The sequence below is a fragment of the Rhizobium sp. CB3171 genome, assembly GCF_029714265.1.
Lineage (GTDB): Bacteria > Pseudomonadota > Alphaproteobacteria > Rhizobiales > Rhizobiaceae > Rhizobium.
The window spans coordinates 1823295-1937654 of sequence record NZ_CP121652.1 but is presented as its reverse complement, the minus strand read 5'-3'; the positions used below and the strand labels follow the sequence as shown (position 1 = coordinate 1937654).

Genomic DNA, 114360 nt, shown 5'->3' with positions numbered 1-114360 from the left:
GCTCCGCTCTTAGCAGCGGCGGTCGGATTTGCGTTATCCGGTTGTCAAACGGCGTCGCTCGATATCGCGATCCAGAAAAATCTCCCGAAGGCTTGTCAAGCGTTGGAAACTGCACATGCCGCTTTTATGTCCATTGTCGCGATTGGTACGGTCAAGCGATCGGTGATCAACAAGGAAGCGGCTGCTTATATCGGCGTGCGGAGCCTTTGCGTCGACCCCGAGCGCGAGACGGCCGCAGATGTTTTGGCACAGGTAGTGCAGGCCTACGCAACAATCGATATCGCCCTCAATGTCGCCCGACAGGCGCAGTAATTTTCATGCCTTCACAAAGGAACCTTACGTTGAACACCAATGCTTTGCACAATGTTTTGAATATACTAATCACGCTGTCGGCGCTGTTGGTTGCCGTTCTTCTGGCCACGGGCTGCACACAGCTAGGCGATGGCACGCTAGAATGTTCACGATCCTTTATCGGACCGAGCTACACAGCCTACGTTATCGCGGGTCTCGGCGCACTCAAGATCGTGGTCAATGTTACCCGCGACGGGCTTTCCGGTTTGATCAAGCCCCAGCCGCCTGTCGGTGAATAACAGCCCTTTTTAGTTATTTGGCGGGACGCGGCAGATTCTTGTTGCAAGGGTTTTGCGGAGATAGATCATGACGGTGAACGATTTTCTCGATGCGCTAGGCATCAAGGTCGGCGTCGTCATCGCTGGCCTCTCCGGGGGCATTTTGCGTGGCTTATCCCGTCGGCGCTATACCACCCGAGAAATTGTCGCGTCGCCCATTTGCGGGGCGCTGGCGGCGGCTTATCTGACAGAGCCAGCGCTTTATTATCTGCGCGCCATCAATTGGCCGCTACCGGAAAAGGACGCCGCGGCCATGAATGCGACGGCGTTCGTGGTTGGTGTCTGCGCCATGTGGATCGCTGACCTGATTTTCGATTCGATTTCCCGATGGATAGGAGGTGGAAGGGCCGCACCCTGACTGCCACCGCTATATGCCGTATTGTCGCGTTGATTTCAGTTTTCTCTAATGCATTCGTCGGTTTTACTGTGCCGACCATTTCCCTATCTCGCCCTCTCCTTAACGGGAGAGGCCCCCTTTTGCGTTTGTGGTTTTTGTAATCGTTCCAGGCATTGCTTTTGCTGAGGCAAGTTTATTCCGGTCGTCAGCATGAGATCTTCATTCCATCGACAACCGCTATGGATACATCTGCACTAATCATTACCGCCATCGTTACTAGGCTGATAATGATGGCAGGCGGACTTTGGAGATGAAAGGCGCTTGTGATGAGCCAATGGCCAGATACCCGGATCCTTGACCTATTCGATATCGACATTCCCATTATCCAGGCTCCCATGGCAGGCGCGACGACGCCAGAAATGGTAATTGCAGTAAGCGAGGCTGGCGGTCTCGGATCCCTGCCAAGCGCTCAATACAATCCGGAGCAACTCCGCGCGGCTCTGGATATGATAAGAGCGGCAACGAAAAAGCCAATCAATGTGAACTTCTTCGCTCACACCATGCCTGAAGACGATCCTGCGCGGCACATGGCATGGCGAGCACGGCTTGCCCTCTACTATGTCGAAGCAGGGCTTGATCCTGCCGCACCGGTTCCGGCTGGCGGACGCGCGCCATTCGATACCTCCTTCTGTGAAATCGTAGAGGCCTACCGGCCTGAGGTCGTCAGCTTTCATTTTGGACTACCGGATGCGGATCTGGTCCGACGAGTGCGGGCAACCGGAGCAAAGATAATTTCGTCAGCGACTACGGTAGCGGAGGCGCGGTGGCTTGCCGAACGTGATGTCGACGCCGTCATCGCCATGGGTTTCGAGGCTGGCGGCCATCGCGGCAATTTCCTGACGCAAGATATGGCGACGCAGGTCGGCACGATGGCGCTGGTGCCGCAGATTGCCGATGCTGTTACGGTCCCCGTCATTGCCGCCGGCGGAATTGCGGATGGGCGGGGGATTGCGGCAGCTTTCGCACTTGGCGCCTCCGCCGCGCAGATCGGCACGAGCTATCTGTTTACGCCCGAGGCGAAAATTCCCGCGGTCCATCGCGCGGCACTGGAGCATGCAGGCGACGATAATACGGCGTTGACCAATGTCTTCACCGGACGGCCGGCGAGGGGTGTGATGAACCGCATCATGCGAGAGGTGGGGCCACTCTCTCATCTGGTGCCCGCGTTTCCGACGGCCGGCGGTGCCTTGGCGCCACTGCGCGCCAAGGCCGAAGCGGCTGGTTCCGGTGATTTCACCAATCTTTGGTCCGGCCAAACCGCCAAACTGGCGCAGTCACTCCCGTCGGCTGAGTTGACCGCGGTTTTGGCGAATGATGCGATCACCGTTATGAGACGGTTGGCAGGGCGTGGCTAACCAAGTAAATAAGGCTGGCCGGTAAACTCGCTGGGCGCGCTTTTGCTCGTCGCGGGCAAAAGAGGAGGAGATATCAATGGCTTTCTCGGCTGATCTGGCAGATCGTTTTGCCGTTTCCACATGGTCGCTGCACCGCGCGCTCGGCAGCACTTATCCTTACAAGCCCGGCGGCACGGATGCCCCAGCGCGGCAACCGACTTACGGGGAAGGCTCGATCGCTCTGATCGATCTCCCGAAACAATTCGCCGAACGCGGCATCTTCCGCATGGAAATCTGCTCGTTTCATCTGCCGAGCCGTTCGACCGCTTACATTGCCGATCTGCGAAATGCCTTCGACAAGGCAGGCGTCAAAGTGCAGACGCTGTTGGTTGAAGACGGCGATCTCAGTAATCCTGAGACGGCGGAGCGTGACGCTGAATGGATGGCGAGCTGGATCGAGGTCGCCATGGCGCTCGGCGCCGAGAACATGCGCGTGATTGCCGGTAAGGCGCAGCCGACCGACGAGGCGCTGAGCCGGACAGAAAAACATCTTCGTTGGCTGGCCGAGCGGATTGCCGGAAGCGGTATCCGACTTGTTATCGAAAACTGGTTCTCGCTGCTGCCGGGGCCGGTCGAGGTCAACCGTGTGCTTGACGCGCTTGACGGCAAGCTTGGTCTCAACGGCGATTTCGGCAATTGGAGCGGCGCGGGCAAATATGGCGATCTCGCCAAGATCATGGGTCGCGCCGAACTCTGCCATGCCAAAGCGCATTATTCGGAAACAGGCCTCGATACCGAGGATTATGTTCGCTGCGTCGAACTCTCCAATGCTGCAGGCTACAAAGGCCCGTTCACGCTAATCTACGACTCCTCGTTTTATGAGGACGAATGGTCGGGGATTTTAGAGGCGCGGGATTGTATCGCGGGCGTATTGCGGAAGGCCACTGCGGCGGCGTAACGGCGCAATGATTGCAGCGGAGGTCCAGCTCTGCCGCAAGCTTGCTTTGCGCAGGTGAAAACCCCGCGCTTCCGATTTATCCACGAATTGCGGCGAGGCGCGCCTTCTGCCGATGAGGCCGCAGCACAGGCGCTATGAATTTCAGTGAAATTCGTAATCGTGAAAGGCGCCGAGCAGTCGATCCTGTGTCTGATAGCCAGCGTCATAGAGGCTGATCGCGACGTTGGCCGCGGACAGGCCTTCCTGGCTTTGCAGTTTGATGCTGCGTTCGGCACACCAGGCGTAGAGCGCGCCAGCGAGGATATCGACATCATCGGGATATAGGGGCGAGTTGACCATCATAGACATTCGCTACACCGTGGTTGGAAGCTCGAACTTGAGCGGAAGCGGAGCAAAGACTGCTTTGATTCCAAAAGTTTGCAATCGGCTTCTCTTGCCGGCGTTAACGCCTGCCTGATTTGATACAGATACAGTTTCGTATCGGCACAGGTGCTTGCTCGAAGGAGACTATTGCGGTGTCTGGTCCGGCGCGTGCGGTGCTGGATTTTCGATCTGTTCCCTGCCGTTATGCGGTACAACGAACAGCAGGACACCCAGCGCAAGGGCGAGTGCCACCATGATCAAAAGGATAAGTCTCGGCCGCGAAGGCATCATTGATGAACCGGCTGCGACGCCTCGACCGCTGCTTCGATCAATTCCTCGGCATAAGATAGGGCAGAGGCTGTGTCCTCGCCATCGAGTTTCAGTTCCCGGCATTTGCGGTGCATGGCCCTGCGAATGTCTGCAAGCAGGGTCGCGTCGACATCGACATGCCCCTCGAAGAAAACATGAGTCAGAGCAGATTGGGCTACGACTTCGAGTACTGCGACACGTCCCTCGATTTCGCCAAGCGAAGGAATGGCGTTTTTCTCCACATGGTGTTTGCAATCGCGATGAGTGGTGAGCATTTCAGTGGTCTCCTCTGCTGAGGCAGATAACCAATGAGAGGCAAAAAGGTTCACTGAGATTTTACGAAAATCTGGGCCGGTGGCAACTGGCTTTTCGCCGCGATGTCATTGCCGGGAAGGCGTACGGAAACGGGTCATTTCATAGGGCAGAGGTTCGCATCCGACAGGACATCGGCGCAGCGAGGCGAGCGGCGAAAATCGTCGTAATAGAGCGTCCATTCCGTCGTGTCGGCGGCTCGATAGGGGCCGAACTTGAAATACTGATTTTTGCCTAAACCCTTGTCGGCATGACCAATATGTCCCTTGACGGTGACAATCCATTTATCGTTGGCGAAGATCTCGATATGGCCGGTACCGTCAGGGCCAGGCTTGCTGTAGATCGCAAAGTCGATCCAGCCGGATTCCGGTGTCGGCAATTTATTGCCATGGTCGGTGATGGTGATGGCACTGGTGCAGCCGGTGAATTCCTTGCCATCCTCCTTACCCCAACTGCTGTCGGTGGCGACAAGGGCTCGCATCTGATTGGTGTCCGAGCGGAACCAGACCGGCGCCTGATTGTCAGCACACTTCTTTGTCGCGTCGCTGACCTCGGTTGTCGGTGGAGCGACATAGTTGGTTTCGACTGTGGCGAAGAGCTTGCCGTTGTTCAGTCGCAGCGCCAGGAAAGGGCTGAAATCTCCCTTTGCCTTCGGTCCGATCTCGCGCTTCCACTGCGCAATGAGATAGCGATGATCACCGGAGGGAATAGGGTCGGCGAATTTGACCGCAAAGCCATACCAGACGCCTTGGTTATAGGGGACGCGATATTTGGTGCGTTCCCAGATTTCTGCTCGTTCACTGCAGTTCGTCTTGTCCGGTTGGCAGAGCGGCTTGACGCTGAGCTTCAGCGCGCCGGTGCCGGTGCGCTTTACTTCCGATTGGAATTCGATCTTGCCAGCTTTCTGTTCGGAATTGTCGCGATAATAGAGATGGCCTGAAGGGGAGAAGTCGGTAGCATCGAAACCATCGCGCAGAACCAATTGAGCTGGATTCTCGGCCATAGCGGGAGTCATGGCGCAGGTGCAAGTGCAGGCCAGGATAGCGGGCAGTGCATATTTTGCGTTCATGACAGCAGGCTCCTTCAGCGGACGATCGTGGAATACTATCAATGACCTGTTCCTCTTCGAGGGGCAAGAGGAGGCGACGTTGGGTAAGTGATCAGCGGCAGATGTCGATCTCGTGCTCGGCCAGAAGTGGCGGCTCGGTTTCGACATACCGAAGAGATAAGTAGACAAATCATCTCGTTCGCGTTTGATAAGCCGGCCAATTCTGGAGGAAGGATTTTCCATGACGATCGAACACGACCTCAGCCGCATCGCCCTGCAAGAGGAGACGCTGCGCTTCGATGCTTTCGATCTTTCGACCGCGTGGGTGCTTGGCAAGTTGCTGCATGACCTTGCCAGCGAACGCAATTTGGGTGTCGCGATCGACATCACATTGCATTCCATGCTGGTCTTCTACATCGCGCTGCCTGGCTCGACGCCGGACAATTCCAACTGGATCCGCCGTAAGCGCAATATGGTGTTGCGCTATTTCCGCAGCAGTTATGCCAGCACTCTGCGACTGGAGCAGCAGGGCAAGACGATCGAGCACAACGGGCTTTCAAGCGCCGACTATGCTGCATCCGGCGGCAGCTTTCCGATCTTCGTTCACGGCACGGGTTGCATCGGCGCGGTCACCGTGTCGGGACTTCCGCAGCGTGAAGACCACAATCTCGTTGTTGAGGCTCTGGCGCTCACGCTTGGTCACGAACTGCACAATCTCAGCCTGTCATAAAAGAGGATCGCGGCGTCTGACTTAGCGGACGCCGCCCGTCATCTCAGATTTTGCCGCCAGCGTCAGCGATGACTTTGGTCAGACTGCCTGTTGCCGGGAAGAGGGGGATGAGGCAGGCCTGGAGGGCATGATAAATATCGCCCTTGCCTGGGAAAATCGTATGGGCGGGAACCAAGTCTTCTGTGAGTTCCTCATGCCAGCCACCATTTTTATGGTCGATGAAGAATCGGCCGATGGTGCCCCAGATCTTTCGATAGCTCTCCTCGTGGAAATCGCTCGGTACATGTTCGTTGAGATAGTGCGCGGCACCGGCGCCTTCGCATGCCGGCCACCAGAGCTTGTTGCGTTTGGCCGGCGTATCAGCCCAATCGAGCGTATAGAAGAAGCCGCCTTTATGGTTATCCCACCCCAGTGACATCGATTGAGAGAACAGACCCTTGGCGGCATCCGGCATCCAGTCGTGCTGCTTGCCGCCGAGAGACCAGAGCTGCAGGACGAGGCGCGCCCATTCCAACCAATGGCCGGGCGTCGTGCCCGAGGGGCGGAACATTTCGTTGCCGCGATAATCCTTGTCGAGTTCCCAGTCGGTATTGAAATGTTCGGCGACGCGCCAGCCGACGGAACCGGCGGAGCGGCGAATGACGAGATCGGCGATGCTTTCGGCTTTGTCGAGGTATGTTTTATTTTCGGTCGCTTCGAAGGCTGCCATCAGCGCTTCCGTCAGGTGCATATTGGAATTCTGGCCGCGATAGGCGCCACCATCGATCGGCGACCAATCCTGGTTGAACTCCTCGGCGATGGCGCCGTGTTTTTCCTCCCAGAATTTCGTGTTCAGAATTTCGGTGACATCGGCAAGCATGCCGTCAGCAAGCGGATGACCGATGGTCTTGGCGGAGGAGGCGGCGAGCAGCACAAAAGCGTGGCCATAGCCTTGCTTGCTGGCATCGACGGGGCCATCATTGTTGAGCGACCAGACATATCCGCCATGGGTGGCATCACGGTGATGCTTCCAGAGATAGTTCATGCCGTGATCGACAATATCCTCGGAGCCGGGGCGGCCGAGCAGCGAACCGATCGAAAAGCAATGAACCATACGCGCGGTCGAATGAATGCCCCGCACAGGGTTGGCTGCATCGAGCGGCCTGCCGGCATCATCCATATCGTAGAATCCACCCTTAGGATTGATGCAGCGATATTGGAAGAAATCGAAAAGCCCGCTTGCCTGATCAAGCAACCAACGGCGGTGATAGGCCCGCGAGCTCCAATTGCCGAGTGCTGCCGTTTCACGCTGTATGCCCATGCTATCCTCCCAAGACTCTTTTGCCACAAGCCGTATAGCGCTGCCTGAAAGCACTGTCATGGCTTTAACCAATGAAACTGTGTCGGCTGCCTCGCGTTGTCCATGCCTGTAGGGGTTGGCGGGCGCTCGCATCGATATTTTTCGGACACGCGGCAAACTGGAGCAGCATTATTCTTGCGCCGCGCTTCTCCAAGGCATAGATATGTTGACATAAAGATATCTTTATGTGATCTGGATGCGTCGCAATCAGGCCAGTGGAGTTCGCATATGTTTGACAATCTTTTTGGCTCGGAAACAGCGAAACGCGATGGCAGTGAAGTCTTCTCGGCCCTGAAGCGGGCAGCGAGCGAGCGAATCCTTGTGCTTGACGGCGCCATGGGGACACAAATCCAAGGGCTCGGCTTCGACGAGGATCATTTCCGCGGCGATCGCTTTATTGGCTGCGCCTGTCATCAAAAGGGCAATAACGACCTTCTGATTCTCACTCAGCCTGACGCCATCGAGGAAATCCATTACCGCTATGCCAAGGCCGGCGCGGATATTCTGGAGACCAATACGTTCTCTTCGACCCGCATTGCCCAGGCCGATTATCAGATGGAAGGCGCGGTTTACGACCTCAACAAGGAGGGTGCGGCAGTTGCCCGCCGGGCGGCGATCCGTGCCGAACGCGAGGACGGCAGGCGCCGTTTTGTCGCTGGCGCTATCGGCCCGACCAACCGCACCGCTTCGATTTCCCCTGATGTCAACAATCCCGGCTATCGCGCGGTGAGCTTCGACGATCTGCGACTGGCCTATGGCGAGCAGATCGACGGCCTAATCGATGGCGGCGCCGATATCATCCTGATCGAAACAATCTTCGATACGCTGAACGCCAAGGCGGCGATTTTTGCCTGCGAGGAGCGGTTCGAGGCTAAGGGCGTCCGCTTGCCGGTGATGATCTCGGGGACGATCACCGATCTTTCCGGGCGGACGCTCTCCGGCCAGACGCCGTCGGCCTTCTGGAATTCGGTGCGCCATGCCAGCCCCTTCACCATCGGCCTCAATTGTGCACTTGGCGCGAATGCCATGCGGCCGCATCTGCAGGAACTTTCGGCCATTGCCGATACCTTCGTCTGCGCCTATCCCAATGCCGGCCTGCCGAACGAATTCGGCCAATATGACGAAACGCCTGAGATGATGGCGGCGCAGGTTGAAGCTTTTGCGCGAGACGGCCTTGTCAACATTGTCGGCGGCTGCTGCGGCTCGACGCCGGAACATATCGCCGCAATCGCTCAGGCGGTTTCGAAATACCAGCCGCGCCAGCTTGCGGCGCACCGCCCATTTATGTCGCTCTCCGGCCTGGAGCCCTTCGAGCTGACCAAAGACATTCCGTTCGTCAATGTCGGCGAGCGGACCAACGTTACCGGCTCGGCAAAATTCCGCAAACTGATCACCAATGCCGACTACACGGCAGCGTTGGCCGTTGCTCGCGACCAGGTCGAAAACGGTGCGCAGGTGATCGATATCAACATGGATGAGGGTCTGATCGATTCCGAAAAGGCGATGGTCGAGTTCCTCAACCTGATCGCCGCCGAGCCGGATATCGCCCGTGTGCCCGTCATGATCGACAGCTCGAAATTCTCAATCATCGAAGCCGGTCTAAAATGTGTGCAGGGCAAACCGATCGTCAACTCTATCTCGTTGAAAGAGGGCGAGGAGAATTTCCTTAAGCAAGCCCGGCTGCTGCGCAATTATGGCGCTGCCGTTGTCGTCATGGCGTTCGACGAGCAGGGGCAGGCCGACAGCTATCAGCGCAAGGTCGAGATCTGCGCGCGCGCCTACAAGCTTCTGACTGAAGAGGCGGGGCTGCCGCCGGAAGACATTATCTTCGATCCGAATATCTTCGCGGTCGCGACCGGCATCGAGGAGCACAACAATTACGGCGTCGATTTCATCGAGGCGACGCGAACAATCCGCCAGACCATGCCTTTGGTCCATATCTCAGGCGGCGTTTCGAATCTTTCCTTCTCCTTCCGCGGCAACGAGCCGGTGCGCGAGGCGATGCATGCCGTATTTCTCTACCATGCCATTCAGGCGGGCATGGACATGGGCATCGTCAATGCCGGCCAGCTCGCAGTTTATGACAACATCGATCCCGAGCTGCGCGAGGCCTGCGAGGATGTCGTTCTTAACCGCCGGCCCGACGGCACAGAGCGGCTGCTCGAAATAGCCGAGCGTTTTCGTGGTGCCGGTAACCGGGAAGCCAAGGTACAGGATCTCGCCTGGCGGGACTGGTCAGTCGAGAAGCGGCTCGAGCACGCATTGGTCAACGGCATCACCGAATATATCGAAGCGGATACCGAAGAGGCGCGGCAAAAGGCCGAGCGACCGCTGCACGTCATCGAAGGTCCGTTAATGGCTGGCATGAATGTCGTCGGCGACCTCTTCGGTTCAGGTAAGATGTTCCTGCCGCAGGTAGTAAAGTCGGCCCGTGTCATGAAGCAGGCCGTTGCCGTGCTGCTGCCTTATATGGAGGCGGAAAAGCTCGCCAATGGCGGCAACGGCGAACGCCAGGCGGCAGGCAAGGTGCTGATGGCGACCGTCAAGGGCGATGTGCATGATATCGGCAAGAACATCGTCGGCGTCGTGCTTGCCTGCAACAATTACGAAATCATCGATCTCGGCGTCATGGTGCCGGCGACGAAGATCCTGGAAACGGCAATCGCCGAGAAGGTCGATATCATCGGCCTCTCCGGCCTGATCACCCCGTCCCTGGACGAGATGGTGCATGTTGCTTCGGAAATGGAGCGGCAGGGGTTCGATATTCCACTGCTGATCGGCGGTGCAACCACCAGCCGCGTGCACACCGCCGTGAAGATCCATCCACGCTATGAGAAGGGCCAAACTGTCTATGTCACCGATGCCAGCCGTGCCGTAGGTGTCGTCTCGGCGCTATTGTCGCCGGAGGCTAAGCAGGGCTATGTCGATACCGTTCGCGCGGAATATGCCAAGGTTGCCGCTGCGCATGCCCGCAGCGAGGCGGAGAAGGTGCGGCTGCCGCTCGCAAGGGCGCGTGAGAATGCGGAGAAGGTTGATTGGGCGAATTACAAACCTGTGACGCCGCAGTTCTTCGGCACGAAGGTGTTCGAGAATTACGATCTGGCAGAGCTTGCCACATACATCGACTGGACGCCGTTCTTCCAGACCTGGGAGTTGAAGGGCCGTTTCCCGGCCATCCTCGAAGACGAGAAACAGGGTGAGGCGGCGCAGCAGCTTTATGCCGATGCACAGGCCATGCTCGAAAAGATCATCGCGGAGAACTGGTTCCGCCCGCGCGCCGTTGTAGGCTTCTGGCCGGCAGGCACGGTCGGCGATGATATCAGATTGTTCACCGATGAGGGCCGCACCGACGAACTCGCGACCTTCTACACACTGCGCCAGCAATTGTCGAAGCGGGATGGCCGCCCGAACGTGGCGCTATCGGATTTCGTAGCGCCCGTTTCGAGTGGCATCGGCGACTATGTCGGCGGTTTCGTCGTCACGGCCGGGATCGAGGAAATCGCCATCGCCGAGCGTTTTGAGCGCGCCAATGACGATTATTCTTCGATCCTCGTTAAGGCGCTCGCCGATCGCTTCGCCGAGGCTTTTGCCGAACGGATGCATGAGCGGGTGCGGCGCGAGTTCTGGGGCTATGCCAAGGATGAAAACCTCGACGGCGACGAGCTGCTGGCGGAGGCCTATGCCGGCATCCGCCCTGCGCCGGGCTATCCTGCCCAGCCCGACCACACCGAAAAAGAAACTCTGTTCCGTCTGCTCGATGCGGAAGCTGCAACCGGTGTGAAGCTCACCGAAAGCTACGCCATGTGGCCCGGTTCCTCCGTCTCCGGACTCTATATCGGCCATCCCGACTCCTATTATTTCGGTGTAGCCAAGGTCGAGCGAGATCAGGTGGAAGACTATGCGGCCCGCAAGGGCATGCCCGTTGCGGAGATGGAGCGCTGGCTGGGACCGGTGCTCAACTATGTGCCGGAAAGCCGCGATACCGCAGTGGATGACGCGGCATGATGATCTGATTTGACGGTGGAGTGGAAAAAGCGAGTGAGGGATGCTCGTTAACTCAACCCTACGTCGCTCCGATCGTCAGCTCCGCAACAAAGTCATAAGCGTCTCCTCGATAGAGCGAGCGGGTAAATTCCACGGCGCGACCGGAGCCGAGGTAGGAGATGCGTTCGATCGACAGGCCTGCAGCCCCGACGGGAACGCCTAGCAGGCCGGCGTCGGCCTCTTTCATGTTGGTCGCGGAGATACGTTGGACGGCACGGACCGGGCGGACCTGGCGCTTTTCGAGCTCGGCATAAAGCGACGCGGTCACTGTGGATGGGTCCGGCAGGAACTCGCCGGAGACGCTGGCATGTTCGATGGCCAGCGGCTGGTCGTCGGCGATGCGCAGACGGCTGAGGCGAGAAACCTTGGTGCCGGCGGCAAGGCCGAGGATCATCATTTCATCTGGCGAGGGGGTGTGCACGCCCTTATGCAGCCATTCGGAGCGTGCTGTCATGCCCCGCCGTGCCATGTCTTCAGTGAAGGACGTTAGCTGCGACAGGCGCTGTTCGACCTTGGAGACCGGCTTGGCGACGAAAGTGCCGGAGCCATGGCGACGGACAAGGATGCCCTCCGCCACGAGATCGTCGATCGCCTTGCGTACCGTCACGCGGCTGACGGCTGCATATTCGGCTATATCGCGCTCCGGCGGCAAGGCATCGCCATGTTTCAGCGTGCCAACCTTGACGGCGTCTTCGAGCGTGCGGCGCAGCTTGACATAAAGCGGGCCGGTGCCGCCGACGAGAAGGCGTTCCGGCGAGAAGATATGGCTTAAATCCTCGGTCATGGCGTGCTCCCCATGTCTTTTTGCAGGAGCTTGGCCGCCAGTTCGACCGCGCCGCGCAATACGTCGCCTTTCGGTTCCATGAGAAGCGCCTTGTGTCGCGAAGCGAGCCGGGGATGATATGCCTTCGAGAGACCACCCAGTAGGCAGATCGCCGGGCACTCGGGCCAGAGCAGCGTGTCGAGGCTTTCGGCGATAGCGTTCACCGCTGTCTTGACGATGCCGACAGCGACCACATCCTCCCTTTCGGCATGTTCAAAGACCATCGGCGCGTAACGCGCAAAATCTTTCGGTTTGGAAGCATGCGCGAATTCGACGATGCGTTCGGGATCGCCGCCGAATTCAGCCATGATCTTTTCGGTGATTGGCGAGGGTGGCTGCACCTTGTCGTGCGCCAGAAGTGAGCGCTCCAGCAGATCGCGGCCGAGACGCGCACCACTGGCCTGGTCGCCAACGACAAAGCCCCAGCCACCGATGCCCCAAATCTTGCCGTCGCGTCGAGCATTGTAGACGGAACCGGTGCCGAATGCGCCGATTATTCCATCGGCATCGCCGAGCGCACCCTGAAGCGCTATCGTCGCGTCGGTGACGACATGGCTGTTTGCAAAGGGCAGCGCTTTTTCGATGCGCTTGCCATAGTCACCGACGTTGGCGCCGGCCGTGCCGACAACGGCGGGCAGTGCATGGACCAACTCCGGATCGAGTCCGGCGTCGCTGAGGGCTTCTCGGGCGGATGCGACGATGTTGACCAAAGAGTTTTCGAGATCGGAAAGGATATTGGCTGCCCCCGCCTTGCCGTTACCGAGGACTTTACCCAGCCTGTCTGTCACAGCAGCGCGGCAGCTTGTTCCCCCGCCGTCGATACCGATCGCAAACTCCGTCATCACACCCTCCGGATAACCACCCGTTCCCCATTTTTTCCTACAATACCAAAAAAATACCATTTACCAATAGGCAATGCGTCGCTTTTTGTGTTTCTGTATCATATTGAAAAATATCGATAAAATTTTTTATCGGTTTTTCCGACTCAGAAAAGTTAAATTTCGGCTGGACAATTGGTATTTTTTTGGCCTTAATTCTTGCAAGGGAACAGTTCGAACAGGCATCGGCAGAACCGGCAGAATAACAATAGCCGGAACGCCAAGCAGAAGGTGGCGGACCTCTGCCGTTGTCAGGAGCCGCGTAGATCAAACAGGGTCTGCGCGACGGCGTTCGTCACGAATTTCCCGTGTGTTGAGTTTCTTGTGTCCTTGTCCGGTCGTCCGGCGGGTCACGATTGATCGGGCCGATCAGGCACAGTGCCTTGCGCCCTTGTGCATTTGGGGCCGGCAATGTTGGCGGTCCTTGTGGAGCGTTGGCTGTTTCCTCGGATATGCCAACGGATTTTCAGATCGAGAACGGTGCCTTATTCCGGGCGCTTAAACAGGAGAGGGAAATGAAAAACAATGTTCTGAAAGGCTTACTCCTCGCATCCAGCCTGCTGACCTCGGTTGGCTTCGCGCATGCGGCGGACGTGACGCTGACGGTTGAAAGCTGGCGCAACGACGACCTGCAGATTTGGCAGGAAAAGATCATCCCGGCATTCGAAGCCAAGAATCCTGGCATCAAGATCGTCTTCTCGCCGACGGCTCCGACCGAGTACAACGCATCGCTGAACGCCAAGCTTGAAGCTGGTTCCGCCGGCGACATCATCACTTGCCGTCCGTTCGACGCTTCGCTGGACCTCTTCAATAAGAAGCAGTTGTCCGACCTGACATCGCTGAAGGGTATGGATAACTTCTCGCCGGTCGCCAAGGCTGCCTGGACCACGGACGACGGCAAGTCGACCTTCTGCGTGCCGATGGCTTCGGTCATCCACGGCTTCATCTACAACAAGGATGCCTTCGACAAGCTCGGCCTCAAGGTTCCGGCGACCCGCGACGAATTCTTCGCAGTGCTGGACAAGCTCAAGGCTGACGGCACCTACATTCCGATGGCCATGGGCACAAAGGATCTGTGGGAAGCTGCAACCATGGGCTATCAGAACATCGGCCCGAACTACTGGAAGGGCGAAGACGGCCGCCTGGCTCTGATTTCCGGCAAGGAAAAGCTGACGGATGCTCCGTGGGTCGATCCTTACAAGGAACTCGCCAAGTGGAAGCCTTACCTCGGCGACGGCTTCGAAGCCCAGAGCTATTCTGACAGCCAGAACCTCTTTACGCTCGGCAAGGCTGCCATCTACCCGGCCGGTTCGTGGGAAATCGCGCTGTTCAACACGCAGGCTCAGTTCAAGATGGGTGCCTTCCCGCCGCCGGTCGCAAAGGCTGGCGACACGGCTTACATCTCCGACCATCCGGATATCGGCGTCGGTCTGAATGCCAAGAGCAAGCATGCGGAAGAGGCCAAGAAGTTCTTGAGCTGGGTCGCCTCGGACGAGTTCGCCAACATCTACGCCAACGCGCTCCCGGGCTTCTTCAGCCTGAACTCGCATCCGGTGAAGATGACCGATCCGCTCGCTCAGGAATTCGTTTCCTGGCGTGACAATCACAAGTCGACGGTTCGTTCGACGTACCAGATCCTGTCGCGCGGCACGCCGAACCTGGAAAACGAAACCTGGACGGAATCCGCCAACGTGATCAACGGCACGGACGCGCCGGACGCTGCTGCCAAGAAGCTGCAGGCCGGCCTCGATAAGTGGTACAAGCCGGCAAAGTAAGCCTGCTTTGACGTAAGTCGGGTGAGGGGCCTCGTGCTCCTCACCTTGTTCTACCGCCGGTGCCTGCGGATAGAAGGACAGAGGTCATCGGTTGCTGCTTTCCCGCTTTTGATGGGTAAGTGCATGACGCGCCTTCATTATTTGTATGCCGATATGAGCCGCCGGACCCGCGGCTGTCGCGACACCACATCGAGCCGCGCCCGATATTGTTTCTCCATGTTTGGCCGGAGAGCCGGAACAGCGGGCGAATTGAACATTTGCGCTGCCGTCCCGATGCGTAGCCAATAAAAGCAGGCAGAAAGCCATGAGCAAAGCCAGTATAGCAGCCGCTTTTGATGCGGTCCCGATCAAGCGCCAGAAGCGTTGGCATATCTTCGTTTTCCTTCTTCCGGCCTTCATCGTCTACACGGCGGTGATGATCCTGCCTCTGATCGAGACATTGCGGCTGTCGCTGTACAACGTCGTCGACAACCAATCGACCTTCGTGGGTCTCAACAATTTCAAAGTGTTGTTCGGGGATGATCGCTGGTCGCATGATTTCTGGAATGCGCTGCGCAACAATTTGATCTTCTTTGCCATCCACATGTGCGTGCAGAACCCGATCGGTGTCGCGCTTGCGGCGCTGCTGTCGCTGCCGAAGCTGCGGTTCGTCGCCTTCTATCGCACCGCCATGTTTCTGCCGACGCTGCTTTCCTTCGTCATCGTCGGTTTCATCTGGAAGCTTATTCTGTCGCCGCTCTGGGGTGTGGCGCCCGATTTGATGGGCATGGTCGGCCTTAAGTCGTTCTTTGCTCCCTGGCTCGGCAAGCCGGGCACGGCTCTCGTCACCGTCGCGCTGATCTCGGTCTGGCAATATGTCGGCATCCCGATGATGCTGATCTATGCCGCGCTACTGAACATCCCTGAAGAGGTGATCGAGGCGGCCGAGTGCGATGGCATCACCGGTTGGAGCCAGTTCTGGAAGATCAAGCTGCCACTGGTGCTGCCGGCGATCGGCATCATCTCGATCCTGACCTTCGTCGGCAATTTCAACGCTTTCGACCTTGTCTACACCGTGCAGGGCGCGCTGGCGGGGCCGGATGGTTCCACCGATATTCTTGGCACGTTGCTCTACCGCGTCTTCTTCGGCTTCCAGCTACAGCTCGGCGACCGCTCGATGGGCGCGACCATCGCGACGGTAATGTTCCTGATCATTCTCGCCGGCGTCTCATTCTATCTTTTCATCGTCCAGCGGCGCATCCGCCGCTACCAGTTCTGAGGAGAGGCGACGATGTCCAAGGCACGCACTTCCCTTGTCCGCTCCGGCCTCGTGCATCTGGCGTTGATCGCCTACACGTTGCTTGCCATCTTTCCGGTGTTTCTGACGATCATCAATTCCTTCAAGGACCGCGCCTCGATCTTCCGCGCGCCCCTGAGCATCCCAACGCCATCCAGCTTTAGTCTGATCGGTTATCAGACCGTTCTAAAGCAGGGGGACTTCCTGACCTATTTCGAGAACAGCTTCATCGTGACGATCGTCTCGATCGTCTTGACCCTGCTGTTCGGCGCCATGGCCGCCTTCGCGCTATCGGAATACCGCTTTCGCGGCAATATGATCATGGGGCTTTATCTTGCGATCGGCATCATGATCCCGATCCGCCTCGGTACGGTCGCCATCCTGCAGGGCATGGTCGCCGCCGGCTTGGTCAATACGCTGACCTCGCTGATCCTCGTCTACACGGCGCAGGGCCTGCCGCTTGCCATATTCATCCTTTCGGAATTCATGCGGACCGTCTCGGATGACTTGAAGAATGCCGGTCGCATCGATGGGCTCAGCGAATACGCGATCTTCTTCCGTCTTGTGCTCCCGTTGGTTCGTCCGGCCATGGCGACGGTCGCCGTCTTCACCATGATCCCGATCTGGAATGACCTGTGGTTCCCGCTGATCCTAGCGCCGAGCGAGGCGACCAAGACGGTGACGCTGGGCTCGCAAATCTTCATCGGCCAATTCGTTACCAACTGGAACGCAGTCCTGGCGGCGCTGACGCTCGCCATCCTGCCCATCCTCATCCTCTACGTCCTCTTCTCACGCCAACTCATTCGCGGCATTACATCCGGAGCAGTCAAGTGAGCTCATCTCATAAGCCGATCCGCGTGTTGGTCGCCGGCCTTGGCAATATGGGCCGCAGCCATGCGCTTGCCTACCACAACAATCCCGGTTTCGAGATTGTTGGCCTCGTCAATCGCTCGAAGCCGAAGCTGGCTGATGAGCTGCAGGGTTACACAATCCATCCGGATTTCGAAACGGCGCTGAGAGAGCTGAAGCCCGATCTCTGCTCGATCAACACCTATTCAGACAGCCACGCGGATTATGCCGTCATGGCTTTCGAGGCCGGCTGCGACGTATTCGTGGAAAAGCCGCTGGCGACGACCGTTGAAGATGCGGAGCGCGTTGTGGCCGCGGCTAAGAAAGCTGGCCGCAAGTTGGTGATCGGCTATATCCTGCGCCACCATCCGTCTTGGATGCGGTTGATTGCCGAAGCGCGCAAGCTCGGCGGTCCTTATGTCTTCCGCATGAACCTGAACCAACAGTCGAGCGGACCGACCTGGGAGACGCATAAGGCGCTGATGCGCACCACGTCTCCGATCGTCGATTGCGGCGTGCACTATGTCGATGTCATGTGCCAGATCACCGACGCAAAGCCGGTCGAGGTGCGCGGCATGGGTCTGCGCATGTCGGACGAGATCGCGCCGGATATGTACAATTACGGCCATCTGCAGGTGATCTACGAAGATGGTTCGGTCGGCTGGTACGAGGCCGGCTGGGGGCCGATGATTTCCGAAACGGCTTTCTTCGTGAAGGATGTGATGTCGCCGAATGGCGCGGTCTCGATCGTCATGGACCCCAACGCCAAGTCGGACGACATCGACACACACACCAAGACCTCCGTCATCCGGCTGCATACGGCCGAGACCGGTCCGAACGGCAAGTTCATCCGTCCCGATCAGAATCTGCGCATGGACGGAGAGCCGGGTCACCAGGAGCTGTGCGATCGCGAACAGGCCTTCATGCTGAAGGCCATCCGCGAGGATATCGACCTTAGCCGCCATATGGCCGACGCTGTTCAATCGCTGCGCATCTGCCTCGCCGCCGACGAGAGCGTGCGCACCGGCAAGCCCGTTTATTTGTAAGGGATAAGAGACTGTGGGATCGCTTCAACTGAAATCTATCCGCAAGGCCTATGGTACGCATGATGTGCTGAAGGGCATCGACCTCGAGGTGAAGGATGGCGAGTTCGTCATCTTCGTCGGCCCTTCCGGTTGCGGTAAGTCGACTCTTTTGCGCAGCATCGCCGGCCTGGAGGACGTAACCTCGGGCGCGGTTTTGATCAATGGCAAGGATGTGACGGTTACGCCGCCTGCCAAGCGCGGCATTTCCATGGTGTTCCAGTCCTATGCGCTCTATCCGCATCTGACGGTGAAGGACAATATGGGCCTCGGCCTGAAGCAGGCTGGCACCGCCAAGGATGAGATCGAAGGTCGTGTGGAAAAGGCGTCGAGCATGCTTTCTCTCGCCCCCTATCTCGCCCGTCGTCCCGCCGAACTCTCCGGCGGCCAACGTCAGCGCGTCGCCATTGGCCGCGCCATCGTGCGCGAACCGGAGCTCTTTCTGTTCGACGAGCCGCTGTCGAACCTCGATGCGGCATTGCGCGTTCAGACCCGGCTTGAAATCGCCCGCCTGCATCGCAGCCTGAAGGCAACGATGATCTATGTCACCCACGATCAGGTCGAAGCCATGACGCTGGCCGACAAGATCGTAGTGATGAACGCCGGCGCGATCGAGCAGATCGGTTCGCCGATGGAGCTCTATAACCGGCCCGCGAACATCTTCGTCGCCGGCTTCATCGGTTCGCCGCAGATGAACTTCATTCCGGCGGAGAAGCTCGAGCAGAGCGGTGCCAAGACCATCGGCATCCGTCCGGAGCATATCACTTTGTCGCGCGACCACGGCACCTGGGCCGCCAAGGTCATCCATGTCGAACATCTCGGCGCCGATACGATCATCTATCTCGAATCCAACCAAACCGGCCTTCTGACCGCGCGTCTTTTCGGTGAACACAAATATGAGCCGGACGAAACGGTCTATGCGACGCCGGAGACCAGACATATGCATCGCTTCGACGCAAACGATCGGGCCATTCGCGCGTAGGCGTCGGCATTTGGCATATTGAAGAGGGCTCTGCTTTGGCAGGGCCCTCTTTTTATTTGTCCAGCGATTAGCCCTCAAATGATCCAGTCGTCCGGACGAATTCATGTGCCTGTCACAGAGGTGCGCTATCACTCGCTCAGTCAACACCAACAGCGAGCGCATCATGGCAAATGCAGCGACCACTTATGCAACTTGGCATACCGAACCGGTACATTCTATTTCCAAGTGCGACATGCCAATGATTTCAATGGCTTCACTTTGGAGATTTTGGCATGTCCCGATGCTATCAGCAATTGACCCTCGCCGATCGTCGTCGCCTTCATCATCTTGTCGAGCGCAAGGTGCCGATCAACGAGATGGCCCGCCAGCTCGGTCGTCACCGCTCGACCATCTATCGTGAGATCAGGCGCAACACGTTCCATGACCGCGAGCTTCCCGAATACAGCGGCTACTTCTCGACGGTTGCCGATGACATTGCCAAGGAGCGACGACGGCGCTTGCGAAAGCTTAGACGCCATCCGCATCTGCGTCGTATGGTGATTGAGAAGCTGGAGGCCTACTGGTCACCGGAGCAAATCGCCGGCCGTCTGCTGTTGGACGGCCTGAGCCTTGTTCGCATTTGCAAGGAGACGATCTACCGCTTCATCTACGGCAAGGAGGATTACGGGCTGGGGCTTTATCGCTATCTGCCGGAGGCGCGCCGCAAGCGCCGCCCCCGTGGCTCCAGAAAGCCACGAAATAGCGTGTTTCCCGCCAGTCATCGGATATCGCAACGACCTGATTTTATTGGCAATCGGACGAGGTTCGGTCACTGGGAAGGCGACCTTTTGATCTTCGAACGCGAGCTCGGTCATGCCAACCTCACCTCATTGGTCGAGCGCAAAAGCCGCTACACCGTGATGATCAAGAACCAAAGCCGACACTCCCGTCCGATCATGGACAAGATCATCGCAACATTCTCTCCTTTGCCAGCCTTCGCACGCCAGAGCTTCACCTTCGACCGCGGCACCGAGTTTGCCGGATTCAGGGCTTTGGAAGATGGGATTGGCGCGCGCAGCTGGTTCTGCGATCCCAGTGCACCCTGGCAGAAGGGAGCCGTCGAAAATGCCAACAAGCGCATTCGTCGCTTCATGCCAGGCGATACTGATCTTGCAGCCGTCTCTCAGCGCGACTTGATCCACCTTGCCCGCCATCTCAACGACCAGCCGCGGAAATGCCTCGGCTACAAAACGCCAGCGGAAGTGTTCCTGGCGCATTTGCATGAGGAGGGGTGATCCCCTACCCTAAACGCCGGCATGATGCACTTGGATGAGCTTCTCCAACCGAATGGCGACATCGCGATGGCAGAGTCGCACAGCCCCTATTGGCGGCATTTCATCGAGAGCGTGCCGGAGCGGGATTTTTCGTCGAAAACCGTGCTGGATTTTGGCTGCAATCGCGGCGGCTTTCTGCGGCTGCTTCACGCGATGCGGCCGTTCTGTCGCGGCGTCGGCATCGACATTGCTTCGGAATCGGTTGCGGCGGCTGTGGCGGCCAAGGGCAACATGCCGCTGCAGTTTCAAGTCACCACCGATCTTTCGCCTTTTGCCGATAGCTTCGATGTCGCATTCAGCTATGAGGTCGTTTACCTGCTGCCGGAGTTGAAGCGGCATGCCGAGCAGATGTTCGAGGTCATGCGCAATGGCGGTGTCTATTACGCCGTCACCGGTTGCCACAACGAAATGCCGCTTTGGCCGAAGTGGCGCGAGCTGATCGGCGGCAACAGCAATGCGCCGGTGCAGGATCGCTCTCCGCAGGACTATATCGATGCCTTCGCAGCCGCCGGCTTCGATGTTTCCGTTCGGCGTTTCGGCTATAGCGGCTTCGTCAGCGGATCGAAGGATCGCAAATATTATCCGAGCATTCTCGACGCGCTGAGCTATCCTGCTGAATACAAGCTCCTGTTCCGGCTCGAAAAGCGCATCTGATATGGAAACGATCGATCGCAAGAGCGGCAGTGCTCTCTGGCATCAGATCGGCGAAATCCTGGCGGCGGATATCGCCACCGGGACCTTTGCTCCGGGCGCCAAATTGCCGACCGAACCTGAACTCATGCAACGTTTCGGTGTTAGCCGTTTCACTGTCCGCCAGGCGCTCGGCCATTTGGAGCAGCGGGGATTGGTGCGCGCGGAGCAGGGGCGAGGGACCTTCGTTCACAGAGGGGCTCTCGACTATAGGCTCTCGAAGAAGACGCGGTTCTCCCAGAATTTGATCGAGCAAGGTTTCGAGCCTGGCGGCGAATTATTGATCCACGAGGTCGTCCCGGCATCCGAGCTTGTCGCGGCGCGGCTGAGGCTTGCGCTTGGCGCGCCGGTCATCCATCGCCGCGGTGTCATGACGGCGGATGGGGTGCCCGTCGAACTTGGCGACACCTACTATCCGGCTGACCGATTTCCGGATTTCGACAAGGCGAGGCTGCAATATCAGACCATTACCGCAGCACTCGCGAGCTACGGCGTCCACGACTATGTGCGCCTATCGACCGAGATCGAGGCGCGCATGCCGAATGCCGAGGAGGCGCGGTTGTTGCGGCAGCCGAAGTCAACACCGGTATTGGTCGTTCTCAAAGTGGATGTCGATAACGATGGTGCGCCCATTACCTATTCCGAGACTTTATGGTCGGCGGAGCGGGTGACCTTCAACGTCGATTTGGGATGAACGGCCTATCGATGGGACAGAATATTCACGATCTTGCCGAAGGGATCGCGGACGTAGAAACGCCGGACTCCCCAGGGTTCGTCGTTCAGATCGTAGACGATGTCGAGCTGCATCGACCGGGCGCGTTGATAGACGTGATCGACGTCGTCGACCTCAATCGAAAGATCGGGCACGGTCGTGCCTGAGCCGCCTTCGCTGGCTATGCTGATCTGCGGCACAGTCTGCGCCTTCGAGGCAAAGGTGATGATCCAGCCGTGGTCCATAACGATATCCAAGCCGAGCAGGTCGCCATAGAAGGCGCGAGCGCTGGCGGGATCGGCCGCATGCAGATTGGGGACAATTCGCAGGACGGTCATGCGATGCTCCTTGCCGGAGGAATGAAGGCGGGCCTTTGCCGCCTCCACCATCTTAACTCAGACAGTCACCGATGGCAGCAGCTTGGCGCGTTCGCTGAGGATCTGTCGGCAGGCGTTTGCCACTTCCTGACCCTTGATGACGAAATGCTGCTTGAAGAAATGAATATGCGCTTCCGTCTCCTGGAAATGATGCGGCGTCAGCACGGTCGAAAGAATCGGAACGCCGGTATCCAATTGCACGCGCATCATCGCATCGAGAACGGTGTCGGCAACGAAGTCGTGGCGATAGATGCCGCCGTCGACGACGAAAGCGGTTGCGATGATCGCGCTATAGCGGCCGTTGCGGGCGAGCGTCTGCGCATGCAGCGGGATTTCCAGGGCGCCGGGTACATCGAAAATGTCGATGGGGGAGGCGCCTTCGGTCTTCTGCCATTCGGCGATGAAGGAATCGACGCACTGATCGACGATATCGGCATGCCAGCGGGCCCGGATCAACGCTATGCGGCCCGGCTGCGTAAAAATGGAAATGGTCATGAACTCTGCCTTTCAAGGGTTTAACTCAATATCCCTTGGGCGAACACGCAAGGCCGCAGAAGCCCCTTGCGCGAAGGAGCCGTCGACCCGGCTTGCTCTCTTCCATCCGGACTATACCGTCGGCTCCGGCCTCTCACCGGATCTGCTGACTCTTCCGGCAAACCGGAAGGCGCTCGCGGGCTCGGAGATCAGCCTCCATACCGCCGGTGGGGAATTGCACCCCGCCCTGAGAACGCCTGGACTATAATTGCGGTGCAACAGAAATCAAAGAAAAACGCCGGGCGATTTGCCCGGCGCTTGCGAAAAATCTGTCCAATTGCGCTGCTTATCAATCCTGGATGACCAGCAGATCGGACGAGGCGAAGCGTAGCGTGACTTTCTCGCCGACGCTTGGAGGCATCATTCCGGGGCTGTTGAACATGTCGAAGGAAATGGTGTTGCCGCCGACATTCATGCGCGTGCGGATCACCGAACCCAGGAAGTGGGCCGAGGAGACTTCGCCGGTCAGAGCAGTGTCGCCCTTGGCCGATTCTGCCAGCGAGCCGGCTTCTGGGCGCAGCGCCAGCGATACGGTGTCGCCGGGCTTGTAGGCGGTGACCGACTGCTTCAGTGTCACACCCTGATCGCCGATCATGATGCGGTTGCTGTCCGGATCGACGACCTTGCCTTCGATGAGGTTCAGCGTGCCGACGAAGGAGGCGACGAAGCGGGTGGCCGGCGTGTTGTAGATTTCGAAGGGCGTGCCGATCTGGTCGGCGCGGCCGGCGTTCATGACGACGATGCGATCGGAGATCGACAGAGCTTCTTCCTGGTCATGCGTCACGAAAACGGTGGTGATGCCGAGCTGCTGCTGGATGGCGCGAATTTCTTCACGCAGCGATACGCGGATCTTGGCATCAAGCGCCGAGAGCGGTTCGTCGAGCAGGAGGACCTGCGGCTTGACGGCGATAGCGCGGGCGAGCGCCACGCGCTGCTGCTGGCCGCCGGACATTTGGAACGGATAACGACCGGCAAGATGATCAAGCTTGATCAGGCCGAGCATTTCCTTGACGCGCTTGTCGATGTCAGGCTTGGCAACGCCGGCGACCTTGAGGCCGAAGGCGACGTTGTCATGCACGGTCATGTTCGGAAACAGTGCGTAAGCCTGGAACACCATGCCGATGTTGCGCTGGTTCGGCTTCAGGGGACGCTGATCTTTGCCGTTGATCGTCAGCATGCCGGCGGTCGGCGTTTCGAAACCGGCGATCATGCGCAGAACGGTCGTCTTGCCGCAGCCGGACGGTCCGAGGAAGGAGACGAATTCTCCTTTCTCGATATGCATGGTGAAGTCATGGACGACCTTGGTTTCGCCGAAGGACTTCTTGATGTTGGTAAGTTCGAGAAAAGCCATGGTGTGAAGCCTCACGCCTTAATCGGAGCGGATCTGGAGAAACGGGAAACGAGCTGGAGAAGGCCCATGCTGAGCCAGGTTACAGCGAGTGCGATGATCGCCAGCGCCGAAGACTGATAGGCCTGATTGGCGCCGACGAGCTGCATATAGGGGCCGAAGGCCGGACGATTGAGCAGCGAAGCCATGGTGAATTCGCCCATGACGATCGCCAGCGTGATGAAGGCACCAGACAGAACGCCGCTCATGACATTGGGAAAAATGCAGCGGAACATGATGGTGGTCCACTTCGCGCCGAGGCTTTCTGCGGCTTCCGTCAGGGTACCTACATCGATCGTGCGCATCGCCGTATCCACCGAACGATACATATAGGGGAGCGCCAAGACAATATAGGAGCAGACGAGCAGAAAGTTCGTCGATTGCTCGAAGCCCGTCAGCGGCAGGATCGACGATGAATTGTAGAGACGCAGGTAGCCGAAGACGATCACGATCGCAGGAATGACCAGCGGCATCAGCGTAATGAATTCGACGACCGGGCGTAACTGTGGCAAGCGAAGCCGCACCCAATAGGCCGTCGGGACAACGAGCAGCATGCCGACGACAATGGTCAGCGCGGCCATGAGCATGGAATAGCCGAACGCATAAAGGAAGTGCGCATCGGAAAAGACCGATGCATAGGCATCGAAACTATAGGCATCGCGGCGCATGCGCAGCGAGAATTCCAGCGTGCCGATAAGCGGAACGATGAAATAGAAGGCGCCGATGACGACCGCGATCCAGGCGAAGAATTTTTGCAGCTTCATTTCTGCCACCGTTCTGCGCGCATGCGCATGATGATGTAGATGACGTTGGAAATGCCGGTGATGACGATCATGCCGAGAGCCATCGCATAGCCGAGGTTGGCGTTGTGCAGCACGTCGCCGCGGATCTGGGCATAGAGCTGGATCGGTATGATGTTCAGCGAGCTGCCAGTCAGGGCGATTGCGGTCGCAATGGCGCCGAAGGCATTGGCGAACAGCAGCAGCGTCGTGCCAAGCAGGCTCGGCCACAGGATGGGGAGTGCCACCATCAGCCAATACTGCCCATTGGTCGCCCCAAGGATCGAGGCCGCCTCGCGCCATTCCTTCTTCATACCGTCCAGGGCTGGCGTGATGATCAGAACCATCAGCGGAATCTGGAAGTACATGTAGGTGATCGTCAGGCCGACGAAGCTGTAGAGATTGAAGCCTGCATGAAAAATGTCGAAGCCAAGCCAGTTTTTCAGCAGCAGCGTGACGAGGCCCAGGCGACCGATCGTGGCGATGAATGCAAAAGCCAGAGGCACACCGGCGAAATTTGAAGCGACGCCGGAAAAAGTCAGGAAGGCATGGCGCACCCAGGCCGGAAGTCCACCCATGACCAGGGCCCAGGCCAGATAAAAGCCGATTAGTGCGCCGCCGAGCGCCGAGGCGACAGACACTCTGATGCTGATCCAGTACGAGTCCAAGATGGATTTTGTGAAAAGATCGCCGATGTTCTTCAACGTTAGGCTGCCGTCGGGCGTCAGAAACGCACCTGCGACCAGATAGATCGTTGGGAGTATGAGAAACAGAAGCGCGAAGATCAGGAAGGGCGCAATGCCCAGCCAATCGACAACCACGCGCTTATTGATCATGGGGGCGGTACTGATCGTTGATGTCGTGACGATGCTCATGATTGGCCCATTCCGCGGCGTCAAAAAAGGAAAACCTCCCCGCCGAAGCGGGGAGGTCATATTAGCTGAAATTACTGTACGTTCGAACCGACGACAGAATCCCACTTGGTAGTGATGGCGGTCTTGCCGGCAGCCTGTTCATCGAGCGTCGGGAAAACGGCCTTTTCATAGGCTGCTGCCGGCGGCAGCTTGTCGAGAAGTTCCTGCGGAACCTTCTTGTTCTTCGCCAGGTCGTTGAAGCGGATCGGGTGGCAATAGCCCTTCAGCCAGCCGATCTGGCCTTCGTCGGAATAGAGGAATTCCATCCAGAGCTTGGCAGCGTTCGGGTGCGGAGCGAAAGCCGAGATCGCCTGAACGTAAACGCCAGCGACAACGCCCGAAGCCGGAACCGTAACGTCAACCGGCGGGTTGCCGTTCAGGCTGTCGCGCCATGCGAGGCCGTTGTAGTCCCAGGCGACGACGATCGGGGTTGCGCCCTGAGCGAGCGAAGCGGACTTGCCGATGACCGGAACGAAGTTGCCAGCCTTGTTCAGCTTTGCGAAGTAGTCGAGACCAGCAGCGCCGACCTTGGCGGCATCCTTTTCGCCGGCAGCCAGGCCAGCGGCGTAAACGGCCTGTACGGCCTGGTTGGAGGTGCGCGGGTCGCCAGCGAGCGATACGGTGTTGGCGTATTCCGGCTTCTGCAGGTCAGCCCAGTCCTTCGGCGGGTTCTTCACGACGTCTTTGTTGGTGACGAAGGAGAGAACGCCGTAGTAGTCGCCATACCAGAAGCCGTCGGCATCCTTGGCGCTGTCCGGAATCGAGTCCCAGGTGGAGACCTTGTAAGGCTGTAGCAGGCCGTCCTTCTTGGCGGTCGGGCCGAAGGAGAGACCAACGTCGATTACGTCGGGAGCCTGCGGGCCGGTGTTGCCCTTGTTGGCGCGGATTGCTTCAACTTCATCGCCCGACCCGGCGTCCGGGTTCAGTTCGTTGACATCGATGCTGTACTTCGCCTTGAAAGCAGCGATGAGGTCGCCATAACCGCACCAGTTGTGGGGCAGGGCGATAGTGGTCAGCGTGCCTTCCTTCTTGGCGGCAGCGATAAGGTCTGCGCTCGGTTCAGCAGCAGCAATGGCGGTCGTGGCGACGAGCATTGCAGTGGAGAGCGTCAGAAGACGATGAATTTTCGAGGTCACTGGTATTCCTCCTTTTGGGTTTTCAGTGTCTGGCGTTGCTGTTAATGACGTTGCATGAAGGTTGTGTGACGGATTTCAATGGGTTGCGCTTCCTGAACATCGGAGATTTACTTTTATTCGCTAACGATGACAGGCCTGTCTTGCTAGCCGATCCTTAGGTCGTAACTTTATACTTTCCTCCCTGCTAACCTAGCTTGCGGAACAGCCTTGTTTGTTCGAACAGGCCTTCAAGCGTTTTCATGCGCTCACTCGTCTCGTCCCAGGTCGAGCTTTGTACGGCTTCGATCAGCGCTTCGACGATGAAAAGGGTGACGACGGAGGAATCCCAGGCCGAAGGCGCTTCGATCTGCACGCGGAATGTGTGCTTTGCATATTTGACGGCAGGGGTCGCCCATTGGTCGGTGAAGACGATGATCTCGGCTCCGCAACGCCGGGCGGCGGCGGCGAGGCTGACCATTTCCTGCTCGTAACGTCTGATATCGAAGATCACCAGCAAGTCTCCGGGATTCATGTTCAAAACATATTGCGGCCAGGAACTGGAGTTGGAGGAGAGCAAGGTCGTGTTCGGGCGGATGACCTGCATATGGGTAAAGAAATATTCGGCAAGCGCGCCGGTGATGCGTCCACCGACGAAATAAAGCCCGCGTTTGTGCTCCGATAGCAGCGCAGCGACGTTATCGAAGGTGGCTGCATCGATATCCGTCAGGGTCTGGCGGAGATTGCCCATAATGGCGTCAGCAAAGCGGTTAAGGATGTGCGTGCCGGGAGCATTGGACGCCCAGCGGTCGTGTTTGGTGAGCGGATTCGAGATGGTCGCCTCGACTTCCTGATGGAGGCGGGACTGAAAGTCCGGGTAACCCTTGAAGCCGAGTTTCTGCACCATGCGCGCCACTGTCGGCGTGGAAACCCGCGCATTTTCGGCAACTGTCGTAATGCTGCCCAACCCCGAAACCGGGTAGTTGTCGAGCAGGCTCTTGGCGAGCTGCTTTTCGGCGCGCGTCAGCGCGTCGAATTGGGCATTGATTACGTCCGAAACTGTTTTCGACGCATTGCTCACTCTATTTTTGCTCCCCGGGACGGTCTTATGCCGGTCTCCTGGAAGGAATATAACTACGCTGTCACATTTCGAGTCAATGTCACAAATGAAGAAATAATTTCAGTTTCCAGTTGACAGTCGCCGAAACCTGAAGAATTCTTTTCTTATAAAGATTTTATTAAGAGGGTAGGGCGCCTTTGATGCATGCCGCGCAAGGCATTCTGACGGAAGCGGATGGCGATTGCGTCGCGGTCGAACGGCCGGACGGAAAAAGCGCGGTTTTCATCATCTGCGAACATGCTTCACGCACGTTGCCCAAATATTTCGGCGATCTGGGCCTTTCGACCGAAGCGCTGTCCAGCCACATCGCCTGGGATCCGGGTGCGCTAGCGGTCGCCACGAAGATGTCCGGCAGCCTCGATGCTACGCTGGTTTATCAACGCTTCTCGCGGCTGATTTACGACTGCAACCGTCCGCCCGAAAGCGCGGGCGCGATGCCGGAGGTCAGCGAGATCTACACGATCCCCGGCAACCAGCACCTGCAAACCTCCGACCGGCAAGCGCGCACCAACGCTCTTTATATACCGTTCCATGACCGCATTCGCGCGCTCCTGAAAGAGCGCGCGGCGAGGGAACAAAACACCGTGATCGTCACGGTTCACAGCTTCACGCCTGTTTACAATGGCAGGCAGCGGGCAGTGGAGCTCGGCATTCTGCACGATGAAGACCGCTGGCTGGCGGATCGCATGCTCGATGCTGCTGTAGAGGCGCCGCTCTACCGCACCGAACGCAACGAGCCTTACGGGCCAGAAGATGGCGTCACCCATACGCTTAAACTGCATGGGCTCGCCAACGGTTTGCATAACGTTATGATCGAGGTCCGCAACGACCTCATCGGAGATGACGTCGGCCAAGGGGTCGTGGCCGACTATCTAACAGGGCTTATCCAGAGCAGTCTGGAAGCCTGAGCATAGAAGAAAAGACCCCGGGGAGCAGTTCAACTGCGATCGGGCCGTATGGCAAAAAGCCAGCGGCGCAAGTGGCACAATGGTGGCCCGCAATTCCGTGGGCAACCGGGTTTTAGGGGGAATGACATACATGTCTGATTACACAGAGTTGGACAAGAAGCAGGACGTGCATATTCTGCACTCCATGGGCTATGCCCAGGAGTTGGAACGGCGCATGAGTTCGTTCTCGAACTTTGCCGTATCCTTTTCCATCATTTGCATTCTTTCGGGCGGCATCAATTCGCTCGCCCAGGCGACTTCTGGCGCAGGCGGTGCCGCGATCGGCATCGGCTGGCCGGTCGGATGCTTCATTTCGCTGGTCTTTGCCGTGGCGATGGCGCAGATCAGCTCAGCCTATCCGACTGCGGGCGGGCTCTATCACTGGGGCTCGATCCTCGGCAACCGCTTCACCGGCTGGCTGACCGCATGGTTCAACCTGCTCGGCCTCGTCACCGTTCTCGGCGCGATCAATGTCGGCACCTATTATTTCTTCATCGGTGCTTTCGGCGGCTATTTCGGCATGGTCGATACGACATTGGTTCGTATCGTGTTCCTGGTGGTCATTACCGGCCTTCAGGCGCTCGTGAACCATATGGGTATCGGGCTGACCGCGAAGCTCACCGACTTCTCCGGCTATCTGATCTTCGCAACCTCGATCGCACTTGCGGTCGTGTGCCTGATCGCCGCACCATCCTATGATTTCGCGCGGCTGTTCACCTTCACGAACTACTCGGGTGTGGCAACGATTGCCGCCGATGGTTCGGCAACCGGAGCACCGGTCTGGCCGCAGGTTTCCACCTTCTGGGTCTTTGCGCTCGGCCTCCTGCTGCCGATCTACACGATCACCGGCTACGACGCCTCGGCGCATACATCGGAGGAAACGGTCAAGGCAGCGCATTCCGTTCCGCGCGGCATGGTAGCCTCCGTGCTTTGGTCGGCCTTGTTCGGCTATATCATGCTGTGTGCATTCGTTCTGATGATCCCGAATATGGACGACGCCGCAAAGCAGGGCTGGAACGTGTTCTTCTGGGCGATGGATGCTCAAGTGAACCCCATCGTCAAGGATATCCTGTATCTCCTGATCTTCATCAGCCAGTGGCTGTGCGGCCTTGCAACGGTCACCTCTGTATCGCGCATGATCTTTGCGTTCTCGCGTGACGGCGGTCTTCCTGCATCGAAGGCACTTTCCAAGGTCAGCCCGACACACCGCACGCCGGTTTCCGCGATCTGGACCGGCTCGATTCTTTCGGTGCTGTTCGTCTGGGGTTCGTCGCTGGTGTCGATCGGCGATACACCGGTTTATACCATCGTCGTTTCGTGCACCGTCATCTTCCTCTTCTTCTCCTTCGCGATCCCGATCACGCTCGGTCTGTTCGCCTGGGGTACGTCGAAGTGGGACAAGATGGGCCCGTGGAACCTCGGTGAAGGGTTGTTCAAGCTTTTTGCCGTGCTGTCTATCATCGCGATGATCGTGATCTTTGTTCTCGGCATTCAGCCGCCGAATGACTGGGCAGGCATCATCACCGTCGGCTTCTTTGTCCTGACCGCGATCGTCTGGTTCGGCTTCGAGCGGCGCCGCTTCAAGGGACCGCCGATCGGCGACGCGATCGCCAAGCGCAAGGCCGAAATCGCAGCGGCAGAAGCGGCCGTCGGCGAAAGCTAAGCATCGGAGCTGCATTTCTCGAACGGCGGGGCCGCCTGCGTGCGGCCCCTTCACCGGTATAAACGAAACGCACGGCGCCGGGTTGCTCCCAGCTACGAGCCGCCGTTCTGTTGTCCGACACCCCAATTCATTGTTCAGGCGGATCACTCATGAGCACTAGCTATACGTTCGAAGACCTCAAGAAAGATGTGGCCGAGGGGCGCATCGATACGGTTCTGGCATGTCAGGTGGACATGCAGGGTCGCTTGATGGGCAAACGTTTCCAGGCGGAATTCTTCGTGGAGAGCGCCTGGAAGGAAACGCATAGCTGCAACTATCTCCAGGCGACCGACCTCGAGATGGAGACCGTCTCGGGTTACAAGTCGACGAGCTGGGAAAAGGGCTACGGCGACTATACGATGAAGCCCGATCTCGCCACGCTTCGCCGCATTCCCTGGCTCGAAGGCACGGCGCTGGTGCTTTGCGACGTGCTCGACCATCACACCCATGAAGAGGTGGCGCATTCGCCGCGCGCCATCCTGAAGAAGCAGGTCAGGCGGCTTGAAGCAATGGGCATGAAGGCCTTCATGGCCTCCGAACTGGAATTCTTCCTGTTCGACCAGAGCTATGACAGCGCCCGTGAATCCGGCTATCGCAACCTGCATCTCGCCAGTGGCTATAATGAAGACTACCACATCTTCCAGACCACCAAGGAAGAAGGGGTGATGCGGGCGATCCGCACTGGCCTGCAGGGAGCCGACATTCCGGTCGAAAATTCCAAGGGGGAGGCTTCGGCGGGGCAGGAGGAAATCAATGTCCGCTATGCCGATGCGCTGACCATGGCGGATCGCCATGCAATCATCAAAAATGGCTGCAAGGAGATCGCCTGGTCGAAGGGCAAGGCCATCACATTCCTGGCGAAGTGGAACTATAATTCCGCCGGCAGCTCGTCGCATATTCATCAGTCGCTGTGGAGCGCTGACGGCAAGACGCCGCTGTTCTTCGACAAGGAACAAGAACATGGCATGACGCCGCTGATGAAGCATTATGTCGCCGGTCTTTTGACGCATGCCAGCGAGATCACCTATTTCCTCGCGCCCTACATCAATTCCTACAAGCGTTTCGTGGCAGGCACTTTCGCGCCGACCAAGGCGATCTGGAGCACCGACAACCGTACCGCGGGCTATCGTCTCTGCGGCGCCGAGACCAAGGGAATCCGCATCGAATGCCGCGTCGGCGGCTCCGACCTCAATCCCTATCTCGCTTTTGCGGCGCTGATTGCCGCCGGCCTAGATGGCATCGAGAACAAGCTTGAACTGGAGGCACCCTTCGTGGGGGACGCCTATGGTGCCCGCGAGGTTCGCGAAATTCCGCGCACGCTGCGAGACGCTGCGGTGGCGCTGAGCGGCTCTCAGATGCTGCGCGCCGCTTTCGGCGACGATGTCATCGATCACTACACCCGTGCTGCCGAATGGGAGCAGGAGGAATATGATCGCCGCATCACCGACTGGGAGGTGGCGAGAGGATTCGAAAGAGCGTAAGCCTTCCTGTGATTTTTGATTTCCGCCCGATTTTCGTCGTCAGGCGCGGGCAGGGAAGGTGGCTGCGGTAAATCGCTTCTTTCGGCGATGTAAGCTCTTGGGGTAGTTTCTCGGTGATCAGCCGAGACCATATTCGTGACTATAGAAACAGGATTTCGATCATGACCATGATCACATGCGTGTCCCCGGTAAATGGGGAGATTTATGCGGAGCGTCCGGCGCTGTCGCTGGATGCGGCCAAGGAAGCGGTCGCCCGCGCCCGCAAGGCTCAGAAGGACTGGGCGCGCCGCCCGCTGGAAGACCGCGTTCAACTGGTGCTGAAGGGTGCTGCGCGCCTCAACGAAATGGCCGATGTCGTCGTGCCGGAGCTCGCATGGCAGATGGGCCGCCCGATCAAATACGGCGGCGAATATCGCGGCTTCAACGAGCGCTCGAATTATGTGGCGTCGATCGCAGCCGATGCGCTGTCGCCGATGGTGGTGGAAGACAGCGCGAATTTCGCCCGTCGTATCGAGCGCGAACCGCATGGCGTCGTGTTCGTCATCGCGCCATGGAACTATCCCTACATGACCGCGATCAACACGATCGCCCCAGCGCTGATGGCCGGCAATACCGTTGTTCTGAAACATGCCAGCCAGACGCTGCTGGTCGGCGAGCGGCTGGTTCAGGCTTTCGTCGAGGCCGGCATTCCTGCTGATGTCTTCCAGAACGTCTTCCTCGATCATGAAACGACGTCGGCGCTGATCGCCGCCGGCAGCTTCAACTTTGTCAACTTCACCGGTTCGGTCGAAGGCGGACGATCGATCGAACGTGCTGCCGCCGGCACCTTCACCAGTCTTGGCCTCGAACTTGGCGGCAAGGATCCGGGCTATGTCATGGAAGATGCCGACCTCGAGGCGGCCGTCGACACGCTGATGGATGGTGCCACCTACAATTCCGGCCAATGCTGCTGTGGCATCGAGCGAATCTATGTGCATGAATCGCTTTACGACGCCTTCGTCGAGAAGTCGGTCGCCTGGGTGTCGAACTACAAGCTCGGCAATCCGCTGGAGCCGGAAACTACGCTTGGCCCGATGGCGAACAAGCGTTTCGCCAAGGTGGTCCGCGAGCAGATCGCCGATGCCGTCGCCAAGGGCGCCAGGGCGCTGGTCGACCCCAAGCTTTTCCCGGCCGATGACGGCGGCGCCTATCTCGCGCCGCAGATACTCGTCGATGTCAATCATTCCATGGCCTTTATGCGCGAAGAGACCTTCGGCCCCGCCGTCGGCATCATGAAGGTGAAGAGCGATGCGGAAGCGCTGGAATTGATGAATGACAGCCCTTACGGCTTGACAGCGTCGCTCTGGACCAAGGAAGTCGAGCGCGCTTCGCGCATCGGCCGCGATATCGAAACCGGCACCGTCTTCATGAACCGCGCCGACTATCTCGATCCGGCACTGTGCTGGACCGGCGTCAAGGAAACAGGTCGTGGCGGCTCGCTCTCCGTGCTCGGTTTCCATAACCTGACGCGCCCGAAATCCTACCATTTGAAGAAGGTAACAGCATGAGCAATATCTCAGCCAATTGGAGCTATCCCACCGCCGTCAAGCTCGGCCGCGGCCGGATCACGGAACTGGCGGATGCCTGCAAAAGCCTGGGGATCAAGAAGCCGCTCCTGATCACCGACCGAGGGCTCGCCTCGATGGCGATCACCAAGACGGCGCTGGATATTCTGGAAGACGCCGGCCTCGGCCGTGCCATCTTCGCCGACGTCGATCCGAACCCGAACGAGAAGAACCTTGAGGCCGGCGTCAGGGCCTTCAAGGATGGCGGTCATGATGGCGTCGTCGCCTTCGGTGGCGGCTCGGGCCTCGATCTCGGCAAATGCGTTGCCTTCATGGCTGGCCAGACACGACCGGTCTGGGATTTCGAGGACATCGGCGACTGGTGGACCCGCGCCAATGTCGAGGGCATTGCTCCGATCGTCGCTGTTCCAACGACCGCCGGCACCGGCTCTGAGGTCGGCCGCGCCAGCGTCATCACCAATTCTGTAACGCATGTGAAGAAGATCATCTTCCATCCGAAGTTCCTGCCGGGCGTCGTGATCTCCGATCCGGAACTGACCGTCGGCATGCCGAAGATCATCACTGCCGGCACCGGCATGGATGCCTTCGCCCATTGCCTGGAAGCCTATTCCTCGCCGTTCTATCATCCGATGTCGGCCGGCATCGCGCTGGAAGGCATGCGGCTCGTCAAGGAATTCCTGCCGCGCGCCTATCGGGAAGGTACCGACCTCGAAGCCCGCGCCAATATGATGAGCGCCGCTGCCATGGGCGCTGTCGCCTTCCAGAAAGGGCTAGGCGCCATTCACGCGCTGTCGCATCCCATCGGCGCCGTCTACAACACGCATCACGGCATGACCAATGCCGTGGTTATGCCGTCCGTCCTGCGCTTCAACCGCAAGGCCATCGAAGAAAAGATCGCCCGTGCTGCCGCCTATCTCGGCATTTCCGGCGGTTTCGACGGTTTCTATGACTATGTGTTGAAGCTGCGGGCCGAACTCGGCGTTCCGGAAAGCCTCTCGGCTATGGGCATTGCGCCCGATCGCATCGACGAGCTTTCGGCCATGGCGATCGAAGATCCAAGCGCCGGCGGCAATCCGGTGCCGATGACGCTGGAGAACACCAAGGCGCTGTTCCACGACTGCTTCTAAGGCAGTATCGGTTTAATTTTCAGTCGTGCCGCGAGATGATTGCGGCACGATTTTTTGTGCCTATCTGGCAGGTTGACGATCGCAATCTTCACCGGCAAGTGGCGTGCCGATGGTGTAGCCGGCTAGGCCTCGCCGACGCGATATCTTAATGCGCGACAAGCGCCATTAGGGTTTTGTTAACCATATTTCGAAACAATACGTTAATCGCACCAATGACTCAGACGGTGCTGAAATGAGCGATGTTCGTGCTCACCGCCATCTTGCCGGAGACCGACAATGCCAGTTATCACATTTGCAAATACGAAGGGTGGCGCAGGGAAGACGACGGCGGTTTTGCTGTTGTCCACGGAACTGGCGCGACGCGGTTATCGCGTCACCATTCTTGACGCTGATCCGCAGCACTGGATTTCGCACTGGTACGAAATCTCCGGCCGTGTTCCCAATATTTCCGTCATCGATTTCGTGACGAGCGCGTCCCTGCCGATACATCTTTCCGAGAACAGTGCGACGGATTACTTCATCCTGGATCTGCCGGGTGCCCGCACGCCGCTGTTGGCAACGGCGCTCGGTCTCTCCGATCATGTGCTCATTCCGATCCAAGGCTGTGCGATGGATGCGCGGGGCGGCGCGCAGGTGCTGGAGCTACTGCAATATATGGAACAGAAAGCCGGCATTCACATCAATCATTCGGTCGTTCTGACCCGCGTGAATTCGATGGTGACGACCAGAGCGCTGCAGGTGGTGAAAGCGTTGTTGTCTCAGCGCAGTGTCACGGTTTTAGAAACGCCGATCATCGAACGCTCCGCTTTCCGCGATATCTTCGATTGCGGCGGCACGCTCTATACCATGGATCCGAACCGGGTCAGCAATCTCGACAAGGCTCAGGAAAATGCCCGTGCCTTTGCTGAGGAAATGATGCGGCTTTTGCCGACGCGGCTGACGGCTTCGGCCCGCAGCGCTGTCCATGAGGCGATCCGCACCGCGGCCTAGCAAGCTTTCACAATAGAAAGGCCGCCGGATGGCTCATCCGGCGGCCTTATCATTTGCTCAAATGCGATCAATCGACGAATTCGACGACTACGCCGGGCTTGACCATCTTGGCAAGTTCGGTCGCATCCCAATTGGTCAGGCGCACGCAGCCGTGGCTTTGCGACTTACCGATCTTGGAAGGGTCCGGAGTGCCGTGAATGCCGTAGGTCGGTTTCGATAGCGCCATCCAAACAAGACCGACCGGGCCGTTCGGGCCGGGCGGAATGTCGAGGATCTTGTCGTTGGCGCCCTGCTTGAAGTTGATCTTCGGATTGTACGTGTAGCCCGGATTGAAAGCGACGCGCTCGACCGTGACCGTGCCGGAGGGCGACGGCGTGTCGGTCGAGCCAATGCTGGCGGGGTAGGCGGCAATCAGAGCGCCGCTGGCGTCATAGGCGAAAACCTGCTTGCGGCCCTTGTCGGCCAGAATCTTGGCAACGGTGCCGGTCTTGCCCGGGCCGGTGTTGACGACTTTGATCGTGGTGCCGGGAACCGTGAAGTCGACGCCGGGATTGAGTTCCTTCAGATAGCCTTCATCCATATGGAAACGTTCGGCCAGCATTTCCGTGGTCGAGGTATAGCCGAGCGACTGCATCTGCGACTTCGCGGCATAGTCCTCAGGGATCGATGCGACATAGGGGCCAGCGGCATCGGCAGGCGTGATCGTATAGTTGATGATCGGCATGCCGCCCGATAAGCGCAGTTGTTCGAGGATCGAATCCGTGTCGTTCGGGTTCAGCGTCTGGCCGGTCATCTGCTGGTAGGCGTAGACTGCCTTGGTGACATTGGCGCCCATGCGGCCATCGATCGCGCCCGGCGAAATGCCCTGGCGAGAGAGGAAGACCTCCAGCGCGGTGATCTCCATCTTCGACTTGCCCTTCAGCGTGATGACGGGCTCAGCAGGCGGCTTGCGTTCGATAGCAGGTGCCTGTTCCTGCGGATCGATCGACGCGTAGTCGGCGCCATTCGGATTCTGTGTGGCTTGTCCGCCCGGCAGCGATTGATTGTCGAGCGGCTCGCTCTGGATTTCGCCGTCGCGCGGAATGCCGCTGGTGACGACACCGCGATCCTGCTGATCATAGCCATTGTCGACATAGCCACCATCATCGCCGCGATACTGGCGATAGTCGCGGTAGCCGCCATTGTTGGAAAGCTGCGTGTCGCCATATCGGTTGCCGTCGCCATAGCCATCGTCATTGTAGGCGTCGCGGCGAGGCGCGCGGGGGTAATAAGTGCTGGCGCGCATCTCGGTAGCGACGACGTTGCCGTAGCGATCGATCAGCACGCGATGGCCGCGCCCGTCGCGGGCGACGGTTACGCTGCCTTGGTTCGGATATTGATCAAGGATTCGTCCGTCAGGGGTCACAAGAACCACGTCGTTCCCGCCGTGATAATATTGTGCCTGCGCATTGTTCAGCGCGAGGGCAGAGGTCGCGGCAGTCAGAGCCAAAGTAAGGCTGAATTTCAGGAACCGGTTCACGTCTGTCGAATCCTCGGGTGATGGCTGAGCCGACACACACATGGCAATTTTGACGCCAGTGTGGAATTTAAGATTATCATGCTGAATAAAAGATAAAAATTTGTGTGATCAAGGCGTCAAGTTAACGTTCGGTAAGACAAACCACCACTAAATCTGGATTTGTCCCATTTTGGAGCCATTTTTGATGGGATGGCCGGGGAGCCGCTAGGGAGGATTGCAGGAGATGATGGATTTCGCCGCAGCCAAGGGACCGAAGCTGACGCTGGATGAGAACTCCGTGCTGGACATCGGCGCCTGCATCGTCGACGGCAACAATCTTGCGCCCGGCCGCGCCATTCCGGATGATGGCGACCCGCGCATCGATCATTCGCTGGAGGGCTTTCTCTTTACCTGCGGTCCGGATCATATCCGCCATCCGGAGCCAATGTCTGACGCTTTCGAGGGCAAGCGCTATCCGCTGCACGGCTCTGTCTCCTCGCATCCCGCCAAGATCCTATGGACCCGATCCGAGAACGGCAATGCGGAGTGCCGCGCCGATATCGATATCGTCACCGCCGAACGCCGCACGGCACGGCTGGAGCGTCATTGGCGCATCGACGGCGCGTCCGGCGAGGTTTCGCTTAACGACCGTGTCGTCAACACCAGCATCGAGGCGATGCCGGTCTTCCTGATGTATCACATGAATATTGGTGGCAAATGGTTCGATGACGGCGTGCGCCTCTCCGGCCAGATGCTGGAGAACGGCGGTTTCCCATGGACCTTCGGCGAGGAAAAGGGCGGTCTTTTCTGCGTGCCGGCGACGGCGAAGGGCGAGGATTGGTCCGAAGTGTGCCTCGGGCCGATCGCCGCCATTGGCGGCAAATCGCTGCGGGTTCGATTCGGCACGGATACGCTGCCGTTCCTGCTGGTCTGGCGCAACCAGCGCGCGCCGGCGCACGTCCTCGGAATCGAGCCCGTTTCGCATCGCCTGGCATCGCGCGGCGAGCTGGAGGAGGCGGGTGAATTCAATATTCTTCAGCCCGGGGAAGCCAGGAGTTTCGCACTCAACTTTGCCTTCGTCTGAAGGGCTTGAGCGGTTGACGCTTGCCCTATGGCGGCGTAGACCATGGCCCTCGGTTTCACAGAGGAAATGAACCATGGATATCCGCCCGATCGATGACGAATACTCGGTTTCCGGCCAGATCACCCTGGAGGATCTCGATCAGATCAAGGCCATGGGTTTCAACTCAATCGTCTGCCATCGTCCGGACAATGAGAGCCCGGATCAGACGCCGTTTTCTGTCATTGAAGCCCGCGCCAAGGAGCTTGGCCTTGAAATCGCGCATGTGCCCGTTGGGCCGATGGGCGTAACCGAAGAAGCCGTGCAGGGCATGGTCGACGCGCTCGACGAATTCCCGCGGCCGATGCTCGGCTATTGCCGTTCCGGCGCGCGCTCGACCGCGATCTATCAGAAGACGCATCATATCCGCGGCTGAGCGGCCACCGCCAAACATGCAAGAGATTGAGGGCGTTGCCGATGGGCAGCGCCCGGTTTGTTACCCGTCACTGCACAACATCAGGAGAGAAGCATGAGCATCAAGCGTATCGACGCCGGAGCCCGCATGAGCGGCGCTGTTATTCACGGCAACACCGTTTACCTCGCCGGCCAGGTTGGTGAAGGCGAAAGCGTCACGGATCAGTGCAAGTCGGCGCTGGCCGAAGTCGACCGCCTGCTGGCCGCCGCCGGAAGCAACAAGTCGAAGATTCTGCAGACGATCATCTACCTCTCCGACATCGCCTATTTCGCCGAAATGAACGCCGCCTGGGAAGCCTGGGTCGATCCGGCAAACACGCCAGCCCGCGCCACCAGCGAAGCTAAGCTCGCTGCGCCGAAATACAAGGTCGAGTTCATCGTCACCGCTGCGATCGACTGATCTGAGCTTCGATGCATTTTTGAAAAGCCGGTGAGTTCGCACTCATCGGCTTTTCGATTGCGAGATTTCCGTCAGGGTCCGTGAGGGCGTGATGGCCTCGGGATCGAGGACGATTTCGATGATCGCCGGCCTGCCGCTGGCGCGGGCGCGTTCAAAGGCTGGGCCGAATTCCTCTGTAGTCTTCACCGTTTCGCCATGGCCGCCGTAGGCGCGGGCAAAGGCTGCGAAATCCGGATTGTTCAATGCTGTAGCGCTGACGCGGCCGGGATATTCCCGCTCCTGGTGCATGCGGATGGTGCCATACATGCCGTTGTTGATGACCAGCGCAATCAAAGGCAGGTGATATTGCACGGCGGTCGCAAATTCCTGCCCGTGCATCATGAAACAGCCGTCACCTGCAAAGCAGATCACCTCGCGCTCAGGGAAGAGCTGCTTGGCGGCAACCGCGGCCGGCAGGCCATAACCCATCGAACCTGAAGTCGGGGCCGCCTGTGTGTTGAAGCGGCGAAAACGATGGAAGCGGTGCAGCCAGGTGGCGTAATTGCCGGCACGATTGGTGAAGACCGTATCGGGCGCGGTATTGGCCTCGATCCAATCCATGATCCGGCCCATATGCACGGCACCAGGGCTCTTTTCCGGCGTTTTCGACCAGGCGAGATAGGCCGCGTGCATGCGCTCCGTCCGCTCTGCCCAACGCGGTTCCGCCGGTGCTTCGAGATCGGCGAGTGCCACCACGAAGTCGGCGGGGCTTGCGCAGATCGCCAGATCCGGACGATAGACCCGGCCGAGCTCCGACGGATCAGGATGGATGTGGACGAGTTGTTGGTGCGGGTAGGGGATATCGACCAGTGTGTAGCCGGACGATGGCATCTCGGAAAGGCGTCCGCCGAGAAGGATCAGCAGATCCGCTTCCTTGATCTCCTTCGCCAGCGCGGGGTTGATGCCGATGCCGACGTCGCCGGCATAATTCGGATGCAGATGATCGAACAGCATTTGCCGACGGAAGGAGCAGCCGACGGGCAGCTTGAAGCGTTCGGCGAAGCTCCGGAGGTTAGCGACCGCGTCCTCGTCCCAGCGCGTGCCGCCGAGGATAACCATTGGCCGTTCCGCTGCGATCAGGCGCAAATGGAGATCATCGATCTGGCTGCGGCCGGGATGGGCAGCGACCGGCATGTAGCGCTTGGCATGTGGGGCTTCGACCTCGTCGCGCAGCATGTCCTCGGGTAGTGTCAGCACGACGGAGCCGGGCCGGCCCGAAGTGGCCACCGCGAAGGCGCGGGTGACGAATTCCGGAATGCGGGCGGCATCGTCGATCTCGCCGACCCATTTGGCGAATTCGGTGAAGGCGCGGCGGAACTCCACCTCCTGGAAGGCCTCGCGCTCGCGGGCATCGCGCTGTACCTGGCCGATGAAGAGGATTAGCGGGATCGAATCCTGTCGGGCAATATGCAGGCCGGCCGAGGCATTGGTCGCCCCCGGCCCGCGGGTGACCATGCAGATGCCGGGCTCACCCGTCAGCCGACCCCAGGCGTCCGCCATCATCGCCGCGCCGCCCTCCTGGCGGCAGACCAGCACATCGATGTCGCTGTCATGCAGCGCATCGAGCACGGCCAGAAAGCTTTCGCCGGGAACGCAGGAGATGCGCTGCACGCCATTTGCCTTGAGGGCTTCGACGATAAGCTGGCCGCCGGTGCGTTTCATGGTTTCGCCCTTCCTTCCAGTTCCGCCAATTCGGCGAGAACCTCCTCCTGATGTTCACCAAGGCGCGGGCTTGGCCGCGTATAGGTCAGCGGCGTTTCCGACAAGACGACCGGCGTCCGTACGCTCGGGATGACGGTGCCAGCGGCGTCCTCGAGGTCGATCCGCAGGCCGCGAGCCTCAATCTGCGGGTCGGCGAACATGTCCTCGATCGTATTGATCGCGCCGGCCGGCACGGCACTGTCCTCGCAGGCTTTCAGCAGATCCGCCTTTTTCCAGGAAAGCGTTTTCGCCGAGATGAAAGCGCGGACGTCGTGGCGATGGGCGACGCGCGCCTTGTTGGTTGCGTAGCGCTCATCATTTGCCTGCTCGTCGATGCCGAGAATCGTGCAGAGGCGGCGGAACTGCCCGTCATTGCCGACAGCAAGGATCAGGTAGCCATCGGCCGTCGGCACGACCTCATAGGGCGAGATATTGGGATGGGCATTGCCAAGGCGGGTGGGAGCCTTGCCGGAGATCAGGTAGTTCATGTTCTGATTGGCAAGCACGGCGGATTGCACGTCGAGCAGCGCCATGTCGACAAGCTGACCTTCGCCGGTCTTAAGCGCGTGGATCAGGGCTGCTTCGATCGCGGAGACGGCATAGATGCCGGTAAAGATATCGGCGATCGCGACACCCGCCTTCATCGGCTGCCCATCCGGCTCACCGGTGATCGACATGAAGCCGGACATGCCCTGGACGATATAGTCATAGCCTGCGAGACCGGCATAGGGACCGGTCTGGCCGAAGCCGGTGATCGAGCAATAGACCAGTTTTGGATTGATCGTCCGCAGGCTCTCGTAGTCGAGTCCATATTTGACGAGGCCGCCCAGCTTGAAATTCTCGATCAGCACATCGGCGGTCATGACCAGCCGCCGAACAAGGGCCTGGCCCTCTTCGGTCCTGAGATCAGCGACCACGGAACGTTTGCCGCGATTGGCGGAGTGGTAATAGGCGGCGGAAAGGTTTTCCCCATCCTTGCCTTCGACGAAAGGCGGACCCCATTGGCGCGTATCGTCGCCTCCATCCGGGTTCTCGACCTTAATGACATCGGCGCCGAGATCGGCCAGCATCTGCCCTGCCCAGGGGCCGGCAAGAACGCGGGCGAGTTCGATGACACGAATGCCGGAAAGGGGTGGTTTCTTGGTTTTATTATCGGTCATATCGGTCCCGATGGGCGGCTACGGCGCGAAAGTGTTCTCAGATGTATCGGATACCGGCCCGGAAGCAAAGCGCCGCTCGCGCCAGAGAATATGGAGGCTTCGGTTGATGCAAACGGGGCAGGGAACCGCCGGTGGCATTTATTCAAACATTCCTTTGGGAATCAGTCCTTTGCCGTCACTTGCTGACACCAGTCGGCAAAATCCGAAATGGTTGCGGCCGCACCGATCTCGTTCAGAGTCTCATGCCGCATGTCCTGATAGATGGTCATGGTGGTATGCGAGAAGCCGGCCTTTTTCAAATGATCTGACAGCCAGGAAATTGCTTCTCCATTGTTCGTCGCCGGGTCATGCCTGCCGCCGATAAGATGGATCGGCATGTCGCGCCGAAGCCGATCGAGGTGATCCCTTTGTGGTGCACGGAAGGTCAGTTCGAAAATATCCAGCCACAGCGACACCGAGGCATCGAAGCCGCAGAGCGGGTCGGCAATGTACTTATCCACCTCTTCGGGAATACGGGATAGCCAATCGAATTCGGTGCGGCGGTTGGCGATCGATTGGCCCCAGGCGCCGAAGGTCAGCTTCGGCAACAGCCCGCTCGGGACATCGGACCCCTTCAGCATGCGTTCTGCCTTCAGGATGATCTGCGCCGCGCGCCCGGCGAGACCAGGGTTGAAATTCGAGTTCCAAACGGTGACGGCATCGAACTTGTCGGGATGCGTCACGGCTACGTTGAGGCTGATCAGCCCGCCCATGGAGTGGCCGAAGAGAATGATCGGCAGGCCGGGATGGGCGGTTGCGGCAAGCTCGCGCATCGCCAGCACATCGGCAATGACCGCATCGACACCATTGCGCCTTGCGAAGCGGCCGAGTGGCGCATCGACAGCTTTTGTCTCGCCGTGGCCGCGATGATCGTGAGCATAGACATGAAAGCCGCGTGCTGCCATCGCTGCGGCGAAGCGTTCATAGCGACGGGAATGTTCGGCAAGGCCGTGGCTGACGAGAAGTACGCCACGCGCGGCGCCCTCTGCCGGCGCATGATGATAGGCGAGCGTCGCGCCCGTCGGACTATGCAAATGCCTCGTTTCGGCAAACATCATGCGTGTTTCCTCCCCATGTGGGACGAAAGGTCATCGCCGACGGGATTGCAATGGACGGCAAGGGAAGCTCACAGAAATAAATCTTCGTGGTTTTTGCGATTCAGGGTTGCGTGCCGCAAATCAAACTGCTTACTTGTTCTCATATTGTTCTGTTTTTGGAGGTATAGAATGAGGCCTTGGCTTCAGGGGTTTGCAGTTGCGGTTCTAACTGCGGTGGTGACGGCGACGAGTGCCGTGGCTGAGGAGAATAGCCATGGACGGACGCGCTTTATTCTGGCGGCGAGTTGGGAACCCGCGTTCTGCGCGACGAACCAAAAGAAGGCGGAATGCCGAAATCAATCAGCGAATAATTTTGACGCCAAGAACTTTTCACTACACGGCCTCTGGCCGATGCGGCAGGAATATTGCGACGTTTCCGATGATCTGAAGCAGTCCGATCGCGGCCGGGACTGGAAAGACCTACCGGCTGTTCAACTCTCGGCGGAAACCAAGGCCGCGCTGGACAAAGTCATGCCCGGCACGCAATCCGGTCTGGAGCGGCATGAGTGGATCAAACACGGCAGTTGCACCAAGCTCAGCGCCGATGATTATTTCGGGACCGCGGTGGGGTTGATCAATGAACTCAATGCGTCCGCTGTGCGCGATCTTTTCGCGCAGAATATCGGCAAGACGCTCGATGCCGAAACCATCAAGGCTGCTTTCGACAAAAGTTTTGGCGAGGGCGCCAGTGGCCGCGTGAAGATGAGCTGCCGCCAAGTCGGCAAGGTGCGGGTGATCTCGGAACTGACGATCGGCTTGTCGGAAGACGCTATTCAGCCGTCGGAAGGAAACGAGCCGCGACTTGAGCAATTGATCCAGGGCGCTGGCAGCACATCGTTTGGCTGCGATCAGGGCGTGGTGGACGCAGCGGGTTTCTGACACCCAGCAGGCGGCTCGGCGCGATAAATGCCCTCGGACAAGGTTTCTCCGTTGCCCGAGGGCGGGGTTTCGCCTACATAGCGGCACAATTCGCAATGTATCCGCCCGTGGAGTAACCCAAGCTATGGCACGTCAGTTCATCTATCATATGGCCGGTCTAAATAAGGCCTATGGCGCCAAGAAGATCCTCGAAAATATTCATCTCTCTTTTTATCCCGACGCCAAGATCGGTATTCTCGGCCCGAACGGTGCCGGTAAGTCGACCGTGCTGCGCATCATGGCCGGCCTCGACAAGGAATATACTGGCGAAGCCTGGTTGGCCGAAGGCGCCACTATCGGCTACCTGGCGCAGGAGCCTCAGCTCGATCCCAACAAGACGGTGTTCGAAAACGTCATGGAAGGCGTTGCCAAGAAAACCGAAATCCTCAATCGCTACAACGAATTGATGATGAACTATTCCGACGAGACGGCGGACGAGGGCGCCAAACTCCAGGATATCATCGACAGCCAGAATCTCTGGGATCTGGAAAGCCAGGTCGAGATGGCGATGGAAGCATTGTGCTGCCCGCCGCGCGACGCTGAAGTCACCAGCCTTTCCGGCGGTGAGCGCCGCCGTATCGCGCTTTGCCGCCTGCTTCTCTCACAGCCGGACCTGCTGCTGCTCGACGAACCGACCAACCATCTCGACGCCGAGACCATCGCCTGGCTGGAAAAGCACCTACGCGACTATCCGGGTGCCGTGATGATGATCACCCACGACCGCTACTTCCTCGACAATGTTACCGGCTGGATTCTCGAACTCGACCGCGGCCGTGGCATTCCCTACGAAGGCAACTATTCCGCCTATCTGCAGGCCAAGGCCAAGCGCATGCTGCAGGAAGCCCGCGAAGAAGCTGGCCGTCAGAAGGCAATCAGCCGCGAACAGGAATGGATCGCCTCCAGCCCCAAGGCCCGTCAAGCCAAGTCCAAGGCGCGTATCAACGCTTACGAACAGCTAGTCGATGCTGCCGAAAATCAGCGCCCCGGTGATGCGCAGATCATCATTCCGGTCAGCGAGCGTCTCGGCCAGGTGGTGATCGAGATGGAGGGCATCACCAAGGGCTTCGAAGGCCGCACGCTGGTCAACGATCTGTCGATCAAGCTGCCGCCGGGCGGCATCGTCGGCATCATCGGCCCGAACGGCGCCGGCAAGACGACCCTGTTCAAGATGATTACCGGGCAGGAAAAGCCGGATTCCGGCTCGATCCGCATCGGCGAGACGGTGCATCTCAGCTATGTCGACCAGAGCCGCGACGCGCTTGACGGCAATAAGACCGTATGGGAGGAAATCTCCGGCGGCGCCGAAATCATCAAGCTCGGCAAGTTCGACATGAACTCGCGCGCCTATTGCGGTGCCTTCAACTTCAAGGGCGGCGACCAGCAGCAGAAGGTCGGTAATCTCTCCGGCGGTCAGCGCAACCGCGTTCACCTAGCCAAGATGCTGAAGGCTGGCGGCAACGTGCTTCTGCTCGACGAACCGACCAACGACCTCGATACGGAAACGCTGGGGGCGCTGGAAAGCGCGCTCGAAAACTTCGCTGGCTGCGCCATCATCATCAGCCATGATCGCATGTTCCTCGACCGCCTGGCCACGCATATTCTGGCCTTTGAAGGCGAAGGCCATGTTGAATGGTTCGAAGGCAATTTCGAAGATTACGAGCAAGACAAGATCCGCCGCCTCGGCCCCGATGCTCTCAATCCGGGCAGCCAGGCGCACAAGCGCCTGACACGATAAGTTTGCTGTCTTTCTGTCATGGAGAGCCCCGGCAAGTCCGGGGTTTTTCTTTGCCGTAGGTCAGGAAGCGCATATTCCCCGGCCGACAAAAACTAACGGATTTCCGACGTCGAATTCTCCCGGCCAGCAATTGGGTCTTGCAGATCGCATGCAAATCACATAAAGATATCTTTATATCTTGATTGGGTGCTGGATGACGAATCTCGTGAAATTCGGTTTGGATGATCTGGTGGACATACTGAAGGCGGCCGGCGAGCCGACGCGGTTACGTCTGCTGGCGCTTCTTGCGGCTGGCGATCTCACCGTGACGGATCTTACCGAAATTCTCGGCCAGTCGCAGCCCCGCATTTCCCGCCATCTGAAGCTGCTCGGCGAGGCCGGCCTGATCGACCGCTATCAGGAGGGTGCCTGGGCCTATTTCCGTCTGAAGCAGGAAGGCAAGGCGGTCGTCCTCGTGCGCACGCTTCTCCGCCACGCGGCTGAAAACGATCCGGTGTTGCTGCGGGATGGCGAGCGGCTTTCTGCCGTCAAGCGTGTCCGTGCGGAACGGGCGCAGGCCTATTTCAGCCGCAATGCTGCGGAATGGGATGAGCTTCGCCGACTGCATGTGGCCGACGAGGATGTCGACAAGGCGCTGATCGACTTGATCGGGCCGCAGCAGATCGACTCTTTCCTGGATCTCGGCACCGGCACGGGCCGTATGCTGCAATTGTTGGCGGGTCATTATCGCCGCGCAGTCGGCATCGACGCCAGCCGTGACATGCTGGCCGTGGCGCGCGCCAATCTGGACCGATCGAACATCACCGCCGCTTCCGTGCGACATGGCGACATTTTTAACCTGCCGCTCGAGGCGCAGGATTTCGACCTGATTACCATCCATCAGGTGCTGCATTTCCTCGACCAGCCGGAGATTGCCATTAACGAGGCGGCGCGAATGCTCAGGCCCGGCGGCCGGCTGGTGATCATCGATCTTGCGCCGCACGGGCTGGAATATCTACGCGACGAACATGCGCATCTGAGACTCGGTTTCTCGCATCAGACCATATCGGAATGGTTGAAAATGGCGGGGCTTGATGTCGAGCAGGTGCTGGACCTTCATTCGGGGAAGGAAGGCGGTCAAGCGCTGACGGTCACGATCTGGCTGGCGCGCGACCCGCGGCTGCTGATCGCCGCCGGGCAGGATCGCCAATCGTCCCCCATTCTTGCCGGGAGAGCTTGATATGCCTTCAAAGACTGAAAACGGCCAGCGTGGCATCCGTATTTCCTTCGAATTCTTCCCGCCGAAATCGGAAGAAGCCGAGACGCAATTGTGGAACACGGTGGCTGATCTGGCCGAATGGGACGCGGACTTTGTTTCGGTTACCTATGGCGCGGGTGGTTCGACCAAAGCGCCGACATTGTCTGCCGTGCGCCGGATGATTCACGAGACGCCGTTCTCGACTGCTTCGCATCTGACCTGCGTGGGGGCAACGCGCGAGGAAACGCATCGTGTCATCGACGATTTGCTCGCCGCCGGCACCCGCCGTTTCGTGGCGTTGCGTGGCGACCCGCCGGGCGGCGTCGGCTCCGCCTACCAGCCGCATCCGGGCGGCTACGCCAATGCGGCCGAGCTGGTATTGGCACTACGCGAGCGCGGCGATTTCGATATTTCCGTCTCCGCCTATCCGGAGAAACATCCGGAGAGCCGTGATACAGCAGCCGATATCGACATGCTGAAGCGCAAGGCCGATAATGGCGCCAACAGGGCGCTGACCCAGTTCTTCTTCGACAATGACGCGTTTGAACGTTATCACGACCGCGTCCGTGCCGCCGGTATCAAGATTCCCGTCGTGCCGGGTATCATGCCGATCCAGAACTTGACGCAATTAAAGCGGTTTGCCGGCGCCTGCGGCACCAACATTCCTTCCTGGCTGGACGAGCGTTTTGACGGCTTGGACGAGCAGGCCGACAAGCGGGCCAATGTCGCGGCTGATGTCGCCGCGGAGCAGATCGAGGACCTGGTTCGTCGCGGCTTTCATGAGTTTCATCTCTATACGATGAACCGCTCGCCGCTGGTCTCGGCCGTTCTTGACCGGTTGGGCATACAGCGCAGGGCAGATGCACGCGCCGGCGCCGCCGCCTGACAAGATCTGGGATGTGAACATGAAAAAGCGCATGTCGGTTTCCGGCATGCGCTTTTTAAATGAAATAGGTGTTTTGTTCGCTTTCAGGAGTTCGGTTTCCTGCACTGTCGCTACTTCGTCAGATGAAAAGCATCGTCAAAACGAATAGGAACGCTGCACTGACCACTAGGACGTTGATGGATCGCGTCAATCCCATGTCTTCCTCCTTAGTCAACTGTTAGAGCCTATGTCAAAAATGTGTCGCTTGGAAAGCGAATTCGATGCTGCGACGCGGTAGGTTGTGCAGGTTTTGAATCGGGATATCGTGGCAAGTTTTTGTTTTTAAAGCGAAAACTATAGCGGTGTGGCGTTCACGAAATTTAATGCATCGTTAATTTAGCTGTGAACAAAATTAAGGCGGATGTCTTTTGCCGAGGCATGAATCGGTTAATCTGGGACATTCGCCGGCAGTGGAAAGGGTGGGAGAAGTGCGTCATGAGCGATGAGATAAATCGGTCGCGAGCGCACGATATCGGTCTTTTCCTCGTTCTTGTCGTATTGGCCGGCTTGCTTCTTCCGGCGCGAAACGGCGCGCTGAGCTTGACCGGCACATTTTATCTGGCGCTGTTCATCCATATCGGTTTTTCGATCTATATCGGCGATTTCTCAGCCTGGCGGAAAGTGTCGTGGGTCCTGCTGATCGGCGTTTGGGTGATGTCGGAACTGGTACCCTTCCTCTCCTTTCTGGTGCCTTGGGGACAGTTGGAGTTCTGGCTGGCGCAATTCCCGTTGATCGGCAACATCATGGCTGCCTGGTCCGTGACGGGCTATGATTTCAAGATCGTGTTGTCGCTTGCGATCCTGATCGTCGATCTGGGCGTCATGCATCATGCGACCTGGCAAAGGCACTCCTGGCGTCGGATCGTGATTTTCCTTGCCGTGGTTGGCGTCGCGGCGGTGGTCTCCGGCATTGCTTTCGGTCTGACGATGAACCGTCTGTTCAGCCTTCCCGATTTGCCGACGGAAGATACGTTTCAGATCGTGTCGCCCTGGTATCTTCTCCCGTTCTATGCGTTGTTGCGCGCGACGGAGAATAAGCTTGGTGGTTTGCTGTTGATGTTTGGCGCCATGTTCGCTCCGGCAATCGCGCCCTTCATGCGCGCCGAAAGGCTGCGACAGGGGCATCTGTGGCGTCTCTGGCTGTTCGCTTGTCTGGCTCTGGCCATCATCTGGGCCGCCCTCGGCTATCTCGGCAGTCTTTCTCCAGACGAGAGTGCCGTCGTCTATTTGGTGCCGGTGCTGACCACCCTTTATTTCGCGTTTTTCCTGATCGTGCCGTCAGTGCTTGGCAGATTGGTCCGGCGGGCCGTTGCGGCCGAATTATAGGTCACCCGTTCCCGCGTTCGGTCGCAGGCGTGCGAAAAGCCGCCCGTCGAGAATGAGCAGGCCTGTGCCGATCAGCAGCATGCCGGCAATTTCCGTCAGTCCCAGGCGTTCGCCGAGGAAGAGAAAGCCGAGGAGAATGGCGCTTGGCGGTACGAGCAGGGTCACCAGCGAGGCGTTGGTGGCGCCGGCGAGCGCCATGATGCGGAAATAGAGGATATAGGCGAAGGCCGTCGACAACAGCGCCATGCCGAGAATGGCGGCGAGGGCGCTGGCGGGCGGTGTGGCCAGCGTCCAAGGTTGATCCAGCAAAAGAGCCACCGGCAGTATGAGCGCTGCGGAGCAGGTCAGTTGACCTGCTGCGATAACGGGCGGCGCCATGCCTTTGAAACGCTTGGCATAGATCGCGGCGAAACCGTAGGAGATCGCGGCAAGGATTGGCAGCAGCAGCGCCCAGAGCGGAACTGCGGCTCCACTCGCCACGCTTGGGCCGAGCAGCACGATCGTGCCGGCGAGCCCTGTCAGGCAGCCGGCGAGCTTGGCGGAGGTCAGCCGCTCGTCGGTGGTGAAGTGATTGCCGATCAATACGGTCCAGATCGGCGTCGTTGCGTTCAGAATGGATGCGAGCCCCGCACCCATCTGGGTTTGACCGACGAAGATCAGCGCATGCGGCACGGCGTTGTTGATCAAGCCCAGCAATAGGAACTGCCGCCAATGGGTTCGCAGCAAATCATAGATTGCGAAACGACCGGCAATGTAGGCATGCAGCGCTATTGCCGCGAGCGACAAGCGAAGGAAGACCAGCGTAAACGGCGGCACATAATGGACGGCGATGCGGGCGAAGAAGAATGAACCGCCCCAGATCAAGCCGAGCGCCAACAGCAGGCTCCAGGTCAGTGCGTTCATGCCATTGCTAGTGTTCATCCGCTGCGCCTCCGCCATTTTGAGTTTATTTTGGCGAAATCAGAGGCGCTTTCCACCCGTTTCTTGCCGAGCCTCGATCGGATACCCGGAAAATCACCGGATAGCTGCAGGTGCAAAAAACGAAAAAGGCGGCCAGCGGCCGCCTTCCATGGCAAGGCAATCGCCCTTAAAGCGCGTTCAGCAATGATTGTGTCGCCCAGCCGTCAGCGGGAAGGCCGAGGCGAAACTGTTCTTTTTGAACGGCGACGCGCGTGCCCGAGCCGAGAATACCGTCGATCTTGCCGACATCGTAGCCGCGTGCCGAAAGCTTGGTTTGAAGCGCTTTCATATCGACATCGTTCAGGCCCGCTTCCGGTGTGCCTTTGTTATAGGTTGGAGCGCCAGCAAAACGTGTGGCGAAATAGGCTGCGGACGTCGTGTAGATGAACGACTGGTTCCATTCCAGATAGGCGTTGTAGTTCGGATAGGTCAGGAAAGCCGGACCTTTGCGGCCCTGCGGCAGGATGAGGGCGGCCGCCAGGGAACCGAAATTGGTGTTACCGTCGCGCGGCTTGACGCCGAGCTGGAACCAGTCGGCGGCGGTGAGCGGGCCACCCAGGCCGGATTTCTCCCAAGGCAAATTATCCGGCAGCGTGACTTCCTGCAGCCAGGGCTGGCCGCGCTGGAAGCCCAGGCTTTGGATGTATCGGGCCGTCGTCAGAATGACGTCGGGCGCGCTTGTCTTCAAATTGACGTGGCCGTCGCCATCGCCATCGACACCGAAAGCAATGATCGAAGGCGGCAGCATCTGCGTCTGGCCGATTTCGCCAGCCCATGCACCGGTCGTGGTTTCCGGATCGGCATCGCCATGCTGCACCATTTCAATGAATGCGATCAGACGAGGGCGGAAAAACTCGGGGCGCCGGCAGTCGTGCGAGAGAGTAACGAGCGCGTTGCGGGTGTTGAAATTGCCCTGAACGGCGCCAAAATCGGTTTCCATCGCCCAATAGGCGGTGATGACGCCGGGCGGCACGCCGTAGTCCTGCTCGGCCTTGGCGAAGACGTCGGCATACTGCTTTATCTTCTGGCGGCCGATGTCGAGGCGGGCCTGGCTGACAGTGCGCTGCGAGAATTCGAGGAAGGTCTGGCGGAATACGCCCTGGCTACGATCCATAGCGAGGACCTTCTGGTCGATCTGCGCGCCGGCCAGTGTCTTGTCCGCGGCCGCAGCATCCGCGCCAGCCGCGGTGGCCTCGGCCTTGACGCCGGCCAGGAAGGAAGAGAGATCACCGCCGCAAGCCACCTGCGGGGCATTGGTTCCACCTGCATTCGCCGCCGCGGTCGGGGTCGCGTTCTGCGCCATTGCCACACCTGCCATGGCTGAAGCGAAGACAAACGCGAGTGCGCTGCGTCGAATGGTATAGGGGTCCATAGGCGATCCTCTTTGCTGATAGAATAGGGTCGCTTTCACAGAAGATTGTGACAGAAGCAAGAGAGAAATTCAGGTAGTCTCAAGAATTTCCTTGCTTCTCTACTGCCGCCACCCAGTTGTGCCAATTCTGTTCCGAACCGGCAAAAACATTGATGTCCGTTGGCCCCTTGATGCCCGGAATTACGCCTGTCGACGTGTATTGCCAGAATGCCCAGGAGCGATCGGCATAGGTCGCCGTCGGATGCTTTGCGACCGAGCGGACCCAGAAGTGATAATCCTTGAAATAGCCGGCAAGATTGTCGCGATGGAAGTCGACCGACGTATAGATGATCGGGCGCTTGCCGTAATAAGCCTCCAGGCGGTCCATGAACCGCTTGATCTCTGTGCGCACCGTCTGCGGATCCGGCCGGGTGCGGCAGGTCTTGGATTCGGCGTTCCACTCGACGTCGAGCACCGGCGGCAGCATCATTGCATTCTTCGGCACATTGTTGATGAACCAGTCGGCCTGGTCGTCCGCTGTCGAGCAGAAATAGTAGAAGTGATAGGGGGCGTACGGAATGCCGGCGCTATTGGCTTCCTGCCAATATTCGTTGAAGCGGGGATCGACCCTATCCTTGCCTTCGGTCGCCTTGATGAAGGCGAAGGCGACGCCGGAACTCTTCACCGTCCGCCAGTCGATATCGCCTTGCCATTTCGAGATGTCGATGCCGTGAATGGGGTGGCGCTCCGGATGGTCGCGACCGAAATCCTGCGGCTTCGTATCCTTGAAACGCGTCTTCGGTATCGACGCGGTCTGGAAGCTGTCATAACCCATGGTGCAGCTATTCAGCAGGAGGGCGAGCGGCAGTAAGCATGACAGAAGCCTGCGCATGGATATCCCGTTATGGCGCGAGTAATCTTGCTGCCCCAAGACTTGGCTTCCGTGATGTGTGGTCCCCAAAATCCAAAAGAGGCAAAGGACCAAGCTGTTTGTCAGCCGGCCCTTGCCACTTTTTCACCATATCAACGTAAAAAATGCGTTATCTTCAAGTAAATTCTTATACTTGGAATGCCGCATGAGCGGATTTCGTGCCGAATTCCACTTTTTTTGCTAGGCGGCCGGCTTAATGACGACAGCTCTCCATGCATAACCCCGGCCGATTTCTTCGAATACCAGCTTCGCGCCGCGCGCCGCGACTCGCTCTTCGAGCACGGCGCGGAGGTCGGCGCGGGGGGTGACGTGGAACTTTGTCAGCCAGCCTTTCAGCATGGTGCGGAACCAACCAGGCAGGCGCTCCTGTTGGCCGAAATCGACGATGTGCAGTTCGCCGCCGGGAATGACCGCGTTCAGCGAAGCATCGATTGCGCTCTTCCAGTCCGGGATCATCGAGAGTGCGTAGGAAATCATGACACGATCGAAACCGTCGACACCGAAATCACCAGCCGAGAAGGCAGTGGCGTCGGCGACGCGGAAATCCGGTACTTGTTTCAGCCCGCGAAAATTATTGCGGGCCGAAATTAGCATCTCTTGGGAGATGTCGAGGCCATAGAGTCTCGCCGAGGGAAAGCGACGATGAGCCAGCAACATGTTGCGGCCGGTGCCGCAACCCACTTCCAGTAGGGAGCCGCTCAAAGGCACGTTGAGGTGCGCAATGGTGCGATCGCGGCCGAAGAGGTAATATTTGCGGGTCAGGTCGTAGATGTGCCGCTGGTAACGGTACATGCCGTCCATCAGTCCGGCATGGTTCTTCGAGCTTGTCTGAAGACCTGTATCCGCCTGGCTCACGCTTTTTTCCCGTAGATGTGGAAGCCGCCGTAGATCGCCGAGCGGTCGCGGACGTTAAGCTCCTGCGAGCGCTCTTCGAAATAGACCCACTGATCGCGAATGGCGGGGGAGAGGCGACCTTCGATGATGCTCTTTTCGGCGGCGGTGCGGAAAATGACGCGGGCGCCTTCGCGGGCCGTGCGGGTAATTTCAGCCCAGAGGTCGTTGAGCTGTTCGTCGGTCATCCAGTCCTGGGCGTCGAGCAGGATATAGCGGTCGCGCGAAGCGGCGGGCTTGGAGGCCAGAAGCTCCGTGAAGTTGGCATGATGCACATCGACGCGGTCGGCATTGGCGCGGATTGCGGCGTAGTGCTCAGGCCGCAGATAGGTCGGCAACGGGCCTTGGTGTTGGGAGGCATAGCGCCGCGCAAAGGCCTGCCAGGCGAAATAATTGTCCCGCATCGGGAAGTGGCAGGCCAGCTTTTCCAGGCGGTGCTTCAGGACGCCAGATATGGAATCGTCACCTGCGAGGCTCGCAAGTTCGTCATATTGTTGCGGCGGGATGCCGAGGCCGAAGAGCGAGCTCTTGCGGCCGAGCAGCCAGCGGACCATCGGCTTGTCGAAGATCGGCGCAATTTCGTTGTCGAAGAACTGCCGCTGTTCGCGGACCGTGCGGGCTTCCGTCATCTTGCCGAGGCGGACGCCGTGCAGGCGGGCCAGCACATGGGCGGCGCCGATGAAGCGGCCGAGCAGGCCGGTCTTATAGATGTTGCGGTTGAACACCGTGACGCGGCGGCGGCCATACATGTCGCGGCCATCCCAGTAAGCGGCGGTCGCCGGATCGAGACGCGGCGCGATGAACTGATCGTATGCCTGGCTATTGGCGCTAACGTCCGGCGTGCCGAAGAAGCGCACGAGATCGGCATGTCCGGGTAGCAGCCGGAAGGCGGCGAGCTTGAGCTTGTTCAGCGCGATGTGGTGACGATTGAGGTCGACGACATCGATGGAAGCCGGGTTCTGCGAAAGATAGGCGAGCATGTTGCAGCCGCCCGAGCCGATTGTGACGATGCGGTGGTGCGGCTGCAGCTCCATCGCCTCCATGTCGATATCCGGATCCTCCCAGATCTGCGGATAGACAAGGCCGGAAAACAACATGCCGAACAGGCGCTCCGAAAAGCCGGCCTTCGACAGAGCCTTGTGTTGCAGCAGAGCGTCCTTGAGTTTCCGATTCTTGTGGAGACCGGCATCCGGGGCAAATTCCGTCATCTGAGTCTTGTCACCGATTTGTCAGGTTCAGCGCGTGTAACCCGGCAATGCTACAGTCTGATGACGTGGACTGTTGGCAGACCCGGCCGGTAGGGCCGTCACGGTGATATTTGCAAGGCTGTGGCGACGATAGGTCTTTCACATTCCTGCATTTCCTGATTGTCTCCGCATTCCTTCGGAGGGTGTGTGATATGCGTTTAATATCGAGAGTGGTCGGGGCTCTTGTTTTTTTGCTGCTGATCATTGTCGCGGGCGGTGCGGTCTGGCTTTCGGTCTGGTCACCGGAATTGTTGAGGGTCGGGGACGGCTATGCCGCCAAGATCGTCTGCTCGAATACGTTTATCGCCAAGCGCGATCCCGAGCGGATATTGGCGGATGACGTGCAGGCGCCGGGCAATCCGGCGCTGAAGCTCGTTCGGGTTTCGGTCAATCGAGAGGAAGGCGTGGTAACCGCCCGCTTTCTCGGCATGTTTGCACCAAACTATGCGCTCTACCGCGGCGCGCTCGGCTGCACGACGGTGCCGGACGGCGATCTGCCGGCGGCGCGCAGCGCGGCGTTCCTCAATAAGATCAAAGCGGCCAAAAGCGATTCTCCTTGGCCGGATGGCGATAAGGTCGTGCTGGGCCAGGACGACACCGGCCTCGCGCTCTCCAAGCTCCTTGCCAATCCGGACTTTGCCGGTCCCGCCATGCGCGCCATCGTCGTCGTCAAGAACGGCCGCATCATCGCGGAGACCTATGGCGAGGGGTTTGACAAGGGCACGCCTTTGATCGGCTGGTCGATGACGAAGACCGTCAATGCCGCCATCATCGGCCGCCTCATGCTTTCCGGCCGCATGTCCTTCGACGATCAGAGTCTTTTGCCGCAATGGAGCGCTGATGCCCGCAAGAACATCAAGCTCAGCGATCTCCTCAGCATGGAGAGCGGCCTAGCCTTCAATGAGGGATATGGCGCAGTCTCAGACGTGACGCGCATGCTCTATCTCGATCCGGATTCGACCAGGGTTGCCTCGAGTGCGCCTCAAGAGGCCGCGGCAGGTGAACGATTCAGCTATTCCAGCGGCACGGCGACGCTGCTCTCTCGGATTTGGATGAACAAGCTTCCCAATGAGAGTGCGGCGATCACCTATCCGCGTGAAGCGTTGTTTGCGCCGCTCGGCATGTCCAGCGCTGTGTTGGAAGCCGATGAGCGCGGTACTTATGTCGGCAGCTCCTATCTTTATGCGACGCCGCGCGACTGGGCGCGCTTCGGCCAATTCCTGCTGCAGGATGGTGTCTGGAAGGGCCAGCGCCTGTTGCCGGAAGGCTTTGTTGGCGCGATGCGCACTCCGACGACGGCATCCGAAGGCATCTATACGCAGGTTCAAGCCTGGCTTGCCGGTCCCGGTGGTTCGGATGCGCAGTTCGGCCTGCCGACGGATACGTTCTGGATGCTCGGACATGATGGCCAGAGCGTCGCCATTGTGCCGTCAGCCAATCTCGTGCTGGTGCGCATGGGGCTGACGCCGGGCTGGCTGGACTATAAGCCGCAAATTCTACTGAAGAGGATACTGGATATAATCAACGCCGGTCAGGACATGGCCCAACCGGCGCTGGCGAAATGATCCGGGATAATCAGTAATTGCCTTGCGCGACGTCCGGCAGGCCCTTGCGCTTGGCATCATAATAATAGCCGCGCGCATAGAGCTGAACGGCATTGGCTTCTTTGGCCTCGGCCTTATTGTCGGCCACCATCCATGCGCCGCGCAGATATTTCGCGGCATATTTGATGTTGGTCTCGGCATCGAGTAGGCCTGCAGGCGGACCGTCGTAGCCCATGGACTTGGCCGTGTTGTATCTAATCTGCATCAGGCCAAAGTAACCGCCGCGGTTATATGCCTTCGGATTGTAGCGGCTCTCGCGATGAACGACGCGATGGATCAAAGATTCCGGAATTTCATAAAGCTTGGCATATTTCTGGATGAGCTTCGAAACGTAGCTCTTCTCCTCCGCCGGCACGTCGGAATCGTAATTCTGAGGGGTCAGTACCGCCGAAACGACCGTCGGGCCGCTGGCATCGAAGTTGAAATCATAATGCATGCGGGTGTCCGCATAACCCATGCCGGCGATCTGCATCGGCGCGGCATAGGCGACTTCGGCAGGCGCCATGATCGGTGCATCTTCGCCCGGGCGGGGCGTCGGAACGACGGACTGAATGGCCGCCACGTCCGACGTCATCGGAATGGTCGCCTGACCCTGGGTCGCGGAACCTGACACCGGCAGCAGCGCGGTATCGCCTGGACGTGCCGGGTTCGGGATCGGGATGGCGACGACGGTGGGAACCACGGGTTCGTCGGAGGCCGCATAAGCGGCGGCTGCGGATGTGCCCGCTGCGGGCGCGCCGGTTACGGCCGCTATCGCGACAGTACCCTGGTTCGCTGCATTCGGTGCATTTGCCACCGGACCAACCATGCGGTCCTGGGCTGCCTGAATCTGATTCGGAGCCACCGAACCGGCGCCAACCCGGTCCGACTTCATCAATGCTGCCTGCTGCTGAGGCTGAATCTGCTGGCCTGTAGCTGGTGTGGTGGAAGCCACCGCTACGCCGCCTGTGGTCGACGCAGCACCGACCGGAGCCGGGTTTGTATTCGGATGCGGCACGTTGGTTTGTGCCGACGGGAGTTCTGCCTGGGACGTCTGCTGCTGAGTGCTTGCACACCCTGCGAGGACGCCGCACATCATTGCCGAAAAGGCAACGCTGCGCTTTAGGCTGGGAAATCCGATCGCTACCATTCTGTCACTTTCGAAAAAACCAAACCGCCCTGCGGTGCAAATCAGCCACAGGGTTGATAAATTTATGAATCCCCCATTAACCTATCCGTGATCGCCCCGCAACCCTGGACAGCATCAAGCGGCCAACCGGCGATATCCGGCGGTCACTGCGCCGGCGGCTATCAACAGGGTTCCGCCCGTCCGGTTAACGGCGCGTTGCACGCTTGCCTTGCGAATAAAACCGCGCGCCATGTCGGCGACAAAAACGTAAAGCAGCGAGTTCAGTGCTGCCAGAGTGAGGAATGTCGCCTCCAAAATAACGGTTTGCTGAAGGAAGGGCTTCGACAGGTCGAGAAACTGCGGCACGAAGGCTATGAAGAAGACGATGCTCTTCGGGTTCAAGGCGGTCACAACGTAGGCGTGTAATAAAATCTTCAGCGGCTTTTCTTCCGGAAGATTGTCATTGTCGCCTATCGGACCGGTCACAATCGGGGCGCGCCAAAGCTTGATTCCCAGAAACATCAGGTAGGCTGCGCCGATCAGCTTGAGAATCGTGAACAGAGTGGCTGAGGTGGCGAGAAGGGCGCCGAGACCAGCGAGCGAGGCAGTCATCGCCGTGAAATCGCCAAGCGTTACGCCGGTCACCGTTGCCAGCGCCGTCTTACGACCGTGGCCGAGTGCATATGAGATCACAAGGAGAATGGTCGGACCGGGTATTGCCAGCATAATGCAGGATGCGGCGGCGAACGCGAGCCAGGTTTCGATGGACATGGAATCCTCCTCTATTCCTATTCGCCGCCAGCAAAGACATTGGATTTGCGATCCGTCAATTAGGATTGCGCGTATTTTTGCCCGATGTGATCCATGACTTCGGCGAACCACGGCAGGGACAGATCAAAGGGCTTGCCGCCCTTGATGCGCGGGAATTCGATGGTGCGCAGCTTGCCGCCCTGGCCTTCGTCATGGCCGGTGACGCCCGAGACCTTATTCAATGCGCTTTCGACCGCGAGGTCGACCATGCCCTGGATCAGGCGCAGGTCGTCGCCGTTAGCGGGCGCCGAGCGGGCAAAATAGCCCGACTTTTGCACCAGGGAGCGCTCTGCGCCGAGCAGGGTGGCGAATTGCTTCTGGAACCAGTTGCCGACATTGATAGTGTCGATCTTCACATGACCGAAGGCATCGCGCTTGATGGTTTCACCGGCAGCTTCCCGCTCGGCCACGATGGCCTCGAGGGCGGCGCCTTCCGAAACGAACAGCGTCACCTGGCCAGTCTTGTCCATAACGGCCTTCAGGCGCTCGGCTTCCGCTTCGATGTCGAAGGCCATTTCCGGGAGATAGAGGCCGTCGATGCTCTTCATGGCGGCATTCATCATGAAGCCATCCACATATTCATTGGCACTGGTCTTCTGAATATAGGCGCGGGCTGTCGCCGCCGTCAGCCAGCCGCAGCTTCTGCCCATGACTTCATGGATGACGAGGGTGCGCGGAGCGGCGGTCTGTTCGTTGCTGACATTGTCGAAGAAATGCGCGCCGACTTCGGCCGCCGTCCAGGCGCCGAGGGACTGGCGGATCGGCACGACATCGTTGTCGACCGTCTTCGGCAGGCCGACCACGGTCAAGTTATAGCCGTTGGCGCCGAGGTAGGCGGCAAGATCGGCTGCGGTCGTGTTGGTGTCGTCACCGCCAATTGTATGGAGAATGGTGACACCGTCGGAGGCGAGGCGCTCGGCGGCCACGCGCAGCGGATTTTCGCCTTCCTTGACGAGACCGCGTTTGACGCAGTCGGCGGCGTTGGTGAGCTTGACGCGGCTGTTGCCAATCGGCGAGCCGCCGTAGCGGTGCAATAGATGTGCACGCTCGCGCATGCCAGGCGTCACCTCGATGCGGTCACCCAGCAGAACGCCCTGATAGCCGGAGCGATAGGCTATAATGTCGAGATCGGGCGCAACGTCGCTGTAGCGCTGGATCAGGCCGCCGACCGCAGAGGAGAGACAGGGCGCCAATCCGCCGGCGGTTAGCATTGCGACTTTCTGTTTGGCCATGGGTATCCTCCTCGCAGCCGGGCTGCCTCATTTCGGTGATTGCCTCGGAATGGATGCGACAGGCGGGCATGGCTGTAAAGTAAAGAATTTAAGAAATGCGTGCTTGCTTTTTCATCCGGGCAATGAGTTGCCCGATCCGGCGGCATCGCAAATCACGGCTTCGAACACGCCATCATTACCGAATTGTGAAAAGTGTTTTCGGCTGTGCGACCAATGGACTCCTTGCAATCGCAACCATTATTTGATCAACGTGTTTCTATTCAGAAGGGGTAATTGAGACCATCATGTCGTTTTGGGAAAAATTGCTGAATGCTGTTGGTGGCACCGCTGGCAATGCCCTGTCGGCAGTGGTCGAAGCCATCCGTACGCTGTTCGAAGGCGATCCAGAGACCCGCCGCAAGGTGGCCTTTTCCGTCGCCATCATCGCGCTTTCCGCCAAGATGGCGAAGGCCGATGGTGTGGTGACCGAAAACGAGGTCAACGCCTTTCGCGAGATTTTCGAATTTCCGCAGGATCAGGCGAAGAACGTCGCACGTCTCTATAATCTGGCACGCCAGGACGTTGCCGGCTACGAGGCCTATGCCGAAAAACTGTCGTCGCTCTGCGTCACCTGCGCGAAGAACTGCCCGGTGCTGGAAGACGTGCTTGACGGTCTCTTCCATATCGCCAAGGCTGATGGCTTGATCCACGAGAAGGAAATGGCCTTCCTGCAGCATATTGCTCAGATCTTCCATATGAGCGAGCAGCGGTTCGAGCAGATCATGGCGCGCCATGTCAGCGCTGGCGGCCGCGATCCCTACAAGGTGCTCGGCGTATCGCCCCAGGACGATTTCACGACCATCCGTCGCCGCTATCATGGCCTGGTCTATGAGAATCACCCTGACCGCCTCGTCTCGCGCGGGGTGCCGGAAGAATTCCACCTCATCGCCAATGAGCGCATGGCGGCGCTCAATGCAGCCTACGCGGAAATCGAGAAAGAACGCCGCGCTGCATGAGTTCCTTTGCGGCAGATTTTTCCGGTGCCAGCGTGCAGCCGTCGCCGAACCATGGCGAGCGGCGGGACGGGCGCAAGCCAGACATGATCCTGCTGCACTATACCGGCATGGGCACGGCCGAAGGCGCGCTTGATTGGCTCTGTCGCGACGAGAGCCAGGTGTCGAGCCATTACTTCGTCTTCGAGGATGGGCGGGTGATCCAGCTCGTGCCGGAGGAACGTCGTGCTTGGCATGCTGGCAAGAGTGTCTGGCATAACGAGGCCGACATCAATTCGCTGTCGATCGGCATCGAAATCGCCAATGCCGGTCATCCCGGCGGGCTGCCGGATTTTCCCGATGCACAGATCGAGGCGGTCATCGAACTGTGTCGTGATTGCGGCCATCGCTGGGCAATTTCACCTGAGCGTGTGCTTGCACACTCCGATGTCGCTCCTGTTCGCAAGGTCGATCCGGGCGAAAAATTTCCGTGGGCGCGACTGGCCGAAGCGGGCGTCGGCCACTGGGTCGAACCGACGCCGATCACCGGCGGGCGGTTCTTTCAGAGGGGCGATGTCGGGCAGCCGATCGAGGCTTTGCAATCCATGCTCTCGCTCTATGGTTATGAAACGGAAATTACAGGCGAATTCTCCACAAAACTGGCGGGAGACGTCGAGGCTTTCCAGCGCCATTTTCGCCAGGAGCGAGTGGATGGGATCGCCGATTTTTCGACCATCGATACACTTCATCGTTTGCTGTCCGCGCTGCCTCGCTTCTCCTAAGGGTAGGTGGGCCTCGTTTTTACGGTGGAATAGACGCCGCAACGCTCAAAATGCGTAACGTGCTTCAGCGCCACATCATTTCCCTATTATCTCCGCATTGGGCTGGTCTAACGGCGCCCGCTTGAACGGCGGTCGCGCAAGTTAGTTTGTGTGTCGCGCGGCCGTAAAGAATAACGGGGACCGTGAACTCCGGCGGCTCTTTTTGCCTCCCGCCGGACTGATGGCTTGTGCTGTCCACGGTTCCGCGCTCGGAGACAAAAGACTAAATGAAAAATCTGATTGTTGCGGCGGCAGCGTGCGTGAGCGTGCTGCTGACAGGATATGATTGCGCCTATGCCGACCCCCACGGCGAGAAAACCCAGACCGTCCCCCTGCAGATCATTACGCGTACGGTCGGCTATCCAATGCCGAGTGTCCCCGCCGAATTGCGGGATGCGGAAAATTCCTTCACGACGCAAAATCCCTATTCGGCGCTGATTGCCAAATACGCCAAGCAGAACGGCGTGCCGGTCGAATTGGCGACCGCGGTCATTCAGATCGAAAGCAATTTCAATCCAAAACGGCGCGGTAGTGCCGGCGAGATCGGCCTGATGCAGATCAAGCCCACGACCGCAAAGCTGATGGGCTATTCGGGCAGTGCCAAGGGACTTTACGATCCCGAGACGAACATCAAGTTCGGCATGAAATACCTCGCCGCGGCACAGCAACTTGGCGGTGGACCAACCTGCAACACCATCCTCAAATACAATGCCGGCCATGCAGCAACGCGCATGAATCCGGTCTCGCAGAAATATTGCGGTAAGGTGCTGGCGCTCCTCGATTAATCGCCGCTTTTAAGAGGATTGCGGGTGGGGCGGACTCGCTTTCCATGTTATCGAATTTGCGATCATTTGCGAGGGACATAACATGGCAGCGGATTTCAGGTTCATCGTCGTCGGTCGAGGAATGATGGGGGCTGCTGCCGCGCGCCATCTGGCCAAACAGACAGACGGCATAGCCGTCATCGGCCCGGACGAGCCCGAAGACCGCGCGAACCACCAGGGCGTTTTCGGCAGTCACTATGACGAAGGCCGGATCACCCGCACCATCGATCCCGACGCCGACTGGGCGCGGCTCGCCAACCGTTCGATCGGCCGCTATGCGGAGATCGAGCGCGACAGCGGCATTCAATTCTACGCCCCGGTCGGCTGCCTTGTGGTGGGGTCCAAGCGTGGCGGCGCCCATGACTACGTCAGCAATGTCGTCGATGCGGCAGCTCGGCTCGGTGTCCGGACGGAGCTTCTGGACGACGCTGCGCTGAAGGCGAAATTTCCGTTCTTCTCCTTTGCGGAAGGTAGCGAGGGCGTCTACGAGCCGAAAGGCGCGGGACATATCAGCCCGCGGCGGCTGGTGAAGGCACAGTCGTTGCTGGCGGAGAAAGCCGGGGCTCGCGTCATCAAGCAGACGGTTGTGTCGATCCGCGACGAGGGTGGTCTAGCAGTCGTTAAGACGGCGGAAGGCGCGACGTTCCGGGCGGAGAAAGTCCTGCTCGCCGCCGGCGGTTTTTCCATTGCTGAGAATCTGTTGCCGCAGCCGGTTGAGGTGAAGGTTTATGGTCGCACGGTGAATTTTTTCGAGGTAAGTGAGGCGGAAGCCGAGGCGCTTTCGGCCATGCCGTCGCTGATATTTTCGAGGCCTGACCATACCGACAGCATCTACCTGCTGCCGCCGATCCGCTATCCTGACGGGAAATACTACATCAAGATCGGCGGCGATCCAGACGATCTCCAGTTCGAAAACGAGCCGGATTTGCGTAAGTGGTTTCGAACCGCCGGTCGCGACAAGGCACGCGATCATCTGACGCGGATCATCCACGAGCTGGTTCCGAGCGTGACAGGGGCACCGACATTCACCAATTCCTGTGCCGTTTCCTATTCGCCGACCGGCTATCCCATGATCGGTTACACGTCGTCACCACGCGTAGCGGTGCTGACCGGCGGTTGTGGTACGGCGGCGAAGAGTTCGGACGAGATCGGCAGGCTTGGCGCGGAACTGTTGCTCGAAGGTCGAATCAAGGACGACGGCTACCGCACGGATTTCTCTGCACATTTCCGCGCTTAGGCCCGAACGGAAATAAAGCTGCATATTTCGATGGCAATTGCCGGCGCTCTCGGCTAATGGAGCCCTGCCAGTTGGCCGGGCAGCCGCGCCTCACCAATGCCGAAAGGCGGTGGGGTGAGGAAAGTCCGGGCTCCACGGAAACACGGTGCCGGATAACGTCCGGCGGGGGCAACCTCAGGGAAAGTGCCACAGAAAGCAAACCGCCTGGTCTTCGGATCGGGTAAGGGTGAAAGGGTGGGGTAAGAGCCCACCGCGTCTCTGGCAACAGCGGCGGCACGGTAAACCCCACCGGGAGCAAAACCGAATAGGGATGACGCGGATCGCGAAAGCGGTCCAGCCCGTTTCCGGGCCGGTCATCCGGGTGGGTTGCAAGAGGCGGCGCGCAAGCGTCGTCCCAGATGAATGGCTGCCACGTTCCGGCCTCGGCCGGAGCCATACAGAACCCGGCTTACAGGCCAACTGGCAAATCATATTTTCGACCGGCGTCGATGCTCGTCATTGCCCTGTGGAAACAATTTCTCAGACCGCCAAAAGCCTTGGTTTTTCGGTCTTCCGACCGTGTCGGCGGAGGGGTTTTCGTCTGTGAAAACAATCCGTTTTGGATCGGCGGTTCAGGGCGATCATAACCTTTCGTTAAACTTAACGGGTTATGAATATTCAGGCTGTGGCCACGTCTCTGTGGCTTCATCCCATTGACGCCCATATGGTCCCATGGTATCCCAAAAGCACACTGCACAAGGGCAAATCATCGCCCATTCATCGCAAAGTCATGATCCCTCCTTTCTTGGGGGTGTCGGAAGAGTATTCTCTCTTTCAGCTTGCGAAGCTGTGTCCGATTTTGGCTATGTCTGCGGGCGAATGATCGCCCGTAAGTCATGGGAAACGGGTGTTTCGCGTCATGAACCGCTTCCTATCGAATGCGACCAACAGGATCGATGCCAAGGGCCGGGTATCCGTGCCGGCGGCGTTTCGTTCCGTGCTGGCGGAGCGCAATATCCAGGAGCTGTATTGCTTTCAGGATTTTGTGTTTCCGGCGATCAGCGTCGGCGGTCTCGATCTGCTCGATCGGTTCGAGCGGCAGATTGCGGCGGACGATCCTTTTTCGCCGGCGGCGAACCAGATGTCGCTCCTCATTCACGGGGGCGGGGTCTTTATGAGGCTCGATGCGGAAGGGCGGCTGATGGTCACGGATTTTATCCGCGGCTTCACCGGTATCGCCAACGAGGTGACCTTCGTCGGTCGGGCGGATCATTTTCAACTGTGGCGGCCGGAGGCTTTTCAGGCCTTGCAGGCACAGGCACGAGAGGAGCGCAAGCTGGCGGGCAAGCGCTCGGAATAGAACGGGGAAACGGAATGGCGGCGAATCCTGGCGGAGGCTCGACTGATGCCGGTGGCGGACCGGTTCGTCACATTCCGGTTCTTCTTGCTGAGGTGCTTGAGGCGCTGGCGCCGGCCGCCGGCAAGGTCGTTCTCGACGGCACGTTCGGTGCTGGTGGCTATACCTCTGCTATTCTGTCTGGTGGTGCCGATGTGATCGCGCTCGATCGTGATCCGACGGCGATCGCGGCGGGGCAGGCGATGGTTGTCGCTCATGCGGGCCATCTTTCTCTCATTCATTCGCAGTTTTCGCGGCTTGCCGATCATGCGCCGCAGGGTGGGCTCGATGGTGTCGTGCTCGATATCGGTGTCTCTTCCATGCAGCTCGACGAGGCCGAGCGCGGTTTCTCGTTCAATAAGAACGGCCCGCTCGACATGCGCATGTCGGCAAGTGGCGTATCGGCGGCCGATGTCGTCAATCGCGCCAAGCTCGCCGATCTCATCCGCATCTTCGCCTTCCTTGGGGAAGAAAAGCAGGCGCCGCGCATTGCCCATGCGATCGAAAAGCGTCGGGCGGAAGCGCCGTTCGTTACGACCCGCGATCTCGCTGGTCTGATCGAGATCGTCACGCCGCGAAAGGCCAAGGACAAGATCCATCCGGCGACCCGTGTTTTCCAGGCGCTGCGCATTTTCGTCAACGACGAGCTTGGCGAATTGGCGCAGGCGCTGTTTGCGGCCGAGCGCGTGCTGAAGCCCGGCGGGCGTCTGGTTGTCGTTACCTTTCATTCACTGGAAGACCGGATCGTCAAGAAGTTCTTCGCCGATCGCTCCGGCCGTGCCACCGGTTCCCGTCATATGCCCATGGTTCATGAGCGGCTCGCGACCTTCGATCCGATCGGCAAGTCGATGGTTTCGGCAAGCGATGCGGAAGCGGAGGCCAATCCGCGGGCGCGTTCGGCCAAGCTGCGCGCGGGTCTTCGCACCGCTGCGCCCGCCGAGGCCGCCGATCTCTCGATCTTCGATCTGCCCAATCTCGCCAGTCTCGGAAAGCTCGGAGGTTGATATGCTGAAGACTTTTGACATCGTCCTGATTGGCGTCATGACAGCGATGGCCACCGTGACCTACACGATCAAGCATCGTGCCGAACTGAAGCTCGAAGAGGTTCATCGCCTCGAATCGGAAATCAAGCTGGAGAAGGACACGATCGAGCTTCTGAAGGCGGATTGGGCGCTGGTCGTGCAGCCAAACCGCCTGGAGCGATTGGTCAACAACTACAGCAGCGAACTCAAATTGCAGCCGACGCTGTCGACGGCGATTGTCCAGCCGAGCGAATTGCCGATGCTCCGCTCGCAGGTTCCGCCGGAAACCGTCGCCGATGCCAAGGATGCCGCCACGCCTGACAAGACGACCAAGGCCGGAAGTGCGAAACCCCACTCAAGCGCCAGCGCAGCATCGAAGAGTGGCGACACAACGGATGCGGAGATCAGGAAGGCGATCGCCGATGTCGCCGCCGCTCCCGCGCCGCGTCCTGTCGCCAAGGCGCCGTCGCTGCTGAAGCGCAAAAAACAAGAAGTCGACAATATCGCAACGGGATCGGTGGACGAGTGATGTCTTTTCTTTCGCGCATCATGGTCTTGAAAAGCAAGGCACATTTCTCCACCGACGGCAATAACCGCCCGAATGACGGCTTTGGCCGTTCGACCTTCGAAGGTGCCCGTAAGCGCAAGTCTAATCAGGCCAAAAGCCGCGTCATTCTGTTGGTTGCGAGCTTTGCCGTTGTCTACTGCATCATCGGTGGCCGTCTTGCCCAGTTCGCCATGACGCCGCCGGATACGACGTCGAGCATCCTGCCACCGGACCGGCTGATGGCATCGCGCCCCGATATCGTCGACCGCAACGGCGCACTGCTTGCGACCGATATCCGCACGGTGTCGCTGTTTGCCGAACCGAACAAGATCATCGATCCCGATGAAGCGGTCGAGCAATTGCGCACCGTGCTGCCCGATCTCGACACCAAGGGCACCTATAAAAAGCTGGCCGTCAAAACCTCGCATTTCGCCTGGCTTCGCCGCCAGTTGACGCCGAAACAGCAGAGCCAGATCCTGGCGCTCGGCATTCCCGGCATCGGTTTCCGTCCGGAAAAACGCCGCTTCTATCCCGGCGGTTCGACCGCTGCCCATATTCTCGGCTACGTCAATATCGACAACCGCGGCGTCACCGGTATGGAGAAATATATCGACGACCAGGGGCTTGCCGATCTCGCGGCTGCCGGCATGACCACCGACCAGCCGCTGCAGCCGGTGAAGCTGTCGATCGATCTTCGCGTGCAGGACATCGTGCATGACGCCGTCGTCAATGCCGTCAATAATTTCCAGGCAAAGGGTGCCGGTGCCGCGGTGCTCGACGCCCGCACCGGCGAAGTGCTGGCCATGGCGTCGGCACCCGATTTCGATCCGAATTATCCGAACGAAGGCGCTGCGGAAGGCTGGCTGAACCGTATGACGAACGGCACGTTCGAAATGGGATCGACGTTCAAGACCTTCACCATGGCGATGGCGCTTGATGCTGGCAAGGTGACGCTGCGCGATGCCTTCGACGCCACCAATCCGATCCGCATCGGCGGCTTCACCATTCACGACTTCCACGGTCAGCATCGTGTGCTGACGGTTCCGGAAATCTTCCAGTATTCGTCCAACATCGGCACGGCAAAGATTGCCGATATAGTCGGGATCGACGCGCACAAGGAATTCCTGACGCGGATGGGGCTGCTCACCAAATTGAACACCGAGCTGCCGGAAGTGAAGATGCCGACGCAGCCGCGTGTGTGGAAGAAGATCAACTCGATTACAATTTCCTTCGGCCACGGCGTCTCCACCACGCCGCTGCAGACGGCGGTTGCCGGTGCGGCTCTCGTCAATGGCGGCAAGCTAATCGAGCCGACCTTCCTGCCGCGGACCCGCGAACAGGCCGACGCGATCGCCAAGACTGTCGTCAAGAAGAGCACGAGCGACGACATCCGCTTCCTGCTCGATTTCAACGGCTCCAAGGGTTCCGGCCGCGCCGCTCGCGTGCCCGGCTACGATGTTGGCAGTAAAACCGGCACGGCCGACAAGGTCGTCAACGGCCACTATTCGCATACGCTGAACTTCAACACCTTCCTGGCTGCCTTCCCGATCGACAATCCGCAATATGTCATCATGACCTTCTGCGACGAGCCGAAGACCGGTGAACATGGCGGCACGATCTCGGCATACACGGCGGCGCCGATCGCTCGCGATATCATCGCCCGGGCAGCGCCGATCCTCGGAATCCAACCGAGTTTCGGAAACGGTAACTCCGCCTTGCTGGTGTCTTATTAAGCGTGAAAGAATACACGGGTCGATTCGCGAGGGGCGGACTGATCAAGAACGAAAAGTATATTCGATGAACTTGCGGGATATTGCCGGAAATGCGTTTCCGGAACTCAATGAACAAATTGGCGGGACACTTGGCGATCTTGAGATAACAGGCCTTTCCGCCGATAGCCGTAAGGTTGCGCCCGGCATGGCTTTCATAGCTGTCGCCGGCACGAAGGCCGATGGCGCAAGTTTCATTGCTGATGCCGTTTTGCGTGGTGCATCTGTCATTGTTGCCGGCCAGGGTGCGGTCGCCGCTGGTGCGCCGCTGTTGACCGTTGCGGAGCCGCGGCGTTTCCTCGCCGTTGCTGCTTCCCGCTTTTACGACAGGCAACCGGAGACGATGGTCGCCGTTACCGGCACCGCCGGCAAGACCTCCGTCGCTTCTTTCACTCGGCAGATATGGGCGCATGCGGGCCATCCGGCGGCAATGATTGGAACGACCGGTGTTATATCACCGACGCGTAACGATTACGGTTCGCTGACGACACCCGATCCGGTGTCGCTGCATCAGTTGCTTGCCGAGCTTTCGGATGAGGGCGTCACCCATGCGGCGATGGAAGCCTCCAGCCATGGCCTCGACCAATTCCGCCTCGATGGCGTCAGGCTTGCTGCTGCCGCCTTCACCAATCTCGGCCGCGACCATATGGACTATCACCCGACCGTCGAGGATTACCTGGCCGCCAAGATGCGGCTGTTCAGGGATCTGCTGCCGAAAGGCTCGCCGGCCGTGATCTTTGCCGACGATGCGTGGTCGGAACAGGCGATTGCCGCTGCGCGCAACGCGGGGCAGGATATACGCACTGTCGGCCGCAAGGGCGATTTCCTGGCGTTGAAGCGTGTCGAGCATTTCCGTCATAAGCAGATCGCGGAAGTGCATCTGGGTGACGATATTTTCGAGGTTCACATCCCGCTCGCCGGCGATTTCCAGGTGGCCAATGCGCTCGTTGCCGCCGGTCTTGCCATTTCCACCGGCGTTGCCGCGCCGGTTGCCATGGCGGGGCTGGAAAAGCTCTCCGGCGCTTCCGGGCGGTTGGAACTCGTTGGCCATACCCATGATGGCGCGCTTGCCTATGTCGACTATGCGCACAAGCCGGATGCCTTGGAAAATGTGCTGAATTCGGTACGGCCGTTCACCACTGGCCGCGTCATCGTCGTCTTCGGCTGCGGCGGCGACCGCGATCGTGGCAAGCGGCCGATCATGGGCGAAATCGCTTGCCGTCTCGCCGATGTGGTTGTCGTCACCGACGACAATCCGCGCTCGGAAGAGCCGGCAGCTATCCGCGCCGAGATAATGGCTGCGGCACCCTGCGCCACCGAGATCGGCGATCGCGCCAAGGCGATCCGCGAGGCAGTCGGCATGCTGAAATCCGGCGATACGCTGATCGTCGCGGGCAAGGGGCATGAGGAAGGTCAGACGATCGGCAGCGTGACGCTGCCTTTCTCCGACCATGCCGAACTGCGCAAAGCACTGGAGGAGGTAAAGTCTTGAGCTGGCTATGGACAACTGAAGACATGATCGCCGCCATTGCGGGCCGCTCCTTCGGAGTGCTGCCTGAGGGCGTTACGGGGATTTCCATCGACAGCCGTTCGATCAAGCCGGGCGAAGCTTTCTTCGCCATCAAGGGCGATCGCGTCGATGGCCATGACTACGCCAACTTGGCGATGGCGAACGGCGCGGCGTTGATCGTGATCAGCGAGGCGCGGTTGCCGGCGATGGGCCGGCTGACCGTGCCGAAGATCGTTGTCGACGACGTATTGGCTGGGCTCGCCAGGCTTGGCGTTGCCGCCCGTCAGCGCACGCAGGCGAGCATCGTCGCCGTGACTGGCTCGGTCGGCAAAACCACCACAAAGGAGATGCTGCGCCGGACATTGTCGCCCTCGGGCAAGGTGCATGCCTCCGTCGCCTCCTTCAACAATCATTGGGGCGTGCCGCTGAGCTTGGCGCGCATGCCTCAGGATACGGATTTCGGTGTTTTCGAGATCGGCATGAACCATCCGGAGGAGATCCGGCCGCTGACGAGAATGGTGCAGCCGCATGTGGCGATCATCACCACGATTGCGCCGGCCCATCTCGGCAATTTCAAGAACATCACCGAGATTGCCGCTGCCAAGGCGGAGATTTTCGACGGCGTCGTGCCGGGCGGTCACGTCATCCTCAACCGGGACAACGATCAGTTCGATTTCCTGGAGCGCGCTGCGTTGGCCGCTGGCGTCGAGCATGTGCACAGTTTCGGCCAGCATGCCAAGGCAGACGTGCGGCTCGCGGAATTCAACGCTTCGGAAGAGAATTCGACGCTGTGGCTGACAATTGGCGGCGAGACGATGGAAGTGGCGATCGGCGCGCCAGGCCGGCATATCGCGGAAAACGCGCTGGCGGTCCTCGGTGCGGTGATGCTCGTCGAGGCCGATCTCGACAAGGCGGTCGATGCGCTGGCGACGCTGCAGGCGGAAAAGGGCAGGGGGCAGCGCCATAAGCGCGCAATCGCCAATGGCTACTTCACGCTGATTGATGAAAGCTACAACGCCAACCCCGCATCCATGCGCGCGGCCATCGCGCTGCTGGCGACGTCTTCGCCGGATGCCAATGTCGGCGCTAGAGCGGGCAGGCGGATCGCCATCCTCGGCGATATGTTGGAAATGGGGGATTATGCCCAGAGAGTGCATGCCAATCTTGCCGGTCCGCTGCTGGCGGCCGGCATCGAGCATGTCTGGCTGGCAGGTCCGGAGATGGCGGCGTTGAGGGATGCGCTGCCGGAAAGTGTTCATGTCGAATATCGTGAGACGACGGAGGAGCTCTCGGAATTCGTGATCAACTCGGTCGCCCCTGGCGACGTTTTGATGGTGAAATCGTCGCTGGGGATAGGATTCGGGAAGATCGTGGCAGCTTTGCTTGACAAGTTTCCAGCATTTGCCGACACGGAGCCCCACTCCCATCAGGGGCTTTAGAAAGGGCTCTTATGCTGATCTGGCTTGCCGAACTGTCGGACCACGTTCATTTTTTCAGTACTCATTTCAGATTTCTCAATCTGTTCAGATACATCACGTTCCGCACCGGCGGCGCTTTGTTCACTTCGGCGTTGATCGTCTTCCTCTTCGGGCCGCGAATCATCTCTTCCCTGCGTGTACGCCAGGGCAAGGGCCAGCCGATTCGCGCCGACGGTCCACAGACCCATTTCAAGAAGGCCGGTACGCCGACCATGGGCGGACTGATGATTTTGGCGGGCATCGTCGTGTCGTCAATGCTTTGGGCCGATCTTGCCAACGTCTATGTGGTCGCGACGCTGCTGGTGACATTGGGCTTCGGTGCCATCGGCTTCTATGACGATTATCTCAAGGTCACGAAGCAGAGCGACAAGGGCTTTTCCGGTCGCGCCCGTCTCGGCATCGAATTCGTCATCGCCGCCATTGCCGTCTATTTTATGATGAGTACGGCACTGTCCTCCGGTACCGCCGGTTCGACCTTCGGTTCGTCGATCGCGTTCCCGTTCTTCAAGAATTTCATGCTCAATCTCGGCATGTTCTTCGTGCTGTTCGGTGCTTTCGTCATCGTTTCCGCCGGTAACGCTGTCAACCTGACCGACGGTCTCGACGGGCTTGCCATCGTGCCGGTCATGATTGCCGCCGCCTCTTTCGGCGTTATCGCCTATCTCGCCGGCAACTATGTCTTCGCCGACTATCTGGCGATCAACTTCGTGCCCGGTACCGGCGAATTGGCCGTGGTGTTAGGCGCAGTTATCGGCGCCGGCCTCGGCTTTCTCTGGTTCAATGCGCCGCCGGCGGCCATTTTCATGGGCGACACCGGTTCTCTTGCGCTGGGCGGCATGATCGGTTCGGTGGCAGTTGCTACCAAGCATGAGATCGTCATGGCGATCATCGGCGGCCTCTTCGTGCTGGAGGCGCTTTCGGTCATTATCCAGGTCGGTTTCTTCAAGATGACCGGCCGGCGCGTCTTCCTGATGGCGCCGATCCACCATCACTTCGAGAAGAAGGGCTGGACGGAAAGCCAAGTGGTCGTGCGCTTCTGGATCGTTGCGGTCATCCTGGCGATGATCGGCCTCTCGACCTTGAAGCTTCGGTGAGGCGGCGATGATCCCTGTCACCACGCTCAAGGGGAAAAAGGTCGCATTGTTCGGCCTCGGCGGCTCGGGTTTTGCCACCGCGCGGGCGCTTGTCGCCGGTGGTGCCGAGGTGACTGCCTGGGACGACAACCCCGACAGCGTGGCGAAGGCGGCTGCCGAGGGTATCCCGGCCGCCGATCTCAGAACGATCGACTGGAGCGGGCTTTCGGCCTTCGTGCTATCGCCCGGCGTGCCGCTGACGCATCCGAGGCCGCACTGGACCGTCGATCTCGCTCACGCAGCCGGTGTCGAGATCATCGGCGACGTCGAGCTCTTCGTCCGCGAGCGGCGGGCGCATGCGCCGGAGTGCCCCTTCATCGCTATCACCGGCACCAACGGCAAGTCGACGACGACGGCATTGATTGCCCATATCCTGCAATCGAGCGGCCGCGATACGCAGCTCGGCGGCAATATCGGTACGGCCATCCTGACGTTGGAGCCGCCGAAGGCGGAGCGCTACTACGTCGTCGAATGCTCTTCCTATCAGATCGATCTCGCCCCGACCCTCAATCCTTCCGCCGGCATTCTGCTCAATCTGACGCCCGATCATCTCGACCGGCACGGCACGATGCAGCATTATGCCGATATCAAGGAACGGCTGGTGGCCGGCAGCGGCGTTGCCGTCATCGGTGTCGACGACAGCTATTCTTCGTTGATTGCCGATCGCGTTGAACGGGCGGGCGGCAAGGTTACCCGCATCTCGCGCCGGCATGCGTTGGCTGACGGGCTTTATGCCGAAGGCAGCCGCATCATCCAGGCATCGACTGGGGCGACCTCGGACATTGCCGATCTTGATGGCATCCAGACGCTGCGCGGCGGTCACAATGCGCAGAATGCCGCGGCGGCGATTGCCGCATGTCTGGCAGTCGGCGTTTCCGCTGGCGATATCCGTGCAGGGCTCAAATCCTTTCCCGGCCTCAAGCATCGCATGCAGCCGGTCGGCCGGCGTGGCCGCGTCGTGTTCGTCAATGATTCCAAGGCGACCAATGCGGACGCCGCCGCACCGGCGCTCTCGAGCTACGATCATATCTACTGGATCGCCGGCGGTTTGCCGAAAGAGGGCGGTATCACGACGCTCGCGCCGCTCTTCCCGCGCATCGCCAAGGCCTACCTGATCGGTGAAGCGGCACCAGCCTTCGCCGCAACGCTCGGCGAGCAGGTGCCCTACGAAATATCCGGCACTTTGGAGCGCGCTGTCGCCCATGCCGCAGCCGATGCCGACAGGGACGAACACGAGACGGCGGCGGTGATGTTGTCACCGGCTTGCGCAAGCTTCGATCAGTACAAGAATTTCGAGGTCAGGGGTGATGCCTTCGTCAGCCACGTGGCTGCGGTCGAAGGTGTCACCATGCTGGTCAGGTCAGCAACAGGAGGCGATTGATATGGTAAGCCGCGTTGAGCGTGGGGCCTTGGCCGAATGGTTCTGGACCATCGACCGTATTTTCCTGGCATTGTTCATCCTGCTGATCGGCATCGGCTTCATGCTCTCGTTCGCGGCGTCGCCCGCCGTCGCCGAGCGCATCGGGCTCGAACCCTTCCATTTCGTCAAGCGTCACGCCTTGTTTCTGGTTCCGGCGATCGCGACGATGATTGGCATCTCCTTCATGACGCCCCGGCAGGTGCGCCGTACGGCGGTCATTCTGCTGATCGTCTCGCTGGCGATGATGCTGTTCGCCTTGTTCTTCGGTATCGAGGTCAAGGGATCGCGGCGCTGGGTCAATATCGCGGCGCTCTCCATCCAGCCATCAGAATTCATGAAGCCGGCCTTCGTCGTCGTCTGTGCCTGGCTGTTTGCGGAGCATGCGCGCCAGCCGGAAATTCCGGGCAATCTCTTCGCCATCATCCTCTTCGGCATCGTTGCTGCACTCCTAGTTGCCCAGCCCGACCTTGGGCAGACGATTCTCACTACCGCCGTCTGGGGCGGCATGTTTTTCATGGCCGGCATGCCCTGGCTGTGGATCGGAGTGCTCGGCGGCCTCGGCGTCGGTGGCTTCGTGGCGGCCTATTATGTCTTTCCCCATGTGGCGCTTCGCGTCGACAAGTTCATGACCGGCGAGGGCGATACGTTCCAGGTCGATACCGCCAAGGAAGCAATCATTCACGGCAATTGGTTCGGCGTCGGGCCGGGTGAAGGCATCGTCAAGCGCATCATTCCGGACGCCCATACCGACTTCATCTTCTCGGTGGCTGCCGAGGAATTCGGTGTCGTCTTCTGCATGGTGCTCGTCTGCATCTTCGCCTTTCTGGTGCTGCGCGGCCTGTCGCATGCTTATAAGGAAAAGAATGATTTCAACCGCTTTGCCGTTGCAGGCCTGGTGCTGCAGATCGGTATCCAGTCTATCATCAATGTCGGCGTGAACCTGCAATTGCTGCCCGCCAAGGGCATGACCCTGCCGCTGATCTCCTATGGCGGCTCGTCGATGACCGCCATCTGTGTGACGGCGGGCTTCATCCTGGCCCTGACGCGCCATCGGCCGGAAAAGAGGGCGCAGGATCGCAGCCTCTTTCGTGTGACGCATGGATTGCCGGCGGAGTGATCGCATTGGCCCCATCTGCGCTTTATCCCCATCTCCTGGACAACGCCTATTCTTCGGTCGCTTTCGCGAAGATGGGAGTCTATGAAGGAGGTTTGAAGCGCTTCAGTGACGCGGGCATGGCGGCTTCCTATATTAGGGAGATGCCCTCGCGCAGGGGGTATTCGCGGGAGCGAAGATCATGAGTAAAGGTATTATCCTGCTTGCCGCCGGCGGAACCGGCGGCCACGTCTTTCCGGCCGAAGCATTGGCCCACAAGCTGAAGGAGCGCGGTTATTCCGTGCACCTCGTCACCGACAGTCGCGCGGAACGCTATGCCGGCAAGTTTCCGGCTGATGAGATTCATGTGGTGCCGTCGGCAACGATCGGTTCGAAGAATCCCATCAAGGTCGCAAAGTCGCTTTGGACGCTGTGGACCGGCATGCGCGCCGCACGCAAGCTGATCCGCAATATCAGGCCGCTCTGCGTTGTCGGCTTCGGCGGTTATCCGACCATACCGCCGTTGCTTGCTGCGACCCGCATGGGCGTGCCGGCGATGATTCATGAGCAAAACGCTGTGATGGGACGCGCGAACAAGGCGCTCGCCGCCCGTGTCCAGGCGATTGCTGGCGGCTTCCTGCCGGAAAAGGGCGGCGCGTTTCCGGAGAAGACGGTGACGACAGGCAATCCCGTGCGGCCGGCCGTGATCGAAGCGGCGAAGCAGCCCTATGTGCCGTCCGGCCCGGATGATCCTTTCAATCTGGTCGTCTTCGGCGGCAGCCAGGGTGCGCAATACTTCTCCAAGGCAATGCCGACGGCGATCAGCCTGTTGGAGGAGCCGCTGCGCAAGCGCCTGCGCATCACGCAGCAGGTGCGTCCCGAGGATATGGAGACGGTCAATAGCTGCACCAGGCGGCTGGAGATGGGCGCCGAAGTCGCGCCGTTCTTCACCGATATGGCCGAGCGCATCGGCGCCGCCCATCTCGTCATCTGCCGGTCCGGCGCTTCCACTGTATCGGAACTCGCCGTCATCGGTCGTCCGGCGATCCTTGTGCCCTATCCCTATGCTCTGGACCACGACCAGGCAGCCAATGCGGCTGCGCTTGCGGCCACGGGTGGCGTGAAGGTCATTGCGCAAGCCGAGCTGACGCCGGAGAAGCTCTCGACGATCCTGCGCGGCGCGATGACGATGCCGGAGAAACTTGCGAAGATGGCGGCTGCGGCCAAACAGGCCGGCAAACCGGATGCGGCGAGCTTGCTCGCCGATATGGTTGAGGCTATTGCCGCAAAACGTTCAATTCAGGAATTCAAGGGGGCGGGCTTATGAAGCTGCCGAAGGCTATCGGCCTTGTGCATTTTATCGGTATCGGCGGTATCGGGATGAGCGGGATTGCGGAAGTGCTGCATAATCTCGGCCATCGCGTGCAGGGGTCAGACCAGTCGGAAAGCGCCAACGTGCAGCGGCTGCGCGACAAGGGCATCACGGTCCATATCGGTCACAAGGCGGAGAATCTCGGCGACGCGGAAGTCGTGGTCGTCTCCACCGCCATCAAGAAGAGCAATCCGGAACTCATCGCCGCGCGCGAAAAGCTGCTGCCGGTGGTGCGCCGTGCCGAGATGCTGGCCGAGCTGATGCGCTTCCGCAACTCCATCGCCATCGGCGGCACGCACGGCAAGACGACGACGACCTCGCTGGTCGCGACCCTGCTCGAAGCCGGCGGGCTTGACCCGACGGTCATCAATGGTGGCATCATCAATGCCTATGGCACGAATGCCCGCATGGGCGAGGGCGAGTGGATGGTGGTGGAGGCCGACGAATCGGACGGAACCTTCCTGAAGCTGCCCGCCGATGTCGCCGTCGTCACCAATATCGATCCGGAGCATCTGGATCACTACGGCAATTTCGACGCCGTGCGTGCCGCGTTCCGGCAGTTCGTCGAGAATGTGCCGTTCTACGGCTTCGGCGTCATGTGTCTCGACCATCCGGAAGTGCAGTCGCTGGTCGGCCGCATCGAGGACCGCAAGGTCATCACCTACGGCGAAAATCCTCAGGCCGATGTGCGCTTCATGAATGTGCGCATCGACGGGACGCGCTCGCTGTTCGACATCGAAATTCGCCGGCGCCGCACGGGGAAGGTCATCGAGATCAAGGATCTCGTCATGCCGATGCCCGGCCGTCACAACATTTCCAATGCCACCGCGGCGATCGCAGTCGCCAACCGGCTCGGCATCTCCAATGTGGCGATCGCCAAGGGGCTGGCCTCCTTCGGCGGCGTCAAGCGTCGCTTCACGCTGACGGGCGAATGGAACGGCGTGAAGATTTTCGACGATTACGGCCATCATCCGGTCGAGATCAAGGCCGTGCTGAAGGCGGCACGCGAAGCTTGCAAAGGCCGCATCATCGCTGTTCACCAGCCGCATCGCTATACGCGCCTGTCGAGCCTGTTCGAAGAGTTTGCCGCCTGTTTCAACGATGCTGACAGCATTTTCCTGGCACCCGTCTATGCCGCCGGCGAAGACCTAATCGAAGGTGCGGATTCGCAGGCACTGGTGTCGCGCATCAAGGCAGGCGGCCATCGCGATGCGCGTTATCTGCCGTCCCAGGAGGATCTTGCCCGCATGGTCGCGGAGATTGCGCGACCGGGTGATTTTGTGGTTCTCTTGGGGGCTGGTAGCATCACTTATTGGGCAGCTTCATTGCCAAAGGAATTGGAAGGCCTCTCGGGTAAGTCCGCATGAAACAGGTGAATGGGGAAAAGCTTCTGGCGTCGCTCGGCGACAGCGTAAAGGATATTCGCGGCCGGTTGACGCCGGACGCGCCGATGGATCGCGTCACATGGTTTCGCGCCGGCGGGCTGGCGGAGCTAATGTTCCAGCCGCATGATACGGACGATCTGATCGCTTTCCTGAAGGTGCTGCCGGCCGAAGTGCCGTTGACGGTGGTCGGCGTCGGTTCGAACATCCTGGTGCGCGACGGCGGTATACCGGGCGTTGTTCTGCGCCTTTCGGCGAAGGGCTTTGGTTCGGTCGAGCTCGCCGGTGAGAACCGCATCCTGGCCGGCGCTATTTGCCCGGATAAGCACGTTGCCGCCATGGCCATGGACAACGGTATCGGCGGTTTTCATTTCTATTACGGCATCCCAGGCGGCATCGGTGGCGCAGCGCGTATGAATGCCGGCGCCAACGGCTCCGAGACGCGCGATCGGGTCGTCGAGGTGCATGCGGTTGACCGCAAGGGCAAGAAGCATGTGCTGATCAATGCAGAGATGGGCTACACCTATCGCCATTCGACGGCATCGGACGATCTGATCTTTACCCATGTTCTTTTCGAGGGGTATCCCGAGGATCGGGCGAAGATCCGAGCCGAGATGGATGCCGTGCGGGCGCATCGCGAGACGGTGCAGCCGATTCGGGAAAAGACGGGTGGCTCGACATTCAAGAACCCGGAGGGACATTCTGCTTGGAAGCTGATTGACGAAGCCGGCTGCCGCGGCCTCGTCATCGGCGGCGCGCAGATGTCATCGCTGCACTGCAATTTCATGATCAACATGGGGCAGGCGACCGGCTACGATCTCGAATATCTCGGTGAGCAGGTCCGTCGCGAGGTCTTCGAAAATTCCGGTATCAAGCTGGAATGGGAAATCAAGCGTCTCGGCTGCTTCATGCCCGGCCGGGAGGTCCGGCCGTTCCAGGGTGTGACGACGGAATAACGGGCTCAGATCTGTCTGCAGTTCATAAACTGATTCAACAAAAAGGCCGGGTTTTTGCCCGGCCTTTTCAATTGGTTATGGCGAAGTTCTCAAACTTCGTCGTTGCCTGACAGCAGAATGCCGATCAGCGAAAGAACGGCTGCAATCGTCAGATAGTAACCGACATAGGCGAGGCTGTAATTCGACGCCAGCCAGGTGGCGATGAAGGGCGCCAGCGAGGCGCCAATAATGCCGCCAAGATTGAAGGTCATCGACGCGCCGGTGTAGCGAACGGCTGTCGGGAACGGAGCGGCAAGCGCAGCACCGATCGGGCCGTAAGTGAAGCCCATCAAGCCGAGACCGATGATCGAGCAAGCGAATGCGCCGCCGAGACCGGCGGTCAGAAGCGTCGAGTAGAACAGGCCGAAGATCAGGATGCCGATCGTCGTCAGGATCAGAACTAGCCGGCGCGAATAGCGATCGGACAACAGGCCAGAAAGCGGGATCATCAGGCCGAAGAAGACCACGCCGACGAGCTGGACGACCAAGAACTGCTGCTGCGAATAACCGAGACCTGCCGGTGTGGCCGTGAGCGGCCTGGTACCCCAGCTCAGCGTGAATGCCGTCATCAGGTAGAACAGCACGAAAGTCGCGACCGCGATGATCGTGCCGAGGATGAGACTGCGCAGATGCGAACGGAAAATAACGGCGATCGGAACGGAAACGCGCTCTTCCTTATCGATTGCGCGCTGGAATTCCGGGGTTTCAGTGATCTTCAGGCGCACATAGAGGCCGACTGCAACAAGCGCCAGGCTGATGAGGAACGGAATGCGCCAGCCATAATTCAGGAAGTCCACATCACTCATGCTTTCGCGCAGGATGAGAAAAAGGCCGGCCGAGAAGATGAAGCCGATGGGAGCACCGAGTTGCGGGAACATCGCGTACCAGCTCCGCTTGCCTTCCGGAGCGTTTTCGGTTGCGAGCAACACCGCGCCGCCCCATTCGCCGCCGAGGCCGAGGCCCTGGCCGAGGCGGCAAAGCGCCAGCAGTATCGGCGCGAGAACGCCGATCGACTCATAGGTCGGCAGCATACCGATCACAACTGTCGAGAGGCCCATGGTCATCAGCGCTGCGACAAGCGTCGCCTTGCGGCCGACCCTGTCACCAAAATGCCCGAAGATCATCGCGCCGATCGGACGGGCGAAGAAGGCGATCGAGAATGTTGCGAAAGACTGTAAAGTCGCCGCAGTCGGATCGGCAGTGGGGAAAAACAGCTTTGGGAAAACGATAACCGCCGCCGTCGCATAAACGTAAAAGTCGAAAAATTCGATCGTCGTGCCGATAAGACTCGCGATCAGAACGCGTGCCTTGGAATTCGCAACAACGCTGTTCGATGACGAGGGGGTCGGCGATAAAGGAGATATCGCGTCTGTCATGGTCCCACCAATTTAGATGATGCTAAGGTTATCTTAGCGGTAAGACGTGTCCTTAGCGCAATTTTTGTTCAGCGCAAACGTCTAAGACGCAAGAAACCGGCAACCCTGCCGCAATCGCTGATTTGAGGGCGAATGAGGTCGCATTTGCAATTTAAGCTAGCGTTTATCCAGCAAAGTCTTGACCAGAATCTCGTTCTCGTAAATGTCTTACTTTCGCTCTGGTTGAGGGCTGAGGAGAATAGATTTCATGCAGAAAAAATTAATTGCGGAGTTTCTTGGAACATTTTGGCTGGTGTTTGGTGGCTGCGGAAGCGCAATCTTTGCGGCAGCTTTTCCGAGCCTCGGTATTGGCTTTCTCGGTGTTTCTTTCGCCTTTGGGTTGACCGTGCTCACTATGGCCTTTGCGGTCGGCGGTATATCGGGGGGCCATTTCAATCCGGCGGTGTCGGTCGGTCTCACCGTTGCCGGCCGCTTGCCCGGTTCGCAGCTCATTCCCTACATCATCGCTCAGGTCGTCGGCGCGATCGCTGCCGCGGCTGTGCTTTACCTGATCGCAAGTGGTAAGGTTGATTTCCAGCTCGGCGGTTTTGCGGCCAATGGTTATGGCGAGCATTCTCCGGGCGGCTATTCACTGGTATCGGCGCTGGTTGCCGAAATCGTGCTGACTCTCTTCTTCTTGATCGTGATTCTCGGTTCGACCAGCAGCAGGGTGCCGGCTGGGTTCGCACCGATCGCTATCGGTCTCGCGCTGACGCTGATCCATCTGATCTCGATTCCGATCACCAATACTTCGGTCAATCCGGCCCGTTCCATCGGTCAGGCTCTGTTCGTCGGCGGCTGGGCGCTGCAGCAGCTTTGGCTGTTCTGGGTGGCCCCGATCGTCGGTGGCGCGCTGGGCGGACTCATCTGGAAACTGATCGACGATCGCGACTGATTCAGGGTTGCAATAAGCCTTATGAAGGCCCGCGCCGGAGACCCCGGCGCGGGCCTATTTGTTTAAAAATTTCTAAAAGTGGATATTCAAACATAGCAACTCCATGATTCTAATGGCAGAATTCTTCAACTCGATTTGATTCGGAAAAATTGACTTCGGCGAAAGCGGTCGAAAGTTAACGAAAGTAAACGCTTCATTAACCTTAATGTTGTTCTAATGGAGCATGCAAAGACGTCGCGAGAATCGCTGCTCGGCGCATCGAGCAAACGTCGATTGAAGGTGTGAATTGGGGGTATTAATGGGTGGCAAGCATGTGGCTGTCCTTTTGGGCGGATTTTCCTCGGAGAGGCCGGTTAGCCTGTCTTCGGGAAAAGCATGCGCTGACGCCCTCGAGTTGGAAGGCTTTCAAGTCACGCGTGTCGATGTGGAGCGCGATGTGTCCGCGCGCCTTGCAGATCTGAAGCCCGATGTCGTTTTCAATGCTTTGCATGGCCCGTTCGGCGAGGACGGCACCATTCAGGGTATCCTTGAATATCTGCAGATCCCTTACACGCATTCCGGCGTGCTGGCCTCGGCGCTCGCCATGGACAAGTCGCGCGCCAAGAAGGTGGCTGATGGCGCCGGCATTCCTGTGGCCGATTCGCGTGTGATGAACCGTTTCGCCATTACCGGCGAGCATCCGATGAGGCCGCCCTATGTTGTGAAGCCGGTGCGTGAAGGTTCAAGCTTCGGTGTCGTGATCGTCAAGGAAGATCAAACGCATCCACCGCAGATCATTACCTCTTCCGAGTGGCGTTACGGCGACGAAGTGTTGGTCGAGCGCTACATCTACGGCCGGGAGCTGACGTGCGGCGTCATGGGCGATACGGTGCTCGGCGTCACTGAGATCGTGCCGCAGGGCCATAGCTTCTATGACTACGATTCCAAGTATGCGGAGGGTGGATCAAAACACGTCATCCCCGCCAGAATTTCACCGAATCTTTACCAAAAGATACAAACATTATCGTTAAGGGCGCATCAAGCTATCGGCTGCCGTGGCGTCAGTCGATCTGACTTCCGTTATGACGATCGCTTTTCCGAAGAGGGCGAGCTTATCTGGCTGGAAATCAATACCCAGCCGGGCATGACGCCTACCTCGCTGGTGCCCGAAATGGCCGCTCACGCCGGCTACTCTTTTGGTGAATTTCTCCGGTGGATGGTGGAGGACGCGTCTTGTTTGCGCTGACGGTCAAAAATATGAGGCGGTCCCGCCATCGCGTCCCGCTCGCGATCGACGATGTCGAGGATGCGTTTGTGTTGCCGCGCCCGCTGCGTCGTGCCGTGCGTTTCCTCGTGAGCCTTGGTTCCGGACGCGTCAATATTCCGGCTCATACGGGCACGGTTTCCGCTCTCGCTCTGTTCGCTGCGACCGGCCTCTATGGCATGTCGATCGGTGGCCATACGCAGGATGTTGCCCAGGCGACGACGTCGGCTGCCGGCTTTGCCATCGAAGATGTGAAGGTTTCCGGCAACGATCAGACTTCGGAAATCGAAATCCTGCAGCTTCTCGGTCTCGACGGCACGACGTCGCTGGTGGCGCTCAATGTCGATGCGGCTCGTCAGAAGATTGCGAGCCTGCCTTGGGTGCAGGGCGTCGAAGTCCGTAAGGTCTATCCGAAGACGGTCGAAGTGAAGCTCACGGAGCGCAAGGCTTATGCCATCTGGCAGCACGGCTCTGAGTTGTCGCTGATCCAGAAGGACGGCAGTGTGATTGCCCCGCTGCGCGACAACAAGTTCGCCAAGCTGCCGCTTTTCGTCGGTCGCGATGCCGAAACGGCTGCGGCGTCCATCGATGACGAGTTTGCCAACTGGCCGGATGTTCGCAGCCATGTGAAGGCATTCGTGCGCGTCGCCGGTCGCCGTTGGGATCTCTATCTCGACAATGGCGTGATCATCAAATTGCCGGAAGACAATATCGATGGTGCGCTCGCTCGGCTCACCAAGCTCGACAAGGACGAGAGCCTTCTGCAGCGCGATATCGCAGCCGTCGACCTTCGACTTGACGACCGCACCGCCATTGAATTGACCCCGGATGCAGCACTTCGCCGCCAGGCGGCGTTGGATGTCAGAACCAAGGCTTTGAAGAAAGCAGGGCAGGATACATGAGCTTATTCAGTTCGTCCCATTTCGGTCTGCCGCGCCTGAAGCCGCTGTCCTCCAAGCGGTCGCATATCGTATCCGTCCTCGACATCGGCTCGACGAAGGTCGTCTGCATGATCGGTCGGCTGACACCGCGCGAGGAAAGCCAGGTTCTGCCGAACCGCACGCATAATATTGAGATCATTGGCATCGGCCATCAGCGTTCGCGCGGTATCAAGACCGGTGTCATCGCCGATCTCGATGCACTGGAAAATGTCGTCCGTCTCTCGGTCGATGCCGCCGAGCGCATGGCCGGGCTGACCGTAGACAGCCTGATCGTCAATGTTTCGGCCGGTCGTCTCGGCAGCGACATCTACACCGCCACCATCGATCTGGGCGGCCAGGAAGTCGAAGCAAACGATCTGAAGAAGGTGCTTGCCGCCGCCTGCCAGCAATCGCTTCGTCAGGAGCGCGCCGTGCTGCATTCGCTGGCAACCGGCTACTCGCTCGACGGCGAACGCGGTATCCGCGATCCGCTCGCAATGTTCGGTGATGCCTTGGGTGTCGACATGCATGTGGTCACGGCGGAGCGCGCTGCGCTTCGCAACCTCGAACTCTGCATCAACCGGGCGCATCTTTCGGTCGAAGGCATGGTGGCAACACCCTATGCCAGCGGTCTTGCCGCTCTCGTCGATGATGAAGTCGAGCTCGGTTGCGCCGCGATCGACATGGGCGGCGGCACGACGACGATCTCGGTCTTTGCCGAAGGCAAGCTGGTGCACACCGACGCCGTCAGCCTCGGCGGCCATCATGTCACCACCGACCTTGCCCGCGGTCTTTCGACCCGTATCGAGGATGCCGAGCGGCTGAAGGTGGTTCATGCTTCCGCGCTCGCAAATTCTTCGGAAGAGCGCGAACTGATTTCCATCCCGCCGATCGGCGAGGATGAACGCGACCAGCCGACGCAGGTGCCGAAGGCGCTGGTGTCGCGCATCGTCAAGGCGCGCATCGAGGAGACGCTGGAACTGATCCGCGATCGTATCCAGCGCTCCGGTTTCAGCCCGATCGTCGGCAAGCGTGTTGTACTCACGGGCGGAGCCAGCCAGTTGACCGGCTTGCCGGATGTGGCGCGCCGCATTCTTGCCCGCAATGTCCGCATCGGCCGCCCGATGGGCGTATCCGGCCTACCGACAGCGGCCAAGGGGCCTGCCTTTTCGACGGCGGTAGGACTGATGATCTATCCGCAGGTTGCGGACATGGAGACACATGCGGCGGGCAGCGGTCTGCTCTCGTCGCTTGGGGGTAACAACAGCCGTATCGGCCGCGTTGGCCAATGGCTGAAGGAGAGTTTTTGAGTGCCTGATCCCGGATCGCGGCAAGCGCTTTCCGGGCAGGGGTCAGGCAAGTGAAATATAGTGAATTGGCCGGCGTGGCGATGCGGCCATAAAGAGAAGGAACGGGTACCATGACTATCAAGCTGCATAAGCCAGATATCACCGAGCTGAAGCCGCGGATCACCGTGTTCGGTGTCGGTGGTGGTGGCGGCAATGCCGTCAACAACATGATCACGGCAGGCTTGCAGGGCGTCGATTTCGTCGTCGCCAATACGGACGCGCAGGCTTTGACGATGACGAAGGCGGAGCGGATCATCCAGCTCGGCGTCAATGTCACCGAAGGCCTCGGCGCCGGTTCGCAGCCGGAAGTCGGCCGCGCGGCTGCTGAAGAGTGCATCGACGAGATCATCGATCACCTGAACGGTACCCACATGTGCTTCGTCACCGCCGGCATGGGCGGCGGCACTGGCACGGGTGCTGCGCCGGTCGTCGCACAGGCCGCCCGCAACAAGGGCATTCTGACCGTCGGCGTCGTCACCAAGCCGTTCCATTTCGAAGGCGGCCGCCGCATGCGGCTTGCTGAAATGGGCATCCAGGAACTGCAGAAGTCGGTCGACACGCTGATCGTCATTCCGAACCAGAACCTGTTCCGTATCGCCAACGACAAGACGACCTTCGCGGACGCGTTCTCGATGGCCGACCAGGTTCTCTATTCGGGCGTTGCCTGCATCACCGACCTGATGGTGAAGGAAGGTCTCATCAACCTCGACTTCGCCGACGTCCGTTCGGTCATGCGCGAAATGGGCCGCGCCATGATGGGCACCGGCGAGGCTTCCGGCCAGGGCCGTGCGATGCAGGCTGCAGAAGCTGCCATTGCCAACCCGCTGCTCGACGAAACCTCGATGAAGGGTGCGCAGGGCCTGCTGATCTCCATCACTGGAGGCCGCGACCTTACCCTGTTCGAAGTCGACGAAGCTGCGACCCGCATCCGCGAAGAAGTCGATCCGGACGCCAACATCATCCTCGGCGCCACGTTCGATGAATCGCTGGAAGGCATCATCCGCGTTTCCGTCGTTGCGACCGGCATCGATCGCGCGATGAACGAAGCCGCCGACAAGGCCATGGAATTCCGTCCGGTCGCAAAGCCGGCTGTCCGTCCCTCCGCGGCCGTTGCTCCGGCAGCGGCCGCAGCTCAGCCTGCCCATGTCGCGCAGGCACCGAAGGCCGCCGTCGATCCGATCGCGCAGACCATCCGTATGGCGGAAGCCGAAATGGAGCGTGAACTGGAAATCCAGATGAGTCGCCAGCAGCAGCCGGTAATGCAGCAGCAGCCGGTCGCTCAGGAGGAGAGCTTCCGTCCTCAGAGCCGCATCTTCGCAGCACCGGAGGCACAGCCCGTCCGTCAGGCTCCGCTTCAGCAGCAGCCGGCCCCGGCCATGCATCAGCAGCCTGCGATGCAGCATCAGCCGGCCCCCATGCAGATGCAGCAGCCGGTGCGCCAGGAGCCGATCATCCGGCAGGCTCCGGAGCAGGTCCGCATGCCGAAAGTCGAGGATTTCCCGCCGGTCGTTAAGGCCGAGATGGAACATCGTGCTCAGCCGGTCGCCGCGCAGGCTACTGAGGAGCGCGGCCCGATGGGCTTGCTGAAGCGAATCACCAATTCGCTCGGCCGCCGCGACGAGGACCCGGCTTTCAACGACATGACGGCTTCGGCTCCGAGTGCCGCTTCGCAGCAGCGCCGTCCGCTGTCGCCGGAAGCAAGCCTCTATGCTCCGCGCCGTGGCCAGCTCGATGAGCAGGGCCGTCAGGTTCCGCAGGCGCGCATGGCAAGCCAGGAAGACGACCAGCTCGAAATCCCGGCCTTCCTGCGCCGGCAATCGAACTGATCCGGTGTAGGGCATCCTTTTAATAGGATACTAACCATGTTTATCGAATCCGGGGCTCACCAGCCCCGGATTTCCTTATTTTCGGCCTCTCTTTAATTCTAAAATTACCTAGCAAATTCAATCGTCTGGTTTCGTAACAAAGCGAAAGAAACAGTGATTTGGAATGCGGTGCCCTCGCGCGTATTTAGGTAGCAAGCGAGCCAGCGGAATCGCATCCAGCAATGATTGCATGTGAATTCGCGGAATAGGTAACAGACTGAACCAGCGATGAGGGCAGGATCCAAAGATGACCGCCCGGTCTGGGACAGATAGACGAAGGCAGAATTTATATGGCAATCGGATTGCTGGGTTTTCAGACCACCATTGCAAGCCCTGTGACACTTTCGGGTATCGGCGTTCATTCCGGCGCCAATGTGTCGATTACGCTCTATCCAGCCGAAGCCGGTACCGGCGTCATCTTCCAGCGCATGCATGACAATGGCGATGTGACAGAGCTGCGCGCCGTTTCCTCGCAGGTTGGCAACACCGATCTTTGCACAGTTCTCGGCTTCTCGCCGGCGCGTTCCGTCGCGACGGTCGAGCACGTCATGGCGGCGATCTATGCGATCGGCCTCGACAATGTCATCGTCGAAGTTTCCGGTGCGGAAATGCCGATCATGGATGGCAGCTCCTATCCCTTCATTGAAGCAGTAGAGCAAGTTGGTATCGTCTCGCTCGGCGTCAAGCGCCGCTATATTCGTGTGACCAAGCCGGTGCGAATCGAAGCCGGCGGTTCCTGGTGCGAGTTCCGGCCCTATGACGGCACGCGCTTCGAAGTCGAGATCGATTTCGAATGCCCGTTGATCGGCCGGCAGAAGTGGGAAGGCGATCTGACAGCCAAGACCTTCAAGGCCGAGCTGTCGCGTGCGCGCACCTTCGGCTTCATGCGCGATGTCGAGCGTCTCTGGGCTTCGGGCCATGCGCTCGGCTCCTCGCTGGAAAATTCCGTCGTCATCTCCGACGACAACACGGTGATCAATGTCGAAGGCTTGCGCTATGCCAAGGACGAATTCGTCCGTCACAAGGCGCTGGATGCCGTCGGCGATCTGGCGCTGGCCGGCGCCCAGTTCATCGGCTGCTACCGCTCCTATCGCGGCGGCCATCGCATGAATGCCAATGCGCTGAAGGCATTGCTCAGCGATCCCACGGCTTACGATGTCGTCGAGACTTCCGCACCGCGCCAGCGCGCGCATAGCCGCGAATTCGTTGCCGTCAATGCTCCCGAATTCGCCCCCTGGTCTGCGTGACCTCCAGGAACCCAGGTGGCAAAGTCGCCGCTCCCGAAAGGGGGCGGCTCTTTTTTTGACGCGAGATTCGTCAGGGATGCTTTCAAAGCCGGTCAGAGCGTTGCGTTCGGGCAGTCAGAAAGCGGAATCTCTTGTCAATACAGCAGTTAAAGCCTGCCATCGCGCAGTCTTTGCCACAAAAATGCGTTAATGCATCATCATTGCGTTGCCCTGATGGTGCTTTTGCGGCTAGAAACGCCAGCGAGAGAGAACGCCGTTTCCGCAACAACGGCTAGTGGGACAGTCATCCGATGGGTTTTGCAGGGTCTGAAAGCATGAAGATTACAGCACGGGCTCTGCTCGTATCGCTTCTCCTGGCCGGTACCGGTGCGGTGGTAACGGGTTGTAACACGGACAAGGACATCGACATCACCAAGCTCGGTGTCGAGAGCGATCCGCCGGAAGCTCTCTACAATCAGGGCCTAGCCAATATCAAAGCCGGCAATATGACGGAAGCCGGCAAGAAATTCGACGCCATCAACAAGCAGCAGCCCTTCTCCGAATGGGCGCGCAAGGCGCTGGTAATGAGCACCTTCGTCAAATATCGCACCGGCCAATATGATGACGCCGTCCAGACGGGCAACAGCTACCTAAAGCAGTATCCCGGCTCCGAGGATGCCGACTATGTTCAGTATCTCGTCGGTGCGTCCTATGCCAAGCAGATCGTCGACGTGACGCAGGATCAGCGCGCCGCGCAGCAGACGATCGAGGCGATGTCCAAGCTCGTCAGCACCTATCCGAACTCGCAATATGTCAGCGACGCACAGGCGAAGATCCGCTTTGCCCGTGACCAGCTCGCCGGCAAGGAAATGCAGGTCGGCCGCTACTATCTCGAGCGTAAGGACTACCTCGCAGCCATCGCGCGCTTCCGTATCGTCGTTGAGCAATATCCGACGACGAACCAGATCGAAGAGGCGCTGGCGCGCCTGGTCGAAGCCTACTACGCCATGGGCATCGTTCCGGAAGCGCAGACAGCAGCCGCCGTTCTCGGCCACAACTATCCGGACAGCCGCTGGTACGCAGATTCCTACAAGCTTCTGAAGACCAGTGGCGTCGAGCCGCGTGAAAGCGAAGGCTCCTGGATTTCAAGGGCCGGCAAGAAACTTCTTCTTGGGACGTGAGATTGAGCGCACATGCTGGTCCAGCTTTCGATCCGCGATATCGTTCTGATCGAGCGGCTGGATCTCGCCTTCGAGACCGGGCTTTCGGTGTTAACCGGCGAGACGGGCGCGGGCAAATCCATTCTGCTTGACAGTCTGTCGCTGGCCCTTGGCGGGCGCGGCGATGGCGATCTCGTGCGTCATGGCGAGGATCGCGGCCAGGTGACGGCGGTATTCGACGTCGGCATGCAGCACGCTGCCCGCAAGCTTTTGCGCGAAAATGGCATCGACGATGACGGCGACCTGATTTTCCGCCGTGTCCAGTCCGCCGACGGCCGCACCAAGGCCTTCGTCAACGACCAGGCGCTTAGCGTTCAGTTGATGCGCCAAGTGGGGCAGCTTCTCGTCGAAATTCATGGACAGCATGATGATCGCGCTCTGGTCGATACCGACGCGCACCGCATGCTGCTCGACGCCTTCGCGGGCATTGCCGAGGAAACCCAAGCTGTCGGGCGGCTCTACAAGATCTGGCGCGATACCGAGCGAACGCTGAGGAAACAGCGGGAGCAGGTGGAAAATGCGGCACGCGAAGCCGATTATCTGCGTGCTTCCGTCGAGGAGCTGGAGAAGCTGGCACCGCAGGATGGTGAAGAGGACGAGCTGGCTGAACGTCGCTCGCGGATGATGAAGGCGGAGCGCATCGCCGGCGACATCTCCGAAGCGTCCGAGTTCCTAAATGGCAATGCCTCACCCGTGCCGCATATCGCCTCGCTGGTGCGACGGCTGGAACGCAAGAGCCACGAGGCGCCAGGCTTGTTGGAAAACACGGTGGCGCTGCTCGACGCGGCGCTGGATCAGCTCTCCAATGCGCAGATGGAAGTGGAAGCAGCACTCCGCAAGACCGAGTACGATCCAAGGGAGCTGGAGCGCGTCGAAGAGCGGCTGTTTGCGCTGCGTGCTGCCTCGCGCAAATATTCCGTGCCGGTGACCGGCTTGCCGGCGCTGGCTGAGAAGATGATCGCCGAGCTTGCCGATCTTGATGCCGGCGAAGAGAGACTGGCGCGGCTGGATGCCGAGCTCGCCGTTGCCAAGACTGATTATGATGCTGCCGCGCTCAGCCTTTCGGCCAAGCGCCATCACGCCGGCGGGGCGCTTGCCGCGGCTGTCATGGCTGAGCTGCCGGCGCTCAAGCTGGAGCGGGCGCGCTTCATGGTGGAAATCACCACCGATGCCGATGAGGCGACGGCCGAGGGCATCGATATCATCGAATTCCATGTGCAGACCAATCCGGGGACGCGGCCGGGACCGATCATGAAGGTGGCCTCCGGTGGCGAGCTTTCTCGTTTTCTGCTCGCGCTGAAGGTGGCGCTTGCCGATCGCGGCTCGGCGCCGACCCTAGTCTTCGACGAAATCGACACCGGTGTCGGCGGCGCAGTGGCGGATGCCATCGGTCAGCGGCTGAAGCGCCTTTCCGAGCGTGTGCAGGTGCTCTCCGTCACCCATGCGCCTCAGGTCGCGGCGCGCGCCGCAACGCATCTGCTGATCTCCAAGGGGCCGGTCTCCGACGGTTCGGAGAAGATCTCCACCCGTGTCGCCACCATGGCTCCCAAGGACCGCACCGAGGAAATCGCCCGTATGCTCGCCGGCGCTTCGGTGACGGAGGAGGCGAGGGCGGCCGCCAAACGGTTGTTGGCTGGCAATGGCTGATCGCTGAACGCAAACCGTCGTCGGGTTTTCCGGTCTTATCTAGCAGATGCCCGGGATGCCTTTTTGGCCTGAAGCGGACGATGGGGAGCAGGGAGCACGAGGCTCAATCAGCTAGCCCGTGCCATTGCGCAAAAGCGGGACTTGGCATTTAGGATCAATCATATCCTCTGCGGATCCAAGGGATTTGTTTGCTCCGATTATTCTCGCCAGAATATAGAAGCCATGTTGCCCGTCCGGTAATGTGGCGCCAAAGACGCCAACGACCACATTTTTCATATTCGAGCGGGCTCCCTCAACACCGTCTGCGACAAGCTTCAACGGGTTCAAATTTGAGAGGTCATCGGCCGTATGGAACGTTACCCACCAACCGGCGTTGGTCCTCAATTTTGTAAACCGGCTGCTTCCTATTTCTATGGCGTGGGTCTTCAGCAGGGCACGAAAGCGCGGTGTCTCGCACCCCATGTGGATATGAAACCGATCTTGCGTGCGCCAACTGGCGGCGTTTATCGCTAGCGCAAAATCCTGTGGCGAAACCTTTGATGTGCGCAGGCCGATCGCGGCTGATCGCTCTCTCCATGCCGCGTCGAAATAGTTCGGCGCTCCCGCGGTCAGAAGGCGGGGGTCTTCGATGCCGGGCACATCGGCGAGGGGCGCAAGAATGGTTCGCTCTTTTTCGGTCGGCTCGCGAAGAACGGCGTAGGAAGATAGCGGATCCTGCGCCTGGACTATTTTAAGGCACGGATACGGCGATCCTGTCAGGACGGAGTTAACTTCGCAGGCTCTAACGACCAACCCCAAAGCAGAGCGGCTGACGAATGAGCTCATGATGATGACTGCGATAATGAGAGAAATAGAGAGAGCGACAGGACGAAGGTTCACGCGTGATTCCGAATATTTGCTAACGAGCCCATCATTTCCGAAGATCTGGCTCTCATAATTCCTTACCTTAAATCGCCTGCGACAGACGCGGAAGAACCACTTACCTCAATAATTCGGCGCAGATTTCCGTTACGGCTGTCGGACACTGATATTTTCAGAATCTTTGTCTGGCAAAGCCGGAAATAGGGAATTTGTAACACCGCGAATGACCGCTTGTCGCGGAAAGTTGTCGTGAACGCCACTTTCGCGGTTGTCGGCTTCCAGATTTTTCTCTTTGTTCTTACGTGTTCCGAACGGAAAACCGCTTCGCACTTTTCCGGGAAGTGCTCTAAAACATCTCCGAAATCGGGGAGTGCGAATCCATGAGCAGCGAACAAAAGCCCGTCGAAGATTTGACCGAAGAAGAGGCGGCCGCTGCGCTTGCCTATCTGGCTGCCGAAATAGCGCGCAATGACGCGCTTTACCACGGCCAGGATGCGCCGGAGATTTCGGATGCGGAATATGATGGGCTGAAGCGGCGCAACGATGCCATCGAAATACGTTTCCCAGCACTAATTCGCGCTGACAGCCCATCGCGGCGGGTGGGTGCTGCGCCATCGGAAACCTTTGCGCCTGTCGTGCATGCAAGACCGATGCTCTCGCTCGACAACACCTTCTCTCAGGAAGACGTGCAGGATTTCGTCGCCGGCGTCTATCGCTTCCTCGGCAGGCTGCCCGATCAGTCGATCGCCTTTACCGCCGAGCCGAAGATCGACGGGCTTTCCATGTCGATTCGTTATGAGAACGGCCGGATGGTGAACGCTGCGACGCGTGGCGACGGGACGACCGGCGAAAATGTCACCGCCAATATCCGCACCATCAAGGAAATCCCGCAAACCTTGCCGGCCGGCGCGCCCGCGATCGTCGAAGTGCGCGGCGAAGTCTATATGGCCAAGAGCGATTTCCTGGCGCTGAACGCGCAGATGGAAGCGGAGGGGAAACAGACCTATGTCAATCCGCGCAATACCGCCGCCGGCTCGCTGCGCCAGCTCGACCCGAAGATCACGGCCAGCCGCAAGCTGAAATTCTTCGCCTATGCCTGGGGAGAGATATCGGACATGCCGGCCGATACGCAATTCGGCATGGTGCAGACATTCGCGAAATGGGGTTTTCCGGTCAATCCGCTGATGAAGCGGCTGAATTCGGTCGCCGATATCCTCATGCATTATGATGAGATCGGCCTTCAGCGTCCGGACCTCGATTATGATATTGACGGCGTTGTCTATAAGGTTGACAGCCTGGAGTTGCAGGCTCGCCTCGGATTCCGCTCGCGCTCGCCACGTTGGGCGACGGCGCATAAGTTCCCGGCGGAGCAGGCCTTCACCCGACTGATGGGCATCGACATACAGGTCGGCCGCACGGGAGCATTGACGCCAGTTGCGCGACTGGAGCCCATCACCGTCGGCGGCGTCGTGGTGACCAATGCGACGCTGCACAATGCCGATTACATCAAGGGCATCGGCAACAAGGGCGAGCCGATTCGCGATGGCCGCGACATCCGCGTCGGCGACATGGTGATCGTGCAGCGCGCCGGCGATGTCATTCCGCAGATCGTCGACGTCGTGATGGAGAAGCGGGAAGCGTCGAGCGCTCCTTACGAATTTCCCAAGGTGTGTCCGGTCTGCGGCAGCCATGCGGTGCGCGACATCAATGAGAAAACCGGCAAGGTCGATGCGGTGACGCGCTGCACCGGCGGCTTCATCTGCCGGGCTCAGGCCACGGAGCATCTGAAGCATTTCGTGTCGCGCAATGCCTTCGACATCGAGGGCTTGGGTTCGAAGCAGATCGATTTCTTCTTCGAGAACGAGGATCCGGCGCTGCAGGTGCGCACTGCGCCCGATATCTTCACCTTGGAAAAGCGCCAGCAGTCTTCGCTTGCCAGGCTGGAGAATATCGAAGGCTTCGGTAAGGTCAGCGTTTCCAAGCTCTATGCAGCCATCAACGAGCGGCGGGATATCGCTCTGCACCGCTTCATCTTCGCGCTCGGCATTCGCCATGTCGGCGAAACGACGGCAAAGCTTCTGGCGCGCTCCTACGGCACCTATGAAGCCTTCGAAGTAGCGATGAAGGAGGCGGCGCCCCTTGCGGGAGACGCCTGGAACGACCTCAACAATATCGAGGGGATCGGCGAAGTTTTGGCCCGCGCCATCGTCGAATTCTACAAGGAACCGCGCAACATCGCGGTGATATCGCGGCTGCTTGAAGAGGTGCGGCCGCAAGAGGCGGAACGGCCGACCACATCGGGCAGCCCCGTCGTCGGCAAGACGGTGGTCTTTACCGGTTCTCTCGAGAAGTTCACCCGCGACGAAGCCAAGGCCAAGGCTGAAAGTCTCGGCGCCAAGGTTTCCGGCTCGGTTTCGAAAAAGACCGACATCGTCGTCGCCGGACCGGGCGCTGGTTCGAAGCTGGACAAGGCGCGAGAATTCAATGTGCAGGTCATGACCGAGGATGAGTGGCTGGGGTTGATCGGGGGGTGATCGACGGCGGCGGATCAAAGGATCGCCGCCCGTCGCCATCTATATCCTCACACGCGCCATCGTGAATGCATCCACATATTCGCCGTTACGAAACGCAAAGGCCCTGAGCCGCCCCTCGGTCTCGAAACCGAATTTCTCGTAAAGCCGAATAGCCGGTCCGTTGTCGATATAGACCGTTAATTCCAGGCGTTTGATCGCCAGCCAATTATCGGCGGCGTCGACGAGGGCGGCGAGCAGCGCCGAACCGATGCCCCGGCCGGTAAAATCGTCATGGACGCCCATGCCGAGATGGCCGGTGTGAATCTGCCGGCCGGAATGGCGGCGCATGCCGGCGTTGCCGACGACCTGCCCGTCGAGCACGGCGACGAGATTGATCGATGCGGGTGCGGGCTTTTCCAGCCATTGCCGCGTTTCTTCGACGCTCTGAAAGGGCAGGCGTAGCGTGCCGGCGCGGTAGCCGGGTAGGTTGGCCATGAGGGCTACCGCTTCGGCGTCGGATGGCCGTGCAGCGCGGATTTCCACTCCACCTGATTGTTGGCGTCGTCGCTCGTCTGGATCTTGCTGTCCGGAATTCATGTTGCTCTCCTTGAGGTTCAAGAGGGAGCAAAGCTTTCGAACCCTGCTCGCCTCGGCAGGGTTGAAAGGGATCGCAGTCAGCTTAACGCAACGCTGCTCCCACTCTCCCTGCAAGGGATGAGGTGGTGAGAGTAGTGCATCACGGTTGTGCGGTTTGCGATCATGCGCGCAGCTTCCAGCGGTTTTTTTCAGAAGTCAACTCCCCCAGCAAAAGCAACCGCGTTGTTAAATTTACTCGCGCATACCGTGCGGCCACTCGCCTTAGTACCAAAGGATGAATTGAACTAACCACGGAACAGGCCGCTGAATACCGTCGGGGGCATGATGTAAAAGGCGAATCCCTTTCGTCCGGTCCCAATCAATATGGGTGGGGTGAGTGCCGGGTTCCATGCGTCTCATACTTGTCAATGACGTCTCAATCATTCGCGGCGGTGCGACTAAAGTGGCGCTGCAATGCGTCGATGCGAGCAGGCAAGCAGGGCTGAATTGCGCCATCCTGGTCGGCGATGACGGCGAAGGACTGAAGCCGCGCTTTGCGGGCATCCGCACGGTTGCGCTTGGCGAACGCCCCCTTCGCGACGGCCCCACGTTCACCGACGTCTTCGAAAAGCATTATAACAAGCGGGCCTACGAGGCGTTGGACGGTCTGTTGAAGGAAACGGACGAGGAGACCGTCGTGCATGTGCATGGCTGGTCGCAGATTCTCTCGCCGTCGATCTTCTACGCGCTCGCCAAACACAAGGCCAAGGTCATCATCACAGCGCATGATTTCTTTCTCAGTTGTCCCAACGGAGGGTTGATCAATTTCCAGAGCGGAACGGTCTGCGATGTCCGCCCGCTGTCGGCAGCATGTCTTGCGACCAATTGCGACAAGCGAAACTATCTCCACAAGCTCTGGCGCTTTCGCCGCACGCTGACACAACGCGGCGTCGGCGAGGAGTTCTGGAGCCGCGTCGGCATCGTACTGGCGCATGAAAGCATGGAGGCCTATCTGCACTCGGGGCCGCTGCAGCATTTTCTGACCTTGCGCACGCCGACCGAGCCGTTGACGCCGACGCCCGTGGAGGCTTGGCGCAATCACCGCACCGTCTTCTTGGGACGGATGTGTTGGGAAAAGGGCGTCCGAACGCTCGCCGACGCGTTGAACAAGACCGGGCGAACGGCGACGCTGATTGGCCGCGGACCGCTGCTCGATGAGATGCAGCGGGCATTGCCGCATTGTTGGGTTCCGGGCTGGCTGGCCGACGAGGAGGTGACGGCGCTCGCGGGTGAGGCGCGCGTCTTCATCATGCCCTCCCGCATGCCCGAACCCTATGGACTGGTAGCCGCCGAGGCGCTGATGTCGGGCATTCCTGTCATTGTCAGCAGCAATGCGCTGATAGCCGCCGAGGTAGAGCGGAACGGCGCGGGGCTGGTCTTCAAAAGCGGCGATGCCGGTTCACTGGCGGAACGCTTGGCGAGCACCGATGACGACCGGCTGATGCAGAGCCTTTGCGAAGGCGCGCGCGCGCTTGGCCAGCGGATTGCGCCCAGCAAGGCGGAATGGGGACGGCGCATGGTCGATATTTATACAGGCAGGAGCGGCTTCTTCGCTCAATAAAAAAGGATCAGTCACATGACGCGGGCTTTGGTAACGGGAGGCTGTGGTTTTGTCGGAAGGCATCTCATCAGGCGGCTTTTGGCCGAAGGGTTGGATGTCGTCTGCGTCGATCAACTGGTGGAAGGGACGGGGGCACGGCATCCCGATCTCTGGCAGCGCTTTCCCGGATCGCGCTTTACCTTTTTCGAGGAGGATTGCCGGACCTTCTTTTTCCGTCCGCTGGAACGCTTCGACTATGTTTTCCACTTGGCAGCATTGGTCGGCGGCCGCGTGACGCTGGAGGCGCGCTCGCTCGACGTTGCCGAGGATTTGGCGGTGGATACGGAATTGTGGAAATGGGCGGCACGCGCCAAACCCGGCTGTGTCGTGTTCTTCAGCTCCAGCGCAGCTTATCCCGTCTCGCTGCAGACGGCCGCCAACCATCGGCTGCTTTCGGAGGATATGATTTCCTTCGAGGCGGCCATCGGCGTGCCCGATCTCAGCTATGGTTGGGCGAAACTGACCGGCGAATATCTAATGAAGCTCTATGTCGAGCGTTACGGCAGCCGCGCGGTCGCTTACCGGCCGTTCAGCGGCTACGGCGAGGATCAGGATCTTGCCTATCCGTTCCCTGCCATCTGCCGGCGCCTGCTTGACGAAAGAGGCGCTGCGGAAGTTTTCGTCTGGGGTTCCGGCCGGCAATGCCGGGACTTCATCCATATTGATGATTGCGTCGATTTCATCTGGCAAACCAAGGAATTATTGCCGGATGGCGCCAGCCTCAACCTTTCGACCGGCAGGGCTACCTCCTTTATGGAGCTGGCGGAAACCATCGCCCGGCAAATCGGCTGGAATCCTGTCGTAAAAGGCCTCTGCGATCGCCCTGAAGGCGTTTTTTATCGCTGCGGCGATACGGCCCTTCAGCGCTCCTACGGGCTTGCACCGCGCATCAGCCTGGAGGAGGGAATTGCGCGGATGCTCGATCATCTGCGCATGGAGCAGGAGCAATACGCCATCGCCATCTGACGCGCGACGTTTTCCCTTCCTCGGACTTTCTGCCGTACCCTGTGCTCATGTCACTTGACACGCAACCAAATAGTTGCCTATAAGATCATTAATAGGCAACTAAATGGTTCCGTGTTTGGTATGAACGACGATGCGGTTTTTCGAGCTCTGGCGGACGCAAGCCGGCGGCAGTTGCTGGACCGGCTGTACGAGCAGAACGGCCAGACGCTCGGCGAACTCTGCCAGGGGCTGGAGATGACGCGCCAGGCGGTAGCGAAACACCTTGCCATCCTGGAAGAGGCGAACCTGGTATCCGCACAGCGGCAGGGCCGGGAGAAGCTGCATTTCATCAATCCCGTTCCGATCAATCACATCGCCGAACGTTGGATAAACAAATTCGAGCGCCGCCAATTGAGCGCTCTTTCCGCTCTCAAGAAGGCTTTGGAGGGCGATGGCGGCCAATAGTTGCCGCCAGATCACCGTGCGCAGCAAATCACCTTACGCGAGGAGAAATGTCATGACTGGAAGCAGCTTCGTTTATGTCACCTACATCCGCACCACGCCCGACAAGCTCTGGACGGCGCTGACGACGCCGGAGTTCATCAAGAAATATTGGTTCAATATCCAGCATGAGACCGATTGGAAGGTCGGCTCGCCATGGAAGATGACTTACCCCGACGGGCGGGTCACCGACACCGGCGAGATCGAGGCCTTCGATCCGCCGAAGCGACTGGCCATCAAATGGCGAAACGAATTCATGCCCGAATTGAAGGCCGAAGGCTGGTCGCTATGCGTGATGGACATCGAGCCGATTGGGGATTCGGTCAAGTTCACCGTCACCCATACGATGGAACTGGAAAACGCCAAGTTCATCGGCGCCGTTTCCGGCGGTTGGCCGAAGATTCTCTCCAACCTCAAATCGCTTCTGGAGACCGGCGAGGTCGTATTGAAAGAAAAATGAGGAACAGCGGGGCGCTTGTATTGCGCCCCGTCCTCCCTTGCATCCCCGAACCGCTACCTTACCTTAGCGGGGCCGCGGTTCGACCGGCGGCGATGTTGGAGGATGTTCGATGACGTCACTGAAATTGCATGCCGCTATTGCCGCGTCGTTCCTGGCTCTGGCGCCCGTTTCCGCTTCGGCTGAAATTGTCGGCAAGGTTGGGGTGGATTGGACCGGCAATGACATTCTGGTCGATGCCGTGCCGGATCCGGAAGTGTCGGGCGTCACCTGCCACGTCACCTATTTCGACCGCAGCGTCATCGACCGGCTGAGGAAGGGCAATTGGTTCGAGGACCCCTCCAACAACTCCATCGCCTGCCGCCAGACGGGGCCGATCGAGATCGGCAACATCAGCCTGTCCGAGGGCGGCGAGGAGGTGTTTCGCGCCGGCTTGTCGCTGATCTGGAAGAAGCTGGTGGTTGACCGGATCTACGACAAGAAGAACGATACGCTGATCTATCTCGTCCATTCGCGCGAATTGACCAACGGGTCGGCGAAAATGGCGATCTCGACCATTCCGCTGTTCGGCCAGAATGTCACTTGGAAGAACGGCAAACCCTGAAGCATCCCGCTTTCAGGTGGTATAGGGCTGCCAGGGAGAGACCGGTTTGCATCGGGCGAGCTTTCTTAGTGATGCCCATTCGGCATCCCAAGAATCACTGAAATATCGATAAGCTCAGCGTTTCGCGCGGCGACGGAATGAGCAAGCTGTTGAAAGTTCACGGCTGGCAAGACTACCGGGATACCGCATTAACAACCGTCAAGGGGTTTGTACCAAAAAAAGTCCTGCTCTTTGATCGCTGAAGACGTCTCGGTCGCTTTCGGATTGCGCCGTTTTGGTGCAGTTCTAGGGCGAACGTGGAAGTGCCACTTCCATCTGTTCACGGCCTGCGCGACCGGCGCACCGGCAACACCCCTGCCGACGACGGTCCCACAAACACAATCGCCCTGAAGCTTTTGCTCCAGGGCGATTTTCTTTTGCGGTTTTGTCTGGAAATTAAGCGGCCTGGGCCAGCTCGTCGGCAATCACCGTGTCGAGGTTCAGGAAGCAGACCATGGTCTTTTCCAGAGCGACGATGCCGCGGCAGAAGGCGCGCTGCATTTCCGGAATGATTTCCGGCGCCGGCTGCAGATCTTCGCTCTTGATGCTCATCATGTCGGAGACCTGTTCGACGAGCAGGCCGACGAGCTTGCCGGCGATATCGGTGACGATGATGGCGGAGCGTTCTGACGGTTCCGTCATCTTCATGCCGAGGCGGCAGGCCATGTCGATGACCGGGATCACTGCGCCACGCAAATTGATGAGGCCAAGCACGTAAGGTGGCGTGTGCGGCATCGGCGTCACCGGCGCCCAGCCGCGGATTTCGCGGATGGCCATGATATCAATGCAGAATTCCTGATCGCCGAGGTGGAAGGAGACGATCTCCAGATAGGCGCCCGATTGTTTGATGGCATTCGTCATGGTTGAGAACTTCCCGTTTTGCGCCGGCGGCAGGCGGCGGTAGCGATTGAAAAGGGATCGGCTGGAGCGGCTGAAGGCTGCGGCAGCATCCGGTGGCTTTGGCGCTTAAAAAACGCTTCGCTGCTCCGGCGGGCGTCATGCCCTTCTAAAAGAAGATCGGTTTGCCGCGTATCCGGCGGCTGGCGAGTCGGACTTCGCCTCTTTTTCGATGTTGGCGCGGAGTGGTTAGAATTGGTTTAACGGCAGGGTGGATTCTGCATCTTTGCGCCGATACAGAACTGTAGGGCCGTGAGGCCTTGATCTCCGAACGCCCGAAAACATCTTGTTGAATTGCGTCCTCCACTTCAACCCGCTAAACCCTCGAAATGATCGCCTGCGCGTCCCACATATCGAGCCGCGGATGGCGTGGTGAGGAAAACAGCGATGAAGACGATGCGGATTGTTGTCTGGGTAGCCGTGGTGGTTGTGGCCGGGCTTTTGGGCTGGTTGAGCTTTGGCATCACCAAGTCCCCGGAAGCTGCGGGTGAGGGGCCGTACGGGGTGCCGTTCACGCTGGTTGCGCAGAATGGTCAATCGATCAGCGATCAGGCGTTTCGCGGAAAGCCGACGGCGCTTTTCTTCGGCTATACGCATTGCCCCGATGTCTGCCCGACAACCTTGTTCGAGCTGGATGGCTGGATGAAGCAGGTCGATCCGGATGGGACGAAGCTCAACGCCTATTTCGTGACCGTTGATCCGGAGCGCGATACGCCGGCGATCATGAACCAGTATGTGTCCAACGTCTCGACCCGCATCACCGGCATCTCGGGTGATGCCGACAAGGTGATGGACATGGTCAAGGGCTTCAGGGTCTTTGCCAAGAAAGTGCCGCTCGACGCGAAAGATCCAAATGGCGATTATACCATGGATCATACCGCTTCGGTCTTCCTGCTCGATTCCGCCGGCCGCTTTGCAGGCACGATCTCCTATAACGAAAACGCGGATATAGCCGTCAAGAAGCTGCAGAACCTGATCAAGAAAGGGTAGGAGCGCCGATGGCGGACGGAGCCGGGGGAGACAGGAAATCCAGATCCGTCCTGATTGCGGGCGCAGGTCCGGTCGGCCTGACTGCGGCCCTGGAGCTTGCCCGCCGCGGCTTCGTCCCGCGCATTATCGATGACGGTCAAGGGCCGGCGCCTCTGGAAGAGAGCCGGGCTCTCGGCATCAATGCCCGCACGCTGACACTGCTTTCGCCCTCCGGCCTCACCGAACGCATCGTTGCGACCGCTCAGCCCATTGCGCATTTCCGTATCCGCTCTGGAGCGAAGATCCTTGCCGATGTCGATACCAGGCGCTTGCCGGGTCGTTTCGGTGCGGTTCATGCTCTGGCGCAAGGGATGACCGAGCGATTGCTGATCGAGGCGCTGGCTGCGCACGGCATTGCGCCGGAGTGGCAGACCGCGGTCGTGGCGGAAACGATCGCCGATCTTCAGAAGCCGGAAGTGACGCTGCGGCAAGCGGATGGGGCCACGGAGACGGTTCGTCCCGACATCCTGATTGGTGCCGACGGCGCGCATTCGGCCGTTCGCAAAGCGCTTGGCGCGGGCTTTCCCGGCGAAGCACTGGAGGCTTATTTCTATCTCGCCGATTTTCGGTATGTGAGACCGGTGGATGCGCATTTCGCCGAGATCACGCTTTGCGATCCCGGCATGGTCGGGCGTTTGCCCGTCTCCGCCGATGTGCTGCGCTACATCTCGACATTGGAGGATTTCGAAAGCCGCATCGTTCATCCCGAGGCGGTTGCCGAAAAGACCTGGGTCTCGCAATTCCGTATCAATTTCCGCCATGTCGAGCCGATGGCCAAGGGTAACGTGTTCCTGGCGGGCGATGCTGCCCATATTCACTCGCCCGCTGGCGCTCGCGGTATGAATCTCGGCATAGAGGATGCCTGCTGGCTTGCCTGGCTCATTGCGGAAGGCCGCGAAGAGGAGTATTCGGCGCTCAGAATTCCAGCCGTGAAACAGGTGCTGAAGCAGACTTATGGTCTGACCCGCCTGATCACTATGAAAAATCCGCTGGCGATTGCCGCACGCAATCTGTTCGCGCCGCTGCTTCTGCGTTTCGGACCGGCGCGGCGCGGGCTGCTTCATAGTGTGGCCGGCTATGACACGCCGAAGCCGCCGTGGATCGACTGGGCCGAATAAGAGCAAGAGAGAACGAAGACTTGAGTGAAATCCGCCTTTACGTAACGACGACCGAAAAAAAGGCCGAACAGATTCTCGATCTGATGACGCCGGTATTCGAAGACGAAGAATTGCCGATCGCCACCACCGAGATCGATGAGAAAAAGGATATTTGGGAAGCTTCGATCTATCTCTATGCAGACGACGAAGAAGAGGTCCACGCCCGTTTTGCGAGCGTGCTGAAGCCGGCGTTTCCGGAACTCGTCATCGAAAGGGAAGTCATTCCCGATGTCGATTGGATCGCAAAGTCGCTGGAGGGGCTTAAGCCGGTTCGGGCAGGGCGCTTCCTGGTGCACGGTTCGCATGATCGCGACAAGGTGGGGTCAGGCGATATCGCCATCGAGATTGATGCCGGCCAGGCCTTCGGCACGGGGCATCACGGCACGACGGCGGGTTGCCTGGAGACGATCGAAAAAGTGCTCGCCAGCCGGCGGGTGCGCAATGCGCTCGATCTCGGCACGGGCAGCGGGGTGCTGGCGATCGGCGTGCGCAAGCTGCGCAATATTCCGGTTCTCGCCACCGATATCGATCCGGTTGCGGTTCGTGTTGCCCGCGAAAACGTTCGCCGCAACGGTATAGCCTCCGGTATCGCGCTGGAGACGGCGCCCGGCTTTCATTCCAGGGCCTTTTCCCGCCATGGGCCTTTCGACCTGATCATCGCCAATATTCTCGCGCGGCCGCTGATCAGAATGGCGCCGCAACTGGTTGCCCATCTTGCCCCCGGCGGCTCGGTGATTCTTTCCGGCATCCTCGCCGAGCAACGCTGGAAAGTGCTGGCCGCCTACAACGGCGCGAGGATGCGCCATGTGCGCACGATCTGGCGCAACGGCTGGGTCACCATCCATCTCGACCGGCCTTAGAATCCTTCGCCCCTTGCCCAAATCCATTCCCGCGCGGGGAGTGGGACCTTACCGTGGGGCTAAAATGCAAAAGGCGGTGCCGAGGCACCGCCTTGCAGATCGGTATTTGACCGACCTTGCCCGCGAGCGTGTGGAGGAGTGCTCAAGCAGGCTCTATCGTTCTGGTCTCGATCCGGGTAGGGAGGAGGAGTTCCGGACCACGATCCAAATACGAACGCGTAGTCTTATAACTGTTAGTAGCGACCGCCACGGTTTGCGCCGATTGCCTTCGACGTTTCAACTTCGAGCTGACGAAGCGCGCCGATGGAGTGGCGTACGGTGCGACGCTCGCCTGCCAGCGCCGGGCTAACATATACGGAGCGAGAGATTGGCATTTTCATAGTCCTTGTTCGAGTGGGTTCCTCGTGAACCCCGTTTGATGCGCTCCATATAATGACTCGCCCTTTCGCGCGGCAGTGGGGGTCCTTCATGGGAGCTATGCAGTCTCTGCATATTGCTCGTCGCGATGATGTCACAATCTATTCGCTTTGCTCACGAAATGGGCGGATTCGTTAACGCACGACTTCCCTTGTTTGAGTGTCCATCAGTCGGGAGTTTCTGCCTGTTCAACAGCACGCGATCTGGCCCGAAAATCGTTTCGCACTTCCTGGGATCATGCTCTAACATGCTGGCACCACTCAGTTTCGCGGATTCTCGATCAATTTCGGATTAAGCCATGTTCCAGTCTTTCGACGTCACCTCCACCCCGCAATTCGGCCGCGAGCGCGTCACCGGTCTGCGGGCCGCCTTCAGCGATCTTGGTACTGACGGCTTCCTCGTACCCCGTGCCGATGAGTATCAGGGTGAGTATGTGCCCAGATGTTCAGAGCGTCTGGCCTGGCTGACGGGCTTCACTGGCTCGGCGGGTGTTGCGCTGGTGACACAGTCGCAGGCGGTGGTTTTCGTCGATGGCCGCTATGTGACGCAGCTTGCCGAGCAGGTGGATAGGTCGGTCTTCACCGGCGGTGATCTGGTCGACGAGCCGCCGCATGTCTGGCTGCCTCGCAATGCGCCGAAGGGTTTCCGGCTCGGCATCGATCCGTGGCTGCACACCGGCGCGGAGGTTCGGCGGCTGGAAAAGGCGCTGGCGGGGATAGGAGGCAAGCTTGTCTTCCTGCCGCATAATCCGCTCGACAAGCTTTGGAGCGACCGGCCGGCCGAGCCGCTCGGCGGCGTCATTATCCAGGATATCGCGCAGGCTGGTGTCCTTGCCAAAGACAAGCTGACGGCCATTGCGGCCGATCTGAAGGCCAAGAATCTCAAGGCAGCGCTTATCACCGATCCGTCTTCGGTCGCCTGGATCTTCAATATTCGCGGCAACGACGTGCCGCATACGCCGCACCCTTTGGCCCGCGCCATCATCTATGCCGAGGGTGAAGCGGAGCTTTTCCTCGACAAGCGCAAGACCAAGGTCGAGGCAGAGGCCTATCTAGCGCAGATCTGCAAACAATTGCCGCCGGCCGATCTCGTCGAGCATCTGGCTGCCGCCTCTGTTAATGGCCGCCGCATTCTCGTCGATCCCGATCTCGCCTCCTATGCGCTGACCGACATCATCCGCCGTGAGGGCGGCGAGGTGGTGGAGGGCACCGATCCGGCCCGGCTGCCGCGAGCGCGCAAGAATTCCGCGGAAATCAACGGCTCGGCCGCTGCTCATCTGCAGGACGGGGCCGCCATGGTGGAATTCCTTTACTGGCTGGACAATAGCAAGCCCGGCACGGTGACGGAAATCGCCGCCGCCGAGCGGCTGGAGGCAAGCCGTGCGCGCGTCGGCCAGAGCATGCAGAACCCGCTGAAGGATATCTCCTTCGACACTATTGCCGGTGCGGGCGAACACGCGGCGATCATGCATTATCGCGTTACGACGGCTAGCGATCGGCTGATCCAGGCCGGCGAGCTGTTTCTGATTGATTCCGGCGCGCAATATATCAATGGCACAACCGACATCACCCGTACGGTGGGCATCGGTGCTGTTTCCGAGGAGCAGAAGCGTCTGTTTACGCTGGTGTTGAAAGGTATGATCGCCATCAGCACGGCGCGCTTCCCCAAAGGCTCGCGCGGCTGCGATCTCGATCCGCTGGCGCGCATTGCTCTCTGGAAGGCGGGCGTGGATTTCGCTCACGGTACCGGCCATGGCGTCGGCTCGTATCTTTCCGTGCACGAGGGACCGCAGCGTATCTCGCGGCTATCGACGCAGGAGCTGCTGCCCGGCATGATCCTGTCAAACGAGCCCGGTTACTACCGTCCCGGCCATTTCGGCATCCGCATCGAAAACCTTATCTATATTCGCGATTCCGAGGAGATCGAGGGCGGTGACATGCCGATGCTCGGCTTTGAAACGCTGACCTTCTGCCCGATCGACCGCAGCCTCGTTCTGCCGGAACTGCTGACTCGCGATGAATTGCACTGGCTGAACGACTATCACGCCAGAACCCGTGAAGCGCTGATGCCGCTGATCCATGACAAGGATATCCGCGTCTGGCTGGAGAAAGCGACTTTGGCTCTAAGTCACTGAGGGGTGGCCTATTCCGCCCGTCAAGGGCAGGGCAGGCATCGCATTTGTCGGTGCTAGACGCCGGCGAGATGTCTCCAAATCATCACGACGATCCAGCCGGCGATCAGCATGAACGTCGGCGAGAAGCGCAAGCCCACCACGAGCGCCGCTGCCATCGCCACCTTCGTATCCCAGCCGCCGATGAAGAAGGCTGGTGCAACAAGCGTGGTGAGGACGGCGGCCGGCACTGCATTTAACGCCGCCTCGACGCGCGGAGGAATGCGGGTCATCTTGGTAATGAGGATGTAGCCGCCGATGCGTGTGAGGTAGGTCACGACGGCGGCGGCGAGGATCAGCAGAACCATATGCGGATCGAAATCGGTCATGGTCAAACCTCGTGATTTTCAGTCGCGAGGTCGGGCTTGCGGTTCGACCGGACCGGCGGAAGCATGGCTGCTAGGGCCACGCCGGCAAAGGCGCCGATGCTGACGTGCCAGGGCGAACCGACATAGCGATAGGCGATGGCCGAGGCGGCGGTGCTTGCAATCACCACGGGCAGGAAATTGTCGCGTTTGCGGAAACCGATGACGATGCCGAGGAAATAGATCGGCAGCAAAATATCGAGGCCGATCGTCTTGGGATCGCCGACGAGGCTGCCAAGCATGCCGCCGATGAGGCTGATCACCACCCAGGGAACGTAGATCATCGCTGCGAAACCGAAGTACCAGGCAAAGGTGACCGGCTTGCCGCTCTCGGCGCGCTTGATCGTTTCGGCAAATTGCGGATCGACCAGCAGGAAGAAAGTTAAGAATTTTTCAATTGGCGAGAAACGCCTGATGTAACGGGCGATCGCGGCCGAGTAGAGCACATGGCGGAAATTGACCGCCAGGATCGACAGAACGATCAGCCACGCCTGGACATTGTGGCCGAATAGCTCAATGCCCACCATCTGGCTGGCGCCGGCATAGACGGTGCCGCTCATCAGGGTGAGTTCACCGAGCGACATGCCCTGATCGCGCGCCAAGGCCCCGAACAACGCGCCGAACGGCGCCGCAGCAAGGCCGATGGGAATACCACCCTTCAACCCCTCAAAAAAATCCGCGCGACCCATCGCCCGCTTTGTCCTTTATGGAAAACTTTTCGAGCTGTAAGCTGCGGGGGGAGCCTCGGCAATTCAATTTCCTTGATGGGACAATTGATTTCTTTGAACTAGCCGATTGGATTTGCTTCTAAAACGCCGGAGCGCAATGAATGAAAAAGATTACCTTCCCGAAAGAGGAAAAAGCCGCGATCGTCGCCCGCCTTCAGCAATATTTCGCCGATGAGCTCGACCAGACGATCGGCGCATTGCCGGCAGAATTCCTGCTGGATTTCTTCGCCACGGAAATCGGTCCGCATTTCTACAATCAGGGCCTGCGCGACGCCCATGCGGCGCTGATGACCAAGATGGAGGATTTTGGCGAGGCGATCTATCTGCTGGAGAGGGAAGCGGAAAACCATTCACGTCAGGCGAAGCGCTAAGCGACATCGGCGCAATCAAGCGCTTTACCTTCAGTCATTCGCAGCAAACCATCGTCCGCTACTTTTTCACTTGGAATGTATGTTCCTGCCCCGGGAATGTCCGTGCCTTCACCTCTTCCGCATAGGCTTCCGCCGCCTTTGAAACCACTGGCGCCAGCTCCGCAAAATGCTTTACGAAGCGAGGCTTGAAGTCGCTGAAGAGGCCAAACATATCGTCGGAGACGAGGATCTGGCCATCGCAGGCTGGCGAGGCGCCGATGCCGATGGTCGGGATGCTGATCGAGGCGGTAATTTCGCGGGCGAGCGGTTCGACCGTGCCCTCTATGAGAAGCGCGAAAGCACCGGCTTCGGTGATCACCCTGGCGTCGTGCCGGATCTTTTCCGCTTCCTTGTCAGAGCGGCCGAGCGAGCGATAGCCGCCACTCGTGTTGATCTTTTGCGGCATCAGGCCGACATGTCCGAAGACCGGGACGCCGCGATTGGTCAGGAATGCGACGGTCTCGGCCATCTCCTCGCCGCCCTCCAGCTTGACGCCGTTACAGCCAGTTTCTTTCAAAATGCGGGCCGCATTGCGGAAGGCCTGTTCCTTCGATTCCTGATAGGAGCCGAAGGGCAGGTCGACGATGACGCAGGCCTTTTGGGCACCGCGCATGACGCCTTGGCCATGGGCGATCATCATTTCCAGCGTCACGCCAACCGTCGATTCCATACCGTAGAGCACCATGCCGAGGGAGTCGCCGACCAGAAGCAGGTCGCAATGCGGATCGAGCAGGCGGGCGATCGGCGTCGTATAGGCCGTCAGGCTGACGATCGGGCGCGTGCCCTTCATCGCCTCGATCTGGGCGGGCGTGGTGCGTTTGATTTGTCCGATCGTGCTCATCTCAGGCGGCCTTGTTATTGGTGGCCTGCTTGAGGCCAATGACGCGGTTGTCGAGCAGGCGGGTGGTGCCGATGCGGACAAAAAGGGCGACGAGGATAGGCTGGCCCTGCAGTTTCGTCAGCGGCTCCAAGGTGTCGGGATGGCGAACTGCGGCGACTTCGGGCGTTGCCAGCAGCTCGTTGGCGATGAATGCGCGCAGTGCCGCCTCGAAAGCGATGGGATCGTCGGCGCCCTCAGCATAGAGCCGTTCGGCCTCGGCCAGGGCTTGTGGTACGATGACGGCGGCGGCGCGTTCTTCTTTCGAGAGGTAGACATTGCGCGACGACAGCGCCAGGCCATCGGCATCGCGCACGGTCGGCACCGGCACGACGCGAACGGGCTGGGCCAGATCGTCCACCATGCGGCGGATGATCGCCACCTGCTGATAGTCTTTCTCGCCGAAATAGGCGCTGTCGGGCTGGACGATGTTGAAAAGCTTGGTGACGACGGTGGCAACACCAGAGAAATGGCCGGGGCGAACCGCGCCCTCCAGCTCCATCCCGAGCTTCGGCACATCGACGAGCGTCTCTATCGGCCGCGGATACATGTCGGCGACACCAGGCGCGAAGAGGATATCGACCTTGCCATCGCGCAGCATGGCGCTGTCGCGCTCGATATCGCGCGGATATTTCGCAAGGTCCTCGTTGGCGCCGAATTGCAGCGGATTGACGAAGATCGACACGACAACGATATCGTTTTCCGCCTTGGCGCGGGCAACCAGTTCCATGTGGCCGGCGTGCAGATAGCCCATGGTCGGCACCAAGCCGATGTTTTTGCCAGCCTTGCGATGTTCGCCGAGCTGCACACGCAGGGTGGCAATCGTGGTGATGGTTTCCATAATGGCGCTCCTCCGCTGACAACGCCTTCCCACGTCGCCTGCTTCCATCCCTAAAATTGCGGGGTCTTCTAACGTGTGCAGTGCAAAAAAGCAATTCAACGAGATTGGTCTGTTGCGATCCGGAGGGCGTTCGTCAGCTAAAATTTGAGAAGTATCTTTCAGGGAGGCGAAGGATCTCCGTGCTGTATTGCCGTCGGTCAACGCTTCGTGGGGGATCGCGTGATTGATATTCTTTTCGGCTTCCGGGGAACCCTGGGGAGACGGCAGTATTTTTGGTGGCATATTGGCATCGGTAGCCTGGCTGGTATCTTACTTGCTCTCCTGCTCGACGTTATGGCTTTCACCGGCAACGGCAAACCAACGATCCTTAGTCCCTGGGCATTGCTGCCCTTCGGACTCTTCCTTGCTCCGTTTATCTGGATGGATTTGAGTATCCAGTCGGCAAGAATGCGCGACATAGGAGTGCCGCCGCTCCGTGTCTTTCTGGCGTTTGTTTTGATTTTTCTTGTTACGACCGCTGTCTCGATTTTTATGCATGACGGGTCGATAGAGAAGATATTCAATATACTTTATCGCGGCATTGGAGTGGTCTGTTCTGCCCTGCTTCTATTCGCTCCTAGTGGATGCCTCTCACATTGGATGTCGCCCGATCCCGAAGACACGGATCAAAATGGACGACCAGCACCGGTCGCCTATGTTGCTCCGAACAATCCTACGACGGGTAGGACCAGTTTTGGTCAGCGTGGCTTGAACCGGAGCTAGTCTCGTACATGGCTCCTGAAGCGCTTGCGCAGATGCTGTTGCCGGCTTTGATGCGGTCTGATGGCAAAGTGCTTCGCGATCGGCTCTATTTGCCGACGGATACAGAATTGCTCGGTCCAAATTAGCGCTTTTCTCAGCATTTTGCTGTTAGCTGCCGCCATGGCAAAGATCATAGCATTGGCTGCATATTTCTATCAGGCGGCGGTGGCTTTCGGGCTGCTGATCGCGGTCGCGCATCTGCTGTCGCCGGCGGATTATGCGGCCTATTCGCTGTTCATCTCCATCAGCCAGTTCGCGGCGATCTTCTGCTTCGAATGGGTGCGCTTTGCGTGCAGCCGCTTCTATCCGGGGCAGGCGCCAGGCAGCGAGGCAGCGGAGCGCACGGCATTGAGCGTCGAATTCGCCGCCTGCTCCGTGATCTGCATTCTGGCCGCGGTTGCTTCGACCTTCTTCGCCGTGCCGAAGGAGATCGCGGTGCTTGGCGGTCTGGTGGCGATTTTTCAAGGAGGCAGCGATCTGCATCTGACGATGCTGCGCTTCCGCCAGGAGTTCCGCGCTTTCTCGCGGCTGCAGGGTTCGCGGGCCACCATTCTGGCGGTCGGCACGCTGGGCGGCGCGGCGATGATGCCGAGCTTCGCGTATACGGTCGCCGGTCTGCTTGCCGGTTACGTCGCCTATAGTGCGCTGGCAATGTTCCTGACCCGCAACAGCCTGCGGGAGGCCGCCGGTCTCCAACTGCCGCTGGTGCGAAAGCATTTTATCTATGGCAGCGTCGCGGCGGGTGCCTCGGTCATCGGGCTTTTGGCACCGCTTGGGTTGAAATCGATCCTGACAGCGGCATTGGGGGCAGGCGGGGCAGCGGGGGCGCTACTGGCACTCGACCTGCTGCAGCGGCCTTTCGTGCTGATTGTCTCGGCTCTTCAGGCCATTCAATATCCCGATGTGGTCGCGACTTACGACCGCGAGGGCGCCACAGCGGCGTTCCGGCGGCAGCTCGGCGGCTATTATTCGCTGCTCACGGGTTTCACCTTGATGACGGCGGCAGGGATATTTGCGCTGCTGCAGCCGGTCGGCCATTTCGTCATCACCCAAGGCCTGCGCGATGGCTTTTTGAGTGCGGCGCCGTTCGTCACCGGCCTGTCGGTCTGCCGTGCCTTGACGCTCAACATGCTGCCGACGCCGGCGCATTTGCGCCATCGGCTGCTGGCGATCTTTTTGCTGGCGGTCGTGGATTGCGCCCTGCTCAATGCCGGCGCTTTGGCGGGCGGCTATCTCGGTTCCTTCAGCGACGGCGCGCTGATGGCCGGAGCCATGGTCGGGGCGCTGATCGCGATGGTGATCGGCGTGAAAGTGCTGATGGCGCTGCCCTTCGATTTCGTATGGCAGCCGGTGGTGCTCTCCGCTGCCGGGCTTACGGTGCCGGTGCTGGCGACGGCCGGATTCGACTATTCGCTCTGGATATCGGTCGGCACAGGAATGGCCGGCGGCGCGGCCTTCTGTCTGCTGGGTCTCTACAGTTATTTCGTCAAGATGATCCGCCGGCAGGCTATATCCTAAAGCATGTCGCGCAAAAGTGCGCTGCGGTTTTGCGATAACGACACGTGCAAAATCGAGGGCTAAAGCGCAAGAAGCGAATCTGAAAGATCGCGACGCGCTTTAGATCAGAGATCTTCCAGCATGGTCAGCACCCGATCGGCGCTGCGGTCCCAGGAGAAACGGGCGACATTCTCGCGGCCCCTTTGGCGCAGGTCCGCGCGCAATGTTTCATCGCCGGCAATCCGGCGCATGGCGGCAACCAATTCATCCTGCCTTGTTGGATCGAAATAGATCGCGGCGGTGCCGGAGGCTTCGCGTACCGCGGGGATATCGGCGGCGAGCACCGGGCAGCCCTGCGTCATCGCTTCCAGGGGCGGAATGCCGAAACCTTCGTAGAGGCTCGGGAAGACGAAAGCGGTGGCGTGACGTTCGAGAGCGGCAACTTCCGCATCGCTCAGCCGGCCGGGAAAGAGCATGTGATCGTTTGATTCGGGACCATCCGACTTGAACACTGTCGGCGCGGTGCCGCCGACGACCACCAGCTTTTGATCGGGATCGCCCAGAGCTTTGAAAGCCCGGATGGCAAAATCGAGGTTCTTGTTCGGCTTCATCGTGCCGACCAGCAGGAAGAATCCGTTCGTTTTGAGGCCCAGGCGCTCAATGATCGTCTCATCCGGCTCGATGGCGGCGAAATGATCGACGGCGTTGTAGACGACGTCGATATTGTCGGAGGGGACATGGAAGACGGAGGCCAGTTCCTTGCGCGAGAATTCCGATACGGTGCCGATCTTCGCGGTGCGGGTCAGCACCGAGCCGAGCGCGCCGTGCAGCAGGCGATAGCTGCGCTTGAAGGATTGGGGATGACGGAAGATCGTCACGTCATGGATGACCACGGCCTGGCGGCGATGCAATAGGGGACCGCTGCCGCCGAAGCCGATCAGCCGGCCGCCGCGGGAATGGGCAAGCAGCGCCGTCTGTTCCCAGACATGGCCCGGACCGGAGCTGAAGGCATTGACCGATATGGCCGAGAGGCCGATATCAACCGGCGTATCGCGCGGCACGGCCAGCCGCCAGTTGATGCCCTTCAAGGCCGCTGGCACGGCGCCTGCGGCGATCTTGCGGTCTAGCGCCAGTGTCAGCTCACGGGCGAAACGTTGCACGCCCGACAAAGGTTGGCTGAGGAAACGGCCGTTGATGGTGATCGACTGCACGCGAAATGTCCCAATATCTTCAATACCGGGAACAGCTTGCGCTATTTTCTTTAGGGAAGGTTTAGCCTGATAGGCGGAATTTTAGGCAAGCGCTTCTTTGCTGTCGATGATGGCGACGCCACGTGCGCGCATTTCGTTGATCGCGGCTTTGACGCCGTTGGGATCGATGCCGCGGCTGGCGTCCTCGATGAAGCGGACCTTTACACCCGGCAGCATCTCCACGGCGTCCAGAGCCGAGAATTTCACGCAGTAATCAGTCGCGAGCCCGCAGAGGTCGAGTTGGGAAATACCCTCGGCGCGCAGATGCGCAGCAAGACCGGTGAGAGCCGCGTGATCATTGTCGCGGAAGGCGGAATAGCTGTCGACAGTCGGATTCTGACCCTTCTGCTGGATGAAGTCGATACCGTCGAGGTTCAGTTCAGGGTGAAGCATGGCGTCTTCGGTATTCTGGACGCAATGATCCGGCCACATCATCTGCGGCTTGCCGGCAAGCATACCCATTTCGAAGGGCTTCTTGCCCGGATGAGCGGAGGCGAAGCTGCCGTGGCCGGCCGGATGCCAATCCTGGGAGGCAAGAACCAGATCGTATTTGCCACTGTCTATCAGCCTGTTGGCGACAGGCGCCACCTGATCCCCATCCGGCACCGGCAGATTGCCGCCAGGGCAGAAACCATTCTGGATATCGATCAGCAGCAGCGCCTTCATGGCTTCTCCTTCCATCTCTGTTGCACTGCACGATGCCAAGCGTTGCGCGTTGGATCAAGCTTTTAATGCTCAGACTGAATATAAGGTGGAGCGCGATGGTTTTCGAGGGGCACGCGGGCTTATGGCTTGGGCAGTCCCAGGGAATGCTTGAAGTGCGCCGGACATTTGGGGCGGCATGTGGCAACGCACGCTGTTGAGACTGCTGACGGGTCGCGGTGACGTGCCGGACATTGAAGATACCTGGTGAATCTCAGGAAACAGAGGTGTCTTGCCAACCAGCGTCGTTGAGGTGTCCGCGATTGACAAATGAACGCGAAGCCATAATCTGCTTTTCAGCCCTTGCGATCATCCGTTTTTCGGAGACGAGGATAATGCTGGTGCCGTTGCCCCGCATACAGGTCTGGTCAAGCGCATGAGACGGTTGCTGCTGACGGGCCTTGCCGTTTTCTTTTCGATCTGCGGAGCGAGCGCCGGGACGCTCGACACGCTTCACCAGCATACAACCCTGCGCATCGGCTACATCGCCGACGAGGCACCGTTTTCATCCAGCAAGCCGAATGAAAAACCGACGGGATATGCCATCGACCTCTGCGGCAAGGTCGCGGACGAAATCGAGCATGCGGTTCCGCAGTTGAAGCGCGAATATGTAGAAATGACGCTGGCCAATGGTTTCGACGCTGTCAAGAACGGTCAGATCGACCTGCTTTGCGGGGCTATCACAGTCAATCTGGAGAGGCGGAAACTCGTCGATTTCTCACAGCCGATCTTCCTGACCGGAGCGAGCGCCCTGCTGCGCAAGGATTCGCCCGACTATCTGCACGCGCTTTTTCTTGATACGCCCACCGTTCGTTCCGTTAGCCAGCGTGCTCCATCCACCAGCGTCATCGGCGTGCGCGCAAACACCACGACGGACGCAATATTGCGCGAGGCACGCAGCATCGAGACCTCGAAAACTCGGATTGCCGATTTCGACACGCACGAAGACGGACTTAAGGCGCTGGAGGAACATAAGATCGACGCCTATTTCGCCGATCGGGTGCTACTCATGAGCTTGGCCCAGCGCGCGCACGATCCGTCCTTGCTTGAAGTCGGCGATCGCCTGTTCACGCATGAACCATATGCAATCGCCCTGAGGCGCGACGATGCCGACTTCCGCCTAGTGGTCGACCGCGCGCTCACGGATTTTTATCTATCGGACGATTTTCTGCCGCTACTGAAGACTTACTTCGGAAGCGAAGCGCCGATGCTGCACACGCAAATCATGATGGAGCATGTGCCCTAGCTCCGGGGCAAAGGGCATTGCGTTGGCAAAGCAGATGATCGATGCGGCAGATGCCCACCGCAACCGTCAAACCCTCTCCACAAACCCATCCAACACCCTTTTCTGCCCCGCCCGATCGAAATCGATCGTCAGCTTGTTCCCTTCGATCTCGGAAACATTGCCGTTCCCAAACTTTATGTGGAAGACGCGGTCGCCGATCGCGAATTTAGAGGGTTCGGTGGAGGTGGATTTGGCGACGAGTTCGCCGTCGATGGTGCGGGTTTTGGGGCCGCTTTCGCCGTAGCCGATGCGTTCGACGGCGTGGCCGGAGCGGGAGCCCCAATTGTCGCGGGTGGCGTCGGTCTTGTTGGCCTGGGCGCGTTTCCAGCCGGGAGTGGAATAGGAGTTGGCGAAAGGGTCGGCCTTGTCGAAGCGTGACTGGCCATAGCCGCCGCGGCCGTAACCACCGTAAGATTGCTCCATCTCGGCCACTTCGACATGGGTTTCCGGCAGTTCGTCGAGAAAGCGAGACGGGATGGTCGATTGCCAGAGGCCGTGGATGCGACGGTTGGAGACGAACCAGATGTGGCAGCGGCGCTTAGCGCGGGTGAGGCCGACATAGGCGAGG

At 59.4% G+C, this 114360-nt stretch carries 106 protein-coding genes, 1 other RNA gene and 1 riboswitch (2 of these 108 running past the window's edge); of the genes, 69 read left to right on the top strand and 38 right to left on the bottom strand.

Going from position 1 to position 114360, the window contains the following annotated elements; translation table 11 throughout:
* The 5 genes from QA648_RS09480 to QA648_RS09460 all read left to right on the top strand — a co-directional run.
* On the top strand, positions 1–312 hold the 3' portion of the coding sequence (locus tag QA648_RS09480) for a cell wall anchor protein (RefSeq protein WP_283051122.1). 6 nt of this gene lie to the left of the window's left edge; the window shows 312 of its 318 coding nt (coding positions 7–318); the start codon falls outside the window, past its left edge; its stop codon occupies positions 310–312.
* A gap of 29 nt (positions 313–341) precedes the next feature.
* Positions 342–590, top strand: a complete 249-nt coding sequence (locus QA648_RS09475) for a hypothetical protein (protein WP_283051121.1) — start codon at positions 342–344, stop codon at positions 588–590.
* 67 nt (positions 591–657) lie between these two features.
* A complete protein-coding gene (locus QA648_RS09470; RefSeq protein WP_283051119.1) occupies positions 658–987 on the top strand; it encodes a hypothetical protein in 330 nt (109 codons plus the stop codon).
* Between the two features lie 305 nt (positions 988–1292).
* A complete protein-coding gene (locus tag QA648_RS09465; protein ID WP_283051118.1) occupies positions 1293–2381 on the top strand; it encodes a nitronate monooxygenase in 1089 nt (362 codons plus the stop codon).
* A gap of 76 nt (positions 2382–2457) precedes the next feature.
* Positions 2458–3318, top strand: coding sequence for a TIM barrel protein (locus tag QA648_RS09460; RefSeq protein WP_283051116.1), 861 nt, complete (start codon positions 2458–2460; stop codon positions 3316–3318).
* 141 nt (positions 3319–3459) lie between these two features.
* Here the strand turns inward: QA648_RS09460 and QA648_RS09455 are convergent, their stop codons facing one another.
* The 3 genes from QA648_RS09455 to QA648_RS09445 all read right to left on the bottom strand — a co-directional run bounded on the left by QA648_RS09455 (position 3460) and on the right by QA648_RS09445 (position 5317).
* Entirely contained in the window at positions 3460–3666 is a 207-nt protein-coding gene (locus tag QA648_RS09455) for a hypothetical protein (protein WP_283051115.1), read from the bottom strand.
* Between the two features lie 302 nt (positions 3667–3968).
* Positions 3969–4265 carry a hypothetical protein gene (locus QA648_RS09450; RefSeq protein WP_104823620.1) on the bottom strand — a complete coding sequence of 99 codons (297 nt, stop codon included), beginning with the start codon at positions 4263–4265 and terminating at the stop codon, positions 3969–3971.
* Between the two features lie 134 nt (positions 4266–4399).
* Positions 4400–5317 (bottom strand): polysaccharide lyase, encoded by a 918-nt coding sequence (locus QA648_RS09445; RefSeq protein WP_283051287.1) that lies wholly within the window; start codon positions 5315–5317, stop codon positions 4400–4402.
* A 274-nt stretch (positions 5318–5591) separates the two neighbouring features.
* Here QA648_RS09445 and QA648_RS09440 point away from each other — a divergent pair, with 274 nt between their 5' ends.
* Positions 5592–6080, top strand: a complete 489-nt coding sequence (locus QA648_RS09440) for a heme-degrading domain-containing protein (protein ID WP_283051114.1) — start codon at positions 5592–5594, stop codon at positions 6078–6080.
* 43 nt (positions 6081–6123) lie between these two features.
* Here QA648_RS09440 and QA648_RS09435 read toward each other — a convergent pair whose 3' ends face one another.
* Complete coding sequence (locus QA648_RS09435; RefSeq protein WP_283051112.1) at positions 6124–7380, bottom strand: AGE family epimerase/isomerase; 1257 nt, start codon at positions 7378–7380, stop codon at positions 6124–6126.
* 267 nt (positions 7381–7647) lie between these two features.
* On the opposite strand from QA648_RS09435, the gene metH reads away from it, so the two are divergent.
* The gene (gene metH, locus QA648_RS09430) at positions 7648–11424 is read left to right on the top strand and encodes a methionine synthase (protein WP_283051110.1); all 3777 of its coding nucleotides are present in this window, start codon (positions 7648–7650) and stop codon (positions 11422–11424) included.
* 58 nt (positions 11425–11482) lie between these two features.
* Here metH and QA648_RS09425 read toward each other — a convergent pair whose 3' ends face one another.
* Genes QA648_RS09425 through QA648_RS09415 form a run of 3 tightly spaced genes read right to left on the bottom strand, consistent with a single transcriptional unit; the run spans position 11483 to position 13435 of the window.
* Positions 11483–12247, bottom strand: coding sequence for a GntR family transcriptional regulator (locus QA648_RS09425; RefSeq protein ID WP_283051108.1), 765 nt, complete (start codon positions 12245–12247; stop codon positions 11483–11485).
* Positions 12244–13128 (bottom strand): BadF/BadG/BcrA/BcrD ATPase family protein, encoded by an 885-nt coding sequence (locus QA648_RS09420; RefSeq protein ID WP_283051107.1) that lies wholly within the window; start codon positions 13126–13128, stop codon positions 12244–12246. The genes QA648_RS09425 and QA648_RS09420 overlap by 4 nt, the downstream gene beginning before the upstream one ends.
* Before the next feature lie 37 nt (positions 13129–13165).
* The gene (locus tag QA648_RS09415; protein ID WP_283051105.1) at positions 13166–13435 is read right to left on the bottom strand and encodes a hypothetical protein; all 270 of its coding nucleotides are present in this window, start codon (positions 13433–13435) and stop codon (positions 13166–13168) included.
* 244 nt (positions 13436–13679) lie between these two features.
* Here QA648_RS09415 and QA648_RS09410 point away from each other — a divergent pair, with 244 nt between their 5' ends.
* From QA648_RS09410 to phnF, 8 genes are all read left to right on the top strand, one after another.
* The gene (locus tag QA648_RS09410; RefSeq protein WP_104823613.1) at positions 13680–14939 is read left to right on the top strand and encodes an ABC transporter substrate-binding protein; all 1260 of its coding nucleotides are present in this window, start codon (positions 13680–13682) and stop codon (positions 14937–14939) included.
* A 304-nt stretch (positions 14940–15243) separates the two neighbouring features.
* Positions 15244–16197 carry a sugar ABC transporter permease gene (locus QA648_RS09405; protein ID WP_283051103.1) on the top strand — a complete coding sequence of 318 codons (954 nt, stop codon included), beginning with the start codon at positions 15244–15246 and terminating at the stop codon, positions 16195–16197.
* A gap of 12 nt (positions 16198–16209) precedes the next feature.
* Positions 16210–17049, top strand: a complete 840-nt coding sequence (locus QA648_RS09400) for a carbohydrate ABC transporter permease (RefSeq protein WP_283051101.1) — start codon at positions 16210–16212, stop codon at positions 17047–17049.
* 47 nt (positions 17050–17096) lie between these two features.
* Positions 17097–18110 (top strand): Gfo/Idh/MocA family oxidoreductase, encoded by a 1014-nt coding sequence (locus QA648_RS09395; protein ID WP_283051286.1) that lies wholly within the window; start codon positions 17097–17099, stop codon positions 18108–18110.
* Positions 18111–18123: 13 nt separating this feature from the next.
* Positions 18124–19128 carry an ABC transporter ATP-binding protein gene (locus QA648_RS09390; protein ID WP_283051099.1) on the top strand — a complete coding sequence of 335 codons (1005 nt, stop codon included), beginning with the start codon at positions 18124–18126 and terminating at the stop codon, positions 19126–19128.
* Between the two features lie 272 nt (positions 19129–19400).
* Positions 19401–20402 (top strand): IS30 family transposase, encoded by a 1002-nt coding sequence (locus QA648_RS09385; protein WP_283051097.1) that lies wholly within the window; start codon positions 19401–19403, stop codon positions 20400–20402.
* A 66-nt stretch (positions 20403–20468) separates the two neighbouring features.
* A complete protein-coding gene (locus QA648_RS09380) occupies positions 20469–21095 on the top strand; it encodes a methyltransferase domain-containing protein (RefSeq protein WP_283051095.1) in 627 nt (208 codons plus the stop codon).
* Position 21096: 1 nt separating this feature from the next.
* Complete coding sequence (phnF, locus tag QA648_RS09375; RefSeq protein WP_104823607.1) at positions 21097–21825, top strand: phosphonate metabolism transcriptional regulator PhnF; 729 nt, start codon at positions 21097–21099, stop codon at positions 21823–21825.
* 5 nt (positions 21826–21830) lie between these two features.
* Here the strand turns inward: phnF and QA648_RS09370 are convergent, their stop codons facing one another.
* The 7 genes from QA648_RS09370 to QA648_RS09340 all read right to left on the bottom strand — a co-directional run bounded on the left by QA648_RS09370 (position 21831) and on the right by QA648_RS09340 (position 28027).
* Positions 21831–22181: a VOC family protein gene (locus QA648_RS09370; protein ID WP_283051093.1), complete on the bottom strand. Its 351-nt coding sequence runs from the start codon at positions 22179–22181 to the stop codon at positions 21831–21833.
* 57 nt (positions 22182–22238) lie between these two features.
* Positions 22239–22715, bottom strand: coding sequence for a 6,7-dimethyl-8-ribityllumazine synthase (locus tag QA648_RS09365; protein ID WP_283051091.1), 477 nt, complete (start codon positions 22713–22715; stop codon positions 22239–22241).
* 90 nt (positions 22716–22805) lie between these two features.
* Positions 22806–22953: riboswitch (FMN riboswitch) on the bottom strand.
* Positions 22954–23043: 90 nt separating this feature from the next.
* Complete coding sequence (locus QA648_RS09360) at positions 23044–24105, bottom strand: ABC transporter ATP-binding protein (protein WP_104823605.1); 1062 nt, start codon at positions 24103–24105, stop codon at positions 23044–23046.
* Positions 24106–24116: 11 nt separating this feature from the next.
* Entirely contained in the window at positions 24117–24905 is a 789-nt protein-coding gene (locus QA648_RS09355) for an ABC transporter permease (protein ID WP_104823604.1), read from the bottom strand.
* A complete protein-coding gene (locus tag QA648_RS09350; protein ID WP_104823603.1) occupies positions 24902–25795 on the bottom strand; it encodes an ABC transporter permease subunit in 894 nt (297 codons plus the stop codon). The genes QA648_RS09355 and QA648_RS09350 overlap by 4 nt, the downstream gene beginning before the upstream one ends.
* Before the next feature lie 71 nt (positions 25796–25866).
* A complete protein-coding gene (locus QA648_RS09345; protein WP_104823602.1) occupies positions 25867–26970 on the bottom strand; it encodes an ABC transporter substrate-binding protein in 1104 nt (367 codons plus the stop codon).
* Between the two features lie 184 nt (positions 26971–27154).
* Positions 27155–28027, bottom strand: a complete 873-nt coding sequence (locus QA648_RS09340) for a MurR/RpiR family transcriptional regulator (protein ID WP_283051089.1) — start codon at positions 28025–28027, stop codon at positions 27155–27157.
* 179 nt (positions 28028–28206) lie between these two features.
* Here QA648_RS09340 and QA648_RS09335 point away from each other — a divergent pair, with 179 nt between their 5' ends.
* From QA648_RS09335 to QA648_RS09310, 6 genes are all read left to right on the top strand, one after another.
* On the top strand, positions 28207–28974 hold the full coding sequence (locus QA648_RS09335) for an N-formylglutamate amidohydrolase (RefSeq protein WP_283051087.1): 768 nt from the start codon (positions 28207–28209) through the stop codon (positions 28972–28974).
* A gap of 130 nt (positions 28975–29104) precedes the next feature.
* Positions 29105–30676, top strand: a complete 1572-nt coding sequence (locus QA648_RS09330) for an amino acid permease (RefSeq protein ID WP_104823599.1) — start codon at positions 29105–29107, stop codon at positions 30674–30676.
* Positions 30677–30825: 149 nt separating this feature from the next.
* Positions 30826–32196, top strand: a complete 1371-nt coding sequence (locus QA648_RS09325) for a glutamine synthetase family protein (protein WP_283051065.1) — start codon at positions 30826–30828, stop codon at positions 32194–32196.
* Between the two features lie 161 nt (positions 32197–32357).
* Entirely contained in the window at positions 32358–33743 is a 1386-nt protein-coding gene (locus QA648_RS09320; protein ID WP_283051063.1) for an aldehyde dehydrogenase family protein, read from the top strand.
* Positions 33740–34888 (top strand): iron-containing alcohol dehydrogenase, encoded by a 1149-nt coding sequence (locus QA648_RS09315; protein WP_283051061.1) that lies wholly within the window; start codon positions 33740–33742, stop codon positions 34886–34888. Before QA648_RS09320 ends, QA648_RS09315 begins: the two co-directional genes overlap by 4 nt.
* Before the next feature lie 276 nt (positions 34889–35164).
* Positions 35165–35878 (top strand): ParA family protein, encoded by a 714-nt coding sequence (locus tag QA648_RS09310; protein WP_283051059.1) that lies wholly within the window; start codon positions 35165–35167, stop codon positions 35876–35878.
* 67 nt (positions 35879–35945) lie between these two features.
* Here QA648_RS09310 and QA648_RS09305 read toward each other — a convergent pair whose 3' ends face one another.
* Complete coding sequence (locus QA648_RS09305) at positions 35946–37397, bottom strand: L,D-transpeptidase (RefSeq protein WP_260303960.1); 1452 nt, start codon at positions 37395–37397, stop codon at positions 35946–35948.
* A 223-nt stretch (positions 37398–37620) separates the two neighbouring features.
* Here QA648_RS09305 and QA648_RS09300 point away from each other — a divergent pair, with 223 nt between their 5' ends.
* The 3 genes from QA648_RS09300 to QA648_RS09290 all read left to right on the top strand — a co-directional run bounded on the left by QA648_RS09300 (position 37621) and on the right by QA648_RS09290 (position 39310).
* A complete protein-coding gene (locus tag QA648_RS09300; protein ID WP_283051057.1) occupies positions 37621–38460 on the top strand; it encodes a DUF4432 family protein in 840 nt (279 codons plus the stop codon).
* A gap of 73 nt (positions 38461–38533) precedes the next feature.
* Positions 38534–38872, top strand: a complete 339-nt coding sequence (locus QA648_RS09295) for a TIGR01244 family sulfur transferase (RefSeq protein ID WP_028752425.1) — start codon at positions 38534–38536, stop codon at positions 38870–38872.
* A gap of 93 nt (positions 38873–38965) precedes the next feature.
* Positions 38966–39310, top strand: a complete 345-nt coding sequence (locus tag QA648_RS09290; protein ID WP_104823592.1) for a RidA family protein — start codon at positions 38966–38968, stop codon at positions 39308–39310.
* 42 nt (positions 39311–39352) lie between these two features.
* On the opposite strand, the gene QA648_RS09285 is transcribed toward QA648_RS09290, so the two are convergent.
* The 3 genes from QA648_RS09285 to QA648_RS09275 all read right to left on the bottom strand — a co-directional run bounded on the left by QA648_RS09285 (position 39353) and on the right by QA648_RS09275 (position 43304).
* Entirely contained in the window at positions 39353–41011 is a 1659-nt protein-coding gene (locus QA648_RS09285; RefSeq protein WP_283051054.1) for a thiamine pyrophosphate-binding protein, read from the bottom strand.
* Complete coding sequence (locus tag QA648_RS09280; RefSeq protein ID WP_283051053.1) at positions 41008–42210, bottom strand: CaiB/BaiF CoA-transferase family protein; 1203 nt, start codon at positions 42208–42210, stop codon at positions 41008–41010. The genes QA648_RS09285 and QA648_RS09280 overlap by 4 nt, the downstream gene beginning before the upstream one ends.
* Positions 42211–42371: 161 nt before the next feature.
* Positions 42372–43304 carry an alpha/beta hydrolase gene (locus tag QA648_RS09275; protein WP_283051285.1) on the bottom strand — a complete coding sequence of 311 codons (933 nt, stop codon included), beginning with the start codon at positions 43302–43304 and terminating at the stop codon, positions 42372–42374.
* Positions 43305–43475: 171 nt separating this feature from the next.
* Between QA648_RS09275 and QA648_RS09270 the strand changes: the two genes are divergently transcribed.
* The 5 genes from QA648_RS09270 (at position 43476) to QA648_RS09250 (ending at position 49487) form a co-directional block, all read left to right on the top strand.
* Positions 43476–44225 carry a ribonuclease gene (locus QA648_RS09270; RefSeq protein ID WP_283051052.1) on the top strand — a complete coding sequence of 250 codons (750 nt, stop codon included), beginning with the start codon at positions 43476–43478 and terminating at the stop codon, positions 44223–44225.
* 124 nt (positions 44226–44349) lie between these two features.
* Positions 44350–45999: an energy-dependent translational throttle protein EttA gene (gene ettA, locus QA648_RS09265; RefSeq protein ID WP_104823588.1), complete on the top strand. Its 1650-nt coding sequence runs from the start codon at positions 44350–44352 to the stop codon at positions 45997–45999.
* 193 nt (positions 46000–46192) lie between these two features.
* Entirely contained in the window at positions 46193–47218 is a 1026-nt protein-coding gene (locus QA648_RS09260; protein WP_283051049.1) for a metalloregulator ArsR/SmtB family transcription factor, read from the top strand.
* Between the two features lies 1 nt (position 47219).
* Positions 47220–48122 (top strand): methylenetetrahydrofolate reductase [NAD(P)H], encoded by a 903-nt coding sequence (gene metF, locus QA648_RS09255; protein WP_283051048.1) that lies wholly within the window; start codon positions 47220–47222, stop codon positions 48120–48122.
* A 474-nt stretch (positions 48123–48596) separates the two neighbouring features.
* Complete coding sequence (locus tag QA648_RS09250; protein ID WP_283051047.1) at positions 48597–49487, top strand: hypothetical protein; 891 nt, start codon at positions 48597–48599, stop codon at positions 49485–49487.
* On the opposite strand, the gene QA648_RS09245 is transcribed toward QA648_RS09250, so the two are convergent.
* From QA648_RS09245 to QA648_RS09225, 5 genes are all read right to left on the bottom strand, one after another.
* Positions 49482–50408 carry a DMT family transporter gene (locus QA648_RS09245; protein WP_283051044.1) on the bottom strand — a complete coding sequence of 309 codons (927 nt, stop codon included), beginning with the start codon at positions 50406–50408 and terminating at the stop codon, positions 49482–49484. The genes QA648_RS09250 and QA648_RS09245 overlap by 6 nt on opposite strands.
* 166 nt (positions 50409–50574) lie before the next feature.
* Positions 50575–51819 (bottom strand): lytic murein transglycosylase, encoded by a 1245-nt coding sequence (locus QA648_RS09240; protein WP_283051042.1) that lies wholly within the window; start codon positions 51817–51819, stop codon positions 50575–50577.
* A gap of 79 nt (positions 51820–51898) precedes the next feature.
* Entirely contained in the window at positions 51899–52690 is a 792-nt protein-coding gene (locus QA648_RS09235) for a GH25 family lysozyme (RefSeq protein WP_104823583.1), read from the bottom strand.
* Positions 52691–52909: 219 nt separating this feature from the next.
* On the bottom strand, positions 52910–53530 hold the full coding sequence (locus QA648_RS09230) for a class I SAM-dependent methyltransferase (RefSeq protein WP_199773577.1): 621 nt from the start codon (positions 53528–53530) through the stop codon (positions 52910–52912).
* A 50-nt stretch (positions 53531–53580) separates the two neighbouring features.
* The gene (locus QA648_RS09225; protein ID WP_283051039.1) at positions 53581–54828 is read right to left on the bottom strand and encodes a DUF3419 family protein; all 1248 of its coding nucleotides are present in this window, start codon (positions 54826–54828) and stop codon (positions 53581–53583) included.
* Between the two features lie 191 nt (positions 54829–55019).
* Between QA648_RS09225 and QA648_RS09220 the strand changes: the two genes are divergently transcribed.
* Positions 55020–56432, top strand: a complete 1413-nt coding sequence (locus QA648_RS09220; RefSeq protein WP_283051037.1) for a serine hydrolase — start codon at positions 55020–55022, stop codon at positions 56430–56432.
* Between the two features lie 10 nt (positions 56433–56442).
* Here QA648_RS09220 and QA648_RS09215 read toward each other — a convergent pair whose 3' ends face one another.
* The 3 genes from QA648_RS09215 to QA648_RS09205 form a co-directional block, all read right to left on the bottom strand.
* Positions 56443–57600 (bottom strand): transglycosylase SLT domain-containing protein, encoded by a 1158-nt coding sequence (locus QA648_RS09215; RefSeq protein ID WP_104823579.1) that lies wholly within the window; start codon positions 57598–57600, stop codon positions 56443–56445.
* Between the two features lie 114 nt (positions 57601–57714).
* Positions 57715–58350, bottom strand: a complete 636-nt coding sequence (locus tag QA648_RS09210) for a LysE family translocator (RefSeq protein WP_283051033.1) — start codon at positions 58348–58350, stop codon at positions 57715–57717.
* 59 nt (positions 58351–58409) lie between these two features.
* Positions 58410–59621: a pyrophosphate--fructose-6-phosphate 1-phosphotransferase gene (locus QA648_RS09205; protein ID WP_283051031.1), complete on the bottom strand. Its 1212-nt coding sequence runs from the start codon at positions 59619–59621 to the stop codon at positions 58410–58412.
* A 284-nt stretch (positions 59622–59905) separates the two neighbouring features.
* Here QA648_RS09205 and QA648_RS09200 point away from each other — a divergent pair, with 284 nt between their 5' ends.
* The 17 genes from QA648_RS09200 (at position 59906) to murB (ending at position 78531) form a co-directional block, all read left to right on the top strand.
* Positions 59906–60616, top strand: a complete 711-nt coding sequence (locus QA648_RS09200) for a DnaJ family molecular chaperone (protein WP_283051029.1) — start codon at positions 59906–59908, stop codon at positions 60614–60616.
* On the top strand, positions 60613–61374 hold the full coding sequence (locus QA648_RS09195; protein ID WP_104823575.1) for an N-acetylmuramoyl-L-alanine amidase: 762 nt from the start codon (positions 60613–60615) through the stop codon (positions 61372–61374). Before QA648_RS09200 ends, QA648_RS09195 begins: the two co-directional genes overlap by 4 nt.
* Before the next feature lie 266 nt (positions 61375–61640).
* Positions 61641–62198: a transglycosylase SLT domain-containing protein gene (locus QA648_RS09190; RefSeq protein WP_283051026.1), complete on the top strand. Its 558-nt coding sequence runs from the start codon at positions 61641–61643 to the stop codon at positions 62196–62198.
* An 82-nt stretch (positions 62199–62280) separates the two neighbouring features.
* Positions 62281–63474, top strand: coding sequence for an FAD-binding oxidoreductase (locus QA648_RS09185; RefSeq protein ID WP_283051023.1), 1194 nt, complete (start codon positions 62281–62283; stop codon positions 63472–63474).
* A gap of 67 nt (positions 63475–63541) precedes the next feature.
* Positions 63542–63941: RNase P RNA component class A (gene rnpB, locus QA648_RS09180), an RNA gene on the top strand.
* Positions 63942–64372: 431 nt separating this feature from the next.
* Positions 64373–64813: a division/cell wall cluster transcriptional repressor MraZ gene (gene mraZ / locus QA648_RS09175; protein ID WP_283051021.1), complete on the top strand. Its 441-nt coding sequence runs from the start codon at positions 64373–64375 to the stop codon at positions 64811–64813.
* Between the two features lie 14 nt (positions 64814–64827).
* Positions 64828–65853 carry a 16S rRNA (cytosine(1402)-N(4))-methyltransferase RsmH gene (gene rsmH / locus QA648_RS09170; protein ID WP_283051019.1) on the top strand — a complete coding sequence of 342 codons (1026 nt, stop codon included), beginning with the start codon at positions 64828–64830 and terminating at the stop codon, positions 65851–65853.
* 1 nt (position 65854) lies between these two features.
* A complete protein-coding gene (locus tag QA648_RS09165; protein WP_283051017.1) occupies positions 65855–66400 on the top strand; it encodes a hypothetical protein in 546 nt (181 codons plus the stop codon).
* The gene (locus QA648_RS09160; RefSeq protein ID WP_104823569.1) at positions 66400–68151 is read left to right on the top strand and encodes a penicillin-binding protein 2; all 1752 of its coding nucleotides are present in this window, start codon (positions 66400–66402) and stop codon (positions 68149–68151) included. Before QA648_RS09165 ends, QA648_RS09160 begins: the two co-directional genes overlap by 1 nt.
* 64 nt (positions 68152–68215) lie before the next feature.
* Positions 68216–69679, top strand: coding sequence for a UDP-N-acetylmuramoyl-L-alanyl-D-glutamate--2,6-diaminopimelate ligase (locus tag QA648_RS09155; RefSeq protein ID WP_283051014.1), 1464 nt, complete (start codon positions 68216–68218; stop codon positions 69677–69679).
* Entirely contained in the window at positions 69676–71136 is a 1461-nt protein-coding gene (locus tag QA648_RS09150; protein ID WP_283051012.1) for a UDP-N-acetylmuramoylalanyl-D-glutamyl-2,6-diaminopimelate--D-alanyl-D-alanine ligase, read from the top strand. Before QA648_RS09155 ends, QA648_RS09150 begins: the two co-directional genes overlap by 4 nt.
* Positions 71137–71147: 11 nt before the next feature.
* Positions 71148–72269 carry a phospho-N-acetylmuramoyl-pentapeptide-transferase gene (mraY, locus tag QA648_RS09145; RefSeq protein WP_104823566.1) on the top strand — a complete coding sequence of 374 codons (1122 nt, stop codon included), beginning with the start codon at positions 71148–71150 and terminating at the stop codon, positions 72267–72269.
* Positions 72270–72276: 7 nt separating this feature from the next.
* Positions 72277–73689, top strand: coding sequence for a UDP-N-acetylmuramoyl-L-alanine--D-glutamate ligase (murD, locus tag QA648_RS09140; protein ID WP_283051011.1), 1413 nt, complete (start codon positions 72277–72279; stop codon positions 73687–73689).
* A gap of 1 nt (position 73690) precedes the next feature.
* Positions 73691–74845 (top strand): putative lipid II flippase FtsW, encoded by a 1155-nt coding sequence (gene ftsW / locus QA648_RS09135; protein ID WP_104823564.1) that lies wholly within the window; start codon positions 73691–73693, stop codon positions 74843–74845.
* Between the two features lie 178 nt (positions 74846–75023).
* Entirely contained in the window at positions 75024–76148 is a 1125-nt protein-coding gene (murG, locus tag QA648_RS09130; protein WP_283051009.1) for an undecaprenyldiphospho-muramoylpentapeptide beta-N-acetylglucosaminyltransferase, read from the top strand.
* Positions 76145–77560 (top strand): UDP-N-acetylmuramate--L-alanine ligase, encoded by a 1416-nt coding sequence (gene murC / locus QA648_RS09125; RefSeq protein WP_283051007.1) that lies wholly within the window; start codon positions 76145–76147, stop codon positions 77558–77560. Before murG ends, murC begins: the two co-directional genes overlap by 4 nt.
* On the top strand, positions 77557–78531 hold the full coding sequence (gene murB / locus QA648_RS09120) for a UDP-N-acetylmuramate dehydrogenase (protein WP_283051005.1): 975 nt from the start codon (positions 77557–77559) through the stop codon (positions 78529–78531). Before murC ends, murB begins: the two co-directional genes overlap by 4 nt.
* An 89-nt stretch (positions 78532–78620) precedes the next feature.
* On the opposite strand, the gene QA648_RS09115 is transcribed toward murB, so the two are convergent.
* The gene (locus QA648_RS09115; protein WP_283051003.1) at positions 78621–79946 is read right to left on the bottom strand and encodes an MFS transporter; all 1326 of its coding nucleotides are present in this window, start codon (positions 79944–79946) and stop codon (positions 78621–78623) included.
* A 247-nt stretch (positions 79947–80193) separates the two neighbouring features.
* Here QA648_RS09115 and aqpZ point away from each other — a divergent pair, with 247 nt between their 5' ends.
* The 8 genes from aqpZ to recN all read left to right on the top strand — a co-directional run bounded on the left by aqpZ (position 80194) and on the right by recN (position 90350).
* Complete coding sequence (aqpZ, locus tag QA648_RS09110; RefSeq protein ID WP_283051002.1) at positions 80194–80880, top strand: aquaporin Z; 687 nt, start codon at positions 80194–80196, stop codon at positions 80878–80880.
* 298 nt (positions 80881–81178) lie between these two features.
* The gene (locus QA648_RS09105) at positions 81179–82105 is read left to right on the top strand and encodes a D-alanine--D-alanine ligase (RefSeq protein ID WP_283051000.1); all 927 of its coding nucleotides are present in this window, start codon (positions 81179–81181) and stop codon (positions 82103–82105) included.
* An 11-nt stretch (positions 82106–82116) separates the two neighbouring features.
* Positions 82117–83025 carry a cell division protein FtsQ/DivIB gene (locus tag QA648_RS09100; protein WP_199773576.1) on the top strand — a complete coding sequence of 303 codons (909 nt, stop codon included), beginning with the start codon at positions 82117–82119 and terminating at the stop codon, positions 83023–83025.
* Positions 83022–84353 carry a cell division protein FtsA gene (ftsA, locus tag QA648_RS09095; protein WP_104823556.1) on the top strand — a complete coding sequence of 444 codons (1332 nt, stop codon included), beginning with the start codon at positions 83022–83024 and terminating at the stop codon, positions 84351–84353. Before QA648_RS09100 ends, ftsA begins: the two co-directional genes overlap by 4 nt.
* Before the next feature lie 110 nt (positions 84354–84463).
* Positions 84464–86218: a cell division protein FtsZ gene (gene ftsZ, locus QA648_RS09090; RefSeq protein ID WP_104823555.1), complete on the top strand. Its 1755-nt coding sequence runs from the start codon at positions 84464–84466 to the stop codon at positions 86216–86218.
* Positions 86219–86547: 329 nt separating this feature from the next.
* Positions 86548–87504, top strand: coding sequence for a UDP-3-O-acyl-N-acetylglucosamine deacetylase (lpxC, locus tag QA648_RS09085; RefSeq protein ID WP_283050997.1), 957 nt, complete (start codon positions 86548–86550; stop codon positions 87502–87504).
* Positions 87505–87794: 290 nt separating this feature from the next.
* Positions 87795–88664 (top strand): outer membrane protein assembly factor BamD, encoded by an 870-nt coding sequence (locus QA648_RS09080; RefSeq protein ID WP_199773476.1) that lies wholly within the window; start codon positions 87795–87797, stop codon positions 88662–88664.
* Between the two features lie 12 nt (positions 88665–88676).
* Positions 88677–90350, top strand: coding sequence for a DNA repair protein RecN (gene recN / locus QA648_RS09075; protein WP_283050995.1), 1674 nt, complete (start codon positions 88677–88679; stop codon positions 90348–90350).
* Positions 90351–90461: 111 nt separating this feature from the next.
* Here recN and QA648_RS09070 read toward each other — a convergent pair whose 3' ends face one another.
* On the bottom strand, positions 90462–91229 hold the full coding sequence (locus QA648_RS09070; RefSeq protein ID WP_283050993.1) for a CDP-diacylglycerol diphosphatase: 768 nt from the start codon (positions 91227–91229) through the stop codon (positions 90462–90464).
* Positions 91230–91591: 362 nt separating this feature from the next.
* On the opposite strand from QA648_RS09070, the gene ligA reads away from it, so the two are divergent.
* Entirely contained in the window at positions 91592–93745 is a 2154-nt protein-coding gene (gene ligA, locus QA648_RS09065) for an NAD-dependent DNA ligase LigA (RefSeq protein WP_283050991.1), read from the top strand.
* 39 nt (positions 93746–93784) lie between these two features.
* Here the strand turns inward: ligA and QA648_RS09060 are convergent, their stop codons facing one another.
* On the bottom strand, positions 93785–94321 hold the full coding sequence (locus QA648_RS09060) for a GNAT family N-acetyltransferase (RefSeq protein ID WP_283050989.1): 537 nt from the start codon (positions 94319–94321) through the stop codon (positions 93785–93787).
* Positions 94322–94709: 388 nt separating this feature from the next.
* Between QA648_RS09060 and QA648_RS09055 the strand changes: the two genes are divergently transcribed.
* The 5 genes from QA648_RS09055 (at position 94710) to QA648_RS09035 (ending at position 98467) form a co-directional block, all read left to right on the top strand.
* Complete coding sequence (locus tag QA648_RS09055; protein WP_104826348.1) at positions 94710–95921, top strand: glycosyltransferase family 4 protein; 1212 nt, start codon at positions 94710–94712, stop codon at positions 95919–95921.
* A gap of 15 nt (positions 95922–95936) precedes the next feature.
* Complete coding sequence (locus QA648_RS09050) at positions 95937–96926, top strand: NAD-dependent epimerase/dehydratase family protein (protein ID WP_283050984.1); 990 nt, start codon at positions 95937–95939, stop codon at positions 96924–96926.
* Positions 96927–97046: 120 nt separating this feature from the next.
* A complete protein-coding gene (locus tag QA648_RS09045) occupies positions 97047–97370 on the top strand; it encodes a metalloregulator ArsR/SmtB family transcription factor (RefSeq protein ID WP_104823547.1) in 324 nt (107 codons plus the stop codon).
* Between the two features lie 52 nt (positions 97371–97422).
* Positions 97423–97866, top strand: a complete 444-nt coding sequence (locus tag QA648_RS09040; RefSeq protein WP_283050982.1) for an SRPBCC family protein — start codon at positions 97423–97425, stop codon at positions 97864–97866.
* A gap of 109 nt (positions 97867–97975) precedes the next feature.
* Complete coding sequence (locus QA648_RS09035; RefSeq protein WP_104823545.1) at positions 97976–98467, top strand: CreA family protein; 492 nt, start codon at positions 97976–97978, stop codon at positions 98465–98467.
* A 435-nt stretch (positions 98468–98902) separates the two neighbouring features.
* On the opposite strand, the gene QA648_RS09030 is transcribed toward QA648_RS09035, so the two are convergent.
* Complete coding sequence (locus QA648_RS09030) at positions 98903–99367, bottom strand: chemotaxis protein CheW (protein ID WP_104823544.1); 465 nt, start codon at positions 99365–99367, stop codon at positions 98903–98905.
* 423 nt (positions 99368–99790) lie between these two features.
* On the opposite strand from QA648_RS09030, the gene QA648_RS09025 reads away from it, so the two are divergent.
* From QA648_RS09025 to QA648_RS09015, 3 genes are read left to right on the top strand one after another with little or no spacing between them, the layout of a single operon-like run.
* The gene (locus QA648_RS09025) at positions 99791–100393 is read left to right on the top strand and encodes an SCO family protein (RefSeq protein ID WP_283050980.1); all 603 of its coding nucleotides are present in this window, start codon (positions 99791–99793) and stop codon (positions 100391–100393) included.
* Between the two features lie 8 nt (positions 100394–100401).
* Positions 100402–101550: an FAD-dependent monooxygenase gene (locus tag QA648_RS09020; RefSeq protein WP_283050979.1), complete on the top strand. Its 1149-nt coding sequence runs from the start codon at positions 100402–100404 to the stop codon at positions 101548–101550.
* A 20-nt stretch (positions 101551–101570) separates the two neighbouring features.
* Complete coding sequence (locus QA648_RS09015; protein WP_283050978.1) at positions 101571–102449, top strand: 50S ribosomal protein L11 methyltransferase; 879 nt, start codon at positions 101571–101573, stop codon at positions 102447–102449.
* 233 nt (positions 102450–102682) lie between these two features.
* Here the strand turns inward: QA648_RS09015 and QA648_RS09010 are convergent, their stop codons facing one another.
* Complete coding sequence (locus tag QA648_RS09010) at positions 102683–102823, bottom strand: hypothetical protein (protein WP_283050976.1); 141 nt, start codon at positions 102821–102823, stop codon at positions 102683–102685.
* Between the two features lie 341 nt (positions 102824–103164).
* Between QA648_RS09010 and QA648_RS09005 the strand changes: the two genes are divergently transcribed.
* Positions 103165–105000, top strand: a complete 1836-nt coding sequence (locus tag QA648_RS09005) for an aminopeptidase P family protein (RefSeq protein ID WP_283050975.1) — start codon at positions 103165–103167, stop codon at positions 104998–105000.
* A gap of 53 nt (positions 105001–105053) precedes the next feature.
* Here QA648_RS09005 and QA648_RS09000 read toward each other — a convergent pair whose 3' ends face one another.
* Both QA648_RS09000 and QA648_RS08995 read right to left on the bottom strand, forming a co-directional pair.
* Complete coding sequence (locus QA648_RS09000) at positions 105054–105365, bottom strand: AzlD family protein (RefSeq protein ID WP_104823539.1); 312 nt, start codon at positions 105363–105365, stop codon at positions 105054–105056.
* 2 nt (positions 105366–105367) lie between these two features.
* Positions 105368–106090: an AzlC family ABC transporter permease gene (locus tag QA648_RS08995; RefSeq protein ID WP_104823538.1), complete on the bottom strand. Its 723-nt coding sequence runs from the start codon at positions 106088–106090 to the stop codon at positions 105368–105370.
* A 140-nt stretch (positions 106091–106230) separates the two neighbouring features.
* On the opposite strand from QA648_RS08995, the gene QA648_RS08990 reads away from it, so the two are divergent.
* Complete coding sequence (locus QA648_RS08990; protein ID WP_104823537.1) at positions 106231–106500, top strand: DUF2164 domain-containing protein; 270 nt, start codon at positions 106231–106233, stop codon at positions 106498–106500.
* A 58-nt stretch (positions 106501–106558) separates the two neighbouring features.
* On the opposite strand, the gene panB is transcribed toward QA648_RS08990, so the two are convergent.
* Together panB and panC are read right to left on the bottom strand one after the other, a co-directional pair.
* Positions 106559–107380: a 3-methyl-2-oxobutanoate hydroxymethyltransferase gene (gene panB, locus QA648_RS08985; protein WP_104823536.1), complete on the bottom strand. Its 822-nt coding sequence runs from the start codon at positions 107378–107380 to the stop codon at positions 106559–106561.
* 1 nt (position 107381) lies between these two features.
* Complete coding sequence (gene panC, locus QA648_RS08980) at positions 107382–108257, bottom strand: pantoate--beta-alanine ligase (RefSeq protein WP_283050971.1); 876 nt, start codon at positions 108255–108257, stop codon at positions 107382–107384.
* Between the two features lie 219 nt (positions 108258–108476).
* Here panC and QA648_RS08975 point away from each other — a divergent pair, with 219 nt between their 5' ends.
* Complete coding sequence (locus QA648_RS08975; RefSeq protein WP_283050968.1) at positions 108477–109019, top strand: hypothetical protein; 543 nt, start codon at positions 108477–108479, stop codon at positions 109017–109019.
* Positions 109020–109178: 159 nt separating this feature from the next.
* Positions 109179–110576, top strand: coding sequence for a hypothetical protein (locus QA648_RS08970; protein ID WP_283050966.1), 1398 nt, complete (start codon positions 109179–109181; stop codon positions 110574–110576).
* 104 nt (positions 110577–110680) lie between these two features.
* On the opposite strand, the gene QA648_RS08965 is transcribed toward QA648_RS08970, so the two are convergent.
* Together QA648_RS08965 and pncA are read right to left on the bottom strand one after the other, a co-directional pair.
* Positions 110681–111766: a glycosyltransferase family 1 protein gene (locus QA648_RS08965; RefSeq protein WP_283050964.1), complete on the bottom strand. Its 1086-nt coding sequence runs from the start codon at positions 111764–111766 to the stop codon at positions 110681–110683.
* Positions 111767–111847: 81 nt separating this feature from the next.
* Positions 111848–112471, bottom strand: a complete 624-nt coding sequence (gene pncA, locus QA648_RS08960; RefSeq protein ID WP_283050963.1) for a bifunctional nicotinamidase/pyrazinamidase — start codon at positions 112469–112471, stop codon at positions 111848–111850.
* A 412-nt stretch (positions 112472–112883) separates the two neighbouring features.
* On the opposite strand from pncA, the gene QA648_RS08955 reads away from it, so the two are divergent.
* Positions 112884–113753 carry an amino acid ABC transporter substrate-binding protein gene (locus QA648_RS08955; RefSeq protein WP_283050961.1) on the top strand — a complete coding sequence of 290 codons (870 nt, stop codon included), beginning with the start codon at positions 112884–112886 and terminating at the stop codon, positions 113751–113753.
* Positions 113754–113819: 66 nt separating this feature from the next.
* Here the strand turns inward: QA648_RS08955 and QA648_RS08950 are convergent, their stop codons facing one another.
* Positions 113820–114360, bottom strand: the final stretch of a protein-coding gene (locus QA648_RS08950) for a UvrD-helicase domain-containing protein (protein ID WP_283051283.1). The gene runs 1928 nt beyond the window's last position; the window shows 541 of its 2469 coding nt (coding positions 1929–2469); its start codon lies off the right edge, out of view — the gene reads right to left on this strand; it ends in the stop codon at positions 113820–113822.

What these genes read in the sequence shown, in the direction of transcription:
- mraZ (WP_283051021.1), top strand. Translation starts at nt 64,373, where the DNA reads ATGAACCGCTTCCTATCGAATGCGACCAACAGGATCGATGCCAAGGGC.
- pncA (WP_283050963.1), bottom strand. Translation starts at nt 112,471, where the DNA reads ATGAAGGCGCTGCTGCTGATCGATATCCAGAATGGTTTCTGCCCTGGC.
- QA648_RS09450 (WP_104823620.1), bottom strand. Translation starts at nt 4,265, where the DNA reads ATGCTCACCACTCATCGCGATTGCAAACACCATGTGGAGAAAAACGCC.
- QA648_RS09160 (WP_104823569.1), top strand. Translation starts at nt 66,400, where the DNA reads ATGTCTTTTCTTTCGCGCATCATGGTCTTGAAAAGCAAGGCACATTTC.
- QA648_RS09050 (WP_283050984.1), top strand. Translation starts at nt 95,937, where the DNA reads ATGACGCGGGCTTTGGTAACGGGAGGCTGTGGTTTTGTCGGAAGGCAT.
- ftsZ (WP_104823555.1), top strand. Translation starts at nt 84,464, where the DNA reads ATGACTATCAAGCTGCATAAGCCAGATATCACCGAGCTGAAGCCGCGG.
- QA648_RS09455 (WP_283051115.1), bottom strand. Translation starts at nt 3,666, where the DNA reads ATGTCTATGATGGTCAACTCGCCCCTATATCCCGATGATGTCGATATC.
- QA648_RS09380 (WP_283051095.1), top strand. Translation starts at nt 20,469, where the DNA reads ATGGCAGAGTCGCACAGCCCCTATTGGCGGCATTTCATCGAGAGCGTG.
- QA648_RS09100 (WP_199773576.1), top strand. Translation starts at nt 82,117, where the DNA reads ATGAGGCGGTCCCGCCATCGCGTCCCGCTCGCGATCGACGATGTCGAG.
- QA648_RS09240 (WP_283051042.1), bottom strand. Translation starts at nt 51,819, where the DNA reads ATGGACCCCTATACCATTCGACGCAGCGCACTCGCGTTTGTCTTCGCT.
- panC (WP_283050971.1), bottom strand. Translation starts at nt 108,257, where the DNA reads ATGGAAACCATCACCACGATTGCCACCCTGCGTGTGCAGCTCGGCGAA.
- QA648_RS08995 (WP_104823538.1), bottom strand. Translation starts at nt 106,090, where the DNA reads ATGGGTCGCGCGGATTTTTTTGAGGGGTTGAAGGGTGGTATTCCCATC.
- QA648_RS09320 (WP_283051063.1), top strand. Translation starts at nt 32,358, where the DNA reads ATGACCATGATCACATGCGTGTCCCCGGTAAATGGGGAGATTTATGCG.
- ettA (WP_104823588.1), top strand. Translation starts at nt 44,350, where the DNA reads ATGGCACGTCAGTTCATCTATCATATGGCCGGTCTAAATAAGGCCTAT.
- QA648_RS09310 (WP_283051059.1), top strand. Translation starts at nt 35,165, where the DNA reads ATGCCAGTTATCACATTTGCAAATACGAAGGGTGGCGCAGGGAAGACG.
- metH (WP_283051110.1), top strand. Translation starts at nt 7,648, where the DNA reads ATGTTTGACAATCTTTTTGGCTCGGAAACAGCGAAACGCGATGGCAGT.
- QA648_RS09115 (WP_283051003.1), bottom strand. Translation starts at nt 79,946, where the DNA reads ATGACAGACGCGATATCTCCTTTATCGCCGACCCCCTCGTCATCGAAC.
- QA648_RS08990 (WP_104823537.1), top strand. Translation starts at nt 106,231, where the DNA reads ATGAAAAAGATTACCTTCCCGAAAGAGGAAAAAGCCGCGATCGTCGCC.
- ligA (WP_283050991.1), top strand. Translation starts at nt 91,592, where the DNA reads ATGAGCAGCGAACAAAAGCCCGTCGAAGATTTGACCGAAGAAGAGGCG.
- QA648_RS09290 (WP_104823592.1), top strand. Translation starts at nt 38,966, where the DNA reads ATGAGCATCAAGCGTATCGACGCCGGAGCCCGCATGAGCGGCGCTGTT.
- QA648_RS09405 (WP_283051103.1), top strand. Translation starts at nt 15,244, where the DNA reads ATGAGCAAAGCCAGTATAGCAGCCGCTTTTGATGCGGTCCCGATCAAG.
- QA648_RS09045 (WP_104823547.1), top strand. Translation starts at nt 97,047, where the DNA reads ATGAACGACGATGCGGTTTTTCGAGCTCTGGCGGACGCAAGCCGGCGG.
- QA648_RS09220 (WP_283051037.1), top strand. Translation starts at nt 55,020, where the DNA reads ATGCGTTTAATATCGAGAGTGGTCGGGGCTCTTGTTTTTTTGCTGCTG.
- QA648_RS09215 (WP_104823579.1), bottom strand. Translation starts at nt 57,600, where the DNA reads ATGGTAGCGATCGGATTTCCCAGCCTAAAGCGCAGCGTTGCCTTTTCG.
- QA648_RS09030 (WP_104823544.1), bottom strand. Translation starts at nt 99,367, where the DNA reads ATGACGAATGCCATCAAACAATCGGGCGCCTATCTGGAGATCGTCTCC.
- QA648_RS09365 (WP_283051091.1), bottom strand. Translation starts at nt 22,715, where the DNA reads ATGACCATTTCCATTTTTACGCAGCCGGGCCGCATAGCGTTGATCCGG.
- phnF (WP_104823607.1), top strand. Translation starts at nt 21,097, where the DNA reads ATGGAAACGATCGATCGCAAGAGCGGCAGTGCTCTCTGGCATCAGATC.
- QA648_RS09330 (WP_104823599.1), top strand. Translation starts at nt 29,105, where the DNA reads ATGTCTGATTACACAGAGTTGGACAAGAAGCAGGACGTGCATATTCTG.
- QA648_RS09270 (WP_283051052.1), top strand. Translation starts at nt 43,476, where the DNA reads ATGAGGCCTTGGCTTCAGGGGTTTGCAGTTGCGGTTCTAACTGCGGTG.
- QA648_RS09465 (WP_283051118.1), top strand. Translation starts at nt 1,293, where the DNA reads ATGAGCCAATGGCCAGATACCCGGATCCTTGACCTATTCGATATCGAC.
- QA648_RS09035 (WP_104823545.1), top strand. Translation starts at nt 97,976, where the DNA reads ATGACGTCACTGAAATTGCATGCCGCTATTGCCGCGTCGTTCCTGGCT.
- QA648_RS09210 (WP_283051033.1), bottom strand. Translation starts at nt 58,350, where the DNA reads ATGTCCATCGAAACCTGGCTCGCGTTCGCCGCCGCATCCTGCATTATG.
- QA648_RS09440 (WP_283051114.1), top strand. Translation starts at nt 5,592, where the DNA reads ATGACGATCGAACACGACCTCAGCCGCATCGCCCTGCAAGAGGAGACG.
- QA648_RS09260 (WP_283051049.1), top strand. Translation starts at nt 46,193, where the DNA reads ATGACGAATCTCGTGAAATTCGGTTTGGATGATCTGGTGGACATACTG.
- QA648_RS09315 (WP_283051061.1), top strand. Translation starts at nt 33,740, where the DNA reads ATGAGCAATATCTCAGCCAATTGGAGCTATCCCACCGCCGTCAAGCTC.
- QA648_RS09445 (WP_283051287.1), bottom strand. Translation starts at nt 5,317, where the DNA reads ATGACTCCCGCTATGGCCGAGAATCCAGCTCAATTGGTTCTGCGCGAT.
- QA648_RS09360 (WP_104823605.1), bottom strand. Translation starts at nt 24,105, where the DNA reads ATGGCTTTTCTCGAACTTACCAACATCAAGAAGTCCTTCGGCGAAACC.
- QA648_RS09225 (WP_283051039.1), bottom strand. Translation starts at nt 54,828, where the DNA reads ATGACGGAATTTGCCCCGGATGCCGGTCTCCACAAGAATCGGAAACTC.
- QA648_RS09420 (WP_283051107.1), bottom strand. Translation starts at nt 13,128, where the DNA reads ATGACGGAGTTTGCGATCGGTATCGACGGCGGGGGAACAAGCTGCCGC.
- QA648_RS09010 (WP_283050976.1), bottom strand. Translation starts at nt 102,823, where the DNA reads ATGCCAATCTCTCGCTCCGTATATGTTAGCCCGGCGCTGGCAGGCGAG.
- metF (WP_283051048.1), top strand. Translation starts at nt 47,220, where the DNA reads ATGCCTTCAAAGACTGAAAACGGCCAGCGTGGCATCCGTATTTCCTTC.
- QA648_RS09335 (WP_283051087.1), top strand. Translation starts at nt 28,207, where the DNA reads ATGCATGCCGCGCAAGGCATTCTGACGGAAGCGGATGGCGATTGCGTC.
- QA648_RS09190 (WP_283051026.1), top strand. Translation starts at nt 61,641, where the DNA reads ATGAAAAATCTGATTGTTGCGGCGGCAGCGTGCGTGAGCGTGCTGCTG.
- murB (WP_283051005.1), top strand. Translation starts at nt 77,557, where the DNA reads ATGAAACAGGTGAATGGGGAAAAGCTTCTGGCGTCGCTCGGCGACAGC.
- QA648_RS08955 (WP_283050961.1), top strand. Translation starts at nt 112,884, where the DNA reads ATGAGACGGTTGCTGCTGACGGGCCTTGCCGTTTTCTTTTCGATCTGC.
- murD (WP_283051011.1), top strand. Translation starts at nt 72,277, where the DNA reads ATGATCCCTGTCACCACGCTCAAGGGGAAAAAGGTCGCATTGTTCGGC.
- QA648_RS09245 (WP_283051044.1), bottom strand. Translation starts at nt 50,408, where the DNA reads ATGAACACTAGCAATGGCATGAACGCACTGACCTGGAGCCTGCTGTTG.
- QA648_RS09055 (WP_104826348.1), top strand. Translation starts at nt 94,710, where the DNA reads ATGCGTCTCATACTTGTCAATGACGTCTCAATCATTCGCGGCGGTGCG.
- QA648_RS09470 (WP_283051119.1), top strand. Translation starts at nt 658, where the DNA reads ATGACGGTGAACGATTTTCTCGATGCGCTAGGCATCAAGGTCGGCGTC.
- QA648_RS09435 (WP_283051112.1), bottom strand. Translation starts at nt 7,380, where the DNA reads ATGGGCATACAGCGTGAAACGGCAGCACTCGGCAATTGGAGCTCGCGG.
- QA648_RS09000 (WP_104823539.1), bottom strand. Translation starts at nt 105,365, where the DNA reads ATGACCGATTTCGATCCGCATATGGTTCTGCTGATCCTCGCCGCCGCC.
- QA648_RS09155 (WP_283051014.1), top strand. Translation starts at nt 68,216, where the DNA reads ATGAACTTGCGGGATATTGCCGGAAATGCGTTTCCGGAACTCAATGAA.
- QA648_RS09425 (WP_283051108.1), bottom strand. Translation starts at nt 12,247, where the DNA reads ATGACCGAGGATTTAAGCCATATCTTCTCGCCGGAACGCCTTCTCGTC.
- mraY (WP_104823566.1), top strand. Translation starts at nt 71,148, where the DNA reads ATGCTGATCTGGCTTGCCGAACTGTCGGACCACGTTCATTTTTTCAGT.
- QA648_RS09370 (WP_283051093.1), bottom strand. Translation starts at nt 22,181, where the DNA reads ATGACCGTCCTGCGAATTGTCCCCAATCTGCATGCGGCCGATCCCGCC.
- QA648_RS09460 (WP_283051116.1), top strand. Translation starts at nt 2,458, where the DNA reads ATGGCTTTCTCGGCTGATCTGGCAGATCGTTTTGCCGTTTCCACATGG.
- QA648_RS09400 (WP_283051101.1), top strand. Translation starts at nt 16,210, where the DNA reads ATGTCCAAGGCACGCACTTCCCTTGTCCGCTCCGGCCTCGTGCATCTG.
- lpxC (WP_283050997.1), top strand. Translation starts at nt 86,548, where the DNA reads ATGGCAATCGGATTGCTGGGTTTTCAGACCACCATTGCAAGCCCTGTG.
- recN (WP_283050995.1), top strand. Translation starts at nt 88,677, where the DNA reads ATGCTGGTCCAGCTTTCGATCCGCGATATCGTTCTGATCGAGCGGCTG.
- QA648_RS09275 (WP_283051285.1), bottom strand. Translation starts at nt 43,304, where the DNA reads ATGTTTGCCGAAACGAGGCATTTGCATAGTCCGACGGGCGCGACGCTC.
- QA648_RS09295 (WP_028752425.1), top strand. Translation starts at nt 38,534, where the DNA reads ATGGATATCCGCCCGATCGATGACGAATACTCGGTTTCCGGCCAGATC.
- QA648_RS09325 (WP_283051065.1), top strand. Translation starts at nt 30,826, where the DNA reads ATGAGCACTAGCTATACGTTCGAAGACCTCAAGAAAGATGTGGCCGAG.
- QA648_RS09040 (WP_283050982.1), top strand. Translation starts at nt 97,423, where the DNA reads ATGACTGGAAGCAGCTTCGTTTATGTCACCTACATCCGCACCACGCCC.
- rsmH (WP_283051019.1), top strand. Translation starts at nt 64,828, where the DNA reads ATGGCGGCGAATCCTGGCGGAGGCTCGACTGATGCCGGTGGCGGACCG.
- QA648_RS09250 (WP_283051047.1), top strand. Translation starts at nt 48,597, where the DNA reads ATGAGCGATGAGATAAATCGGTCGCGAGCGCACGATATCGGTCTTTTC.
- QA648_RS09355 (WP_104823604.1), bottom strand. Translation starts at nt 24,905, where the DNA reads ATGAAGCTGCAAAAATTCTTCGCCTGGATCGCGGTCGTCATCGGCGCC.
- QA648_RS09165 (WP_283051017.1), top strand. Translation starts at nt 65,855, where the DNA reads ATGCTGAAGACTTTTGACATCGTCCTGATTGGCGTCATGACAGCGATG.
- QA648_RS09385 (WP_283051097.1), top strand. Translation starts at nt 19,401, where the DNA reads ATGTCCCGATGCTATCAGCAATTGACCCTCGCCGATCGTCGTCGCCTT.
- ftsW (WP_104823564.1), top strand. Translation starts at nt 73,691, where the DNA reads ATGGTAAGCCGCGTTGAGCGTGGGGCCTTGGCCGAATGGTTCTGGACC.
- QA648_RS09205 (WP_283051031.1), bottom strand. Translation starts at nt 59,621, where the DNA reads ATGGCCAAACAGAAAGTCGCAATGCTAACCGCCGGCGGATTGGCGCCC.
- murC (WP_283051007.1), top strand. Translation starts at nt 76,145, where the DNA reads ATGAAGCTGCCGAAGGCTATCGGCCTTGTGCATTTTATCGGTATCGGC.
- murG (WP_283051009.1), top strand. Translation starts at nt 75,024, where the DNA reads ATGAGTAAAGGTATTATCCTGCTTGCCGCCGGCGGAACCGGCGGCCAC.
- QA648_RS09080 (WP_199773476.1), top strand. Translation starts at nt 87,795, where the DNA reads ATGGGTTTTGCAGGGTCTGAAAGCATGAAGATTACAGCACGGGCTCTG.
- QA648_RS09105 (WP_283051000.1), top strand. Translation starts at nt 81,179, where the DNA reads ATGGGTGGCAAGCATGTGGCTGTCCTTTTGGGCGGATTTTCCTCGGAG.
- QA648_RS09005 (WP_283050975.1), top strand. Translation starts at nt 103,165, where the DNA reads ATGTTCCAGTCTTTCGACGTCACCTCCACCCCGCAATTCGGCCGCGAG.
- QA648_RS09025 (WP_283050980.1), top strand. Translation starts at nt 99,791, where the DNA reads ATGAAGACGATGCGGATTGTTGTCTGGGTAGCCGTGGTGGTTGTGGCC.
- QA648_RS09020 (WP_283050979.1), top strand. Translation starts at nt 100,402, where the DNA reads ATGGCGGACGGAGCCGGGGGAGACAGGAAATCCAGATCCGTCCTGATT.
- QA648_RS09285 (WP_283051054.1), bottom strand. Translation starts at nt 41,011, where the DNA reads ATGAAACGCACCGGCGGCCAGCTTATCGTCGAAGCCCTCAAGGCAAAT.
- QA648_RS09410 (WP_104823613.1), top strand. Translation starts at nt 13,680, where the DNA reads ATGAAAAACAATGTTCTGAAAGGCTTACTCCTCGCATCCAGCCTGCTG.
- QA648_RS09300 (WP_283051057.1), top strand. Translation starts at nt 37,621, where the DNA reads ATGATGGATTTCGCCGCAGCCAAGGGACCGAAGCTGACGCTGGATGAG.
- QA648_RS09235 (WP_104823583.1), bottom strand. Translation starts at nt 52,690, where the DNA reads ATGCGCAGGCTTCTGTCATGCTTACTGCCGCTCGCCCTCCTGCTGAAT.
- aqpZ (WP_283051002.1), top strand. Translation starts at nt 80,194, where the DNA reads ATGCAGAAAAAATTAATTGCGGAGTTTCTTGGAACATTTTGGCTGGTG.
- QA648_RS09060 (WP_283050989.1), bottom strand. Translation starts at nt 94,321, where the DNA reads ATGAATTCCGGACAGCAAGATCCAGACGAGCGACGACGCCAACAATCA.
- QA648_RS09185 (WP_283051023.1), top strand. Translation starts at nt 62,281, where the DNA reads ATGGCAGCGGATTTCAGGTTCATCGTCGTCGGTCGAGGAATGATGGGG.
- QA648_RS09395 (WP_283051286.1), top strand. Translation starts at nt 17,097, where the DNA reads ATGGGCCGCAGCCATGCGCTTGCCTACCACAACAATCCCGGTTTCGAG.
- QA648_RS09195 (WP_104823575.1), top strand. Translation starts at nt 60,613, where the DNA reads ATGAGTTCCTTTGCGGCAGATTTTTCCGGTGCCAGCGTGCAGCCGTCG.
- QA648_RS09280 (WP_283051053.1), bottom strand. Translation starts at nt 42,210, where the DNA reads ATGACCGATAATAAAACCAAGAAACCACCCCTTTCCGGCATTCGTGTC.
- QA648_RS09230 (WP_199773577.1), bottom strand. Translation starts at nt 53,530, where the DNA reads ATGGACGGCATGTACCGTTACCAGCGGCACATCTACGACCTGACCCGC.
- QA648_RS09200 (WP_283051029.1), top strand. Translation starts at nt 59,906, where the DNA reads ATGTCGTTTTGGGAAAAATTGCTGAATGCTGTTGGTGGCACCGCTGGC.
- QA648_RS09350 (WP_104823603.1), bottom strand. Translation starts at nt 25,795, where the DNA reads ATGAGCATCGTCACGACATCAACGATCAGTACCGCCCCCATGATCAAT.
- ftsA (WP_104823556.1), top strand. Translation starts at nt 83,022, where the DNA reads ATGAGCTTATTCAGTTCGTCCCATTTCGGTCTGCCGCGCCTGAAGCCG.
- panB (WP_104823536.1), bottom strand. Translation starts at nt 107,380, where the DNA reads ATGAGCACGATCGGACAAATCAAACGCACCACGCCCGCCCAGATCGAG.
- QA648_RS08970 (WP_283050966.1), top strand. Translation starts at nt 109,179, where the DNA reads ATGGCAAAGATCATAGCATTGGCTGCATATTTCTATCAGGCGGCGGTG.